Annotated in this window: 111 protein-coding genes, 2 tRNA genes and 1 pseudogene (2 of these 114 running past the window's edge); 65 read left to right on the top strand and 49 right to left on the bottom strand. The window is 65.8% G+C overall.

Annotation, left to right across the window (positions count from 1 at the left end; all coding sequences use genetic code 11):
• Both AC07O3_RS18575 and AC07O3_RS18570 read right to left on the bottom strand, forming a co-directional pair.
• Nucleotides 1-926 carry the 5' portion of an ATP-binding cassette domain-containing protein gene (locus tag AC07O3_RS18575; protein ID WP_495339996.1) on the bottom strand. Its footprint begins 865 nt before the window's first position, so the window shows 926 of its 1,791 coding nt (coding positions 1-926); the start codon lies at nt 924-926; the stop codon falls past the left edge of the window.
• Entirely contained in the window at nt 926-1,939 is a 1,014-nt protein-coding gene (locus AC07O3_RS18570) for an HlyD family secretion protein (RefSeq protein ID WP_495339995.1), read from the bottom strand. The genes AC07O3_RS18575 and AC07O3_RS18570 overlap by 1 nt, the downstream gene beginning before the upstream one ends.
• A gap of 102 nt (nt 1,940-2,041) precedes the next feature.
• On the opposite strand from AC07O3_RS18570, the gene AC07O3_RS18565 reads away from it, so the two are divergent.
• On the top strand, nt 2,042-2,731 hold the full coding sequence (locus AC07O3_RS18565; protein ID WP_093177015.1) for a TetR/AcrR family transcriptional regulator: 690 nt from the start codon (nt 2,042-2,044) through the stop codon (nt 2,729-2,731).
• On the opposite strand, the gene AC07O3_RS18560 is transcribed toward AC07O3_RS18565, so the two are convergent.
• From AC07O3_RS18560 to AC07O3_RS18550, 3 genes are read right to left on the bottom strand one after another with little or no spacing between them, the layout of a single operon-like run.
• Nucleotides 2,709-4,088, bottom strand: a complete 1,380-nt coding sequence (locus tag AC07O3_RS18560) for a phospholipase D-like domain-containing protein (protein ID WP_495339994.1) — start codon at nt 4,086-4,088, stop codon at nt 2,709-2,711. The two genes, AC07O3_RS18565 and AC07O3_RS18560, sit on opposite strands and share 23 nt — an antisense overlap.
• A 14-nt stretch (nt 4,089-4,102) precedes the next feature.
• A complete protein-coding gene (locus tag AC07O3_RS18555) occupies nt 4,103-4,768 on the bottom strand; it encodes a glutathione S-transferase family protein (RefSeq protein ID WP_489013512.1) in 666 nt (221 codons plus the stop codon).
• 27 nt (nt 4,769-4,795) lie between these two features.
• Nucleotides 4,796-5,917: a 5-methyltetrahydropteroyltriglutamate--homocysteine S-methyltransferase gene (locus AC07O3_RS18550; protein ID WP_093051312.1), complete on the bottom strand. Its 1,122-nt coding sequence runs from the start codon at nt 5,915-5,917 to the stop codon at nt 4,796-4,798.
• Between the two features lie 146 nt (nt 5,918-6,063).
• Here AC07O3_RS18550 and AC07O3_RS18545 point away from each other — a divergent pair, with 146 nt between their 5' ends.
• The 8 genes from AC07O3_RS18545 to AC07O3_RS18510 all read left to right on the top strand — a co-directional run bounded on the left by AC07O3_RS18545 (nt 6,064) and on the right by AC07O3_RS18510 (nt 13,858).
• Nucleotides 6,064-7,170: an aromatic ring-hydroxylating dioxygenase subunit alpha gene (locus AC07O3_RS18545; protein WP_495339993.1), complete on the top strand. Its 1,107-nt coding sequence runs from the start codon at nt 6,064-6,066 to the stop codon at nt 7,168-7,170.
• On the top strand, nt 7,167-7,943 hold the full coding sequence (locus AC07O3_RS18540) for a GntR family transcriptional regulator (protein WP_489013507.1): 777 nt from the start codon (nt 7,167-7,169) through the stop codon (nt 7,941-7,943). The genes AC07O3_RS18545 and AC07O3_RS18540 overlap by 4 nt, the downstream gene beginning before the upstream one ends.
• Nucleotides 7,944-7,985: 42 nt before the next feature.
• Nucleotides 7,986-8,972 (top strand): PDR/VanB family oxidoreductase, encoded by a 987-nt coding sequence (locus tag AC07O3_RS18535; RefSeq protein WP_495339992.1) that lies wholly within the window; start codon nt 7,986-7,988, stop codon nt 8,970-8,972.
• 166 nt (nt 8,973-9,138) lie between these two features.
• Nucleotides 9,139-10,314, top strand: coding sequence for an ABC transporter substrate-binding protein (locus AC07O3_RS18530; RefSeq protein ID WP_093077744.1), 1,176 nt, complete (start codon nt 9,139-9,141; stop codon nt 10,312-10,314).
• Nucleotides 10,315-10,529: 215 nt separating this feature from the next.
• Nucleotides 10,530-11,402: a branched-chain amino acid ABC transporter permease gene (locus AC07O3_RS18525; RefSeq protein ID WP_495339991.1), complete on the top strand. Its 873-nt coding sequence runs from the start codon at nt 10,530-10,532 to the stop codon at nt 11,400-11,402.
• Entirely contained in the window at nt 11,402-12,403 is a 1,002-nt protein-coding gene (locus tag AC07O3_RS18520; RefSeq protein ID WP_495339990.1) for a branched-chain amino acid ABC transporter permease, read from the top strand. Before AC07O3_RS18525 ends, AC07O3_RS18520 begins: the two co-directional genes overlap by 1 nt.
• On the top strand, nt 12,400-13,161 hold the full coding sequence (locus tag AC07O3_RS18515) for an ABC transporter ATP-binding protein (protein WP_093051289.1): 762 nt from the start codon (nt 12,400-12,402) through the stop codon (nt 13,159-13,161). Before AC07O3_RS18520 ends, AC07O3_RS18515 begins: the two co-directional genes overlap by 4 nt.
• Nucleotides 13,154-13,858 carry an ABC transporter ATP-binding protein gene (locus AC07O3_RS18510; RefSeq protein ID WP_495339989.1) on the top strand — a complete coding sequence of 235 codons (705 nt, stop codon included), beginning with the start codon at nt 13,154-13,156 and terminating at the stop codon, nt 13,856-13,858. Before AC07O3_RS18515 ends, AC07O3_RS18510 begins: the two co-directional genes overlap by 8 nt.
• Here the strand turns inward: AC07O3_RS18510 and AC07O3_RS18505 are convergent.
• From AC07O3_RS18505 to AC07O3_RS18495, 3 genes and pseudogenes are all read right to left on the bottom strand, one after another.
• Nucleotides 13,855-14,523 (bottom strand): DsbA family protein, encoded by a 669-nt coding sequence (locus AC07O3_RS18505; protein WP_495339988.1) that lies wholly within the window; start codon nt 14,521-14,523, stop codon nt 13,855-13,857. The genes AC07O3_RS18510 and AC07O3_RS18505 overlap by 4 nt on opposite strands.
• Nucleotides 14,517-15,410, bottom strand: a pseudogene (locus AC07O3_RS18500) (MBL fold metallo-hydrolase); the annotation flags it as partial. The gene AC07O3_RS18505 and the pseudogene AC07O3_RS18500, both read right to left, overlap by 7 nt.
• Nucleotides 15,411-15,545: 135 nt before the next feature.
• Complete coding sequence (locus AC07O3_RS18495; protein ID WP_097198718.1) at nt 15,546-16,448, bottom strand: LysR family transcriptional regulator; 903 nt, start codon at nt 16,446-16,448, stop codon at nt 15,546-15,548.
• A gap of 100 nt (nt 16,449-16,548) precedes the next feature.
• On the opposite strand from AC07O3_RS18495, the gene AC07O3_RS18490 reads away from it, so the two are divergent.
• From AC07O3_RS18490 to AC07O3_RS18480, 3 genes are read left to right on the top strand one after another with little or no spacing between them, the layout of a single operon-like run.
• On the top strand, nt 16,549-17,496 hold the full coding sequence (locus AC07O3_RS18490; RefSeq protein WP_307615017.1) for a hydroxymethylglutaryl-CoA lyase: 948 nt from the start codon (nt 16,549-16,551) through the stop codon (nt 17,494-17,496).
• Complete coding sequence (locus AC07O3_RS18485; RefSeq protein ID WP_093077733.1) at nt 17,493-18,701, top strand: CaiB/BaiF CoA transferase family protein; 1,209 nt, start codon at nt 17,493-17,495, stop codon at nt 18,699-18,701. The genes AC07O3_RS18490 and AC07O3_RS18485 overlap by 4 nt, the downstream gene beginning before the upstream one ends.
• Before the next feature lie 39 nt (nt 18,702-18,740).
• A complete protein-coding gene (locus tag AC07O3_RS18480) occupies nt 18,741-19,727 on the top strand; it encodes a tripartite tricarboxylate transporter substrate binding protein (protein WP_097198720.1) in 987 nt (328 codons plus the stop codon).
• 10 nt (nt 19,728-19,737) lie between these two features.
• Here AC07O3_RS18480 and AC07O3_RS18475 read toward each other — a convergent pair whose 3' ends face one another.
• The 3 genes from AC07O3_RS18475 to rpoD all read right to left on the bottom strand — a co-directional run bounded on the left by AC07O3_RS18475 (nt 19,738) and on the right by rpoD (nt 24,399).
• Nucleotides 19,738-20,868 carry an HPP family protein gene (locus tag AC07O3_RS18475; protein WP_489013493.1) on the bottom strand — a complete coding sequence of 377 codons (1,131 nt, stop codon included), beginning with the start codon at nt 20,866-20,868 and terminating at the stop codon, nt 19,738-19,740.
• Nucleotides 20,869-20,887: 19 nt separating this feature from the next.
• The gene (locus tag AC07O3_RS18470; RefSeq protein WP_093051261.1) at nt 20,888-22,123 is read right to left on the bottom strand and encodes a multidrug effflux MFS transporter; all 1,236 of its coding nucleotides are present in this window, start codon (nt 22,121-22,123) and stop codon (nt 20,888-20,890) included.
• An 89-nt stretch (nt 22,124-22,212) separates the two neighbouring features.
• Complete coding sequence (gene rpoD / locus AC07O3_RS18465) at nt 22,213-24,399, bottom strand: RNA polymerase sigma factor RpoD (RefSeq protein WP_256216814.1); 2,187 nt, start codon at nt 24,397-24,399, stop codon at nt 22,213-22,215.
• On the opposite strand from rpoD, the gene AC07O3_RS18460 reads away from it, so the two are divergent.
• On the top strand, nt 24,392-24,724 hold the full coding sequence (locus AC07O3_RS18460; RefSeq protein ID WP_256216812.1) for a hypothetical protein: 333 nt from the start codon (nt 24,392-24,394) through the stop codon (nt 24,722-24,724). The two genes, rpoD and AC07O3_RS18460, sit on opposite strands and share 8 nt — an antisense overlap.
• 123 nt (nt 24,725-24,847) lie before the next feature.
• On the opposite strand, the gene dnaG is transcribed toward AC07O3_RS18460, so the two are convergent.
• On the bottom strand, nt 24,848-26,872 hold the full coding sequence (dnaG, locus tag AC07O3_RS18455; protein WP_093077946.1) for a DNA primase: 2,025 nt from the start codon (nt 26,870-26,872) through the stop codon (nt 24,848-24,850).
• Nucleotides 26,873-26,954: 82 nt separating this feature from the next.
• On the opposite strand from dnaG, the gene AC07O3_RS18450 reads away from it, so the two are divergent.
• A complete protein-coding gene (locus AC07O3_RS18450; protein ID WP_307615021.1) occupies nt 26,955-27,902 on the top strand; it encodes a YihY/virulence factor BrkB family protein in 948 nt (315 codons plus the stop codon).
• On the opposite strand, the gene AC07O3_RS18445 is transcribed toward AC07O3_RS18450, so the two are convergent.
• Both AC07O3_RS18445 and AC07O3_RS18440 read right to left on the bottom strand, forming a co-directional pair.
• On the bottom strand, nt 27,850-28,608 hold the full coding sequence (locus AC07O3_RS18445; protein ID WP_354337767.1) for a 3-hydroxyacyl-CoA dehydrogenase: 759 nt from the start codon (nt 28,606-28,608) through the stop codon (nt 27,850-27,852). The two genes, AC07O3_RS18450 and AC07O3_RS18445, sit on opposite strands and share 53 nt — an antisense overlap.
• Nucleotides 28,609-28,738: 130 nt before the next feature.
• A complete protein-coding gene (locus AC07O3_RS18440) occupies nt 28,739-29,290 on the bottom strand; it encodes a phasin family protein (protein WP_093077725.1) in 552 nt (183 codons plus the stop codon).
• A gap of 229 nt (nt 29,291-29,519) precedes the next feature.
• Between AC07O3_RS18440 and AC07O3_RS18435 the strand changes: the two genes are divergently transcribed.
• On the top strand, nt 29,520-29,966 hold the full coding sequence (locus AC07O3_RS18435; RefSeq protein WP_093051245.1) for an acyl-CoA thioesterase: 447 nt from the start codon (nt 29,520-29,522) through the stop codon (nt 29,964-29,966).
• Nucleotides 29,967-29,999: 33 nt separating this feature from the next.
• Here the strand turns inward: AC07O3_RS18435 and AC07O3_RS18430 are convergent, their stop codons facing one another.
• Entirely contained in the window at nt 30,000-30,407 is a 408-nt protein-coding gene (locus tag AC07O3_RS18430) for a hypothetical protein (protein WP_093051242.1), read from the bottom strand.
• A 48-nt stretch (nt 30,408-30,455) separates the two neighbouring features.
• Nucleotides 30,456-30,689 carry a CsbD family protein gene (locus AC07O3_RS18425; RefSeq protein WP_093051239.1) on the bottom strand — a complete coding sequence of 78 codons (234 nt, stop codon included), beginning with the start codon at nt 30,687-30,689 and terminating at the stop codon, nt 30,456-30,458.
• Between the two features lie 178 nt (nt 30,690-30,867).
• Between AC07O3_RS18425 and pncB the strand changes: the two genes are divergently transcribed.
• The 8 genes from pncB (at nt 30,868) to AC07O3_RS18385 (ending at nt 39,971) form a co-directional block, all read left to right on the top strand.
• Nucleotides 30,868-32,088: a nicotinate phosphoribosyltransferase gene (pncB, locus tag AC07O3_RS18420; protein ID WP_093051236.1), complete on the top strand. Its 1,221-nt coding sequence runs from the start codon at nt 30,868-30,870 to the stop codon at nt 32,086-32,088.
• Between the two features lie 37 nt (nt 32,089-32,125).
• On the top strand, nt 32,126-33,544 hold the full coding sequence (locus tag AC07O3_RS18415) for a sodium:proton antiporter (protein WP_093051233.1): 1,419 nt from the start codon (nt 32,126-32,128) through the stop codon (nt 33,542-33,544).
• A gap of 25 nt (nt 33,545-33,569) precedes the next feature.
• Nucleotides 33,570-34,550, top strand: a complete 981-nt coding sequence (locus AC07O3_RS18410; protein ID WP_489013486.1) for a 2-hydroxyacid dehydrogenase — start codon at nt 33,570-33,572, stop codon at nt 34,548-34,550.
• 20 nt (nt 34,551-34,570) lie between these two features.
• The gene (locus tag AC07O3_RS18405; RefSeq protein WP_093077718.1) at nt 34,571-35,956 is read left to right on the top strand and encodes a DNA recombination protein RmuC; all 1,386 of its coding nucleotides are present in this window, start codon (nt 34,571-34,573) and stop codon (nt 35,954-35,956) included.
• On the top strand, nt 35,953-37,116 hold the full coding sequence (locus AC07O3_RS18400) for an MFS transporter (protein WP_093077717.1): 1,164 nt from the start codon (nt 35,953-35,955) through the stop codon (nt 37,114-37,116). Before AC07O3_RS18405 ends, AC07O3_RS18400 begins: the two co-directional genes overlap by 4 nt.
• 112 nt (nt 37,117-37,228) lie before the next feature.
• Nucleotides 37,229-38,758 carry an MFS transporter gene (locus tag AC07O3_RS18395; protein WP_495339987.1) on the top strand — a complete coding sequence of 510 codons (1,530 nt, stop codon included), beginning with the start codon at nt 37,229-37,231 and terminating at the stop codon, nt 38,756-38,758.
• 83 nt (nt 38,759-38,841) lie between these two features.
• On the top strand, nt 38,842-39,297 hold the full coding sequence (locus tag AC07O3_RS18390) for a hypothetical protein (RefSeq protein WP_093051851.1): 456 nt from the start codon (nt 38,842-38,844) through the stop codon (nt 39,295-39,297).
• An 8-nt stretch (nt 39,298-39,305) separates the two neighbouring features.
• Nucleotides 39,306-39,971, top strand: a complete 666-nt coding sequence (locus AC07O3_RS18385) for a TetR/AcrR family transcriptional regulator (protein ID WP_440531992.1) — start codon at nt 39,306-39,308, stop codon at nt 39,969-39,971.
• Nucleotides 39,972-39,983: 12 nt separating this feature from the next.
• Here the strand turns inward: AC07O3_RS18385 and AC07O3_RS18380 are convergent, their stop codons facing one another.
• The 3 genes from AC07O3_RS18380 to earP all read right to left on the bottom strand — a co-directional run bounded on the left by AC07O3_RS18380 (nt 39,984) and on the right by earP (nt 42,773).
• Entirely contained in the window at nt 39,984-40,847 is an 864-nt protein-coding gene (locus AC07O3_RS18380) for an LOG family protein (RefSeq protein WP_093051216.1), read from the bottom strand.
• 120 nt (nt 40,848-40,967) lie between these two features.
• Nucleotides 40,968-41,522 carry an elongation factor P gene (efp, locus tag AC07O3_RS18375; protein WP_007830687.1) on the bottom strand — a complete coding sequence of 185 codons (555 nt, stop codon included), beginning with the start codon at nt 41,520-41,522 and terminating at the stop codon, nt 40,968-40,970.
• 171 nt (nt 41,523-41,693) lie between these two features.
• A complete protein-coding gene (gene earP, locus AC07O3_RS18370; RefSeq protein ID WP_495339986.1) occupies nt 41,694-42,773 on the bottom strand; it encodes an elongation factor P maturation arginine rhamnosyltransferase EarP in 1,080 nt (359 codons plus the stop codon).
• Nucleotides 42,774-42,859: 86 nt separating this feature from the next.
• Here earP and AC07O3_RS18365 point away from each other — a divergent pair, with 86 nt between their 5' ends.
• A complete protein-coding gene (locus AC07O3_RS18365) occupies nt 42,860-44,302 on the top strand; it encodes a M20/M25/M40 family metallo-hydrolase (protein ID WP_093051210.1) in 1,443 nt (480 codons plus the stop codon).
• Nucleotides 44,303-44,323: 21 nt separating this feature from the next.
• On the opposite strand, the gene AC07O3_RS18360 is transcribed toward AC07O3_RS18365, so the two are convergent.
• Nucleotides 44,324-46,267 (bottom strand): gamma-glutamyltransferase family protein, encoded by a 1,944-nt coding sequence (locus AC07O3_RS18360; protein ID WP_495339985.1) that lies wholly within the window; start codon nt 46,265-46,267, stop codon nt 44,324-44,326.
• Nucleotides 46,268-46,409: 142 nt separating this feature from the next.
• Here AC07O3_RS18360 and uvrC point away from each other — a divergent pair, with 142 nt between their 5' ends.
• From uvrC to AC07O3_RS18345, 3 genes are read left to right on the top strand one after another with little or no spacing between them, the layout of a single operon-like run.
• Entirely contained in the window at nt 46,410-48,374 is a 1,965-nt protein-coding gene (uvrC, locus tag AC07O3_RS18355) for an excinuclease ABC subunit UvrC (RefSeq protein WP_093051205.1), read from the top strand.
• Nucleotides 48,375-48,422: 48 nt separating this feature from the next.
• On the top strand, nt 48,423-48,989 hold the full coding sequence (gene pgsA / locus AC07O3_RS18350; RefSeq protein WP_093051202.1) for a CDP-diacylglycerol--glycerol-3-phosphate 3-phosphatidyltransferase: 567 nt from the start codon (nt 48,423-48,425) through the stop codon (nt 48,987-48,989).
• Entirely contained in the window at nt 48,986-49,873 is an 888-nt protein-coding gene (locus AC07O3_RS18345; RefSeq protein ID WP_495339984.1) for a DMT family transporter, read from the top strand. The genes pgsA and AC07O3_RS18345 overlap by 4 nt, the downstream gene beginning before the upstream one ends.
• Nucleotides 49,874-49,885: 12 nt before the next feature.
• Here the strand turns inward: AC07O3_RS18345 and AC07O3_RS18340 are convergent, their stop codons facing one another.
• Entirely contained in the window at nt 49,886-50,845 is a 960-nt protein-coding gene (locus tag AC07O3_RS18340; protein WP_093051196.1) for a LysR substrate-binding domain-containing protein, read from the bottom strand.
• Nucleotides 50,846-50,883: 38 nt separating this feature from the next.
• Between AC07O3_RS18340 and AC07O3_RS18335 the strand changes: the two genes are divergently transcribed.
• From AC07O3_RS18335 to AC07O3_RS18310, 6 genes are all read left to right on the top strand, one after another.
• The gene (locus tag AC07O3_RS18335) at nt 50,884-51,834 is read left to right on the top strand and encodes an alpha/beta fold hydrolase (protein ID WP_495340071.1); all 951 of its coding nucleotides are present in this window, start codon (nt 50,884-50,886) and stop codon (nt 51,832-51,834) included.
• Nucleotides 51,831-52,916, top strand: a complete 1,086-nt coding sequence (locus AC07O3_RS18330) for a tartrate dehydrogenase (RefSeq protein WP_093077705.1) — start codon at nt 51,831-51,833, stop codon at nt 52,914-52,916. The genes AC07O3_RS18335 and AC07O3_RS18330 overlap by 4 nt, the downstream gene beginning before the upstream one ends.
• 210 nt (nt 52,917-53,126) lie before the next feature.
• Nucleotides 53,127-53,399: an HU family DNA-binding protein gene (locus AC07O3_RS18325; protein WP_007830705.1), complete on the top strand. Its 273-nt coding sequence runs from the start codon at nt 53,127-53,129 to the stop codon at nt 53,397-53,399.
• A 29-nt stretch (nt 53,400-53,428) separates the two neighbouring features.
• Nucleotides 53,429-53,504: transfer RNA gene (locus AC07O3_RS18320), tRNA-Val, on the top strand.
• 77 nt (nt 53,505-53,581) lie between these two features.
• A complete protein-coding gene (locus AC07O3_RS18315) occupies nt 53,582-55,498 on the top strand; it encodes a SurA N-terminal domain-containing protein (protein ID WP_354339337.1) in 1,917 nt (638 codons plus the stop codon).
• A 121-nt stretch (nt 55,499-55,619) separates the two neighbouring features.
• On the top strand, nt 55,620-56,294 hold the full coding sequence (locus tag AC07O3_RS18310; RefSeq protein ID WP_093077702.1) for a histidine phosphatase family protein: 675 nt from the start codon (nt 55,620-55,622) through the stop codon (nt 56,292-56,294).
• 12 nt (nt 56,295-56,306) lie between these two features.
• On the opposite strand, the gene AC07O3_RS18305 is transcribed toward AC07O3_RS18310, so the two are convergent.
• The gene (locus AC07O3_RS18305; protein WP_093051185.1) at nt 56,307-56,639 is read right to left on the bottom strand and encodes a hypothetical protein; all 333 of its coding nucleotides are present in this window, start codon (nt 56,637-56,639) and stop codon (nt 56,307-56,309) included.
• A 43-nt stretch (nt 56,640-56,682) separates the two neighbouring features.
• On the bottom strand, nt 56,683-56,931 hold the full coding sequence (locus tag AC07O3_RS18300) for a GlsB/YeaQ/YmgE family stress response membrane protein (protein ID WP_007830716.1): 249 nt from the start codon (nt 56,929-56,931) through the stop codon (nt 56,683-56,685).
• 208 nt (nt 56,932-57,139) lie between these two features.
• Between AC07O3_RS18300 and AC07O3_RS18295 the strand changes: the two genes are divergently transcribed.
• From AC07O3_RS18295 to AC07O3_RS18285, 3 genes are all read left to right on the top strand, one after another.
• Complete coding sequence (locus tag AC07O3_RS18295) at nt 57,140-57,772, top strand: YbhB/YbcL family Raf kinase inhibitor-like protein (protein ID WP_495339983.1); 633 nt, start codon at nt 57,140-57,142, stop codon at nt 57,770-57,772.
• Nucleotides 57,773-57,850: 78 nt separating this feature from the next.
• Nucleotides 57,851-57,926: transfer RNA gene (locus AC07O3_RS18290), tRNA-His, on the top strand.
• Between the two features lie 291 nt (nt 57,927-58,217).
• Nucleotides 58,218-58,562: an H-NS histone family protein gene (locus AC07O3_RS18285; protein WP_093051178.1), complete on the top strand. Its 345-nt coding sequence runs from the start codon at nt 58,218-58,220 to the stop codon at nt 58,560-58,562.
• An 83-nt stretch (nt 58,563-58,645) separates the two neighbouring features.
• Here the strand turns inward: AC07O3_RS18285 and AC07O3_RS18280 are convergent, their stop codons facing one another.
• Nucleotides 58,646-59,632, bottom strand: a complete 987-nt coding sequence (locus tag AC07O3_RS18280) for an NADPH:quinone oxidoreductase family protein (RefSeq protein WP_495339982.1) — start codon at nt 59,630-59,632, stop codon at nt 58,646-58,648.
• A gap of 128 nt (nt 59,633-59,760) precedes the next feature.
• Here AC07O3_RS18280 and surE point away from each other — a divergent pair, with 128 nt between their 5' ends.
• Genes surE through rlmD form a run of 5 tightly spaced genes read left to right on the top strand, consistent with a single transcriptional unit; the run spans nt 59,761 to nt 64,740 of the window.
• On the top strand, nt 59,761-60,519 hold the full coding sequence (surE, locus tag AC07O3_RS18275) for a 5'/3'-nucleotidase SurE (RefSeq protein ID WP_093051172.1): 759 nt from the start codon (nt 59,761-59,763) through the stop codon (nt 60,517-60,519).
• Between the two features lies 1 nt (nt 60,520).
• On the top strand, nt 60,521-61,294 hold the full coding sequence (locus AC07O3_RS18270) for a protein-L-isoaspartate(D-aspartate) O-methyltransferase (RefSeq protein ID WP_097198734.1): 774 nt from the start codon (nt 60,521-60,523) through the stop codon (nt 61,292-61,294).
• A gap of 11 nt (nt 61,295-61,305) precedes the next feature.
• Nucleotides 61,306-62,220 carry a peptidoglycan DD-metalloendopeptidase family protein gene (locus tag AC07O3_RS18265; protein ID WP_093051166.1) on the top strand — a complete coding sequence of 305 codons (915 nt, stop codon included), beginning with the start codon at nt 61,306-61,308 and terminating at the stop codon, nt 62,218-62,220.
• Between the two features lie 4 nt (nt 62,221-62,224).
• Nucleotides 62,225-63,271, top strand: a complete 1,047-nt coding sequence (locus tag AC07O3_RS18260) for a sigma-70 family RNA polymerase sigma factor (protein ID WP_093077698.1) — start codon at nt 62,225-62,227, stop codon at nt 63,269-63,271.
• A 32-nt stretch (nt 63,272-63,303) separates the two neighbouring features.
• On the top strand, nt 63,304-64,740 hold the full coding sequence (gene rlmD, locus AC07O3_RS18255; RefSeq protein ID WP_093077696.1) for a 23S rRNA (uracil(1939)-C(5))-methyltransferase RlmD: 1,437 nt from the start codon (nt 63,304-63,306) through the stop codon (nt 64,738-64,740).
• Between the two features lie 60 nt (nt 64,741-64,800).
• On the opposite strand, the gene AC07O3_RS18250 is transcribed toward rlmD, so the two are convergent.
• Nucleotides 64,801-65,502 (bottom strand): Bax inhibitor-1/YccA family protein, encoded by a 702-nt coding sequence (locus AC07O3_RS18250; protein ID WP_495339981.1) that lies wholly within the window; start codon nt 65,500-65,502, stop codon nt 64,801-64,803.
• Nucleotides 65,503-65,666: 164 nt separating this feature from the next.
• On the opposite strand from AC07O3_RS18250, the gene AC07O3_RS18245 reads away from it, so the two are divergent.
• Nucleotides 65,667-66,074, top strand: a complete 408-nt coding sequence (locus AC07O3_RS18245) for a GlcG/HbpS family heme-binding protein (protein WP_495339980.1) — start codon at nt 65,667-65,669, stop codon at nt 66,072-66,074.
• A gap of 182 nt (nt 66,075-66,256) precedes the next feature.
• On the opposite strand, the gene hemP is transcribed toward AC07O3_RS18245, so the two are convergent.
• The 13 genes from hemP to bfr all read right to left on the bottom strand — a co-directional run bounded on the left by hemP (nt 66,257) and on the right by bfr (nt 77,367).
• The gene (hemP, locus tag AC07O3_RS18240) at nt 66,257-66,469 is read right to left on the bottom strand and encodes a hemin uptake protein HemP (RefSeq protein WP_093051151.1); all 213 of its coding nucleotides are present in this window, start codon (nt 66,467-66,469) and stop codon (nt 66,257-66,259) included.
• Nucleotides 66,470-66,564: 95 nt separating this feature from the next.
• Complete coding sequence (locus tag AC07O3_RS18235) at nt 66,565-66,978, bottom strand: ExbD/TolR family protein (protein ID WP_007830740.1); 414 nt, start codon at nt 66,976-66,978, stop codon at nt 66,565-66,567.
• 5 nt (nt 66,979-66,983) lie between these two features.
• Entirely contained in the window at nt 66,984-67,700 is a 717-nt protein-coding gene (locus AC07O3_RS18230) for a MotA/TolQ/ExbB proton channel family protein (protein ID WP_093051148.1), read from the bottom strand.
• Nucleotides 67,701-67,722: 22 nt separating this feature from the next.
• Complete coding sequence (locus AC07O3_RS18225) at nt 67,723-68,412, bottom strand: energy transducer TonB (protein ID WP_426393189.1); 690 nt, start codon at nt 68,410-68,412, stop codon at nt 67,723-67,725.
• 113 nt (nt 68,413-68,525) lie between these two features.
• Nucleotides 68,526-68,798, bottom strand: coding sequence for a (2Fe-2S)-binding protein (locus tag AC07O3_RS18220; protein WP_093051142.1), 273 nt, complete (start codon nt 68,796-68,798; stop codon nt 68,526-68,528).
• 114 nt (nt 68,799-68,912) lie between these two features.
• Entirely contained in the window at nt 68,913-69,593 is a 681-nt protein-coding gene (locus AC07O3_RS18215) for a Fe2+-dependent dioxygenase (RefSeq protein ID WP_093051139.1), read from the bottom strand.
• A gap of 91 nt (nt 69,594-69,684) precedes the next feature.
• On the bottom strand, nt 69,685-72,081 hold the full coding sequence (locus AC07O3_RS18210; RefSeq protein WP_307615041.1) for a catecholate siderophore receptor Fiu: 2,397 nt from the start codon (nt 72,079-72,081) through the stop codon (nt 69,685-69,687).
• A gap of 231 nt (nt 72,082-72,312) precedes the next feature.
• Nucleotides 72,313-73,674 carry a sulfite reductase subunit alpha gene (locus tag AC07O3_RS18205; RefSeq protein ID WP_495339979.1) on the bottom strand — a complete coding sequence of 454 codons (1,362 nt, stop codon included), beginning with the start codon at nt 73,672-73,674 and terminating at the stop codon, nt 72,313-72,315.
• Nucleotides 73,671-74,675, bottom strand: a complete 1,005-nt coding sequence (locus tag AC07O3_RS18200) for an FAD:protein FMN transferase (protein ID WP_495339978.1) — start codon at nt 74,673-74,675, stop codon at nt 73,671-73,673. The genes AC07O3_RS18205 and AC07O3_RS18200 overlap by 4 nt, the downstream gene beginning before the upstream one ends.
• A 14-nt stretch (nt 74,676-74,689) precedes the next feature.
• Complete coding sequence (locus AC07O3_RS18195) at nt 74,690-75,499, bottom strand: DUF4198 domain-containing protein (protein ID WP_495339977.1); 810 nt, start codon at nt 75,497-75,499, stop codon at nt 74,690-74,692.
• A 52-nt stretch (nt 75,500-75,551) separates the two neighbouring features.
• Nucleotides 75,552-76,052: a DUF2271 domain-containing protein gene (locus AC07O3_RS18190; protein ID WP_495340070.1), complete on the bottom strand. Its 501-nt coding sequence runs from the start codon at nt 76,050-76,052 to the stop codon at nt 75,552-75,554.
• A gap of 72 nt (nt 76,053-76,124) precedes the next feature.
• Entirely contained in the window at nt 76,125-76,769 is a 645-nt protein-coding gene (locus tag AC07O3_RS18185; protein ID WP_495339976.1) for a PepSY-associated TM helix domain-containing protein, read from the bottom strand.
• Nucleotides 76,770-76,890: 121 nt separating this feature from the next.
• Nucleotides 76,891-77,367, bottom strand: a complete 477-nt coding sequence (bfr, locus tag AC07O3_RS18180; protein ID WP_007830763.1) for a bacterioferritin — start codon at nt 77,365-77,367, stop codon at nt 76,891-76,893.
• Between the two features lie 255 nt (nt 77,368-77,622).
• On the opposite strand from bfr, the gene ahpC reads away from it, so the two are divergent.
• The 7 genes from ahpC (at nt 77,623) to AC07O3_RS18145 (ending at nt 86,076) form a co-directional block, all read left to right on the top strand.
• A complete protein-coding gene (ahpC, locus tag AC07O3_RS18175; RefSeq protein ID WP_093051124.1) occupies nt 77,623-78,195 on the top strand; it encodes an alkyl hydroperoxide reductase subunit C in 573 nt (190 codons plus the stop codon).
• Nucleotides 78,196-78,283: 88 nt separating this feature from the next.
• The gene (gene ahpF, locus AC07O3_RS18170; protein WP_093051121.1) at nt 78,284-79,840 is read left to right on the top strand and encodes an alkyl hydroperoxide reductase subunit F; all 1,557 of its coding nucleotides are present in this window, start codon (nt 78,284-78,286) and stop codon (nt 79,838-79,840) included.
• A 148-nt stretch (nt 79,841-79,988) separates the two neighbouring features.
• On the top strand, nt 79,989-82,202 hold the full coding sequence (locus AC07O3_RS18165) for a TonB-dependent hemoglobin/transferrin/lactoferrin family receptor (protein ID WP_495339975.1): 2,214 nt from the start codon (nt 79,989-79,991) through the stop codon (nt 82,200-82,202).
• 37 nt (nt 82,203-82,239) lie between these two features.
• Nucleotides 82,240-83,343, top strand: a complete 1,104-nt coding sequence (locus AC07O3_RS18160; protein WP_495339974.1) for a hemin-degrading factor — start codon at nt 82,240-82,242, stop codon at nt 83,341-83,343.
• On the top strand, nt 83,340-84,242 hold the full coding sequence (locus tag AC07O3_RS18155) for a heme/hemin ABC transporter substrate-binding protein (protein ID WP_495339973.1): 903 nt from the start codon (nt 83,340-83,342) through the stop codon (nt 84,240-84,242). Before AC07O3_RS18160 ends, AC07O3_RS18155 begins: the two co-directional genes overlap by 4 nt.
• Entirely contained in the window at nt 84,239-85,273 is a 1,035-nt protein-coding gene (locus AC07O3_RS18150; RefSeq protein WP_093077681.1) for a FecCD family ABC transporter permease, read from the top strand. The genes AC07O3_RS18155 and AC07O3_RS18150 overlap by 4 nt, the downstream gene beginning before the upstream one ends.
• A 5-nt stretch (nt 85,274-85,278) precedes the next feature.
• On the top strand, nt 85,279-86,076 hold the full coding sequence (locus AC07O3_RS18145) for a heme ABC transporter ATP-binding protein (protein ID WP_495339972.1): 798 nt from the start codon (nt 85,279-85,281) through the stop codon (nt 86,074-86,076).
• A 46-nt stretch (nt 86,077-86,122) separates the two neighbouring features.
• On the opposite strand, the gene ppsR is transcribed toward AC07O3_RS18145, so the two are convergent.
• Nucleotides 86,123-86,950, bottom strand: a complete 828-nt coding sequence (gene ppsR / locus AC07O3_RS18140; protein WP_093051109.1) for a posphoenolpyruvate synthetase regulatory kinase/phosphorylase PpsR — start codon at nt 86,948-86,950, stop codon at nt 86,123-86,125.
• A 177-nt stretch (nt 86,951-87,127) separates the two neighbouring features.
• Here ppsR and ppsA point away from each other — a divergent pair, with 177 nt between their 5' ends.
• From ppsA to dnaB, 7 genes are all read left to right on the top strand, one after another.
• The gene (gene ppsA / locus AC07O3_RS18135) at nt 87,128-89,521 is read left to right on the top strand and encodes a phosphoenolpyruvate synthase (protein WP_495339971.1); all 2,394 of its coding nucleotides are present in this window, start codon (nt 87,128-87,130) and stop codon (nt 89,519-89,521) included.
• A gap of 123 nt (nt 89,522-89,644) precedes the next feature.
• On the top strand, nt 89,645-90,142 hold the full coding sequence (locus tag AC07O3_RS18130) for a hypothetical protein (protein WP_307615046.1): 498 nt from the start codon (nt 89,645-89,647) through the stop codon (nt 90,140-90,142).
• A 116-nt stretch (nt 90,143-90,258) separates the two neighbouring features.
• Entirely contained in the window at nt 90,259-90,633 is a 375-nt protein-coding gene (rpsF, locus tag AC07O3_RS18125; RefSeq protein WP_093051100.1) for a 30S ribosomal protein S6, read from the top strand.
• 4 nt (nt 90,634-90,637) lie between these two features.
• Nucleotides 90,638-90,952: a primosomal replication protein N gene (gene priB, locus AC07O3_RS18120; protein WP_093051097.1), complete on the top strand. Its 315-nt coding sequence runs from the start codon at nt 90,638-90,640 to the stop codon at nt 90,950-90,952.
• Nucleotides 90,953-90,973: 21 nt separating this feature from the next.
• Nucleotides 90,974-91,255 (top strand): 30S ribosomal protein S18, encoded by a 282-nt coding sequence (gene rpsR, locus AC07O3_RS18115; RefSeq protein ID WP_007830781.1) that lies wholly within the window; start codon nt 90,974-90,976, stop codon nt 91,253-91,255.
• A gap of 12 nt (nt 91,256-91,267) precedes the next feature.
• The gene (gene rplI / locus AC07O3_RS18110; RefSeq protein ID WP_093051094.1) at nt 91,268-91,720 is read left to right on the top strand and encodes a 50S ribosomal protein L9; all 453 of its coding nucleotides are present in this window, start codon (nt 91,268-91,270) and stop codon (nt 91,718-91,720) included.
• A gap of 169 nt (nt 91,721-91,889) precedes the next feature.
• Nucleotides 91,890-93,296, top strand: coding sequence for a replicative DNA helicase (gene dnaB / locus AC07O3_RS18105; RefSeq protein ID WP_093051090.1), 1,407 nt, complete (start codon nt 91,890-91,892; stop codon nt 93,294-93,296).
• A gap of 17 nt (nt 93,297-93,313) precedes the next feature.
• Here the strand turns inward: dnaB and AC07O3_RS18100 are convergent, their stop codons facing one another.
• The 8 genes from AC07O3_RS18100 to AC07O3_RS18065 all read right to left on the bottom strand — a co-directional run bounded on the left by AC07O3_RS18100 (nt 93,314) and on the right by AC07O3_RS18065 (nt 98,981).
• Nucleotides 93,314-94,063 carry a helix-turn-helix transcriptional regulator gene (locus tag AC07O3_RS18100; protein WP_495339970.1) on the bottom strand — a complete coding sequence of 250 codons (750 nt, stop codon included), beginning with the start codon at nt 94,061-94,063 and terminating at the stop codon, nt 93,314-93,316.
• Entirely contained in the window at nt 94,063-94,530 is a 468-nt protein-coding gene (locus AC07O3_RS18095) for an MGMT family protein (protein ID WP_093077675.1), read from the bottom strand. The genes AC07O3_RS18100 and AC07O3_RS18095 overlap by 1 nt, the downstream gene beginning before the upstream one ends.
• Nucleotides 94,527-94,976 carry a GyrI-like domain-containing protein gene (locus AC07O3_RS18090; protein ID WP_093077673.1) on the bottom strand — a complete coding sequence of 150 codons (450 nt, stop codon included), beginning with the start codon at nt 94,974-94,976 and terminating at the stop codon, nt 94,527-94,529. Before AC07O3_RS18090 ends, AC07O3_RS18095 begins: the two co-directional genes overlap by 4 nt.
• A gap of 13 nt (nt 94,977-94,989) precedes the next feature.
• A complete protein-coding gene (locus tag AC07O3_RS18085) occupies nt 94,990-95,439 on the bottom strand; it encodes an EVE domain-containing protein (RefSeq protein ID WP_495339969.1) in 450 nt (149 codons plus the stop codon).
• 7 nt (nt 95,440-95,446) lie between these two features.
• Complete coding sequence (locus AC07O3_RS18080) at nt 95,447-95,824, bottom strand: VOC family protein (protein ID WP_258353967.1); 378 nt, start codon at nt 95,822-95,824, stop codon at nt 95,447-95,449.
• A gap of 154 nt (nt 95,825-95,978) precedes the next feature.
• The gene (locus AC07O3_RS18075; RefSeq protein ID WP_440531976.1) at nt 95,979-97,760 is read right to left on the bottom strand and encodes a PhoH family protein; all 1,782 of its coding nucleotides are present in this window, start codon (nt 97,758-97,760) and stop codon (nt 95,979-95,981) included.
• A 211-nt stretch (nt 97,761-97,971) separates the two neighbouring features.
• Nucleotides 97,972-98,448 (bottom strand): peroxiredoxin, encoded by a 477-nt coding sequence (locus AC07O3_RS18070; protein ID WP_007830801.1) that lies wholly within the window; start codon nt 98,446-98,448, stop codon nt 97,972-97,974.
• Between the two features lie 149 nt (nt 98,449-98,597).
• Entirely contained in the window at nt 98,598-98,981 is a 384-nt protein-coding gene (locus AC07O3_RS18065) for an Mth938-like domain-containing protein (protein ID WP_307615052.1), read from the bottom strand.
• 133 nt (nt 98,982-99,114) lie between these two features.
• On the opposite strand from AC07O3_RS18065, the gene AC07O3_RS18060 reads away from it, so the two are divergent.
• Genes AC07O3_RS18060 through moaD form a run of 7 tightly spaced genes read left to right on the top strand, consistent with a single transcriptional unit; the run spans nt 99,115 to nt 106,230 of the window.
• Entirely contained in the window at nt 99,115-100,347 is a 1,233-nt protein-coding gene (locus AC07O3_RS18060; protein ID WP_093051067.1) for a pyridoxal phosphate-dependent aminotransferase, read from the top strand.
• Complete coding sequence (locus tag AC07O3_RS18055) at nt 100,344-101,378, top strand: DUF1176 domain-containing protein (protein WP_495339968.1); 1,035 nt, start codon at nt 100,344-100,346, stop codon at nt 101,376-101,378. Before AC07O3_RS18060 ends, AC07O3_RS18055 begins: the two co-directional genes overlap by 4 nt.
• Nucleotides 101,379-101,392: 14 nt before the next feature.
• Nucleotides 101,393-102,715: a homoserine dehydrogenase gene (locus AC07O3_RS18050; protein WP_093077660.1), complete on the top strand. Its 1,323-nt coding sequence runs from the start codon at nt 101,393-101,395 to the stop codon at nt 102,713-102,715.
• The gene (gene thrC, locus AC07O3_RS18045) at nt 102,712-104,127 is read left to right on the top strand and encodes a threonine synthase (RefSeq protein WP_495339967.1); all 1,416 of its coding nucleotides are present in this window, start codon (nt 102,712-102,714) and stop codon (nt 104,125-104,127) included. Before AC07O3_RS18050 ends, thrC begins: the two co-directional genes overlap by 4 nt.
• An 18-nt stretch (nt 104,128-104,145) precedes the next feature.
• Nucleotides 104,146-104,691 (top strand): molybdopterin-guanine dinucleotide biosynthesis protein B, encoded by a 546-nt coding sequence (gene mobB, locus AC07O3_RS18040; RefSeq protein ID WP_093051054.1) that lies wholly within the window; start codon nt 104,146-104,148, stop codon nt 104,689-104,691.
• A complete protein-coding gene (locus AC07O3_RS18035) occupies nt 104,684-105,970 on the top strand; it encodes a molybdopterin molybdotransferase MoeA (RefSeq protein WP_495339966.1) in 1,287 nt (428 codons plus the stop codon). The genes mobB and AC07O3_RS18035 overlap by 8 nt, the downstream gene beginning before the upstream one ends.
• 8 nt (nt 105,971-105,978) lie before the next feature.
• Complete coding sequence (moaD, locus tag AC07O3_RS18030; protein WP_093177091.1) at nt 105,979-106,230, top strand: molybdopterin converting factor subunit 1; 252 nt, start codon at nt 105,979-105,981, stop codon at nt 106,228-106,230.
• Here the strand turns inward: moaD and dapA are convergent.
• Complete coding sequence (gene dapA, locus AC07O3_RS18025) at nt 106,217-107,113, bottom strand: 4-hydroxy-tetrahydrodipicolinate synthase (RefSeq protein WP_093077654.1); 897 nt, start codon at nt 107,111-107,113, stop codon at nt 106,217-106,219. The genes moaD and dapA overlap by 14 nt on opposite strands.
• A 258-nt stretch (nt 107,114-107,371) precedes the next feature.
• Between dapA and AC07O3_RS18020 the strand changes: the two genes are divergently transcribed.
• Nucleotides 107,372-107,848 carry a molybdenum cofactor biosynthesis protein MoaE gene (locus AC07O3_RS18020; protein WP_093077652.1) on the top strand — a complete coding sequence of 159 codons (477 nt, stop codon included), beginning with the start codon at nt 107,372-107,374 and terminating at the stop codon, nt 107,846-107,848.
• 6 nt (nt 107,849-107,854) lie between these two features.
• Here AC07O3_RS18020 and AC07O3_RS18015 read toward each other — a convergent pair whose 3' ends face one another.
• Nucleotides 107,855-108,850, bottom strand: a complete 996-nt coding sequence (locus tag AC07O3_RS18015; protein ID WP_093077650.1) for a Bug family tripartite tricarboxylate transporter substrate binding protein — start codon at nt 108,848-108,850, stop codon at nt 107,855-107,857.
• A 140-nt stretch (nt 108,851-108,990) separates the two neighbouring features.
• Between AC07O3_RS18015 and clpB the strand changes: the two genes are divergently transcribed.
• Nucleotides 108,991-110,433, top strand: the 5' portion of a protein-coding gene (gene clpB, locus AC07O3_RS18010; RefSeq protein WP_093051037.1) for an ATP-dependent chaperone ClpB. Its footprint extends 1,179 nt past the window's final position; only the first 1,443 of its 2,622 coding nucleotides appear in the window; the start codon lies at nt 108,991-108,993; its stop codon lies beyond the right edge, outside the window.

Below are 110,433 nucleotides of genomic sequence, written 5' to 3'. Positions count from 1 at the left end.
GTCATGAAGCCGTCTTCGAGGCGCGGCGCGACCGGCTCGGTGCGCACGCCTTCGAGCAATGCATCGAGCCGCGCACTGTCCACCTCGTCGCGGCGGATGAAGCGCACCTCGCCACCTTGCGGCACCGCATCGATGATCTCCTGCCGCGCGTCGAGCAGACGGGCCTGCAGCAACCGTGGCGGCTCGCCGTCGGGCGGTGTCGCGATGAAGCAGAGGCCGTGTGCCCGGTCGCGCAGTTCGCTGGGCGCACCCTGCGCCAGCAGCTTGCCGCCATGCAGCACGAACACATGGCTGCAGCGCTCGGCCTCGTCGAGGTAGGCGGTGCTGACGATGACCGAGAGCTTTTCGTCGTCTACCAACTGCTGCACGATTTGCCACAGTTCGCGGCGCGAGAGCGGGTCCACGCCCACGGTCGGCTCGTCGAGCAGCAGCAGGTCGGGCGAGCGCACCAGCGTGCAGGCCAGGCCCAGCTTCTGCTTCATGCCGCCCGAGAGCTTGCCGGCCGGGCGATCAGTGAAGCGGCCCAGGTCGGTCATTTCCATCAGCCGCGCATAGCGTTCGCGCCGCTTGTCGCGTGGCACGCCGTGCAGGTCGGCGTAGAGGTCGAGGTTCTCCTGCACGCTCAGGTCGTCGTAGAGGCCGAAGCGCTGCGGCATGTAGCTGATGCGATCCTGCACGGCCTGCGGATCGGCCGATACGTCGATGCCGAGCACGCGCAGCTCGCCTGCGTCGGCGCGCATCAGGCCGGCCATGAGGCGGAGCAGCGTGGTCTTGCCGGCGCCGTCGGGACCGACCAGCGCAGTGAGCGTGCCGGCGGGCACTTCGAGCGATACGTCGTCGAGCGCGAGCACGGGTTCTTTCGACGCTTTCAGCAGGAAGCGCTTGTGCAGCGAGCGTCCGGCCACGGCCGGCCCGGTGATTGGCATCAGGGGTTGCCGGTGGCGGGCGACAGTTGGAGCCGCACGGTGGCCGGCATGCCGAGCCGCAGCCGGTCTTGCGGGTCATCGACCATCACGCGAATCTCGTAGACGAGGCTGCTGCGCAGTTCCTCCGTCTGCACGGTCTTGGGCGTGAACTCGGCCACCGACGAGATGTAGCCGACCTTGCCGGCGATCGCTTCGCCGGGCTGGCTGTCGGTGCTCACGCGGGCGTCCTGCCCGGCGCGCACGCGGCCAAGGTCGGGCTCGGCCACATAGGCGCGCACCCACTTGGGATCGGTGATGGCGAGCGTGAAGGCCGGGCGCTGCGGCGAGGCCATGTCGCCGGGCTCCAGCAGGCGGGCGCGCACGACGGCGTCGATGGGCGCCTTGAGCTCGGCCTCGGTGAGCTGGTGGTTCATGAGCGCGAGCTCGGCGCGGGCCGATTCGAGCTGGGCAATCGCTTGGCCGATGTCTTCCTTGCGCGGGCCGGTGATGACCAGCTGCTGTGCCTTGCGGGCGTTGTCGAGCTGCGCCAGCGCCACCTTGCGCCTGGCCTGTGCGCTGTCGAGGTCCTGCTGGCTCACGGCGCGGCCGGCCGTGCTGGCGCCGATGGCCTGCAGGCGCGCGAGCTGCTGCTGTGCCAGGTCGGCATCGGCCTGCGCGCCGGCCACCTGGGCCTTGGCCTGTGCCACTTCTTCGGGGCGGCTGCCGGTCTTCAGGCGCAGCAGGGCCTGTTCCTGCACGCCGATGCGCGCCTGCGACTGCGCGACGCGCAGCACCAGCGAGCGGGTGTCGAGCCGGCCGAGCACCTGCCCGGCGCGCACGCGGTCGCCCTCGCGCACCGTCAGTTCGGCCACGCGATCGTTGGCGTTGAAGGCCAGCGAGACCTGGCGCAGGTCGACGTTGCCGTACAGCACGAGCTGGTCGGAGGGCGTGGCCGAGCGGTGCGTGTACCACCAGCCGCCCACCGCCGCGACGATGGCCACGGCGGCGATGGCAATGAGGGGCTTCTTGTTCATGGCGTGTGTGTCCTGACGAGGCTGCTGCCCGGGAGTCGATGCGATGTTATCAAATTGAAATTTGAATTTGAAGTATTCTTTTGTTTGGGTTAGCCTCGGGGCATGGCAACCCGCACTCCGCGTACCGACGGCAACACCACGCGCCTGCACATCCTCGAAACCGCCGGCCGGCTGTTCGCGGCGCAAGGCTTCGCAGAAAGCACCAGCAAGGAAATCTGCACCCGCGCCGGCACCAACATGGCCGCCATCAACTACCACTTCGGCGGCCGCGACGGGCTCTACGAGGCGGTGCTGGTCGAAGCGCACAAGCAGCTGGTGAGCCTCGACGAGCTGATGGCGCTGTCATTGGAGTCGACCGATCCGCGCCTGAAGCTGCGCGCCTTTCTCACGCACATGGTCGAGATGAGCGCCCAGCCGAAGGCGCCGTGGGGGTTCCGCGTGGTGCTGCGCGAGGCGCTGTCGCCGTCGCCTGCCATGCCGGCGCTGATCCAGCGGGCTGTGTTGCCCAAGGCCAGGCTGATGCGCGGCATCGTCGGGGAGATCATGGGCTTGCCCGACGACCATCCATCGGTGCAGCGCAGCCTGCTGCTGACGGTGCTGCCGTGCCTGGTGATGACGGTGGCGCCCAAGGACCTGAGCAGCAAGGTGTTGCCGGCCCTGAAGGACACGCAGGCCCTGGCCGAAGAAGTTGTGCGCTATGTGCTCGCGGGACTCGATGCCGTGGCGAAGGAGGCAAAGGCGGCCGAGCCGTCCCCGGCGTCCACAACGCCTAAAGCTGGAAAGCGACGGTGAGCAGCAGCCCCTCGGCCACATCGCGCATCAGCCCCGGGCGTCGCGCACGATAGGGCTCGCCGGCCGAGGCGGTGGTCTCGATCCACTCGGCCAACCATTCGATGTCTTCATGGCCGTAGAACACGACGGCCGCCTCGTGGTTCAGCAGCAGGCTGCGCAGGTCGAGGTTGATCGAGCCGCACATGGCGAGTTCGTCGTCCACCACCACGGCCTTGGCATGCGCCATGAACGGCAGCATGCTGAAGCTCACGCCCGCGCGCGCCAGGTCGCGCATGGCGCGTGCACGCACGAAGTCGGCAAGGCGATGGTTCGACTGCGCGGGCATCGCGATGGTCACCTGCACGCCGCGCCGCGCGGCCAGCCGCAGTGCATCGCGCAGGCCGTCGCCGGGCACGAAGTAGGGCGTGATCGCGAGCACGCGGTGCTCGGCGCGAAAGCAGGCGTCGATCAGCAGTGCATGCGCCGTGTCCTCGGTCTGGTCGGGGCCGCTCGGCAGGAACTGCGCCATGGCCGTGCTCGGGCCCGGGGGCACGTCGTCGGCGGTGATGGCGCGGGCCTTGCGGCTGCGCACCGAGGCCCAGTCGTGGTCGAACTGGCGCGCTGCCGCCGCGGCCACGCTGCCATGCAGATCGAACGACAGGTCACGCCAGGCCTCGGGGTGCTTGTCGTTGCCGGTGAAGTATTCGCCCGCGAGGTTGCGCCCGCCCGACCAGAGCCAGCCGTCGTCGGCGATGGTGAACTTGCGGTGGTTGCGCAGGTTGCGCGGGCCGATGCGGCGCAGGCTGAAGAAGGGGCGGAACACGGCCACCTCGCCGCCCGCCACACGCAGCCGGTCGAAGTGATGGCGCGGCAGCGACAGCGCGCCGAAGCCGTCGAGCAGCACCCGCACCTTGATGCCCTCGCGCGCGCGCTTGGCGAGCCGGTCGATCACCGCGTGGCCGAGTGGGTCGTCGCCGATGATGAAGGTGCACACGTCGATGCGCTCGCGCGCGCCGTCGATCACCTGCCACAGCGCATCGCGCGCGGCCTCGCCGTCGGCATGCATGCGGATCGCGCAGCGCCCCGGCGGCGCGAGGCCGAAGCTCTCGATCAGGTCGGCAGCCCAGTGGCCCGGCGGCACCGAGCGCGGCGGCCTGGGCGACCCCGCCGGGCGCAGCTTGCGCTGGCCGAACAGCAGGTACATCGGCAGGATGAAGTAAGGCATCAGCACCAGCCCCATGACCCAGGCGATGGCTGTGGTGGGGGCGCGCTGCTCGCGGCGCGCACGCGTGGTCAGCACGTAGACCAGCAGCGCGAAAGTGACGACGAGGAAATGCTGCGAAGGAGAGGGCAGCCAGTCGAACTCTTTGGTCGGCATGGACCGATGATGCCTCAGCGTTGCAGGAAGGCCGGCACTCCGCGCCCTTCCGAGGCCAGGAACCGCATCATCGGATCGACCACCGCGCGCACAGCGGGCCGGTCGCCTACGCGCGTGCGCCAGGCCAGCAGGCGCGGCGTGGCGTCGGTCATGCCGGCGCCCTTGCGGTCGGCGAACACATAGGCCATGTAGAAGGCGATGTCTGCGAAGGAGTAGGGGCCGGCCAGGTACTCGCGTGTGGCCAGCAGGCCTTCCATCTCTTCGTAGAAGCGCGCGCAGCCGGCGCAGGCCGTGACTGCCGCGGCGCTCTGCATGTCGTGCTGCAGGCCGAAGAGCTTGATGACGTTCGGGAAGAAGACCTCGTCGGACTTCTGCTCCAGCTGCCGCGCGCGGGCCCGTTCGGCAATGCCTTCAGGCCACAGCGCAAGGCTGGGATAGCGGTCTTCGAGGTACTCGAAGATCTGCGTCGAGTCGAACAGCGAGACCTCGTCGTCGACCAGCACGGGCACCTGCTGCTTGACGGGGTTGACCCGAAGCACCTCGGGGTGCTTGGGCTCGTAGGCATCGTCCTTGGTGAAGGGCACCATGACCAGTTCGAAGGGCACGCCTTTTTCGCGTGCCGCGATCTCGACCTTGGCGCCGAACATGCTGAGGGGGCCTGAGTAGATGTGAGTCGTCATGCCCCCGACTTCACCAGAAACGGCGCGTCAGGTCGAGCCCCAGACCTCCTGCGCGGTCTCGACCACCAGGCGCAGCTTGTTGCGCTGCGCTTCCACGGCGATGTTGTTGCCGTGCACGGTGCTGGAGAAGCCGCACTGCGGCGACAGCGCGAGCTGGTCGAGCGAGGCGTACTTGGCGGCGTCCTCGATGCGGCGCTTGAGCTCGTCCTTGTCTTCCATCTCGCCGAACTTCGTGGTCACGAGGCCGAGCACCACGGTCTTGCCCTTGGGCAGGTAGCGCAGCGGCTTGAAGTCGCCCGAGCGGGCGTCGTCGTATTCCATGAAGTAGGCGTCGAGGTCCATCTCCTTGAGCAGCGCCTCGGCCACGGGCTCGTAGTTGCCGGCCGCGGCGTGCGTACTCTTGAAGTTGCCGCGGCACAGGTGCATGGCCAGCAGCATGCCCGGGGGCTTCTGCGCCACCACCTTGTTGATGAAGGCGGCATAGCGATGCGGCAGCTCGTTCGGGTCGTCGCCGCGCTTGCGGGCGGCTTCGCGCATGTGCTCGTCGCACAGGTAGGCGAGGTTGGTGTCGTCCATCTGCACGTAGGTGCAGCCGGCGGCGGCCAGCGAGCGCAGCTCGTCGCCATAGGCCTTGGCCACGTCGTCGTAGAACGCCGGGTCGAGCTCGGGGTACGCCTCCTTGCTGATGCCGGCGCGGCCGCCGCGGAAGTGCAGCATGGTCGGCGAGGGGATCGTCACCTTGGGCGTACGGCCTGCCGAGACCTGGCTCTTGAGGTACTGGAAGTCGGCGAGCTGGATGTCCTTGACGTGGCGCACCTTGTCGAGCACGCGCATCGCGGGCGGAGCGAGTTCTTCAGTGCCGTCGGGCTTGCGGATGGTGACCGGGATGTCGGTCTTCACGCCGCCGAGCTGGTCAAGGAAGTCGATGTGGAAGTAGGTGCGGCGGAACTCGCCGTCGGTGATGCTCTTCAGGCCGATGTCTTCCTGGAAGCGGACGATCTCGGTGATGGCCTTGTCTTCGACGAGGCGGAGCTGCTCGGGCGTGATCTCGCCCTTGGCTTTCTGTTCGCGGGCTTCGAGCAGGTATTTGGGGCGCAGGAAACTGCCCACGTGGTCGTAGCGGGCAGGCAGGGCGGCGTGCTGTGACATGGATGACTCCGTCGTGATTTGGGGAACGAGCGGAACATCGTATCGCCTTCGAAATGCCGATGTCTGTATACAGATATCTCGGTGTTTACCCTCGAAATGCTCCAAAAGACTGGAAATTTCAGGTTTTCTGTATACATTGAGTATTCATGAAAACGCCCACGACCGCCTTTCCACTGAACGCATGGTATGCCGCCGCCTACGACGTCGAAGTGCGTCACGTGCTGCTGCCACGCACGATCTGCAACCAGAAAGTAGTGCTGTTCCGCCGCACCGACGGACAAGTCGCCGTGCTCGAAGACGCCTGCTGGCACCGGTTGATGCCGCTGTCGCTGGGCCGCCTCGAAGGTGACGAACTGGTCTGCGGCTACCACGGCCTCGTCTACAACAGCCAGGGCCGCTGCACTCACATGCCGAGCCAGGAAACGCTGAACCCCTCGGCATGCGTGCGCAGCTTTCCGGTGGTGGAGAAGCATCGCTTCGTGTGGATCTGGCCAGGCGATCCGGCCAAGGCCGACCCGGCGCTGGTGCCCGACATGCACTGGAACGACGACCCGGCCTGGGCCGGCGACGGCAAGATGATCCGCGTCAACTGCGACTACCGTCTCGTGGTCGATAACCTCATGGACTTGACGCACGAGACCTTCGTGCACGGCTCGTCCATCGGCAACCGCGAAGTGGCCGAGGCGCCCTTCGTGGCCACGCACGGCGACCGCTCGGCCACCGTCACGCGATGGATGGAAGACATCGACCCACCGCCGTTCTGGGGCAACCAGATCCGCCACGCACGCGGCTACACCGGCAAGGTCGACCGCTGGCAGATCATCCGTTTCGAAGGCCCGTGCACGGTGAACATCGACGTCGGCGTGGCCGAGGCGGGCAGCGGCGCGGTGCCCCAGGGCAGCAACCCCGGCGACCGCAGCAAGGGCGTCAACGGCTACGTGCTCAACACCATCACGCCCGAGACCGACAAGACCTGCCTCTACTTCTGGGCCTTCTCGCGCAACTACTGCCTCGGTGAGCAGCGCCTCACGCACGAACTGCGCGAGGGCGTCGCCGGCATCTTCCGCGAAGACGAGCTGGTGCTCGAAGCGCAGCAGAAGGCGATGGACGACCACCCCGATCACAAGTTCTACAACCTCAACATCGACGCCGGCTCGATGTGGGCGCGACGCCTGATCGACCGGATGATCGAAAAGGAAAAACCCGCGCGCGCCGCGATCCCGATCCGGCCCGCCCAGAAGGCAGCCGCGTGAAGGTCGCTGCCGTTTCCACCACAGCCGAGCCCGGCGACAGCGGCAGTTCGCAGGCCGTGAAGGCGCAGCTGCGGCTGCGCGAGATGATCCTTGCGGGCGAGTTGCCCGGTGGCGCGCGCATTGCCGAGGTTGCCATCTCCGAGCAGCTCGGCGTGTCGCGCACGCCGGTGCGCACCGCGCTGATGCGGCTCGAACAAGAGGGCCTGCTCGAAGCGCTGCCCAACGGTGGCTATGCGGTGCGTACTTTTTCGGAGCGCGACGTGGCCGATGCCATCGAGCTGCGCGGCACGCTCGAAGGGCTGGTCGCCCGGCTCGCGGCCGAGCGCGGCGCGGCGCCCGTGGTGCTGCGCGAAGCGCGCGCCTGCCTGCAGCGCATCGACGAACTGCTGCGCGAGCCCGCGCTCGACGACGCGGCCTTCTCGCGCTACGTGACGCACAACGAGCGCTTCCACGCACTGCTCTGCGAAATGGCGGGCAGCCCCGTCATCGCGCAGCAGCTCGAGCGCGTGATCAACCTGCCGTTCGCGTCGCCCTCGGGCTTCGTCATCGTGCAGGCCAACTCGCCGGCCGCGCGCGACATGCTCGTGATTGCGCAAGACCAGCATGTGCAGGTGCTCGACGCCATCGAGTCCGGCGAAGGCTCGCGCGCCGAGGCGCTGATGCGCGAGCACAGCCGCATCGCACGGCGCAACCTGCGCGATGCGCTGCACGGCACGCCGACCGCCGAGCAGCGCCCGCTGCCGGGTGTGCAGCTGATCCGCCGGCGCGGCTGATCGGTTTCTTCTTTTCCCCTCCTCTTTCGTGTTGCTCCCCCGATGAAAAGCGATCTTCAATGGATGCAGGCGCAAGTCGTTGCGCTGCGCGACGTCACGCCCACCGTGCGCGAATTCGAACTGCGCCCCGATGGCGGCTTTGCCGAATCCCATGAACCCGGCGCCCACCTGCAGGTGCAGGTGCTGACGGCGCAGGACAAGGTGCAGACCCGCTCGTACTCGCTGGTGGGCGAGGGCGACGGCCAGTGCTGGCGCATTGCCGTCAAGCGGCTCGATGACGGCCGTGGCGGTTCGCTCGCGATGTGGCGACTGGCCGTGGGCGACCGCCTGCAAGTGAGCGCGCCGCAGAACCACTTTCCGCTCGACCTCTCGGCTCCCGGCTACCTGCTGGTGGCGGGCGGCATCGGCATCACGCCGCTGGTACTGATGGCGCAGCGGCTGGGCGCACATGCAAGGCGCACCGGCGTGCCGGTGAAGATGCTGTACGGCGCGCGGCATGCGGGCGAGCTCGGCTATCTGTCGCATCTGCAGGAAGCACTGGGCGAGGGCGTCGAAGCGCATGAAGGCTCGGCCCCCATCGACTTCGCCGCCGCCATCGCGGCACTGCCGCCCGGCGGCCAGCTTTACACCTGCGGCCCGGTGCCGATGCTCGAAGCCGTCAAGCGCGCGTGGCACGCAGCCGGCCGTGCCATCGAAGACCTGCGCTTCGAAACCTTCGGCAGCAGCGGCCGCCTGGCCACGCAGTCATTCCAGGTGCGAATTCCCCGGCACGACCTGGCCATCACCGTGCCGGCCGACTGCACGCTGCTCGAAGCCCTCGACGCAGCCGGCGTGCAGACGCTCTCGGACTGCAAGCGCGGCGAATGCGGCCTGTGCGCCATGGACGTGATCGCCGTCGACGGCGAGATCGATCACCGCGACGTGTTCCTCAGCGAGCACGAGAAGAAGTCGACCACGCGCATCTGCGCCTGCGTGTCACGCGCCGTGGGCACTCTCACGCTCGACTCCGCCTACCGCGCCGACAGCTGACGCGCGCGCTCCGCAGGCCGCCTTGCGCGATGATCGCGCAGTTCATTTGGCAATCGCGCAACAAAGGTCAACGGTAATGGCCGGCTAGGTGATTGCCTGCTCCGCCGGATGTTGCAAAGTGTTGAAAATAGCCCCGGTTCGCGTTCCGCCCCTCAAAGGAAAAAACATGCAAAGACGCCATCTCATCCAGACCGCCGCCCTCTCGGCACTTGCGCTTTCAATGTCGCTGGCCAGTGCCCAGGACGCCAACAAGTTCAAGATCGGCCTGATCCTTCCGATGACCGGCCAGTCGGCCTCCACCGGCCGCCAGATCGAAGCCGCGGCGCGCCTGTACATGGCCCAGAACGGCGATACCGTGGCCGGCAAGAAGGTAGAGCTGATCGTCAAGGACGACACCGGCCTGCCCGACGTGACCAAGCGCCTCGCGCAGGAACTGGTGGTGAACGACAAGGTCAACGTGCTGGCCGGCTTCGGCCTCACACCGCTGGCGCTGGCCGTGGCGCCGATTGCCACGCAGTCGAAGACGCCCGAAGTGGTGATGGCCGCGGCCACTTCGAGCATCACCGAGGCTTCGCCCTACATCATCCGTTCGAGCTTCACGCTGCCGCAGGTGTCGGTGGCCATGGGCGACTGGGCGCCTAAGAACGGCGTGAAGACGGTCGTCACGCTGGTGGCCGACTACGGCCCGGGCAACGACGCCGAGAAGTTCTTCAGCGAGCGCTTCCAGCTCAACGGCGGCAAGGTGCTCGACAAGCTGCGCGTGCCGCTGCGCAACCCCGACTTCGCGCCGTTCCTGCAGAAGGTGCGCGACGTGAAGCCCGATGCGCTGTTCGTCTTCGTGCCCTCGGGCGCGGGCGCGGCGGTGATGAAGCAGTTCCTCGAACGCGGCATGGACAAGGCCGGCATCAAGATGATCGCCACCGGCGACGTGACGGATGACGACCAGCTCAACGACATGGGCGACGGCGCGCTGGGCGTGGTCACCTCGCACCACTACTCGGCCGCGCACCCCTCGGCGCTGAACAAGAAGTTCGTCGAAGCCTTCGAGAAGGCCAACCCCAAGATGCGCCCCAACTTCATGGCCGTGGGCGGCTATGACGGCATGCGCGTGATCTACGAAGCGCTCAAGACCACCAAGGGGCAGGGCGGCGGCGAAGCGCTGCTGGCCGCCATGAAGGGCCAGGTCTTCGAGAGCCCGCGCGGCCCGGTGCTGATCGATGCGCAGACGCGTGACATCGTGCAGGACGTGTACCTGCGCAAGGTCGAGAAGAAGGACGGGCAGCTCTACAACGTCGAGTTCGACGTGATCAAGGGTGTGAAGGATCCGGGCAAGGCAAAGTGAGGCTTGTCTCTGGGGGACGTTGTTGTTCGGGGCGCGCTCACGCCGACGGGTACCTTGTTCCGCGAATGTCCCCCGGCCTTCGGCCTCCTCCTTTATTTCGCTGCGCAAGGCACCCCATCGGCGTGATCTTTCAGAGCAGTCGTTGATCGGCCGGCATATGCACGCACCCCGAACGAAACGAACAGCCCCAGAAATAGCTTCGTAAAAAACACGACATGCTGACCATTCTTTTCGACGGCATCGCCTACGGCATGCTGCTCTTCGTGCTGGCGGTAGGCCTCGCCGTGACGCTCGGCCTGATGAACTTCATCAACCTCGCGCACGGCGCTTTCGCCATGGCGGGTGGCTATCTCACGGTGTTTGCAATGCAGAAGTTGGGCGTGCCCTTCCTGGCCTGCCTGCCGCTCGCATTCATCGTCGTCGCGCTGGCCGGGGCCTTGCTCGAACGCACGCTCTACCGGCCGATGTACGGCAAGCCGCACCTCGATCAGGTGCTCTTTTCCATCGGCCTTGCCTTCATGGCGGTGGCGGCCATCGACTACTTCGTGGGCTCCTCGCAGCAGAGCGTGCAATTGCCTGAATGGCTGCGCGGGCGCACCGAGATCGGCGACGGCGCGCTGCTGCTGGGCATGGGGCACTACCGGCTCTTCATCATCGGCGTGTGCGCTGTGCTCACGGTGGTGCTGCAGCTCATTCTCTCGAAGACGCGTTTCGGCAGCCGGCTGCGCGCTGCGGTCGACGACCCGCGCGTGGCGTCGGGCCTGGGCATCAACGTGAATATCGTGTTTCTGCTGACCTTCGCTGTGGGCTCCGGGCTCGCGGGGCTGGGCGGCGCGCTGGGCGCGGAGATCCTTGGTCTCGACCCGACATTCCCGCTGAAGTACATGATCTATTTCCTGATCGTGGTGTCGGTCGGCGGCACCTCGTCGATCACCGGGCCGCTCGCGGCGGCGCTGCTGCTTGGCATTGCCGATGTGGCGGGCAAGTATTTCATTCCGAAGATGGGTGCATTCACCGTCTACCTGCTGATGATCATGATCCTGATGTGGCGGCCCCAGGGCCTGTTCACTCGCAAGGGAGGCCGTTGATGAGTGCGCCTTCCACCACCGAGTTTCAGTCGGCTCTGCTGCGCAAGGCGCGATGGCACCCGCTCGAATTCGTGGCCTGGGCAGTGGCCTTCGCCCTGCCGCTCGTCATGCCTTCGCACTCGCTGCTGGTCAACGAGATCGCCATCGTCGCGCTGTTCGCGATGTCGCTCGACCTGATTCTTGGCTACACCGGCATCGTGTCGCTGGGCCATGCCGCCTTCTTCGGCTTCGGCGCGTATGCGGCGGCGCTGTTCGCCAAGCTCGTGATGCCGGACCCGACCGTGGGGCTGGTGATCGCGACCGTGCTCTCGGCATTGCTGGGCCTCGTAGCCAGCGTGACGATCTTGCGCGGCAGCGACCTCACGCGACTGATGGTCACGCTCGGTACCGCGCTGCTGCTGCTCGAACTCGCCAACAAGCTCGACTGGCTCACCGGCGGCGCTGATGGCCTGCAGGGCGTGGTGATGGGGCCGGTGCTCGGCCTGTTCGAGTTCGATCTGTACGGTCGCACGGCCGCCTGGTATTCGCTGGCCGTGATGCTGGTGCTGTTCCTCGTGATGCGCCGGCTTGTGCATTCGCCGTTCGGCGCCACGCTCAAGGCCATCCGCGACAACCGGCTGCGCGCCATGGCAATCGGCATTCCGGTCGTGTCGCGGCTCGTGGTGATCTACACCGTGGCGGCCGGCATCGCCGGCGCCGCAGGCGCGCTGCTGGCGCAGACCACCGGCTTCGCCTCGCTCGACGTGCTGGCCTTCGACCGCTCGGCCGACGTGCTGCTGATGCTCGTCATCGGCGGCGTGGGCTGGCTCTATGGCGGCGTGGCGGGCGCCATCGTGTTCAAGCTGCTGCAGACCTGGCTGTCGGCCGTGACGCCGCAGTACTGGATGTTCTGGATCGGCCTGATCCTGGTGCTGCTGGTGCTGGTGGGACGCGACCGCCTGCTGAAGCCGTGGACATGGTTTGGCGCGGGCCAGAAGAAAAAGAAGGGCGGTACGGCATGACCGACACCGTGCTCTCGACCCACGGCCTCGTGATGCGCTTCGGCGGCATCACGGCCACCAACAACGTGACGATGGAACTCAAGCGCGGTGCACGCCACGCGCTGATCGGCCCCAACGGAGCGGGCAAGACCACGCTGATCAACCAGCTGACGGGCGTGCTCACGCCCACCGAAGGCCGCATCACGCTGCTGGGCGAAGACATCACCACGCTCGCGCCGCACAAGCGCGTGGCGCGCGGACTGGTGCGCACCTTCCAGATCAACCAGCTGTTCGACTCGATGACGCCGCTCGAAACGCTGGCGCTGGTCGTGTCGCAGCATCAGGGCATCGGCGCGCAATGGTGGCGGCCGCTCGGCGCCAGCAAGGCGATTGCCGAGCGCGCGGGGCAACTGCTCGAACAGTTCCACCTGGGCGACGTGGCGCAGCAGCAGGTGAAGCACTTGGCCTATGGCAAGCGCCGCCTGTTGGAGATTGCGATTGCGCTGGCCTGCGAGCCGCGCGTGCTGCTGCTCGACGAGCCCGTGGCGGGCGTGCCCGCCGGCGAGCGCGAAGAGCTGCTGCAGACCGTGGCCGCGCTGCCGGCCGATGTGTCGGTGCTGCTGATCGAGCACGACATGGACCTGGTGTTCAGCTTTGCCGACCGGATGACGGTGCTGGTCAACGGCACGCTGCTGACCGAGGGCGACCCCGAAACCATCGCCAACGATCCGAAGGTGAAAGAGGTCTATCTGGGCCACGGGGAGAGCGCCCATGTCTGAGCTGCTGCGAATAGAAAGCCTGAGCGCCGGCTACGGCGAGGCCGTGGTGCTGCACGACGTGGCGTTCGCGCTCGGCGAAGGCCAGACGCTGGCGCTGCTGGGCCGCAACGGCACGGGCAAGACCACGCTGATCAACACGCTCGCGGGCGCAACGCGCCAGCACGGCGGCAGCATCACGCTGGGCGGCCAGGCGCTGCACAAGCTTGCGCCGCATCAGCGCGCGGCGGCCGGCATCGGCTGGGTGCCGCAGGAGCGCAACATCTTCAAGTCTCTGACGGTGCACGAGAACCTCACCGCGGTGGAGCGGCCGGGCAAGTGGAACCCGCAACGGGTCTACGAAATGTTCCCGCGCCTTGCCGAGCGCAAGACGAACCTGGGCACGCAGCTCTCGGGCGGCGAGCAGCAGATGCTGGCCGTGGGTCGCGCGCTGGTGCTCAACCCGAAGCTGCTGCTGCTCGACGAGCCACTCGAAGGGCTCGCGCCGATCATCGTGGAAGAGCTGCTGCGCGCCATCCGCCGCATCACGCAGGACGAGGGGCTGGCCGCGATCATCGTGGAGCAGCATCCGCAGGCCATCCTCGCGATTTCCGACGAAGCGGTGGTGCTCGACCACGGCACCATCGTGCACACCGACAAGGCCGCGATATTGCGCACGCAGCCTGAAGTGCTCGACCGCCTGCTGGGCGTCGCGCGCTAGACGAGTTCCGCCAGGCGCGCCTTCCAGTCTTCCGCGCGGCCGAGCCATGGGCCGATGTCGATGCGGCTGGCGCGGCCATCGGGCTGCGTCAGCACGAAGGTCGGAAAGCCCTGGCCGCCAGCGCGCTGCAGGAACTGGCGGCTTTCGGCGAAGTGCCGTGCGGTTGATTCGCCCGACAGGCCCTCGAAGGCCGATGCGAAGGCTTCGGCGTCGAAGCCGAGTTCGGCGGCGATCGCCTTCAGCACCTGCTCATCGACGATGCGCCGGCCTTCGACGTAGTGCGCTCGCTGCAGGCGATGGATCATGTCCAGCCCGCCGCCCGCCCGCAGCGACTCGGCCGCGAGGATTGCGGTGGTCGGCGGCTCGGAGTCCATCGTCGCGCCGGTGTCGCGCAGCAGTCCCTCGAAGTAGCCCTCACCGAAGGGCTGGCCCGTGAGTTCCGCGATGCGCCGGTCGTGCGGCATCACGTACTCGCGCCACTGCGGCGTGATAGAGCGGCGGTTGGCGCCGGTCATCATGCCGCCGCCATGGAACTCGACCTTCAGGCCCGGCACGCTGCGCGCCGCGTCGACCAGCGGCGCGGCGGCATAGCACCAGCCGCACAGCGGGTCGAAGATGTAGTGGAGCGTGGCGCCTTCATTCGCGCCTTCGTTCATTGCGGCCATTTCATTTCTCCCTTGATGACCTTGGCGCCGAGTTCCAGCGACGAGGCGTCTTCCAGCTTCGGGTAGCGCTTCTTCATTGCGGCGATCAACGCTGCCGAGTCCTTGGCCTTGGCGGCTTCGGTCTCGAAGGCCTGAAGGTAGCTTCGCGTGAATTTCACCGAGGCGAGCGAGTAGGGCGTGCTGCCGTCGGCATTCGGCAGGTAGTGGCCGGGCACCACGGTCTTGGGGTGCAGGACTTCGATGCGGCCCAGCGTCTTGATCCAGTCGCGGCGCGATTCGGGCGTTTGCGTGTCCGCCACCCACACGTGGATGTTGGCCGACACCGGAATGCCGCCGACCACTGCCTTCAGCGAGGGAATCCACGCGAAGCTGCGTTCGGGCGTGGGGCTGTCGAGGCCGACGACCTGGATCTTGCGGCCTTCGAGCGTGAGGCTGTCGCCGGCCAGTGCTTCGGGCACGACCAGCGCCTTGGGCGCGTTGTCCTTCAGGATCGGGCCCCAGTGCGCGAGCTTGCCGTCCTTCGAGGCCTGGATGGCGGCCACGGTCTGGGGCGTGGCGACGATCTTCGCGTCGGGGAAGGCGGCCTGGATCACGTCGAGGCCGAAGTAGTAATCGGGGTCGCTGTGGCTGATGTAGACCGTGGTGAGCTTCTTGCCCGTGGCCTTGATCTTCTGCACCAGCGCCTCGGCGTCGTTGCGCTGGAACTGCGCGTCGATCAGCACGGCGTCGGTCTGGCCGGTGACGATTTCCGAGGAGACCGGAAACATCGACTTCGTGCCGGGGTTGTAGACGTCGAGCTTGAGCGGCTGGGCAGCCTGCGCGGCGAGCGGAACAAGGCTCAGGGTGGCGGCGAGGGCGGCGGCGGAGAGGAGGGCTCTGCGGAACATGCGGTGGTCTTTCTGTGTGCGGTGTGAAGGAGTGACTGCTCTGACCTTTCGAATGTAGGTTGCGTGAATCGAAATAAAAACCTGCTCCAGGGCAATGAATAGTTTCGGATTCCGGTCGAATTGGGTGCTTGGCCGTCAATCCGTGGCGCGCCGCTCCAGGTGCGCGACCAGCAATTGCGCGGACGGCGACAGCGCCGCCTCACTGCGGAAGCAGATCGCAAAACGCCGCCGCGCCCACGCATCGGTGAGCGGCATCAGGCGAAGGCCGAAGGCATCGGTGAAGGGCCGCGCGACCTCCGCAGGCACCACGCTGATCGCCAGCCCGGCGCGCACCACGCGCAGCGCCGCATCGAAGTTGGACACCAGCACGCGGTAGACCAGCGGCTTGCCCGCCACCGCCGCCTCGCGCGCCAGCATCAGTTGCACCGCGCTGAGCGCGGGCATGCCGACGAATTCATGGTCGAGCACCTGCTCGAAGCGCACGTGCTCGTGCTTCGCCACCGGGTGCGAGGGATGCGCGACGATGGCGAGGTGGTCGGTGCGGTAGTCGCGCCGCTCCAGGCCTTCGAGGTCGGCCGCGTCCCAGCACAGGCCGATGGAAGCGCTGCCCTCGCGGATGCCGCGCACGATCTCGGGGCTCACGCGCTCTTCCATGTCGACGCGGATGTTGCGGTGCGCCGGGTCTTGCAGAAAGTCGGCCACGTCCTCGGCCAGCGATTCGGCCATGACCGAGGCCGAGGCCAGGATGCGTACGTGCCCGCGCGCGCCGCCGGCGTAGGCGGCCATGTCGCGCTCGATGCGGTTCACGCTGCCGAGCATCGCGCGGGCGTGCTCCAGCAGGGTTTCGCCGGCTGGAGTGGGCAGCACGCCGCGGCGCTTGCGCAGCAGCAGCGGCGTGCCGACGGCTTCTTCGAGCTGGGCCAGCCGCTTGCTGATGGCCGAGCCGACGATGCTGGCCTGTTCGCCGGCGCGCGCGATGCTGCGCGTTTCGCAGACGGCGACGAACAGGCGCAGGGTGGTCAGGTCGAGGTCTCTCATGATGTTCCGTTCTGGAATCAGATGGCTTCCAAAATATACCTTCTGGATCAAATCGGAACTTCTAACATCGACTCCGTACCCTCACGACGGAGACAAAGTCTTGATTCACGCCTTCCTGCCGCCGCGCGCGGTCGTCCGCGAAGTGGGCCTGCGCGATGGCCTCCAGAGCATCGCCCGCGTACTGCCCACCGAACGCAAGCTCGAATGGATCCGCGGCGCGCACGCCGCCGGGCAGCGCGAGATCGAAGTCGGCTCGTTCGTGCCGGCGCACCTGCTGCCGCAATTGGCCGACACGGCCGAATTGCTGGCGTACGCGAAGACACTGCCGGGGCTCTTTGCCTCGGTGCTCGTGCCCAACCTCAAGGGCGCCGAACGCGCCATTGCGGGCGAGGCCGACCTGATGGTCGTGCCGCTTTCGGCCAGCCACGCGCACAGCCTTGCCAACCTGCGCAAGACGCCCGATGAGGTGGTGGCCGAGGTCGGGCGCATGCGCGCGGCGCGCGATGCGGCGGGCTCGAAGACGCTGATCGACGGCGGCGTGGGCACGGCCTTCGGCTGCACGCTGCAGGGCCATGTCGAGCCCGACGAAGTGCTGCGGCTGATGCAGGCGCTGCTCGATGCCGGCGCTGACCGCGTGAGCCTCGCCGACACAGTCGGCTATGCCGATCCGGCGATGGTGCGCAGCCTGTTCGAGCGCGCCTTGCGCATCGCGGGCGACCGGCTGTGGTGCGGCCACTTCCATGACACGCGCGGCATGGGGCTCGCGAATGCGTATGCCGCGCTGGAGGTCGGCATCACACGTTTCGACGCCTGCCTGGCCGGCATCGGCGGCTGCCCGCACGCGCCCGGCGCCAGCGGCAATGTCGACACCGAAGACCTTGTCTTCATGCTCGAGAGCATGGGCGTTGCGACCGGCGTCGATCTGCCGAAGCTGCTCGACCTGCGCCGACGCGTGGCGAGCTGGCTCGAAGGCGAAACCTTGCAGGGCACGGTGTGGCGCGCGGGCTTTCCGAAGACCTTTGCCGCGACGGCGGGAGTCACGGCATGAGCGCGGCAAAGACCGGAGAAAAGCGCCTGCCGCTCACCGGCATCCGTGTGGTCGAGTTCACCCACATGGTCATGGGCCCCACCTGCGGCATGGTGCTCGCGGACTTGGGCGCGGAGGTCATCAAGGTCGAGCCCATCGATGGCGACCGCACGCGACACCTGCTGGGCGCGGGCGCGGGCTTCTTCCCCATGTTCAATCGCAACAAGAAGAGCATCGCGCTCGACCTGCGGCACCCGCAGGGGCTGGAAGCCGCGCTGCGCCTGTGCGCCACGGCCGACGTGGTGGCGCAGAACTTCAAGCCCGGCACCATGGACAAGTACGGCCTGGGCTACGCCGCGCTCGGCAAGCTCAACCCGCGCCTCGTGTACGTCAACCACACGGGCTTTCTGCCCGGCCCTTATGAGCACCGCACCGCGCTCGACGAGGTGGTGCAGATGATGGGCGGTCTGGCCTACATGACCGGCCGCCCCGGCGATCCGCTGCGCGCGGGCACCAGCGTGAACGACATCATGGGCGGCATGTTCGGTGCCATCGGCGCGATCGCCGCGCTGATGCAGCGCGCCGAGACCGGCAAGGGGCAGGAGGTGCAATCGGCATTGTTCGAGAACAACGTGTTCCTGGTCGGGCAGCACATGCTGCAGTACGCGATCACCGGGCAGGCCGCTGCGCCGATGCCCGATCGCATCTCGGCCTGGGCGCTGTACGACGTGTTCACCGTGAAGAACGGCGAGCAGATCTTCCTGGCCGCCGTGAGCGACGCGCAGTGGAAGACCTTCTGCGACGCGCTGGGTTTCGACGACCTGAAGGCCGACCCCGCCCTGCGCACCAACAACGACCGCGTGCGCCTGCGGCCCACGCTGCTGGCCGACTTGCGTGAGCGCCTGGCAGGCCGCTCGGCGGCGGAGCTGTCGGCGATCTTCGAGGCCAGTGGCCTGCCGTTCGCGCCGATCACGCGGCCCGAAGACCTCTACGACGACCCGCATCTGAAGGCCACCGGCGGCCTGGCCGACATTCGCCTGCCGGACGGTGAGCGTGCCGGAGAAATGGCGCAGACGACGCTGTTCCCGATCACGCTCGGTGGCGAGCGCCTCGGTGTGCGGCTGCATCCGCCGACGCTGGGCGAGCACACGCGTGAGCTGCTGGCCGAGCTGGGCTATGCGCGGGAGCAGGTCGATGCGCTGCACGCCGAATCGGCCGTAGCCTGAGCAGAGTGACTTTTCAAGAACATAAAGAGAGACAAAACCATGACCCAGACGCTTCCCTCGATGAACCGCCGTGCGGTGCTCGGCCTCGGCGCGTGCGCCGCCGCCGTGGCCGCATGCCCCGCGCTTGCGCAGGGCTCCGACAAACCCATCCGCTTCATCCTGCCGATCAGCGCCGGCTCGGGCGTCGACACCATCGTGCGCGCTGCATCGGTCGCGCTCGGCAAGGCCTTCGGCCAGCCGGTGGTGATCGAGAACCTGCCGGGCGCGGGTGGCATCACCGGCGCCGCGGCCATCGTCAAGGCCGCGCCCGACGGGCTCACGCTGGGCATGGTGTCGAACAACCACGTCATCAACCCGGCGGTGTTCAAGAAGATGCCCTTCGACGCGATCAACGATGTCACGCCGATCAGCGTGGTGGGCGCGACGCCGCTGGTGCTGGTGGTGAACCCGAAGCTGCCCGCGAAGAACGTGAAGGAACTGGTCGCACTGCTGCGCGCGAAGCCCGAGGGCTACAACTACGCCTCGTCGGGCAACGGCACCATCATTCACCTGGCCGGCGAGATGTTCATGGACGAGGCGGGCGTGAAGGCGCGGCACATTCCCTACAAGGGCACCGGGCCGATGGTGACCGACATGATCGCGGGGCAGGTCGAGATGGGCGTGGTTGCGCTGCCGGCCGTGCAGCAGCACATCAAGAGCGGTGCGCTGCGCGCCATCGGCCTGTGCGGCGCGACGCGTTCGCCAGCCGCGCCGGACATCCCGACCATCGCGGAGCAGGGGCTGCCGAACTACGCGGTCGAAGGCTGGTTCGCGGTGATCGGGCCGCCGAAGATGCAGGCGGCCGATGTCCAGCGCGTGCACGACGCGGTCGCCGCTGCATTCACCAGCGCCGAAGTGCGCGATGCGATGGACAAGCAGGGCAACGTCATCAAGCCCACGACACCAGAGCAGGCCGCGAGCTACTTTCGCAGCGAGGCCGCGCGCTATGCGGCGCTGGTGAAGAAGGCGAACGTGGTGCTTGAGTGAGGAGCGGCTCTTACGCCGGCCCCACAGCGCGATAGAGGGCGCGCACGAAGTCCGACTGCGTGATCATCCCCGCGAGGCGCTTCTCGCCATCGATGATCGGGATGTGGTGGTGCCCGCCCTCGGAGAACAGCGGCACCAGGTCGACCACGGGCCGGTCGGCGCTGGCCACGCGCACTTGCCGCGTCATGATCTGGCCGACCACCTCGGGCTTGTTCGACATCACCGTGCGCGTGGCGCGGATCAGGTCGCGCAGCTTGCCGGCGATGCCCTCGTGATGCTGCAGGTCGAGCTGGCGGAAGAAGTCGGCCTGCGTGACGATGCCCACCACGCGGCGCGTGCGGTCGGTGATGGGCAGGGCCTTGATGCGGCGCTCGTGCATCAGCGCCCACGCTTCCTGCAGCGGCGTGCCGAACTCCACCGAGACCGGCGTGCGCGACATGATGTCGGCGCAGTGCAGCGTGCCCAGCCGCCGCTTGTACGACTCGAGCTCGGTCTGCTGGATCAGCGATTGGAGGTCGTCGCGGCTGATGTCCAGCACCTGGTTGTAACGGGCCAGCACGGCGTCGATGTCGGCCTGGCTGAAGCGCGCATCGGACGCAGGCGGGCGCGCCACCACCTGCACATGCGGATAGCGCCGCCCGGTCAGCGAGTTGTAGGCCACGCCGGCCAGCACCAGCAGCAGCGAGTTGGTGAAGAAGGGGAAGAGGGCGGACGAGAAATGCGTGGTGTGCGTCAGCACCGCGAGCAAGGCGGCGGCACCACCCGGTGGGTGCAGGCAGCGTGCGCTGAACATCAGGCCGATGGCAGCAGCCACTGCAACGGCGGCGCCCAGCGCCGGGTCGGGAATCCAGTTGGCAGCCGCAATGCCGACCACCGCCGACAGCGTGTTGCCGCCGATGACCGACCACGGCTGCGCGAGCGGACTGGCCGGCACAGCAAACACCAGCACGGCGCTGGCGCCCAGCGGCGCGATCAGCCAGACGGAGGCGGCGAGCGGGCCGGCCATCCACCGGCACAGCAGCGCTGTGACCAGCAGGCCGAGGCCCGCACCTGCCACCGCGCGCAGGCGCTCGCGGGCATCGACGGTGGTGCGGCCTGGCAGCCAGGCGCGCGCATGAGTCAGGAATGCTTCGAAGCGCATCGGAACCTCGCCCGTGTTCTCAGCCTTCGTGCGCCACCATGCGCCCGATCTCTGGCCAGCGGTCATGCAGCCACACCCAGGCGACAAGGCCGATGGCGAGCATGCCCATGGAGGTCAGCGCCAGCGCGAGCGTCGAATGCATCACCAGCGGCGCCACCGCGCCGGCCACGATGCCGTTGGCGGTGGAGCCGATCACGGCCTGCAGCGAAGAGGCCATGCCGCGGCGCTCGGGGTGCAGGTCGAGCACCAGCAGCGTGACCACCGGCACCATCAGCGCCCAGCCGAAGGCGAACACCGCCAGCGGCCACAGCGCCCAGGCCACGTGCGCCTGGAAGAAAGTGTTGGCCACCACGTTGACCACCGAGGTGGCCAGCATGATGACGAAGCCGTCGCGGATCTGCCGCTTGGGCGCGACCTTGCCGGCCATGCGGCCGCTGGCGCGCGCGCCGAGCATGATGCCGCCGATGGTCAGCAGGAAGAACCAGAAGAACTGCTGCGGCTGCAGCGCGAGGTGGTCGCCGAGGAATGCGGGCGCGGCCAGCACGTAGAGGAACATGCCGTTGAAGGGCACGCCGCTCGCAAAGGCCAGCAGCAGGAAGCGCGGGTCGGAGCACAGGTCCCAATAGCCGCGCATCAGGTGCCGCACCTGGAAGGGCTGGCGGTGGTCCTTGTGCAGCGTCTCGGGCAGCAGCTTGTAGTTGGCAGTGAACAGCACCACGCCCACCGCCACCAGGAACCAGAACACCGCGTGCCAGCCCGCGTGCACGAACAGGAAGCCGCCCACGATGGGCGCGATGGCCGGTGCCACGCCGAAGTAGATCGTGACCTGGCTCATGACCCGCTGCGCCTCGGCGGGCGGGAACATGTCGCGGATCACCGCGCGCGAGACCACGATGCCGGCGCCGGTCGACAGGCCCTGCAGCCCGCGGAACAGCACCAGCTGCGTGATGTTCTGCGAGAGCGCACAGCCCAGCGAGGCCAGCGTGAACACGGCCAGGCCCCACAGCACCACGGGGCGGCGGCCGAAGCTGTCCGACAGCGCGCCGTGGAACAGGTTCATGAACGCGAAGCCGAACAGGTAGGCCGAAAGCGTCTGCTGCATCTCGGCCGGCGTCGCGCCGATGGATTGCGCAATGCCCGAGAAGGCCGGGATGTAGGTGTCGATGGAAAAGGGCCCGAGCATGCCGAGCACCGCGAGCAGCACGGCAAGCGCCCAGCGCGGGGCCTGCCAGAGTTTGTCTGCATCGGGATTCATGAGGTTTGCTCCGTTCTTTTTATCGCGAAGGCCAAAAAAGAAAGCGCCCTTGCGGGCGCCTCCTCGTCGGGAAATACCGGGAGACCGGCTTAGAGCGTATCAATAAAGCTGCGCAGCTTGTCCGAACGCGACGGATGCTTGAGCTTGCGCAGTGCCTTCGCCTCGATCTGGCGGATGCGCTCGCGGGTCACATCGAACTGCTTGCCGACTTCTTCCAGCGTGTGGTCCGTGCTCATTTCGATGCCGAAGCGCATGCGCAGCACCTTGGCTTCGCGCGGCGTGAGGCTGTCGAGGATGTCCTTGACCACGTCGCGCAGGCCGGCCTGCATCGCGGCTTCGATAGGAGCCGTGTTGCTGCTGTCCTCGATGAAGTCGCCCAGGTGCGAATCGTCGTCGTCGCCGATGGGGGTTTCCATCGAGATCGGCTCCTTCGCGATCTTCATGATCTTGCGGATCTTGTCTTCCGGAATCTCCATCTTCGCGGCCAGGATGCCGGCGTCGGGTTCGAAGCCGAACTCCTGCAAGTGCTGGCGCGAAATGCGGTTCATCTTGTTGATCGTCTCGATCATGTGCACCGGAATGCGGATGGTGCGCGCCTGGTCGGCGATCGAGCGGGTGATGGCCTGGCGGATCCACCACGTGGCGTACGTCGAGAATTTGTAGCCGCGACGGTATTCGAACTTGTCGACCGCCTTCATCAGGCCGATGTTGCCTTCCTGGATAAGGTCGAGGAACTGCAGGCCGCGGTTGGTGTACTTCTTGGCGATGGAGATCACGAGGCGCAGGTTGGCCTCGATCATTTCCTTCTTGGCATCGCGCGAAGACGATTCGCCTTCGTTCATGCGCTTGTTGATGTCCTTCAGCTCGGACAGCGGCACCACCACGCGCGACTGGATGTCGGCGAGCTTCTGCTGCAGTTCCTGCACTGGCGGGATGTTGCGCGCGAGCACCGTGCTCCAGGGCTTGCCGGCGGCGGCCTGCTTCTCGACCCACTTCAGGTTGAGCAGGTTGGAGGCGATGCGGTTGCCGTTCTTGTCGTAGCCGCTGAAGTCGCGGATGAACTCGTCCTGCGGGAAGCCGCACTTGTCCACGATGATGCGGCGCAGTTCGCGTTCCTTCTTGCGAACGTCGTCCACCTGCGTACGCACCAGGTCGCACAGCTTCTCGATGGTCTTGGCGGTGAAGCGGATGGTCATCAGCTCGTCGGACACGGCCTGCTGGGCCTTGACGTACGCCGGCGTGCCGTAGCCTTCCTTCTCGTAGATCTTGTGGATCTTCTCGAACATGCTGGCGATGCGGTCGAAGCGATCGAGCGCTTCACGCTTGAGTTCTTCGAGCTTCTTGGTCAGGGCCTTGGAGCCGCCCTTGCCGTCGTCGTCGTCTTCCTCGTCGAACTCGTCGAAGTCTTCTTCGGCCACGTAGTCGTCGGCCTCGTTGGGGTTCGAGAAGCCGTCGACGATGGTCGAGATGACGACCTTGCCTTCACGGATCGTTGCGGCCATTTCGAGGATCGCGGCGATGGTGGCGGGGGAGGCCGAAATGGCTTCCATCATGGCCATCAGGCCGCCTTCGATGCGCTTGGCGATTTCGATTTCGCCTTCGCGCGTCAGCAGCTCGACCGTACCCATTTCGCGCATGTACATGCGGACCGGGTCGGTAGTGCGGCCGAATTCGCTGTCCACCGTGGAGAGCGCGGCTTCGGCTTCTTCCTCGGCTTCTTCCACCGTGGTGGCGGTGGGCGCGGTGTTGTTCAGCAGCAGGGTTTCGGCGTCGGGCGTCTGCTCGTACACCGCCACGCCCATGTCGTTGAGCATGGTGACCACGACTTCCATGGTCTCGGCGTCGACCAGCTTGTCGGGCAAGTGGTCGGAGATTTCGCCGTGCGTGAGGTAGCCGCGGGTCTTGCCCAGCGTGATCAGGGTCTTCAGGCGCGAGCGGCGCTTGGCCAGGTCTTCTTCGGAGAGCACGGTCTCGTCGAGGCCGAACTCCTTCATCAAGGCGCGTTCCTTCGCCTTGCTGATCTTCATGCGCAGCGGCTTGACCTTCTCTTCGGTGGTCGTCGCAACCGCGGGCTCGTCGCCGGCCAGGTCGTCCTCGATGTCCGACAGGTCGACGTCGCTCTCGGGGGCTTCCTTGTCAGCCTTGGGCTTGCGGCCGCGCTTGGCGCCGGTGGCGGGCGTGGCGGCGCCGGCGGCCTTGGGCGGGCGGCCGACTTTCTTGGCTGCGGGGGCGGCTGCTTTTTTGGGATCGTCGAGAGAGGTCGATTTCGTGGGCACGGTTTTCACTTTCGTTGCGGCTGCCGATTTGGATGCGGCGGCGGCCGTCTTGGTTGCCGGCTTCGCGCCGGCTTTCAACGGTTTTTCTGCTGCGGGCTTGGTGGCGACGCTTTTGGCAAGTGAAGGAGCAGGCTTCTTTGAACTGGGCATACGACCTCGTTACGGCAAGAAAGAACAAGCGGGATCACAGGCGCACCGTCACGCGGACAGCGCCACCACAGCCCGTGCACAGGCACGGACTAAAAACAAATGGGAAAGAGGAATTAATTCCTCAACAGGCAAGATGTCGGGCGAACATTTGGTATGCAGTCCTTGCGGTTATTGACCCTTTCCGCCGGAATTTACCGTTGGAGTGCGTTGCGCTAGGGGTCGGCCCGGAGGTGCTGCTGTCGCTCTTGCCTAATTTCGCCAGTTGCGAAGCCCTACATTATAGCGTGTTGCGCAAATTTCAAGCAGTTTCTGAACCCGAGGCGCGCAGACGGGCGCGCAATTCGAGCCGCCGGGTTTCCAGCGCCTTGTAGCGTTCCAGGGCTTTCGGGTCTTTTCCCACGGCGGCGATGGCCTCGCTCTGCTGGGCCTTGAGAAGGTCGTCGAGCATGAAATCGAGCACGCTGGAGAGTTCGCGGGCGGCGTCGGCCAGATGCTGCGCCTCCTCGCCCTCGGGCACCGGACCGGCCTCGGAGACGGACATCAGCCGCTCGGCCAGCGGCTCGAAGTCGAGTCCACGCATGCCTTCGCGCAGGGCCGCCCAGGGCTGGACGCCGTGCTCGTGCAGCTGGCTGTCGAGCCAGGTGAAGAGCGCGCCGTGCGAGCCGGGCAGGTCGCACAACATCACGTGGAGCTCGTGCGACAGGGCTTCCCATTGCGCCATGTTCGACAGCAGCAGCCGCACCGCCACATCCGGGCGGCTGGGCGGGGCACCGCGTCCGCGCAGGGGCTCGATGGGTTCCTCGAACTTGCCGCCCCAGCGCTTGCCCTTGACGAACTTGCGCGGCTGGAACTTGGGCTTGCTATCGCTTTCATAGCGCGGCGGTTCAAAGTCCTGCGGCGGGGGCATGTCCGGGTAGTAGTCGTCACCGCCACCACCGCCGCCGTAGCCGGAAGGCTCGCCTTGGCGCTGCGGCGCGGGTGCGCCGCCGGCCTTGCGCGGGCCCGGCGTGGAGGCCCAGAGTTCCGACAGCGCCGGCGCGTCGAGCTGCACCAGCGTCGCGATCTCGCTCAGCAACTGTCGCTTGAGGGCACCGTCGGGCATGGCGCTCCAGAGCGGGCGCACGTTGCTCGTCATGTGGGCGCGGCCCTCGGCGGTGGTCAGGTCGCAGCCTTCGCGGGCGGCTTCGAGCATGAAGCGCGACAGCGGCGTGGCCTCGTTGACGAAGCGGGCGAAGGCCTCGGCGCCGTGCTCGCGGATGAAGCTGTCGGGGTCGTGCTCGGCCGGCAGGAACAAAAACTTGATGCTGCGCACGTCGGTGGCGTAGGGCAGGGCACCGTCGAGCGCCTTGCGCGCGGCGCGGCGACCGGCGGCGTCGCCGTCGAAGCTGAACACCACCGATTCGGTGAAGCGGAAGAGCTTCTGCACGTGCTCCGTAGTGCAGGCGGTGCCGAGCGTGGCCACCGCGTTCGGAAAACCGAGCTGGGCCAGCGCCACCACGTCCATGTAGCCCTCGGTGACGAGCGCATAGCCGCGGTCGCGGAAGGCGGCGCGGGCTTCATAAAGGCCGTAGAGCTCGCGGCCCTTGCTGAACACCGGCGTTTCGGGCGAGTTCAGGTACTTGGGCTTCTCGTCGCCCAGCACGCGCCCGCCAAAGCCGATGCACTCGCCCTTCACGTTGCGGATCGGGAACATCACGCGGTCGCGGAAGCGGTCGTAGCGCTTGGCTTCTTCGTCGCTGAGCTTGCCTTCCTCGTTGTTGACGATCACCAGTCCGCTCTCGGCGAGCAGCGGGTCGTCGTAGTCGGGGAAAACGCTGGCCAGCGCGCGCCAGCCGGCCGGCGCATAGCCGATGCCGAACTGCTTGGCCACCTCGCCCGAGACGCCGCGGCCCTTCAGATATTCGATGGCGCCGGGCGCCTGCCGCAGGTGCTTGCGGTAGGCGTCGCCGGCTTTTTCGAGCACGTCGGTCAGCGTGGCCTGTTTCTGGCGCTGGCTGGCGGCGCGGGCGCGCTCGGCGGGAGAGGCGTCGTCCTCGGGCACCTGCAGGCCGTACTGGCCGGCCAGGTCGTGGACCGCCTCGACGAAGCCCATGCCCGCATGCTCCATCAGAAAGCCGATGGCGTTGCCATGCACCCCGCAGCCGAAGCAGTGATAGAACTGCTTGGTCGGGCTGACGGAGAAAGAGGGCGATTTCTCGCCGTGGAACGGGCACAGCCCCATGAAATTGGCGCCGGCCTTCTTGAGCTGCACATAACGGCCGACGATCTCGACCACATCGGCGCGCGCGATGAGTTCCTGGATGAATGAAGCGGGGATGGTCATGTAGGCGAAGAGCGGCAAATCATACGCAAGCGGGCGAAGGCTGGCGGCCGGACGGCATACTGAAAGCGACCGGAATCCATGCATGACGACGCCCAAACCCCTGCAACACATCGCGCCGCTGCTGCGCCACCCCCTGAGATTCGCCTGGGATGCGCTCAAGGAATTTCGCGCCAACCAGGGGCTGCTGCTCGCAGGGGCGGTGGCGTACTACGCGCTGCTTTCCATCGTGCCGCTGCTGATCGTGAGCGTGATCGCGCTGTCGCACGTCATCGAGCAGGCCGAACTGCTGCGCACCATCGGACAGTACCTGGGCTGGCTGCTGCCGGGGCAGTCGAAAGCCATCGTGGCCGAACTGTCGAGCTTCCTGGACCACCGCGACGTGCTGGGGCCGGTGCTGCTGGTGACGATGCTTTTCTTCAGCTCGCTGGCCTTCAGCGTGCTCGAAAGCGCCATGGCGGTGATCTTTCACCACCGCAGGGCTGACCACAAGCGCCACTTCCTGGTGTCGGTGGCCATGCCCTACATCTACATCCTGTGCCTGTGCGTGGGGCTGCTGCTGGTTACGCTAGTGTCGGGCGCGTTGCAGCTGGTGGGACGGGAAAGCGTCGACCTGCTGGGGCGCAGCTGGTCGCTGTCGGGCGTTTCGGGGCTGCTGCTGTACCTGCTGGGGCTGGGCGGCGAGATCTTCATGCTGACCTCGCTCTACCTCGTGATGCCGGCCGGGCGCATGTCGCTGCGCCATGCGCTGCTGGGCGGCGTGACGGCCGCGCTGCTGTGGGAGGCCACGCGGCGCGTGCTGATCTGGTACTTCTCGACCTTGTCGCAGGTGAACGTGGTCTACGGTTCGCTCACCACGGCCATCGTGGTGCTGCTGAGCCTGGAGATCGCCGCCACGCTGGTGCTGCTCGGGGCCCAGGTGATCGCGAACTACGAGCGCCTGGACCGCACCGGCAGCGCGAAGCCGCCGGCTTCCGAGGTCAGCGGGGAGCCAATCGAATCGCTCCGTCCAGGCGAATCACCTCGCCGTTGAGCATGTCGTTCTCGATGATGTGCTTCGCCAGCTTGGCGTAGTCCTCGGGCGTGCCCAGGCGGGAAGGGAAGGGCACGCTGGCGGCCAGCGCGTCCTGCACTTCCTGAGGCATGCCGAACAGCATGGGCGTGCCGAAGATGCCGGGGGCGATGGTCATGTTGCGGATGCCGCTGCGCGCGAGGTCGCGGGCGATGGGCAGCGTCATGCCGACCACGCCGCCCTTCGAGGCGCTGTAGGCCGCTTGGCCGATCTGCCCGTCGTAGGCTGCGACAGAGGCGGTGGAAATCAGCACGCCGCGCTCGCCCGTGGCTTCGGGCTCGTTCTTGCCCATGGCGTCGGCCGCGAGCCGGATCATGTTGAAGCTGCCGATCAGGTTGACCGTGACGGTCTTGCTGAACACGGCCAGCGCGTGCGGGCCATTCTTGCCCACCGTCTTCTCGGCCGGCGCAATGCCAGCGCAGTTGACGAGGCCGACCAGCTTGCCAAGCTTGAGTGCGGCGGCCACGGCCGCCTGGCCGTCGGCTTCCTGGCTCACGTCGCACTTGACGAGCACGCCGCCAATTTCCTTTGCAACGGCTTCGCCCTTGTCAGCCTGCATGTCGGCGATCACCACCTTGGCGCCGTTGGCGGCCAGCATGCGCGCCGTGCCTTCGCCGAGGCCCGAAGCGCCACCGGTCACGATAAAAACCTTGCCATCGATCTGCATTGAAGTCTCCTGGATGAGACCGGCATTATCGAAGACGCCCCGCCAGGCCAAAAAAAAGGCCTCATCCGAGGATGAGGCCCTGAATTGGATCCGTGAGGACCCAAGGAGACAACTGGTGGTGGTCGGCGGCTTAGCGCTTGCGCGAAGCGGTCGCGGTCTTCGCGGCGGCAACGGCTTGGGTCGACACGGCGTTGAAGTTGGCTTCGGCGACGTCCGACGCTTGCTTGACGGCCTTTTGAACCGATTCGAAAGCGTTGTTGGCGGCAGCCACGGCGCTCTTCAGCACGGCAACGGCGGTTTCCGAACCGGCGGGGGCGTTCTTGGAAGCGCTGTCGACCAGGCCGACGAAGGCTTGCTGGGCTTCAGCAGCCTTGGCTTCGAAAGCCTTGGAGAACTCGGCGCCGGTGCCTTGGGCGATGTCGTACAGGTGACGGCTGTAGGCAGCGGTCTTTTCAGCCAGGGGCTGGAACAGGCTGGCTTGCAGCGTCAGCAGTTCTTGTGCGTCCTTGACGCTCAGGGCAGCCTGGGCGGTGTTCTGGGCTTCGGCCAGGGCGGCCTTCGAAGCGGTCACGTTCAGTTCGACGAGCTTCTCGACGCCTTCGAAAGCCTTGGTGGTCAGGCCGAACAGGGTTTCGAGGTTTGCTTTTTGGGCGGCGAGGATTTGGTCAGCGGTCAGGGCCATTTGGGATCTCCAGAAGGGATGATTGAGTGGTCGGTTCACGTTGCGCTGTCTCGCCGTCTATGTTGCGGTGCAGCATGGCCTCAAGTATAGGCAGCTGAGTTTTGCGATCAAGGGGTTTTTGCTGCCCTGCAGCAATTTAGAAGCCGTCTTCTAAATTCGGCCGCCGGGCGGGCCCGTTCAAGTCCAAAGCCGCCTTCGACGGCAACGGCCGCTGGCAAAATGCCGCGCGATGAGCAGCGCACCCACCAAACCCACCCCGCACGTACGCAGCAGCTACAGCGCGTTCCGCAGCATCCCGACGCGCTGGGCCGACAACGACATGTACGGCCACGTCAACAACGTCGTCTATTACAGCTGGTTCGATACGGCGGTGAATGCTTTGCTGATCGAGCGCGGCGCGCTCGACATCCACCAGGGCCAGGTCATCGGCTTCGTGGTGGAGACGCAGTGCAACTACTTTGCGCCGATCGCGTTCCCGCAGACGGTGGAAGCGGGCATCCGGGTGGCCCAGGCGGGCCGATCGAGCGTGCGATACGAGATTGCGTTGTTCGCCGAGGGGGCAGACACCGCCGCGGCGCAAGGCCACTTCGTCCACGTCTACGTGGACCGCGCCACGCAGCGGCCGGTGGCGCTGCCCGAGGCGCTGCAGCGGGTGGTCGATTCGCTCAGGAACTGACCTGAGCAACCGAGGCCGCCCGCCGCGAAGACCTTACATGGCCTTCTTCATGGCCTTGATGTCGGCCTTGCCTTGGGCTTCATCCGCCTTGGCCTGCTTCACGCATGCGGTCTTGGCTTCGCCCTTCTGGTCGTCGCACTTTTCCTTCGCGACTTCGTAGGCGGCCTTCACCTTCTCTTCAGCCACGTTGCGGGCGTGGCTGTCGCTCGGCTGGTACTGCTGCTCGAGCTCCGCCTTGGCAACGTCTTCCTTGCCCTTGGCTTCCTTCTGGCAGACGTCCTTGGCGTTGTCCTTCATCGTGTCGCACTGGGCCTTGGCGACCTTGTAGTCGGCCTCGATCTTTTCCTTGGCGACCTTGTATTCGTCCTTGGTCATGGCGCTGGCCTGCGTGGCCACGAAGCAGGTGGAGGCGAGAGCCAGCATGAGGAGGTGCTTTTTCATGGTTGTTTTCCTTCGGGGAGTTGATGAAATCGAGGGGGCGCTCAGCGCTCAGTAGCGTTCGAACCAGAGCGCGTCCGGCGAGCGGCCGTCGCGCGATTCCCAGTCCTTGACCTGCTTTTCGGCTTCCTCGCGGCTGATGCCGTGGCGTTCCTGGATGCGGCCGAGCAGCTGGTCGCGCTTGCCGGCGATGACGTCGAAGTCGTCGTCCGTCAGCTTCCCCCATTGCTCCTTGACCTTGCCCTTGAGCTGTTTCCAGTTGCCTTCGATGGTGTCCTTGTTCATGCGAATCTCCTTTGAGACAGTTGATTCGACGGGCTGTGTTCGCCGCCGTGAAATCACTGTCGCGGGGCTGATTCACCCTCCCGGTAGGACGTGCTGTTCAGGCCCCGTAGGCAGAGGCCGACGCGCCCCGTGATAATCGAACGGCCGCCGAAAAGTTTGAGACACCGCGCCCAGCACCATGATCATTCACAGCCTGCTCGACACCGACCTCTACAAGTTCACGATGATGCAGGTGGTCCTGCATCACTTCCCGGGGGCCCGGGTCGAGTACCGCTTCAAGTGCCGCAACCCCGGTGTCGACCTGGCCCAGTTCGCGGGCCAGATCCGCGACGAGGTGCGCAGCCTCTGTTCGCTGCAGTTCCGCGATGCCGAGCTGTCCTACCTGCGCTCGATGCGCTTCATCAAGAGCGACTTCGTCGACTTCCTCGGGCTCTTCCGGCTCAACGAGAAGTACATCAACATCATTCCCCAGCCCTCGGGCGAGCTCGAGATCCGCATCAAGGGGCCATGGCTGCACACCATCCTGTTCGAGATCCCGGTGCTGGCCATCGTCAACGAGGTCTACTTCCGCAACACGCAGAAGAAGCCCGACATCGCCGAAGGCCGCCGCCGTCTCGAAACCAAGATCGCGCAGCTGCAGGACGCTGGCCTCGCCGACCTGAAGATCGCCGACTACGGCACGCGCCGCCGCTTCTCGAAGGACTGGCACGAAGAGGTGCTGCGCACTCTCACCGCCCGTCTCGGCGCCGTCACCTCGCCGCCGGTGCAGGCACCGCCCGGCACGCGGCTGCCGCAGCTCGCGGGCACCAGCAACGTGCTGTACGCCATGAAGCTCGGCCTGATCCCGCTGGGCACCATGGCCCACGAATACCTGCAGGCCTGCCAGGCGCTCGGCCCGCGGCTGCGCGACAGCCAGATCTTCGGTTTCGAGAGCTGGGCGCGCGAGTACCGCGGCGACCTGGGCATCGCACTGTCCGACGTGTACGGCATGAGCGCCTTCCTGCGCGACTTCGACCTGTACTTCTGCAAGCTCTTCGACGGCGCGCGGCACGACAGCGGCGACCCGTTCCAGTGGGGCGAGCGCATGCTGGCGCACTACATCGCCAACCGGGTCGACCCGCGCACCAAGACGCTGATCTTCAGCGACGGCCTCACGGTGCCGCGCACCATCGAGCTGTACCAGCAGTTCCGCGGCCGCTGCCAGCTGGCCTTCGGCATCGGCACCAACCTCACCAACGACCTGGGCTACGAGCCGCTGCAGATCGTCATCAAGATGATCCACTGTAACGACCAGCCGGTGGCCAAGCTGTCGGACACGCCGTCCAAGAACATGTGCGAGGACGAAAAATACCTGGCGTACCTGCGCCAGGTGTTCGAAATCGAACAACCTCCGGCTTGAAGGCTGTACTGACCTGTCTGGTACGGTACAGCCCCCCATGCAAAAAACGATTCGACTGAAGGCGGCCGCGGTGTCGCTGCCGCTGCTTTTTCTTCCCGCCCTGGCCTCGGCCGCCGACTTCGACGGTGGCAGCCTCTCGCCGCTGTGGGGCGTGCCGTTTGCCGGCATCCTGTTGTCGATCGCGCTGTTTCCGCTGCTCGCGCCTGCGTTCTGGCACCACCACTACGGCAAGATCTCTGCCGCCTGGGCGCTGGCATTCCTGCTGCCCTTTGCCGCGGCCTTCGGCGTACAGCTTGCCGGTGTTCAACTCGTGCATGCGCTGGTGGCCGAGTACATCCCGTTCATCATCCTGCTGACGGCGTTGTTCACCGTGGCGGGCGGCATCCACATTCGCGGCAACCTGCATGGCGCACCCGGCCTCAACACGGCGATCCTCGCCATCGGCGCGGTGCTTGCGAGCTTCATGGGCACCACGGGCGCATCGATGCTGCTGATACGGCCGCTGATCCGCGCCAACGACAACCGCGTGCACAAGGTGCATGTGATCGTGTTCTTCATCTTCATCGTGTCGAACGCGGGCGGTGCGCTTACGCCGCTGGGCGATCCGCCGCTGTTCCTGGGTTTCCTGAAGGGCGTGGGCTTCTTCTGGACCGCGCAGAACATCCTGCCTGAAACCTTGTTCATCCTCGGCGTGCTGCTGGCGCTGTTCTATGCCATCGACCGCCACTACTACCGTAAGGAAGGCGTGATGCCGGTCGATCCGACCCCCGACACGCCCGGCATCGGCTTCGACGGCGCTGCCAACTTCTGGCTCCTGGGCGGCGTGGTCGCGCTGGTGCTGCTCAGCGGCTTCTGGAAATCACCCGTGGCCTTCGACGTGTTCGGCACCGAGGTCGGCCTGCCGGGGCTGGTGCGCGACGTGGGGCTGGCGTTGATCGCGGTGGTCTCGTACAAACTCACCGCGCCCAAGGTGCACGCCGACAACCAGTTCGAGTGGGAGCCCATGGCCGAAGTGGCCAAGCTGTTCGCAGGAATCTTCCTGACCATCATCCCGGTGATCGCGATGCTCAAGGCCGGCACGCAGGGCCCGTTCGGTGCCATCGTCTCGGCCGTGACGCGCGCCGACGGCCAGCCCGATCCGGCGATGTACTTCTGGGCCACCGGCGTGCTGAGCTCCTTCCTCGATAACGCTCCGACTTACCTGGTGTTCTTCAACACCGCGGGCGGAGACCCGGCGGCGCTGATGACCACCTACGCCTCCACGCTGGCTGCCATTTCGGCTGGCGCAGTGTTCATGGGCGCCAACACCTACATCGGCAACGCGCCCAACCTGATGGTCAAGGCCATCGCCGAGAGCCGCGGCGTGCGCATGCCGAGCTTCTTCGGCTACATGGCGTGGTCGGTGGCCATATTGGTTCCGCTGTTCGTCATTTGCACCTTCATCTTCTTCCGCTGACCTTCCTTCGCAGAGAGACAACATCATGAGCAAGCCCAAGATCCTGGTCGCGCGCGCGATCTTTCCCGAGACCATCGAACGCCTGTCGCAGCATTTCGAGGTCGAGTCGAACCAGTCGGACGAGAGCTGGAGCAAGGAACAGCTGATTGCCAAACTGCAGGGCAAGCAGGGCGCCTTCACCACCGGCAGCGAGCGCATCGACGCCGCCGTGCTCGACGCCTGCCCCGACCTGAAGATCTGCGCCAACATGGCCGTGGGCTACAACAACTTCGACGTCGATGCCATGGCCGCGCACGGCGTGCTCGGCACCAACGCGCCCGACGTGCTGACCGAGACCACCGCCGACTTCGGCTTTGCACTGCTGATGGCCACGGCACGCCGCATCACCGAGAGCGAACACTTCCTGCGCGCGGGCAAGTGGCAGAAGTGGAGCTTCGACATGTTCGCGGGCTCCGACATCCACGGCTCGACGCTGGGCATCATCGGCATGGGCCGCATCGGGCAGGGCATTGCCAAGCGCGGCGCGCACGGCTTCGGCATGAAGGTGATCTATCACAACCGCTCGAAGCTCGACGCGGCGCTCGAAGCCGAATGCAAGGCCAGCTACGTGAGCAAGGAAGAGCTGCTCAAGACGGCCGACCACGTGGTGCTGGTGGTGCCTTACTCGCCGGCTTCGCATCACACCATCGGTGCGGCCGAGATCGCGCTGATGAAGCCGACCGCCACGCTCGTCAACATCGCGCGCGGCGGCATCGTCGACGACGCGGCCCTGGCCGTGGCCCTGCGCGAAAAGCGCATTGCCGCCGCTGGCCTCGACGTGTTCGAGGGTGAGCCCAAGGTCCACCCTGACCTGCTGACCGTGCCCAACGTGGTGCTGACACCGCACATCGCCAGCGCCACCGTGCCCACGCGCCGCGCCATGGCCGACCTTGCTGCCGACAACCTCATCGCGTACTTCGGCGGCAAAGGGCCGCTGACGCCCGTGACGCCAGTGCCCGGCAAATAGGCAGAGGCGATACCGCAACCTTGGACACTTCACTGGTTCTTATTGCACTGGCCGTACTCGCGGTCATCCAGCTCGTGCTGGTGATCTGGCTGCTGGCCCGCCAGCAAGCCCCGGCCGACCACAGCGACCTGCTGCGCGTGCTGGCCGCGCTGGGCTCGGCCAACGAACGCACCGAGCGCGAGCTGCGCAACGACATCGGCGAAAGCTCGCGCGGTGCGCGGCAGGAAACCGCACAGGCCTTCGCCACCTTCCAGCAGGCGCTGGTGCAGCAGGGCGCCGAGGCCACGCGCACGCAGAACGCGCAACTCGATGCCTTCTCGCTGCAGCTCGCGTCACTGCAGAAGACGCTGGCCGACACGCTCAACACCCAGCTGCAGGGCCTGAGCGAATCGAACGCACGGCGCCTGTCGGAAGTGCGCGAGACGATGGAAACGCAGCTCGCGCAGCTGCAGCAGACCAACGCAGCCAAGCTCGACGAGATGCGCAAGACCGTCGACGAGAAGCTGCAGAGCACGCTCGAAGCGCGCCTTGGCGAAAGCTTCAAGCAGGTGGCCGACCGGCTCGAGCAGGTGCACAAGGGCCTTGGCGAAATGCAGACGCTGGCCGTGGGCGTCGGCAGCCTGCAGCGCGTGCTGACCAACGTGAAGACGCGTGGCATCTTCGGCGAGGTGCAGCTCGAAGCGCTGCTCGAACAGGTGCTCACGCCCGACCAGTACGCCAAGCAGATAGAGACCAAGCCGCGCAGCGGGCAGCGCGTTGACTTCGCGATCCGCTTTCCGGGCCGCGGCGATGACGGCGCGCCGGTGTGGCTGCCCATCGACGCCAAGTTCCCGCGCGACGACTACGAGCGGCTCATCGATGCGCACGAACGAGCCGATGCCGGGGGCGCCGAGCTGGCTGCCAAGGCGCTCGAAGCGCGCATCCGCACCGAGGCCAAGTCGATTGCCGACAACTACCTCGCGGCCCCGCACACCACCGACTTCGCCATCCTCTTCCTGCCCGTCGAAAGCCTCTACGCCGAGGTGCTGCGCCGGCCCGGCCTGATGGATGCGGTGCAGCGCCAGCATCGCGTGACGCTGGCCGGCCCGACCACCTTGCTCGCGATGCTCAACAGCCTGCACATGGGCTTTCGCACCCTGGCGCTGGAGCGGCAGGCGTCCGAGGTCTGGAAAGTGCTGGGCGCGGTGAAGACCGAGTTCGAGCGCTATGGCGAATGGGTCGCGCGCATCAAGGAGCAGGTGGCCAAGGCCTCGGACACGCTCGACAAGGCCGATACGCGCGCCCGGCAGATGCGCCTGGCGCTGCGCAAGGTCGAGGCGCTGCCCGAGGCGCAGGCCCAGGCGCTGCTGCCGCCCACGGCTGGCACTGACGCCGAATCCGACAGCGAGGGCGAAGACACCCCGTGAAAGGCTCCGAACTGTTGCGTGTCATCGGCGCCCAGGTGTGCCTGCACGCCACCATGGCCGGCATGCGGCTCGCCACGCCGCTGCTGGCACTTCAACAGGGGTACAGCGCGCTGGCGGTCGGCGTGCTGATCTCGCTGTTCGCGCTGACCCAGGTTTTTCTCGCCTTGCCGGCAGGGCGTTTTGCCGATCGATACGGCTTCAAGCGGCCGCTGTGGCTGTCTGTCATCGCGGCGGTTGTCGGCGCGGGGCTGGTGGTGATCTTCCCGATCTTTCCGGTGATGTGCGTCGCGGCCCTGCTGACCGGCGGCGCCACGGGAGCGACCGTCATCGCGCTGCAGCGGCACGTGGGGCGCTCGGCCACCGACCCGACACAGCTCAAGCGCGTTTTCAGCTGGCTCGCCATCGCGCCGGCCGTGGCCAATTTCGTGGGGCCGTTCCTGGCCGGCATGCTGATCGACCATGCGGGCCGTGCGCCTGCGGACATGCTCGCGTTCCGCATCTGCTTCGCCGTGATGGCGGCGCTACCCATCCTCTGCTGGATGCTCGCACGCGGCGCGCACGAGCCGCCGCCCACCGCCCCCGTGGCGGGCGCCAAGCCGACGCGCGCCTGGGACTTGCTGCGCGAGCCGATGTTCCGCCGCCTGCTGTTCGTGAACTGGCTGCAGTCGTCGAGCTGGGACGTACACGCCTTCGTGCTGCCGGTGCTGGGGCACGACCGGGGCATCAGCGCTTCGGTGATCGGCTCGATCCTGGGCGCCTTCGCCATCGCGGCGGCGGTCATCCGCGTGGTGCTGCCGGTGATTGCGTCGCGAGCATCGGAGCGCAGCGTGATCCTGAGCTCGACGGCGGTCACGGCGATGGTGTTCGCGATCTATCCGCTGCTGGACTCGGCCTGGACTATGGGCATCTGCTCGGTCGTGCTCGGGTTTGCGTTGGGTGCGGTGCAGCCGATGGTGATGAGCATGCTCCACCAGATCACGCCGCACACCCGCCATGGCGAGGCGCTGGGCCTGCGGCTCATGACCATCAATGCGTCGAGCGTGGCAATGCCGATGTTGTTCGGCTCGCTCGGCGCGCTGATCGGCATCGGTGGCGTGTTCTGGGTGGTTGGGGGCGTGGTGGCCATTGGTGCGCGCGCGACCTGGGGTCTCAAGGTCTGATGGGGCGAGGGCGCCAAATCCACGTTTCAAATGCGATTAATTCTCATCTGGTTGACAATTTACTGACTTGAAGTCAGTATCGGCGCCTTCTTCAACGACCTTGAAGGCATCCATGGACTCCCCCATTCAGGCTGCGGCCGACCCGCGCCGCCGTCTCGCGCTGGTTGCCGCGGTGTACCTCGGCAGCTTCATCGCCACGCTCGACGTGAGCATCGTCAACGTCGCGCTGCCCACGTTGCAGCGGGCGCTTTCCACCGACCTCGCCGGGTTGCAGTGGGTGATCGACATCTACGCGCTGTGCCTCTCTGCCTTCATGCTGTCGGCGGGGCCGCTGGGCGACCGTTACGGCCGCAAGCGCGCGTGGCTGGCCGGCGTGGCTGTGTTCACCATCGGCTCGGCAATGTGCGCGATGGCCGGCAGCCTGCCGATCCTGCTGGCGGGCAGGGCGGTGCAGGGCGTGGCCGGCGCGCTGATGATTCCAGGCGCGCTGTCGCTGCTGGCGCATGCGTTTCCGGAGCCGGTCGCGCGGGCGCGGGTGATCGGCGGCTGGTCGTCGTTCTCGGCGCTGTCGCTGGTCCTCGGGCCGTTGCTCGGCGGGCTGCTGGTGGACCATGCGGGCTGGCAGAGCATCTTCGTCATCAACATTCCGATCGGGCTGCTGACGGTGGGGCTGGGGCTTTGGGGCATCAAGGAAAGCTCGCATCCCGAGCATGCCGCGCTCGACCCGGTCGGCCAGGTGCTCAGCGTGCTCTGGCTGGGCGCGCTGACCTATGGGCTGATTGCAGCCGGCGAGCATGGCTGGGGTTCCGTGCAGGCCGCGAGCGCACTGGTGGCGGCCGCCATCGGGCTCGCGCTGTTCCTGATGGTGGAGGCGCGCGTGGCGCGGCCATTGCTGCCGCTCGGGTTGTTCCGCGATGCGCGCTTCTCGGTCACCAATTTCGCGTCGTTCGTGCTCGGGTTCTCGGCCTACGCCAGCCTGTTCTTCTTCTCGCTGTTCCTGCAGCAGGTGCAGGGCTGGTCGCCCAGTGACACCGGCTGGCGGCTGGTGCCGCAGTTCGTTGCAACCGGCGTCGTGGCCTCGCAGTTCGGCCGTCTCGCGAAACGTTTCGACGTGCACACGCTGATGGTGGCGGGCTACGGGCTCATCGGCGGCGCGATGCTGCTGCTGACGCTGTTCTCCGCTGACACGTCCTATGTGTTGCTCGCGCTGCTGTTCGTGTTCCTCGGCGCGGGCACCGGCCTTGCCGTGCCGGCCACGAGCACGGCCGTGATGGCGTCGGTGCCGGCACAGCGTTCGGGCATGGCCTCGGCCACGATGAACGCGCTGCGCCAGGCCGGCATGCTGATCGGCATCGCGCTGCTCGGCACGCTGATGAGCACACGCGCCACCTCGCTGCTTGCCGATGCGCTCGGGCAGGCGGGCCTGGCCAACGCGCGGCAGGCTGCCGCTGCGGCAGTGGGCAGGCACGACTTGAGCGCGCTGAGTTCGCTCGATGCGTCCACCGCGCACAGCCTCCTGACCAGCGCGCTGGCCGGTGGCTTCCACGCCGCCGTGGCTTGCGCCGGCATTGCCGGCCTGCTGGCGGCGGGGCTGCTCGTGAGCGTGCGGCCCCGCGCCGCCGCCTTGCCCGCGCGCGCCTGAGGCTTCGTCCAGCCATGCCCGCCGCATACGTGCCGGTGCGCTTTCGTGCGCGTCTTCGTTCGATTTTTTCCAAGGAGCTTTTCATGACCCATCACGAACTCAGCCAATGGCCCCTCGTCATCAGCGTCTCGGCCGGGCTTCAGACACTCGAAGGCATGCAGGCCTTCACCGAGGACTGGAACCGCTGGCTCGACCGCGGCGAACCCTTCGCCTCGCTGCGCGTGTTCGCCGACGCCGATGCGCTGGCCCACCCCGAAGGCAGCGCGCAGAGCGCCAGGCAATGGCTGCAGGAGCGCGGCGCCGACATCCGCAGCCATATGATGGGCATGGCGAGCGTGGTGCCCGCCGACCAGTACGAGAAAATGCGCAAGATGAATGTCGAGAAACTCTTCGGCGTGCCCGCCAGCATCTTTGCCGACGCCGACGACGCACTGGTGTGGCTCGGCGAGCGCGTAATGGCGCCGCGCGGCCTGCCTTTCGATCTGGCGGCTGTGCGTGCGGCGATCCGCTCGGCCCGCCTGGCGGCAGCCGTTTCCTGAGGCAGCCGATGGTCAAGAGCAGCGACACCGTCACGATTCCAACATCTCCCGAGGGAGAGGCCGCGCCCCGCCGCCGCACCAAGGCACCCGAAACGCGCGCCGCCGCGTTGATGGACGCCGCCGAGCGTCTCTTCATCGCAAAGGGCATTGCCACCACCAGCATCGACGACATCGCGGCCGGCGCGCAGGTGGCCAAAGGCACCTTCTATCTGTACTTCCCGTCGAAGGAGGCGATGCTCGGCGCACTGCAGCAGCGCTTTGTCGACACCTTCTGCGCGCGGCTGCAGGAGGCCATGGACCGCCATCGGCCCGACAACTACCACGAGCGCCTGAAGGCCTGGGTCGAAACGGGGCTCGAAACCTATCTGGACAACGTCGCCTTGCACGACGTAGTGTTCCACGAGTACCGGCCCGAAGACCGCCGCATGCGCAACGACAACGCGGTCATCACGCAACTGGTCGGGCTGCTGAAGCAGGGCGATGCCGCCGGCTTCTGGGACGTGGAGGATGCGACCCTCACCGCTGTGATCCTCTTCAATGCGCTGCACGGCGTGGCCGACGACGCGGTGGCGGTGGGGCAGACCGGTGAGGCGGAGCGCAAGCGCCGCGCGCGCACGCTCACGAGATTCCTCGAGCAGGCTCTGCATCCGGCCGAGGATGACAGCGCCGACTGAATCAGACGCAACTCAGAGCTTGTAGAAGCGCTTGATTGCGCTCCACGCGTCTTCCGGCGCGTCGACGTACTCGAAGAGCTTCACGTCGCCCGGCGAGATCACGCCCTCTTCGACCAGGAAGTCGAAGTCGATCAGCCGCTTCCAGTAATCCGAGCCGAACAGCACGATCGGCACCGGCTTCGACTTCTTCGTCTGCACCAGCGTGATCACCTCGAAGAGCTCGTCGAGCGTGCCGAAGCCGCCCGGGAACGCCACCAGCGCCTTCGCACGCATCATGAAATGCATCTTGCGGATGGCGAAGTAGTGGAACTTGAAGCTCAGCGCCGGCGTGACGTACGGGTTGGCTTCTTCTTCCATCGGCAGCGCGATGGCCAGGCCGACGGAGAGGCCGCCGCCCTCGTGCGCGCCGCGGTTGGCCGCCTGCATGATGCCGGGGCCGCCGCCGGTGCAAACGAAGAGCTTGTCCTGCGGCTCCTTGTCGTTGCTGTACTGGGCGACCAGCTTGCCGAAGGCGCGCGCCTTCTCGTAGTAGTGCGAGTTGCGCGCGAGCCGGCGCCAGCGCTCGGACGCTGCTGCGTCACCGCTGGCATCGGCCTGGGCGATCATGGCGGCGGCGTCTTCCTCGCTGCGAAAGCGGGCGCTGCCGAACACCACCACGGTGTTCTCGATGCCATGGGCGCGCTGCTCGATGTCGGGCTTCATCAGCTCGAGCTGCATGCGGATGCCGCGCGTCTCGCGGCGCAGCAGGAACTCGGGGTCGGCGAAGGCGATGCGCGAGGGATCGGGGTCGAGCGGCAGGCCCTGGTCGGCATGGGACCGGAGCGTGGCCCAGGCATCGGCCAGGCGTTTGTCGTGAATGTTGTGCGTGTTGTTCATGGGGAAACCAGACAGAAGTACCTTGGAGATTGTGCAGCGTTGCAACCACCATGCCCACCAAACAAAAAAGGCTCCTTTCGGAGCCTTTTTCGAGGGTGTGGTCAGCGGGGAAGCCGAGACTCAGACGCGCTTGCGGTATTCGCCGGTGCGCGTGTCGATTTCGATCTTGTCGCCTTGCGAGACGAAGAGGGGGACCGGCACTTCGAAGCCGGTGGCGATCTTGGCGGGCTTGAGCACCTTGCCGGAGGTATCGCCCTTGACGGCGGGTTCGGTCCAGGTGATTTCGCGCTCGACGCTGGTCGGCAGTTCGACCGAGATGGCCTTGCCGTCGTAGAACACCACTTCGACAGCCATGCCGTCTTCGAGGTAGTTCAGGGCGTCGCCCATGTTTTCGGCTTCGACTTCGTACTGGTTGTAGTCGGCGTCCATGCAGACGTACATCGGGTCGGCGAAGTAGGAGTAGGTGCAATCCTTCTTCTCGAGCACGATCTGGTCGATCTTGTCGTCGGCCTTGAAGACCACTTCGGTGTTGAAGTTGGCGATCAGGCTCTTCATCTTCATGCGCACGGTGGCGGAGTTGCGGCCGCCGCGGCTGTATTCGGTCTTGAGGACGACCATCGGGTCCTTGCCGTGCATGATGACGTTGCCGGCGCGGATTTCTTGAGCGATTTTCATAACAGGGTCTCTGGATGTTGGCCGCTCGGTGCACGGGGCCATCGGCGACCGTCTCGATTATTTGGACGGTTGCCGCTATGTCTGGCCCCGCGGTACAGGTCCCGCGGCAGGTTTAGCGGAGAGCATCTCGGATCGATGAGATCCGGGCCGAAATCCGCAAAGCCCACTATTTTAGCTTTTTTGGGCGATCAGTTTCCGCAGTTGCGTGACCAGATCATCCTGCGCTAGCAGCCGCGTGCGGGCATCCAGGGCCGTTTCGCGCCACGGGCCCTGCGTTTCCGGTGCGGGCAGGGCACCGCCACCGAAGCCGTTCCAGGCGTGGTGAAAAAGCCGCAGCGAGGGCGGGGCGCCGAGCCAGTCCAGCCAGGCATTCAGCTTGACGTGGTGGGCATCGTCGTCCTGCGGGTAGATCTGCCAGACCAGCGGCGCGCCGGCCCAGAGGGCGCGCACCAGCGAATCTTCGCCGCGCACGAAGTTCAGGTCGCAGGCCCACAGCAGGTGGTCGAAATCGGGCTGCGTGAGATGGGGAAGGTATGAAATTGATAGCGCACCGCGCCCGTGGGGCAATGGCGTGCTCGCACAGCATGCCTGGACTGCCTGCGTGGCACGGCCCGCCGTCACCAGCAGGCGCGTGGGCTCTGGGCCTTCCGCCAGCCGGGCCAGCAGGGCGGCCAGCGCCGGCGGCTCGTAGCAGAAGAGTGACACCAGCCGCTCGTGGTTCTGCCACGGGATCTGCTGTGCAGCCAGCCACTGCGTGCGGTCGAAACGCGCCCGGCGTTCCATCAGATGGGGTTCCCGTAGCAGTCCTCCCGTAGCGGGGGTGAAGCCCGGATAGAAGAATCGCTTCGTCAACCCGGCGCCAGGGCCCTTGAACACCGGCGAAGGCAGCCCGTGAAGCCGTTCCACATACGGCTCGGCCGACAGGTATTCGAGGTTGATCCATGCAAGGCCCGGCCCTTCGGCAAAGCGGGCGATCAGTTCCGGCGCCGGCTCGCAGCCGAAGGCTTCGATCAGCACATCGGGCGCCGGCCCTGCCACGGCCGCCTGAAGTGCGGCGGGATCAAGCCAGTCGATCACCTCCACGCCGTCACGGCCCGAAGGTGCCATCCAGAGCAGAGCCGATGCGTCGTCGACCCACAGCCGCGCGCGTTCACCAATCGCTGCCAGCTGGCAGGCCAGCCGCCAGCAGACGCCGAGGTCGCCATGGTTGTCGATGACTTTGCAGAAGATGTCCCATTGCCTGGATTGCATGGCCGCGAGTGTGCCTGTCTTCGACTGCCGGGCCGCTGGCCGTGCTTGCTATGCTGACGGCACAACCACCACCGGAGAGAGAACCCATGAGGATGCAGACCCGTCGCCGCTCGCCCCTGTCCTTTCGTTCCGCGAGAACCGTGCTCGCCCTGTCGCTGGCCTTGTGCGGCATGGCCGGTGCGTCGGCCCAGACTTCGGCTCCCGCGCTCACGCCGCAGCAGCAGCGCTTTCACGACATCTACAAAGAGCTGATCGAGATCAACACCACCCATTCGGTGGGCGACAACACCGTGGCGGCGCGCGCCATGGAAAAGCGCCTGGTCGATGCTGGCTTCGCGCCCGGCGACGTCCAGATCTTCGAACCCTTCCCGAAGAAGGGCAACCTGGTGCTGCGCTTCAAGGGCGACGGCAGCAAGAAGCCGCTGCTGTTGCTGGCCCACATCGACGTGGTCGAGGCCCGCCGCGAAGACTGGAAGACCGATCCCTTCAAGCTGCAGGAAACCGGCGGCTACTTCACCGCTCGCGGCGCCATCGACGACAAGGCGATGGCTGCGGCACTGGTCTCCGTGGTGGGGCAACTGAAGCAGGAGGGCTTCAAGCCCAAGCGCGACATCATCCTCGCGCTGACTGCCGACGAGGAGCGGGGCGATGCGCTCAGCAACGGCGCCTTCTGGCTCATCAACAACAAGCCCGAACTGCTGCAGGCGGAGTTCGGCATCAACGAGGGTGGAGGCGGCGAGCTGCGCGGCGGCAAGCCGAACCTGCACCGCATGCAGGTGGCCGAGAAGATGTACACCACCTACATGCTGGAGGCGCGCGACGTGGGCGGCCACAGCTCGGTGCCGACGAAGAACAATCCGATCTACGCGCTGGCCGCGGGCCTGGAGCGCTTGGGCAATTTCAGCTTTCCGGTGAAGCTTGCGGACGTCACCAAGACCTACTTCGCGCGCAGCGCACCGTTCGCCACCGGCCAGCTGGCCGACGACATGCGCGCGGTGGGCAGCGGCAATCCCGATCCCGCAGTCATCGAGCGCATGTCGGCCAACCCGGCCTACAGCGCACAGTTCCGAACCACCTGCGTCGCGACGATGGTGCAGGCCGGCCACGCGGAGAACGCGCTGCCGCAATCGGCCAAGGCCACGGTCAACTGCCGCATCCTGCCGCACGACGACCCCGAGGAAGTGGAGCGCCTGCTGACCCAGGCCATCGGCAACGACAAGATCGTGGTGCGCAACCTGGGCAAGCCGCTGCGCAGCCCGGCGTCGCCGCTGAACGGCGACCTCGTGAAGACGGTGGAGTCGATCACGCAGCAGATGTGGCCTGGTGTGCCAGTGGTGCCCGCCATGAGCACCGGCGCCACCGACAGCCGCTTCATGCGCAACGCGGGCATCCCGATGTACGGCGTGACCGGCATGTTCCTGGAGCCGGCCGATGCGCGGGCGCACGGACTCGACGAGCGAATCGAGATCCAGCGGCTGTACGACGGCCGCGAGTTCCTGTATCGGCTGGTCAGCGAACTCGCGAAGTAGTAAGCGGCGCCTTCAAGACCCTCAGGGCGTGAAGGTATCGCCCAGCACGATGCCTTCGCGCCGCGGGTCGGCGCCGCCGGTCAACACCGTCTTGCCACCGACGCTGGTGCGGATGACGGTGCTCACGCCGCTGGACTGCGCCGATACAGACACCTTGTGACCGAGCCCGATCAGGCCGGCGACCAGCGGATCGTTGAGGCCCGAGTTCGTCGCGTCGATGTTCGGATGCTCACCGCCGACGTTGGTGGTCGCGCTGTTGGAGGCGCCGAAGTCGACCAGTGAGGTGGCCTGCTGTGCGTCGAGCCCCCAGTCGAGCGCGCCGACCACCGTCTTCACGACGAACTGGATGATGGTGCCGCCGCCGGGCGAGCCGGTGCCCATGACGAATTCGCCCATGCTGCCGTCGCTCTGCTTCTTGAACACCAGCGTCGGCGCCATCGTGCTGCGCGGGCGCTTGCCCGGCGCGACGCGGTTGGCCACCTTGATGCTTGGGTCGACCGTGTCGTTCGGATTGGCCGAGAAGTCGGTGAGCTGGTTGTTCAGCATGAAGCCCTGCGTCATGTGGAACGAGCCCAGCGGCACCGCGCCCAGGTTGCCGGCCTGCGCGACGCCCATGCTCTTCGTCAGGCTGATGAGGCTGGCGCGGCTCTGCAGGTAGGGCTTGTTGATCATCGTGTCGACCGAGCCGCCCGGCAGCGGGACGAAGTCGGTGTCGGCCACGTACTTGTCGCGGTCGGCGTAGGCCAGGCGCTCGGCCTCGCTCACCAGGTGCACGCCCATCACGGTCGGCTTGCCGCCTTCGATGTCGATGGCGGTCGGCTTGTACAGGCCCATGTTGAAGGTCTCGAGAATGCCCAGGCTCGCCACTACCGCGATGCCGCCCGAGGACGGCGGCGACATGCTGCACACGTAGTAGTCGCGGTAGGTGCCGCAGACCGGGTCGCGCCGCTTGGCCTTGTAGTTGGCCAGGTCGGTTAGCGTGGTCATGCCGGGCGTGATGGCCGAGCCGTCGTTCGCGGCGGTGGTGATGCCGATCTTGTCGACGATGCCCTTGGCGACGTCGCCCGTGTAGAAGGCGTTGGCGCCCTGCGTGGCGATGGTGGTCAGCGTCTTCGCGTAAGCCGGGTTCTGCAGCCGCGTGCCCAGCGCCTTTGGCGTGCCGTCGGCGTTGAAGAAGTAGGCCGTGGCTTCGGCGTCGCGCTTCAGGCTCGTGGCCGACGACGAGATGGCGGCGGCCATGCGTCCGCCGATCAGGAAGCCGTCGGAGGCCAGCGTGATGCCGTAGCCGAACAGGTCTTTCCACGGCAGCTTGCCGTGGTCCTGGTAGGCGAGGTCGAGCATGCGCACTGCGCCGGGCGTGCCGATGGAGCGGCCGCTGGCGCGCGCGCCACCGGGCAGGGGCGGCGTGGTGTCGGCACCGGTCGGGTCGATGTAGCGCAGGTAGTTCTCGTTGGCGGCTGCAGGCGCGGTTTCGCGGCCGTCGTAGGCCTGCACTTTCTTGGTCGCGGCGTCGTAATAGAGCATGAAGGCACCGCCGCCCAGGCCGCTGGATTGCGGCTCGACCAGGCCCAGCACGGCCTGCACGGCCACTGCCGCATCGACGGCGCTGCCGCCGGCCTTCAGCACGTCGCAGCCGGCGCGGGTGGCGAGCGGATGGTTGGCCACCACCATGTAAGTCTTGGCATACACCAGCTTGTGGCCCGGCGCATAGCCCGACGCCGCCTCGGGTGCAGCCGGGTCGCCTGCGTCGCCCGAGCCGACCACCACGGATGAATTGCCTGCCGAGGTGAGGCAGCCGTTGTCGGGAGCGGGCGGCTGGTTGGCCGCGTTGATCGCGGCGATGGTTGCAAGAATCGTCGCCGTGTCTCGGGCGTCGTTTCTGGAGGCGCCACCACAGCCCGCCAGGCCCAGCGAGAGGGCGATGGGCGAGAGCGCCCACCAGACGCGTCTGTTGTTTTTGTTCATGTGGATTTCCCGGGTAGGTATGTTGAAAAACCACGGGCGCTCCTCGCGCCCGTAGCCATCTTCAGCACATTCCATTCCAGCAACGTCGGGGTTTGCGCGCAGGCGGGCGCCGCACCGCGTGCCGCGCGCCACAATAGCCGCCATGTCAGACGTGCATTCCGATCAATTGCTAAGCGAAGTCGCGGCCCTGCCGCAGCTGCCCGGCGTCTACCGCTATTTCGATGCGGCGGGCGCGGTGCTCTACGTGGGCAAGGCGCGCAACCTCAAGAAGCGGGTTGCCAACTACTTCCAGAAGAGCCACGGCGGCACCCGCATCGGCCACATGATCTCGAAGATCGTGCGCATGGAAACCACGGTGGTGCGCTCCGAGGCCGAGGCGCTGCTGCTCGAAAACAACCTGATCAAGACGCTCAAGCCGCGCTACAACATCCTGTTTCGCGACGACAAGAGCTATCCCTATCTCAAGATCGCCTCGCACCAGTTTCCCCGGCTGGCCTACTACCGCGGCGCGGTCGACAAGAAGCACCGGTACTTCGGGCCGTACCCGACCGCCTGGGCGGTGAAGGAATCGATCCAGCTGCTGCAGAAGGTGTTTCGCCTGCGCACCTGCGAGGACACCGTGTATGCCAACCGCACGCGGCCTTGCCTGCTGTACCAGATCAAGCGCTGCAGCGGGCCGTGCGTCGGCTACATCGCGCCCGAGGCCTATGCGCAGGACGTGGCCAGCGCCGAAGCCTTCCTGATGGGCGACACGCAACTCGTGCTCTCGAAGCTCGAACAGCGCATGACGGCACACGCCGAGAAGCTCGAGTTCGAGCAGGCGGCCGAACTGCGCAACCAGATGTCGGCCATCTCGCGCGTGCTGCACCAGCAGTCGATCGAGATCGCGTCCGACAAGGACGTGGACATCCTGGCTGTGAAGGTGCAAGGCGGCAAGGCCTGCGTGAACCTCGCGATGGTGCGCGGCGGCCGGCACCTGGGCGACCGGCCATACTTTCCCGTGCATGTGGAAGACGCGGCGCAGATCCATCACGGCGAACTTGACGACGATGGAGACGATGCGCCGCCCGTTGCCGCAGACCCCATCGAAGTGCAGGTGCTCGAGGCCTTCATCGCGCAGCACTACATCGACGTGCCCGTGCCGGCCACGCTGGTGCTGAGCGAGCAGGTGAGCCGCGAGCTGATCGAGGCGATTTCGCAGCAGGCCGGCGCGCGCGTGACGGCGGTGTTCCAGCCGCACGAGCAGCGCCGGCACTGGCTGGAAATGGCCGAGACCAATGCCAAGCTGCAGCTGGCCCGGCTGCTGGCCGAAGAGGGCTCGCAGCAGGCGCGCACGCGCGCGCTGGTCGATGCGCTCGAATTGGCATCGGACGACCTCGACAACTTCCGCGTCGAATGCTTCGACATCTCGCACACCGCGGGCGAGGCGACGCAGGCCTCGTGCGTGGTGTTCGAGCACCACACCATGCAGAACCGCGAGTACCGCCGCTACAACATCGAGGGCATCACGCCTGGCGACGACTATGCGGCCATGCGCCAGGTGCTGCATCGTCGCTACGGCAAGCTGGCAGAGGCCATGGCGGCCGAGACCGATGCCTTGCCTCCAGGCGACGCCGAAAGCGACGACACAGACGCGCCGCCGAAGCCCCGGACCGCACGCATGCCCGACCTGGTGCTGGTGGACGGCGGCAAGGGGCAGGTGTCGATGGCGCGCGAAGTGTTTGGCGAGCTGGGTCTGCCGCTGTCGCTGATCGTCGGGGTCGAGAAGGGCGAGGGCCGCAAGGTCGGACTCGAAGAACTCGTGTTCGCCGACGGCCGCGAGAAGGTCTACCTGGGCAAGGACTCGGCCGCGTTGATGCTGGTGGCCCAGATCCGCGACGAGGCGCACCGCTTCGCCATCACCGGCATGCGGGCCAAGCGTGCGAAGGTACGCGTCGGCGGCAGCCAGCTCGAAGACATTCCGGGCATCGGGCCGAAGCGGCGTGCGCGGCTGCTGCAGCGCTTCGGCGGCATCCGGGGCGTGGCTGCTGCGAGCGTGGAAGACATCGCGTCGGTCGAGGGCATTGCCTCCGACCTGGCGGAGGAAATCTACAAGGCGTTGCATTGAGGGCGTGACCCCCGAAGGGGGTTACTTCCGCCATGACACAATCAAGCGATGTTCTGGACACTACCGACCATCATGACCTGGACGCGCATCGTCGCGATCCCTTTGATCGTCGGTGTGTTCTACCTGCCGATGGCCGAGCCGATGCGCAACCTGATCGCCACGGTCATGTTCATCGTCTTCGCGGCAACCGACTGGCTCGACGGCTTCCTGGCACGCCGGCTCAATCAGACCTCGGCCTTCGGGGCCTTTCTCGATCCGGTGGCCGACAAGTTCCTGGTGTGCGCCTCGCTGCTGGTGCTGGTGCACCTGAACCGGGCCGACGTGTTCGTGGCGCTGATCATCATCGGCCGCGAGATCGCCATCTCGGCGCTTCGCGAATGGATGGCGCAGATCGGCGCCAGCAAGAGCGTGGCGGTCCACATGATCGGCAAGGTCAAGACGACCGTGCAGATGATCGCCATTCCGTTCCTGCTCTATGACGGGCGCCTGTTCAAGGTGATCGACACCGGCGTCTGGGGCCAGTGGCTGATCTGGATCTCGGCCGTGCTCACCATCTGGTCGATGGTGTACTACCTGCAGAAGGCCATTCCGGAAATCCGGGCCCGCACCAAATGACCTCGGCGGCCACGGCCCCCGGCGGGGGCTGGCTGCGGGCGATGCCGGCGGTCTTCGTGCTGATCTGGAGCACGGGCTTCATCGTCGCGCGCTACGGCATGCCGTATGCGCCACCCCTCAAGTTCCTGGCCGTGCGCTTCGCCTTGTCGCTGGTGTGCTTCGGCGTGTGGGTCGCGCTGGCGCGGGTCGAGTGGCCGAAGCAGCGGGCGCAGTGGGGGCACCTGGCGGTCACGGGCATCCTGATGCAGGCGGGCTACCTGGGCGGCGTGTGGGCCGCGGTGCATGCCGGCATGGGCGCGGGGCTGGTGGCATTGCTGGTCGGCATCCAGCCGGTGCTGACGGCGGTGTGGATGTCGTTCAACGGCGGGCGCATCTCGGGCCGGCAATGGGCGGGGCTGGTGCTGGGCTTTGCGGGGCTGGTGCTCGTGGTGTCGCGCAAGTTCGGGCAGGGCGCCGAGGTCAATGCGCTGACGATGACACTGGTGGTGATGGCGCTGCTGTGTATCACGGCGGGCACGCTCTATCAGAAGCGCTTCGTCGCGCCCTGTGACGTGCGCAGTGCCAGCGCCGTGCAGATGGCGGCGGCGCTGCTGGTCACGCTGCCGTTCGCTGCGCTGGAGTCTCAAGGCATCGAATGGAACGCGTACTCGGGCGGCGCGATGGCGTGGTCGGTGCTGGCGCTGTCGCTGGGCGGCAGTTCGCTGCTCTACATGCTGATCCAGCGCGGCACGGCGACGGCCGTCACGAGCCTGCTGTACCTGGTGCCGCCCTGCACGGCGGTGATGGCATGGCTGCTGTTCTCCGAGCCGATCACGCTGGTGACGGTGCTGGGCATTGCGCTCACCGCCGTGGGCGTGAGCCTCGTGGTGCGCAACGGGCGCTGAGCGGCCAGTTTCTTAACGTGCGCCGGCCTTGCCCGGCTTCCAGGGCTCGCCGCGGAACTGTTCCACGAGGTGATCGACCAGCAGCCGCACGCGTCGCGGCGTCTTCGGCCGCCATGGTGCAATCCAGTGGATGTCGGCTTCCGCCATCGCGTATTGCGGCAGCACGCGTACGAGTTCGCCGCTCGCGAGTTGCGGTGCGATGTCCCACAGACTGCGCAGCATGACGCCGTGCCCGGCCACGCACCAGTCGCGCACCATCTCGCCCGAGTTGCTGGCCAGCGGCCCTTGAACACGCACGCGCGCCGTGCTGCCGTCGCGCGCATGGCGCAGGGTCCAGAGCGCGTACTGGCGCTGGCTGGCATCGCCGTTCTCGCGGGCGACCAGGCAATCGTGCGAAGCCAGTGCCTCGACGGTGGCCGGCGTGCCACGGCGCTTCAGGTAGCCGGGCGACGCCGCCAGCACGCGCTGGTTGCGCGCGATGCGCCGCGAGACCCAGTCGGCCGCATGGCGCTGCTGCACGGCCCAGAGCCAGACCGCGCCGTCGTAGCCTTCGGCGCCGAGGTCGGGCAGCTGCTCGGTCAACATCAGCTCGATCTGCAGCGCGGGGTGCCGCGCCTGAAAGGCCGCCACCGCCGGTCCGAGCCAGCGCCGGCCGAAGCCGAATGTCGCGGCCAGACGGACTGTGCCGGTCAGCTCGTTCTGGCGTTCGCCGAGCTCGCTTTCGAGTGCGGCAAAGCCGTCGAGCAGCGTTCGCGCATGCAGGCAGACCGCCTCGCCTTCGGCGGTGACGCTGAGCCGCCGGGTGGTGCGGTCGAACAGGCGCTGGCCCAGGCGGGCTTCGAGCGCGCCCAGCCGCTTGGTGATGACGGAGGGCACGACATCGAGCGTGGCGGCCGCACCCGCCAGGCTGCCGTGGTCGCGAATGGCCAGTACCAGTGCGAGGTCGCCGCGGTCCATCGAGGGTTGATTCATGCCAGATCGGAAAGTATGAATTGGCTGATTGTTGCTTGATGATCGTCGAGGCGCAACGCACAATCGTTCCCGTGACGGCCTCATTTCTTTCCCTTCCCACTTTCGACATCGAGCGCAACGGCGTGCGCATCCACGGCCGTATCGGCGGAAGCGGGGCTCCCTTGCTGCTGCTGCACGGTCATCCGCAGACACATGCGATCTGGCATCGCGTGGCGCCGGCATTGATGGAGCGGTTCACGGTGGTCGCGGTCGACCTGCGCGGCTACGGCGATTCGGGCCGGCCGGCGGCCGATGCCGAACACGCGGTCTACAGCAAGCGGGAGATGGCGCTCGATGCACTCGCCGTCATGCGGCATCACGGCTTCGAGCGCTTCGGCGTGCTGGCGCACGACCGTGGCGCGCGTGTGGCTCATCGGCTCGCGATGGACCATCCCGCAGCAGTCGAGCGCATGCTGCTGCTCGATATTGCACCCACGCTCGCGATGTACGAGCAGACTTCCGAAGCATTTGCCAAGGCCTACTGGCATTGGTTCTTCCTGATTCAGCCGCCGCCGCTGCCCGAGGCGCTGATTGCGTCCGACCCCGGGCGCTACGTGCGCAGCGTGATGGGCGGGCGGCATGCCGGCCTCGCGCCTTTTGCGCCCGAGGTGCTGGCCGAATACGAGCGTTGCGCCGCCATCGCGGGCACCGCCGAATCCATCTGCGAGGACTATCGCGCCTCCGCCACCATCGACCTTGTGCACGACCGCGAAGACATCGCCGCCGGCCGGCAACTGGCGCAGCCGCTGCGCGTGCTGTGGGGCGAGCATGGTGCAGTCGGCAAGGCCTTCGACGTGCTCGCGCTGTGGCGCGACCGCGCCGCCGATGTGTCGGGCCGTGCGTTGCCGTGCGGCCACTACGTTCCCGAAGAGGCTCCGGACGAGTTGCTCGCCGAGGCCCAGGCATTCTTTCTACCTCTACAACACGCACACGCAGGAGCCAATTCATGAGCACCCACAGAATCGCAGTCATCGCCGGCGACGGCATCGGCAAGGAAACCATGCCCGAGGGCGTGCGCGTGCTTGATGCCGCGGCGCGCAAATTCGGCATCGACCTGAAGTTCGACCACTTCGATTTCTCGAGCTGGGACTACTACGAGAAGCACGGCCAGATGCTGCCCGACAACTGGAAGGACCAGATCGGCGGGCACGACGCCATCTTCTTCGGCGCGGTCGGCTGGCCCGAGAAAATTCCAGACCACGTGTCGCTGTGGGGCTCGCTGCTGATGTTCCGCCGCGAGTTCGACCAATACGTCAACCTGCGTCCGGCACGCCTGATGCCCGGCATCATCGCGCCCGTGGTGCGGCGCGACGGCACGCCGCGCGAGCCCGGCGAGATCGACATGTACATCGTGCGCGAGAACACCGAGGGCGAGTACTCCAGCATTGGCGGGCGCATGTACCAGGGCACGCCGCGCGAGATCGTGGTGCAGGAAACCGTGATGTCGCGCGTGGGCGTCGACCGGGTACTGAAGTTCGCGTTCGAGCTCGCTCAATCGCGGCCGAAGAAGCATCTGACCAGCGCCACCAAGTCGAACGGCATCTCGATCACCATGCCGTACTGGGACGAGCGCGTGGCCGAGATGGGCAAGAACTACCCGGGCATCACGCTCGACAAGTTCCACATCGACATCCTCACCGCGCACTTCGTGCAGCGGCCCGACTTCTTCGACGTGGTGGTGGCGAGCAACCTGTTCGGCGACATCCTGTCGGACCTGGGCCCGGCCTGTACCGGCACCATCGGCATCGCGCCGAGCGCCAATCTCAACCCCGAGCGCACCATGCCCTCGCTGTTCGAACCGGTGCATGGCTCGGCGCCCGACATCGCCGGCAAGGGCATCGCGAACCCGATCGGGCAGATCTGGTGCGGCGCGATGATGCTGGAGTTTCTGGGCCACAAGCAGGCGCACGACGCCATTCTTTCGACCATCGAGAAGGTGCTCGCGCCCCAAAGCGGAGCACCACGCACCCCGGACATCGGCGGGACGGCCAGCACCAGCGACCTCGGCAAGGCGATCGCCGAGGCGCTTTGAAAAAGGAGTTCACGAAAGGCCCCTAAAATCGCGCGCTCCGCTGATCGGCATGGCTCTGTGTCTTATTGACACCCTGCAGACCAGTGGTTGTAATCCTCGCTGGCAGTGCGCTGCCGAGGCGTCAGGCCTGCCAGGCTCTTGAGTCGCACCGTTTGCGGCCAGGTCGCAGCTGACGGAAGCCGACCAACTTTTTTTCTACAAGGGGCCCTTGTGAACAAGACCGAACTGATTGAGCACATCGCAAAGAACGCCGATATTTCCAAAGCCGCAGCGACCCGTGCGCTCGAATCCACCATCGGCGCCATTCGTACCACGCTCAAAAAGGGCGGCTCCGTTTCGCTCGTCGGTTTCGGCACTTTCGCAGTAGGCAAACGCGCGGCCCGCACCGGCCGAAATCCCCGTACCGGCGACGCGATTAAAATCAAGGCAGCCAAGATTCCGAAGTTCCGTCCAGGCAAGGCGCTGAAAGACGCGCTGAACTAAGACGTTAGACTCGGAAAGTATTCCCGGTGGGGTGCTTAGCTCAGTTGGTAGAGCGGCGCCCTTACAAGGCGTAGGTCGGGGGTTCGAGCCCCTCAGCACCCACCACCACCCGATGCAAAGGCGAACCACAAGTTCGCCTTTTTTATTGCCGTCCGACAGCCGTCGAAAAAGAGTGTTCAAGCATGTTTGATTTCTTCCGCAAGTACAACAAGATCGTCATGATTTTCTTGTTCTTGCTGATCATTCCCTCGTTCGTGCTCTTCGGTGTCGAGCGCTACCAGGGCTCCGGTCGCGACGAGAAGGTAGCCCGCATCGAGGGCCACGACATCACGAAGCCCGAATGGGATCAGCAGCACCGCGTTGAGACTGATCGCATTCGCCAGCAATCGCCCAACGTCGACCCGACGCTGCTTGACTCCGATGCCTTGCGCTACGCCACTCTGGAGCGCATGGTGCGCGACCGCGTGCTGGCCGCAGCGGCTGCCAAGGCCAACATGACGGTGTCTGAAGACCGCCTGTCGCGCATGTTTGCGCAGGACACTGGCCTGGCTGCGTTCCGTACACCCGACGGCAAGTTCGACCGCGATGCTTTCCAGCGTGTGACCGGTCGCACGCCTGAACAGTACGAAGCGTCGGTGCGCTCCGACATGGCAACGCAGCAGGTGCTGCTGGGCGTTTCGGGCACGGCCTTCACGCCGCCGGCACTGGCCGCCACCACCATCAACGCTTTCTACGACAGCCGTGAAATCCAGGTGGCCCGCTTCAGCCCCGAGAGCTTCGCATCGAAGGTGACGGTGAGCGATGCCGACATCGAGGCCTACTACAAGGACCACACGGCACAGTTCCAGGCGCCCGAGCAGGCCAGCATCGAGTACCTCGTGCTCGACCTCGAGGCGGCCAAGAAGAACGTCGTCGTGAACGAGGCCGACCTCAAGACCTATTACGAACAGAATGCCTCGCGCTTCGGCACCAAGGAAGAGCGCCGCGCCAGCCACATCCTGATCACCGCGCCAGCCAGCATGTCTGCCGCCGACCGCGAAAAGGCCAAGGCCAAGGCCGAGCAACTGCTGGCCGATGTGAAGAAGGCACCCAACACTTTCGCCGAAGTTGCGCGCAAGAATTCGCAGGACCCGGGTTCGGCGGAGAAGGGCGGCGACCTCGACTTCGTGACGAAGGGCGCGATGGTCAAGCCGTTCGAGGACGCGATGTTCGCGCTCAAGAAGGGTGAGATCAGCGGCGTTGTCGAAACCGAATTCGGCTACCACATCATTCACCTGACCGACATCAAGCCGGCCGTGGTGCCGCCCTTCGAGCAGGTGCGCGCGACCATCGAGAACGACATGCGCTCGCAGCAGGCGACGCAGGAGTTCGCGAAGGCCGCCGAGGCATTCACCGATGCGGTCTACCAGTCGCCCGAGAGCCTGAAGCCGGCGGCCGACAAGCTGAAGCTCACGATCAAGACGGCAGACAACGTCGCGCGCCTGCCTGCACCGGGCGCTACCGGTCCGCTGGCCAGCCGCAACTTCCTGAGCGCGCTGTTCGCAGCCGACTCGCTCGACCGCAAGCAGAACACTGAAGCGATTGAAGTCGGCCCCAGCCAGCTTGCTTCGGGCCGCGTGACGAAGTACGCGCCGGCGCATCCGGTGCCGCTGGCTGACGTGAAGGACAAGATCCGTGCGCAACTCGTCACCGAGCGCGCTGCGGTGCTGGCCAAGACCGAGGGCGAGGCCAAGCTCGCCGCGTGGACCGCCAAGGCGGACGGCGCGACTTTCGGCGCACCCGTGACGGTGTCGCGCCGCGACGCGCAATCGCAGCCGCTGCCGGTCATCGACGCTGCGCTGCGTGCGGATGGCTCCAAGCTGCCCGCGATCGTGGGCGTGGACCTTGGCGCGCAGGGCTATTCCGTGGTCCGCGTGACCAAGATTGTTCCGCGTACGCCGCCGCCACCCGAGCTCGCAAAACAGGAGCAGGCGCAGGTCGGCCAGTCCGTGTCCGCGGCTGAAGATGCCGCCTACTACAACATGCTGAAGGACCGCTTCAAGGCTGAGATCCTGGTGCCGAAGCCGGCAGAAACGCTGCCGACTGCTGCGGGCCGCTGATACACACGAGCGTCGCCAGACAAAGCCCGAGCCAATCAAAGGCTCGGGCTTTTTTCATGGCCGCGCGAATTGGTCGCACGAGGGACAAGCGGCGTCTTCGCTTCTTGCCAGAATCCCGTGCATGGGAACCCTCTACCTCGTGCGCCACGGGCAAGCCAGCTTTGGCGCTGCCGACTATGACAACCTGAGCGAACTCGGACATCGCCAAGCTGTTCGCCTCGGTGAGTACTGGCGTGAGCGCGGCATGAAGTTCGATGCCGTCATCACCGGCACGTTGAAGCGCCATCGCCAGACGTGGGAAGGCATCGCCAAGGGCCTTGGTCTCGAGCGCGACGATGTGTTGCCGTGGCCCGGCCTCAACGAGTACGACAGCGAAGCGGTCATCGCCACCATCCACGAAGGCCAGCTGCAGAAGCCCGATTCGCCCGAGATGTACCGTCACCACTTCCGCCTGCTGCGCGAAGGGTTGAGCGCGTGGATGCAGGGCAAGACGGCGCCAGTCGGCATGCCGAGCTATGTCGACTTTCTGGCTGGAGTGACGACGGCGCTCGACCACGTGCGTGACAAGCACCATGGCGCGAAGGTACTGGTGGTGTCGAGCGGAGGGCCGATCAGCACGGCAGTGGGGCATGTGCTCGGTACGAGCGCCGAGACGACGATCGAACTCAACCTGCGCATCCGCAATACGTCGGTGACCGAGTTCGCCTTCACGCCCAAGCGGCACATGCTCGTGACCTACAACACGCTGCCGCACCTGGATGGTCCGGCGTATGAAGACTGGATCACCTACTCCTGAAGGCTTGCCGCATCAGGCCTGCCAAACGCCGTAGCCGGCCTTGCGCAACGCTATGCCGAGGTCGACCTCCATCAGGCGCGCGTCCTCGTAGGTCATCGGGTTGTAGCGTTCGTAGAGCGCGGGCAGCAAGCGAAGGCCGAACTCCTGCACGAAGGTGTTGGCCTGGATGCCGGCCTTGTGCTTGTCGAAACGGATGTCGGGGTCCAGGCCGGTCATGCCGACGTAGACGAAGGGCTTGCCGAGTTGGTAGTCGGGGTTGGCGCGCCTGAAGCGGCCGTTGTTCCATACGCGGTCGTCGAGTTCGACCACATAGACATGATGCTTGGCGCGTGGTTTGCGGGGCATCACAGTGGCCGTGCGCGCGGAGCGGCACGGCCCCTTTTTCGCATCAGCTCTTGCGCTTGATCAGGCCGTAGATGATGAGCAGCACGATCGCGCCCAGCACGGAGGCGATGAAGCCAGCGCCCTGGCCGGCGGTGTACCAGCCCAGCGACTGGCCGACGTACGTGACGATCAGCGAGCCTGCGACGCCGATGATGGTGGTGACGATGAAGCCCGCGGAGTCGTCGCCCGGCTTGACGGCCCGTGCCACAAGACCCACGACGAACCCGATCAGAATAGTCCAGACGATGCTCATGAAGAAATTCCTTTGGTGGTGAAGTGGTGGAAGTGGCCAGAAGCCATGCCCGTCTGCGCGGGCCGCATTCATGATAGCGGAGCGATATACGTGTCGGTGCCGGCGACGCACATCGAACAGGCACACGAGAATTTGTGCCGGACTTCGTGACGTGGAGGCTGCGCCACGTCCTACAGGTCCGCTGCCAGCGCCGCGATACACCGTTCGCATGCTCGAAAAACTGCCCGAAGTCATCGGCCAGGCGCTGCAGGGTGTGCGCGCCGGCCTGGACAACATCGTCTTCAACACTCTCGGCATGCGGGAAGGGATGGCCTCCATTGCGCTCACCAGTGTGGCCTTTGCGGACCATGCGCCGCTGCCGAGGCGCTATACCGCTGATGGCGAAGGCGTATCGCCGCCGCTCCAGTGGACCGGCTTGCCGGCTGGCGCGGCGTCGTTGCTGCTTATCGTGGAAGACGCCGATTCACCCACGCCGAATCCGCTGGTGCATGCCATCGTGGTGAATCTTGCGGCGGACAGCGGGGCGCTGGCTGAGGCTGCCATTCCCAGTCAGGGCAATGAGGGCGCGGGATTGCACGTTGGGCGCAATTCGACACTGCAGGCAGCTTGGCTGCCGCCCGATCCGCCTCCTGGGCACGGGGTCCATCGATACGCGTTCCAGTTGTTTGCGCTTGGAAGCGTTCCGGAGCTTTCAGACACTCCCGGCCGCGACGAGATCGTCGATGCCTTGCACGAACACGCTATTGCCAGCGGACTGTTGATCGGCACGCACGAGAGATCCGATGGCTCGATCAAGATTCAGGAGGGTGTGACCCCGGGCGGGCCAATGGCGGCCGGGTGAAAATGTGGCTTTCAAGCCTCGCCATTGATTGCTGCCGTCAAAACCGCGATTTTTAACGCTACAATCGTAGGCTCTGCGGTGGCTGTAGCTCAGCTGGTAGAGTCCCAGATTGTGATTCTGGTCGTCGTGGGTTCGAGTCCCATCAGCCACCCCAAAAAATATCTCATATCTCCTTTGTGCTATTGCGCAATAGCGCTCAAAGGATCACAGCGCCGGGCTTGCCCCGGCGTTGCCATTTCTGGCCGCCGCAACTTCTTCTTCTGCCTGCGCGCCGCGGACTCTTTTCCCCATCTCACTTGCATATAACGCGTCCAAAGTGGTGCGCTTTATGTTGCGAGTTGTTGCATTAATGCAATGCGCCGCCAATTTTTTCGCGCGGTAAGGTACTTGTGGCAAATGTAAACTGAATTAAAATCCACCCGTTTTCAATTTCAGGAGTCCAACAATGGCTTCGACCCTCGCCGATATCAATTCCCAGATCAAGAAGCATGACGAGCAGATTGCGCAATTGCGCAAGCAGGCTGAAGACCTGCGCAACCAGGAACGCGCAGGCGTGGTTGAAGAGTTGCGCAAGAAGATCGCCGAATACGGTTTGACGGCTTCCGATCTGAAACTTACCGGCCGTGTGGGCGCGGCCAAGCGCAGTGCGGGTGCCGCGCCGGCCAAGGCTGCCGCCAAATACCGCGGCCCGACGGGCGAAACCTGGTCTGGTGGCCGTGGCCGCAAGCCGCGTTGGGTGACTGAGGCATTGGCCGCAGGCAAGTCGCTTTCTGATTACGAGATCAAGTAAGTGCCCCTGTTTTCGCTGGGCAGGTGCCCAATAAAAAAGCCCGCATGCGCGGGCTTTTTTATTGGGCGTTGAGGGGGACGCGCTCAGTTCACCATCACCAGTTTTCCTTTAACGCCGCGCGAACCCATGTGGGCGTATGCGGCCTTCAATTCCGCCATCGGCATCGTGCTGTCGATCACTGGCTTGATCTTTCCCTGACCGTACCAGTGCGCCAATTCCGCCATCATCTGTGCATTGGCCTTGGGTTCTCGCTTGGCGAAATCGCCCCAGAACACGCCGACCAGCGAAGCGCCTTTCAGCAGCGTCAGATTCAATGGCAGCGACGGAATCGGGCCGGACGCAAAACCGACGACCAAATAACGGCCGCGCCAGCCGATGGAGCGAAAGGCCGGCTCTGCAAAAGCACCGCCCACCGGGTCGTAAATGACGTCCGGTCCTTTGCCATCGGTGGCGGCCTTGATGGCGTCGCGAAAACCGTTGGGTAGCGCATGCGTCGTGTAGTTGATCGTCGCGTCGGCACCGATGGAACGGCAAAGCTCGCATTTCTCGTCGGTGGAGGCTGCTGCGATCACTTTGGCTCCTGCAGCCTTTGCGATCTGGATGGCCGCCGTGCCCACACCGCCGGCCGCACCGAGCACCAGCACGGTTTCGCCGGCCTTGAGTTGCGCGCGGTCCATCAGTGCATGCCACGATGTGGCATAGATCATGATGAAAGCCGCCGCATCGACGTGACCGAAACCTTCAGGCAGCGGCATGCACAGGGCCGCGGGCGCCAGCGTATGGGTGCCGAAGCCGCCAGTGCCCGAAAGGCAGGCCACGTTCTGCCCGACCTTGAGGTGCGTGACACCATCGCCGACCGCCTGGACGACGCCCGCATATTCAGAGCCCGGCACGAAGGGGAGGGGCGGCTTCATCTGGTATTTGTTCTGCACGATCAGCAGATCGGGGAAATTCAGGCTCGCCGCCTTGATTTCGATCAGCACCTGACCCGGGCCCGGTGTTGGTGTCGGCAGTTCTTTCCAGGTCAGCGCGTCGACGCCGGTGGGGTTTTCGCAAAGCCATGCGTGCATGCTCGGGTCTCCTTCGGGTAGGTAATGTTCGGCCAATGAATGCGGGCGATGATAGGTGGCGCGGTGGGGTGGGCTTGTCCCTGCTGCGACGCACCCGACGCCTACAATCTGAGCGCATCCAGGACACCATGAAGATACTAATTTCCAACGACGATGGCTTTCAGGCGCCGGGCATCGTCGCGCTGCACGACGCGCTCAAGGACATCGCCGAGGTCGAGGTGGTTGCACCCGAGCACAACAACAGTGCCAAGTCGAACGCGCTGACCCTGGCGGCACCGCTCTACGTGCGCGAGGCGCACAACGGCTTTCGCTATGTGACCGGCACTCCAGCCGACTGCGTGCACATCGCGCTCAAGGGCCTGCTCGACTATCGGCCCGACCTGGTGGTTTCCGGCATCAACAACGGTGCCAACATGGGCGACGACACCATCTATTCGGGCACGGTCGGTGCGGCGATGGAGGCCTATCTGTTCGGCATTCCGGCCATTGCGTTCTCGCAGATCGAAAAGGGCTGGGCACATGTGGATGCGGCCGCCCAGGTGGCGCGTCGACTGGTGCAGCAGATCGAACGCGAACGCATGCTCGACGGCGGTGCTTTCCTGCTCAACGTGAACGTGCCGAACCTGCCTTTCGACGAGTTGAAGCCCGTCAAGGTCTGCCGGCTCGGCCGCCGCCACGCGGCTGAGAAGGTGATCACGCAGGACAGTCCGCGCGGCGAGACCATGTATTGGATCGCCGGCGCGGGCGGTGCCAAGGACAGCGGCGAAGGCACCGACTTCCATGCCACTGCAGCCGGCCACATCGCGCTGACACCGCTGCAGATCGACCTGACCGACCACGCCAACCTCGGCCAATGGCGCGAGACGGTGGCCCGTCTCGGCAACTGACATGGCCACACAGCGGCCCAGTTTCCCCGTTCGCCTGACACCTACTGCTTCTGCCGCCACGCGTGGGCGCATGCCCGCCGCGCCGGCCAAGCCCTTGGTGCACTCCACGCCCTCGATGGCGTCTGATGCCGTGCGCGCGCGCATGGTGCAGAGGCTCGCGGCACAAGGTATTTCCGATCCGCGCGTTCTGCGCGCAATGGGGGCCGTGGAGCGGCATCGTTTCGTCGACAGTGCGCTGGTCAACCAGGCGTACGAGGACACGAGCCTGCCGATCGGGTTGGGACAGACCATTTCGAAGCCCAACGTGGTGGCCCGCATGATCGAGCTGCTGATGGGTGCACCCGCACTGGCAGGAAAGCCGCAGGACAAGCTGGGCCGCGTGCTCGAGATCGGCACCGGTTGCGGTTACCAGGCGGCCGTGCTGAATCATGTTGCGACCGAGGTCTACAGCATCGAGCGCCTGCGCGGCCTGCACGAGCGAGCGCGCGCCAACCTGCGGCACTTCCGTTTGGCCACGGTGCACCTGATGCTGGGCGACGGGATGGTCGGCTATGCCAAGGGCGCGCCCTATGCCGGCATCATTGCCGCGGCAGGCGGCGAGGCGGTGCCCGAGGCCTGGATTGCGCAGCTCGCGGTGGGCGGCCGCATCGTGGCGCCAACCCAATCAGCCAGTGGTGGTCAAGCCCTTGTCGTCATCGACAAGACCTCACGGGGACTGGAGCGGCTCATTCTTGAGGCGGTTCACTTTGTCCCCCTAAAATCAGGTATCGCTTGAAGGAATAACAAATGCAGGGTTTTGGCAATCGGAGTTGGTTCGCTGGCGTCACGTTGGCCTTTGTGCTCGTGATCGCGGGCTGTTCCACACCGCGTGGGCCGGCACCGGTCGAAGACCGCGGCACCATGACGCGCGCGCCAGGCGCAGCAGTGCCCGGCGGCCCGCCCATCACCACAGATGCCAACGGCAAGCCACTCGCCGGTATCGAAAACTATGGCAAGCCTGGCTACTACGCCGTGCGCCCGGGCGACACGATCCGCCGTATCGGCAATGAAACCGGCCAGCGCTGGCAGGACATCGTTCGCTGGAACAACATCGATAACCCAGACCTGATCGAAGTCGGCCAGGTGCTGCGCGTGATTCCGCCAGTTGGTTCGGGAACGGCTGTTGCGGCCGCGCCCGCGACGCCTCCGGCCACTTCTTCCGAAGGTGCGGTCACGAAGCCTGTGACGCCGCAGCCTGCGGTGGTGCCCACGACGCCTGCCAGCGGTGCGAGCAAACCACCGGCTCCGGTTACGGCTTCCCCGGCCAGTCCTGGCAGCGGCAACTCGGGTGATGAAGACCTCGGCTGGATCTGGCCCGCCAGCGGTTCGCTGATCGCGGGTTTCGACGAAGCCAAGAACAAGGGCTACGACATCAGCGGCAAGGCGGGCGACCCCGTGCTGGCCGCCGCCGACGGTCGTGTGGTCTATGCGGGTGCAGGTCTGCGCGGCTATGGCAACCTGATCATCCTGAAGCACAACAACACCTACCTCACGGCGTATGCGCACAACCAGACGCTGCTCGTGAAGGAAGACCAGTCGGTTCAGAAGGGCCAGAAGATCGCCGAGATGGGCAACAGCGATGCTGATCGCGTGAAGCTGCATTTCGAGATTCGCCGCCAGGGCAAGCCCGTCGATCCTTCGCGCTACCTGCCCGGCCGGTGATGCCATGGCTGCCTCCCGCCCCCGCCGCACGCTGTTGCCTGTGCGCGGGTCGGCGGGCAGGGGCAGCAGCCCATCTTCCAGCAAGGGTCAGCGCGAGCTCACCAGCGAGAGCGCTGGTCCCCAAGAAGAAGGCGTAGATCCGTCGTCGACAGACACCGCGCTGCCCAATGGCGTCGCGAGCGAACTGATTGGCGGCGAGGGCGCGGATGCGCTGACCATCTACCTGCGCCAGGTCCGGCGCACCGAGCTCTTCACGCCCGCGCAGGAATACCAGACTGCATGCGCCGCGCGGGCTGGCGACTTCGCCGCGCGCCAATCGATGATCGAGCACAACTTGCGGCTCGTGGTCAACATCGCCAAGAGCTACCTGGGCCGGGGCGTGCCGCTGTCCGACCTCATCGAGGAAGGCAATCTTGGCCTGATGCACGCCATCACCAAGTTCGAGCCCGAACGCGGCTTTCGCTTTTCCACGTATGCGACCTGGTGGATCCGCCAGTCTGTCGAGCGCGCTGTCATGACGCAGGCGCGTGCGATCCGGCTGCCGGTGCACGTGGTGCGCGAACTGCAGCAAGTTCTGAGGGCTCGCCGCACGCTCGAAGGCGACGCCGAATTCCTTGCGCATCGGCCCGACGGCGTGCGCGTGGAAGACATTGCCGCGCTGCTGGGCCGCGAGGTGCAGGCGGTGGCTGACCTGCTGGCCCTGTCCGAAGCCCCGCGCTCGCTGGATGCGGGCGATGCCCGGGGAGACGAGGGCTTCACGCTGGCCGATACCGTGGCTTCTGAAGACGAGCAGAGTAGTCCGACTGGCGTGGCGCACACGCACGAGGTGGAGCGCCTGCTCGACCAATGGGTGCACGCCCTCGATGCGCGCGAACGCGAGGTGCTGGAGGGGCGCTATGGCCTGCACGACCGCGAGCCCGAAACGCTGGAGGTGCTGAGCGTGCGCCTCGGCCTCACGCGCGAGCGTGTACGGCAGATCCAGAACGAGGCGCTGGCCAAGATGCGCCGCCAACTGGCCCGTTCGGGCGTGGGCCGCGACGCGCTGTTCTAGGGGGGGGCCGGCCACGCTGAGACAATCGGGGGATGACGGAATCCATCGAAGAAAAGAAAGTCCCCACGAATCCCGGCGAAGAATGGCTGCAGGTCGAGTCTCTTGACCTCGATGCGCAGGGCGTGGCGCACAAGGCCGACGGCATGGTCGTGTTCATCGAAGGCGCATTGCCTTTCGAGGAAGTGCAGTTCAATGTCCATCGCCGCAAGAACAACTGGGAGCAGGGCACGGTCACGACCATCCGCCGCGAATCGTCGCAGCGGGTGCGCCCGGGCTGCCCGCATTTCGGCCTGCACACGGGTGCCTGCGGCGGTTGCAAGATGCAGCACCTGGACGCAGCCGCCCAGGTGGCCGTGAAGCAGCGCGCACTGGAAGACAACCTGTGGCACCTCGGCAAGGTCAAACCCGACAACCTGCTGCGGCCGCTCGAAGGGCCGGCCTGGCACTACCGCTACCGTGCGCGTCTTTCGGTGCGCCATGTGGTCAAGAAGGGCACGGTGCTGATCGGTTTTCACGAACGCAAGAGCCGCTACCTGGCCGACATGCAGGTGTGCCCGGTGCTGCCGAAGCAGGTCAGCGAGATGCTGATGCCGCTGCGCGCGTTGATCGGTTCGATGGATGCGCGCGAGACATGCCCGCAGATCGAACTGGCCTGCGGTGACGCACCCGATTCCACGCGGCTCGGCACGATCGCTTTGGTGCTGCGTCACCTTGAGCCGCTCTCGCGTGCGGACATCGATCGGTTGAAGGCCTTTGCCGCGGGCAACGAAGGCGTCCAGTGGTGGCTGCAAGCCAAGGGGCCGGAAACCGTGAAGCTGCTGGAAGAGGGCGGCACGCCGCTGGCGTATCGGTTGCCGGAGTTCGGCGTCACGATGCCGTTCAAGCCCACCGATTTCACGCAGGTCAATCCGCACATCAATCGGGCGCTGGTGGGCAAGGCGCTGCGCCTGCTCGACGTGCAGTCGGACGAGCGCGTGATCGACTGGTTCTGCGGCCTCGGCAACTTCACCCTGCCGCTGGCGAGCAAGGCGCGCGAGGTGCTGGGCATCGAGGGCAGCGACACGCTGGTGGCGCGCGCGACCGACAACTTCAAGCGAAATCAGCCCGCAACGTCGGCCCGCCGTGCGTTGTCGCCTGCAACTTTCGTGGCGCGCAATCTGTTCGACATGACGCCGGCGATGCTGGTCGCCGACGGCAGCGCCGACAAGTGGCTGGTCGATCCGCCGCGCGAAGGCGCATTCGCGTTGGCCAAGGCCATGGCCGACCTTCATCAGCAGCCCGAGTTGCGCACCGATGGCTGGACGCCGCCCAAGCGCATCGTGTACGTGAGTTGCAATCCCTCAACGCTCGCGCGCGACGCCGGCTTGCTGGTGCACCAGGCGGGCTACCGCTGCACCTTTGCGGGGGTGGTCAACATGTTTCCGCACACCGCGCACGTCGAGTCGATAGCGGTCTTCGAGCTGGAATGAAAAAGGGCCCCTCGGGGCCCCTTGTTCTGGTGAGCGCGATTCGCTCGCTTGTTCGTTCGTTCAGTCGCGCTCGCCGCCGAAGATGCCCAGCAGCGCCAGCAGACTCTGGAACACGTTGAACAGGTCGAGGTACAGCGCGAGCGTGGCGCTGATGTAGTTGGTTTCGCCGCCGTCCATGATCTGCTTCAGGTCATAGAGCATGTAGGCCGAGAAGATGCCGATGGCAGCCACCGAGATGACCAGCATGCCCGTGGTCGAACCAACGAACACGTTGATGATGGCGCCGAACATCAGCACCAGCGCACCGACGAACAGGAACTTGCCCATGCCTGACAAGTCGCGCTTGATGACCGTGGCCAGCGAGGCCATCACGAGGAACACGCCGGCGGTGCCGCCGAAGGCCGTCATGATGAGTTCCGAGCCATTCTTGAAGCCGAGCACCATCGCGATCAGGCGCGACAGCATCAGGCCCATGAAGAAGGTGAAGGTCAGCAGCACCGGCACGCCGGCGGCGGAGTTCTTGGTCTTCTCGATGGCGAACATGAAGCCGAAGGCGCCGCCAAGGAAGACGATGAGGCCCAGGCCACCGGTGAGCGAGCGGGTGATGCCTGTGCTCACTCCGACCCAGGCGCCCAGAACGGTGGGCAGCATGCTCAGTGCAAGCAGCCAGTAGGTGTTGCGCAGTACGCGCTGGCGTTCAGCCTGCGCCAGCGGCTGGCCGTAGCCTGTTGAAGTATCTAGGGTGGTGACGCGGTCGTTCATGGCCGGAGCTCCTGTGATTGCTGCAATGACGCAGTTGGGCGCATTCTAGGGGGCTGCAAGAGGGGGTGTCGCAAAGACCGTATGCGGGGTGTTCTCAAGCCCTGAAGACACCCCTGGCAGCATGGCCGTTATGCTGTCGGGTTTTCACGCAAACTGAGCTCATCATGAAGACCAAATTTTTCCTCGAACTCGCCGACGTCAAGGCCGTTGCCGCAGCGGCTGAAGCCGAGGCCCTGAAGAACAACTGGGCGGTGACGATCGCGATCTCGGACGACGCCGGCAACCTGCTCTGGCTGCAGCGCTTGGACGGCGCCGCGGCGCTGTCTTCGCACATCGCTCCTGCCAAGGCGCACACGGCAGCCATGGGCCGGCGCGAAAGCAAGGTCTACGAAGACATCATCAACGGCGGCCGCACGGCGTTCCTGACGGCTCCCGAAGTGCAGGGCTTGCTCGAAGGCGGCGTGCCGATCGTCAAGGACGGCCAGGTGATCGGCGCTGTTGGCGTGAGCGGCGTGAAGTCGAATGAAGATGCCCAGATTGCCAAGGCGGGCATTGCGGCTCTCGGCCTCTGAGTTTTTCTTCCGCACAAAGCAAAACGCCGACTTCGAGGTCGGCGTTTTCTTTTGGGCTGCTTCAGCGTGAAAAAAAGCTTGGCTAGTCGGCGAACCGTTGGCTAGCAAAAAACGACCCTTCGGAGATGAATCTCCTTGAGTCGCCCCACGATGAAACTTGCGCGAAGGGCGGGCTGGACGACTTACTTGGTCAGGATCAGCTTGCCGAGTTTGGTGGCTTGAAGCCGGTAGAGAGAACCGTTGTGCATGATGCCCACGGTCTTGCTTCCTTTCAGAAGCTCCGTGCTTTCGACCATCGGCACCGGACGCGTTGCCTGGATGGACGCATGGCCGCCACCCGACTGGTCGAGCGAAGGATGGTTCAGGACAGAAAAGGCATTCGGTGTGGCTGGCATCTGGAGTTCCCTTATCGAAGCGATGAGTGAATGATAATGATTCGCAATAAAAAGTCAATCGTCGCGATCAACTTTTTTTGGCTTGCGATTTCAGATCACTTCGCTTCAGGCTCCGTGATGAAGCCGATCTTGCGCACACCGGCTTCACGGGCTTCCGACATCGCCTTGGCCACGCGCTCGTAACGCACGGCCTTGTCGCCGCGGATATGCAGCTCGGGCTGCGGTTCCTTGGCGGCTTCGGCGGCGAGGCGGTTGGGCAGCTCGCTGTCGTCGATCTTCTGTTCGTTCCAGTAGTAGGAACCGTCAGCCGTGACGCTGAACAGGATGTTCTGCGGTTTGGGCTGCTCTGGCTCGCTGGAAGCGCGCGGCAGGTCGATGTTGACTGCGTGCTTCATCACCGGCACGGTGATGATGAAGATGATGAGGAGCACCAGCATGACGTCGACCAGCGGCGTCATGTTGATCTCGTTCATCACCTCATCGGGTTCGTCTTGCGTTCCGAAGGCCATGATGCTCAGCCCTTCTTGAGCGGAACCACGACCGCATCGCCGCTGCCGCTCTGGACGCGGGCGCCGGTCACGAAGTAGGCGTGCAGGTCGTGGGCGAAGGCGTTGAGCTTGGTCAGCACGAACTTGTTGCCGCGCACCAGGGCGTTGTAGCCCAGCACCGCAGGAATGGCCACGGCAAGGCCGAGCGCCGTCATGATCAACGCTTCACCGATCGGGCCAGCCACCTTGTCAATGGTCGCCTGGCCGGCCGAGCTGATGCTCATGAGCGCGTGATAAATACCCCAGACAGTGCCGAACAGGCCGATGAACGGCGCGGTGGAGCCGACCGAAGCCAGGATCGCGAGGCCGGTCTGCAGTCGGGCGGTGAAGGCGTCGATGCCATTGCGCAGTGCGCGCGTGATCCAGTCGCTCACGTCGAGCGCATCGTGCAGATGGGCCTTGGTGTTGCGGTGGTGAGCAGCCGCCTCGCGGCCTTCAAGGGCCAGCGCGCGGAAGGGGTTGCTGTCGTCCTTGCCCAGTTTGTTCAGCGCGGTGGCGAAGTCTTCGCTGTGCCAGAAGTCCTGCGAATGCTTGGCAAGGCGCTTGTAGCGGACGACATCGAGTGCCTTGACGATGATCACGATCCACGACGCGAGCGACATGCCGACCAGCAGCACCGCCACGGCCTTGGTGACGAAATCGCCCTGATTCCAGACGTTCATCAAGCCAAATTGGGAATCCATACGAAGTTGCTCCAGAGAAAAATTAGTTCAGGACGTAATTGACGGGGGCGTCATAGGACATGGCCTGCACCACGCCGTTGACCTTGCCGGGCACAAACCGGCATTTCATGATGTATTCCACGGCCGCCTCGTCGAGGCGATCGAAGCCGCTGGATTTCTTGACCTCGGCGCTTTTGGGCAGGCCGTCGACACCGACGAGCACCCGCACGATCACCTTGCCTTGTTCGCCGAGCCGTTTGCTCATGGCGGGGTAGGTGGCTTTCGGATTCTGAAGATAGTCGGCATTGCTCGACGGCAACTGCACGGCCGGTGGCGCCGGGGGGGCAGGTGGTGGCGCGGGCGGCGCCGGTGGAGCGGGAGGTGCCGGCGGCGTTGCCGGTGGGGGCGGTTCCGTGACGCCGACGGGCGCCATGGGCGCCGGCGTGGGCTTCGGCTCGCGAATGGCCTGGGGCCGCGGCGGAGGCGGCGCCTTGGTCACCTTGGGTTGGGGCGGCGGGGGAGGCGGCGGAGGCGGGTCCGCCTTCGGCTTCGGTGGCTCGACGAACTGGCTCAGTATCTCGACGGGAATCACCACTTCGGCGGCGCGGCGCAGTAATCCGCTTTGAAGCGCCCAGAGCGCGGCCGCGTGAAACAGGATGACACCGCCGGCAATGACGACATTGCGCGAAAGGCCAAGGACGGATGGGGGGGGAGCAAAGCGGTCAGACACGATCAACCATTCGAATGCGGGCACCGCGAAAGGTGCCCCGATTGCAGCAAAACCGCTACGAAGACGCCACGCGCGCTACTTGCGAAAGATCCACCAGACCGAACCTGCGACCAGAATCAGGCTGCCGCCGAGTGCCGAGACGAGTTCCATGCCTTGCTTTCCTTGATGGAGTTGGCAAGCTGGATCGCTCTCGGACCCGAATCGCAATTCAGCGCGGCGACCGGATGCGAAGCGCTGCACTGCGCGACGATATCGCGCGCACAACCTTCACATTGACCACACTGGGTGGCCACGCCAAGTTCGAATTGCACTTCGTCAAAAGTCATACCGGCCCGCACATGGCGTGCGATTTCTCGGTCGGAGACTCGGCGGCAGACGCAAACGATCATGGCTGTGAAAGCGGCAGTTGGCTGGCTGTTGGATGTGGTTGATTATAAATAAGAATCCATCGCATTTGCAATAACTATGTGTTACTGATTCATGCAACATCTTGTGCCCCGCAATCAGACCTCCGACCAGAGCCGCAGCAGGTTGTGATAGTGCCCGGTCAGCGCCACCGTTTCCTCGCATTCGCCGAGGCGAGCGCGCAGTTTCTGGATGTTCTGGTCGAGCTCGAACAGCATGCTGCGCTGCTGATCGTTTCGCACCATGCTCTGCAGCCAGAAAAATGAGCAGATCCGCGCTCCCCGGGTCACAGGGTGAACGCGATGCAGGCTGCTGGCCGGGTAGAGGATGAGATCGCCGGCCGGCAGCTTCACTTCATGTGAGCCGTAGGTGTCGATCACCTCCAGTTCGCCGCCCTCGTAGTCTTCGGGGTCGCACAGGAAGAGGGTGCACGACAGGTCAGTGCGCAGTTGTTGACCACTGCCGGGCAGAGCACGGACCGCACCGTCGACATGAACGCCGTAGTGCTCGCCCCCCTCGTAGCGATTGAACAGCGGCGGCACGAAGCGCGACGGAAGCGCTGCCGAGAAAAAGAGCGAGTGCCGGGCCAGCGCGGCCAGCACGATGTTGCCCAGCTCCCGGCCGACGGCCGACTGTTCCGGCAACTGGCGATTGCGCTTGACCTGCGCGCCTTGTGCGCCGACCGTCTCGCGCCCGTCGGTCCATTGCGTGGCATCGAGTGCGGTGCGCATTTCACGCACCTGGTCAGGGCTCAGCACTTCGGGCACATGCAGCATCATTTTCAGGAACTCCGCAATGAGAAAAGCCCCGGCGCGGGCCGGGGCTCGAGTTTCGCACCGCACCGGGCAAGCCCGGCGCGCGCAAGGACCGTCAGAACGCGAAGTTCGCGGTGATCTTGGCCGAGCGCGGCGTGCCCGGCGTGTAGCGGTAGCCGCTCTTGTTGATGGCCGCCACGTAGTCCTTGTCGAACAGGTTGTACAGGTTCAGCTGGATGTCGATGTTCTTGTTGATGCGATAGGAGGCCATCGCATCGAACACCCAGTACGAATCGACGTACGCCGGCGTTCCCACCGCACCGTCGGTGCCGCGCTGCAGCTTGCCGTTGTAGCGGGCGCCGCCGCCGACAGTCAGGCCGAACGGGAACTGGTAGGTGGTCCAGAGCGTGAAGGCCTTCTTCGGCGTGTAGGCGAGGGCGGTCGAGCCATCGGCCAGCACCGAGGGGCCGCTCGCCACACGGGTGTTCATGGTGGTGAAGCCCGAGCTCACGCCCCAGTTGTCGGTCAGCGCGCCTGATACGCCCAGCTCGACGCCCTGCACGCGCTTCTTGCCGGTCTGGAAGTACTGCTGCGAGACCGCGTCCTGCACGACTTCGTTGCTCACGTCGGTGCGGTACAGCGCCGCCGTCAGGGCCACGCGCTTGTTCATCACGTCCCACTTGGTGCCGACCTCGTAGGTCTTGGCCTTCTGCGGCAGGAAGTCGGTGCGCCCGGCGCTGTTGCCGGTGCCGCTGGCGGCCAGCTGGAAGTTGGCGCCGCCCGGCGGCTGTGCGGCGGTGCCGTAGGCCGCGTAGACGCTGCTGTTCTCGGTGGGCTTGTAGACCAGGCCGATCTTGCCGGAGAGCAGGTTGTCCGACAGCTTCAGGTTGGTCGGCGTGATCGTCGAGGTCTGCGGACCGTTGCCGGTGCGTGCCAGCGTCAGCGCGGTGGCGTTGTACGTGGTCGAGTAGTGGTCATAGCGCAGGCCGGCGGTCAGCTGCCATTGCTCGTTGAACTTGAGCGTGTCGAAGGCGTAGAGGCCGATGGTGTCGGTGCTGCCGTCCGAGCCGGTGCCGTTGGCAATGCGGTTGTAGCCGCTCACGTACGGGTTCGGGTTGTACAGGTTGGCGGCTGGCCACGAACCGGCTGCTGCCAGCGTGGTGCCTACGCTGGGGTAGCCCGCAGCGTAGTAGTTGTTGGCGGTCTGCTTCTCGCGGATGAATTCGAGGCCGCCGTTGAACGAGTGGCTGATGCTGCCGGTGTTGAACTTGGCCGACACGCTCGTCTGGTTGGTGAAGATCGTGTTTTCCTGGTCCTTGTTGGTGGGCAGGTTGCGCGTGACGGTCCAGCTGGCGGGAATCGTGGGGATCACCGTGTTGAGGAAGCCCGCGTTCGCGGCCGGCAGTTGGCCGACACCGGTTGCCGACGCCGTGAGGCCGCCGCCCATGAACGACGTCAGCATGTAGTCCTGCGAGGTCTTGCCGTAGCGCGTGGTGTTGCGGATGGTGATGTCGGGCGTCAGGTCGTGCTCGATGCGCGCGGTGAACATGTCCGCGGTCACATTGTCGAAGTCCGAGCTGGTGCCGTAGAAGTTGCTCGAATCCACGCGCGCGGCGGCGTTCAGGTAGGTGCGGCGCGCCAGGCCGCGCGTGATCGCGGTGGCGTCAGGCGTGCTGTAGCCCGGCAGGCCGATGGTGGGCACACCGCCATCGGGAATGTTGTTCTGCTTGACGTGCAGGTAGTCGAGGAAGATGCGCGTCGGGCTGTTCAGGCCGAGGGCCAGCGACGGGGCGATCGCCGTGCGCTTGTTCTTGACGAAATCGCGGCCGGCCACGCCGCCGTCTTCGGTTACTGCATTGAGGCGGAACGCCGCGCCGATGCCGTTGGCGCTGCTGAGCGACTTGTTCCAGTCGACGCTGCCGCGCTTGAAGTCTGCGCTGCCGAAGCTCATCGAGCCCAGGAAGCTGTCTTCGAGCTTCGGCTTCTTGGTGACGAGGTTGATGTAGCCGGTGGGCGAGGTGCGGCCCACGTCGGTGCCCGACGGGCCCTTCACGACCTCGATCTGTTCGATGTTGAACACGTCGCGCGACACCGAGCCCAGGTCGCGGATGCCGTCGACGAAGATCGCGCTCGAGCTGTCGAAGCCGCGCATGAAGACGGCGTCGCCAGTGTTGGTGTTGCCGTTTTCCCCGAGGAAGAAGGTGCCCACGCCGGGCGTGTTGCGCAGCGCCTCGGTCAGCGTGGTCGCGCCCTGGTCGCGAATGATCTGTTCCTTGATGACCTGGATGGTCTGGGGCGTGTTCACCAGAGGAGCCGTGAACTTGGGGTTCGACGAGTTGTCGGTCTTGTAGTCGGCGGCGGTGGAGTCCTGCACGCGGACTTCAGGCAGCGCGCCACCCGATTGGGCGAGAGCGGCTGGGGCCGCAATGGCCATCAGCGTGGCGGCGGCAGCGCCTGAGAGGTGTGGAACGGCGCGCGAAACGGTGTGTTTGCGGCTCTTGATGTAGGCCATGAAGTTCTTCTCCGAAAAGGGCGGCAGCAGGACTCGACTGGCGATGTCCTGGCGGCCTGCGTTTTCTGGAGAAGCGAGGGCGGACTGGCTGGGTGAGTCGACTTACAAAGCGTTTGTAAATCGCTGAGAATGATATTGCTTCTCAATACAATGAAACGCAGATGGAGCACTTTCTAATTCGAAAGTTTTGCTTTCTGTTGCTATCGCGCAACTGAAGCAGGCGTGCGGGCCTCAATAGACGTCGCGGCGATAGCGCCCGCTGGCCGTCAGCTCACTCATCAATGCCTCGCCTGCAACCTGCCGCAACGCAGCATCCACGCCCGACGCCATGCCTTGCAAGCTTCCGCAGACATAGACGGCCGCGCCGCCGTGCAGCCACTGCAGCAAGGCGTCGGCCGACTGCAGCAGCCGGTGCTGGACATAGAAGCGCTCCGCCTGATCGCGCGAGAACACCATGTCGAGCCGCTGCAGCACGCCGTTGGCCTGCCAGGTTTCGATTTCTTCGCGATAAAGAAAGTCGTGGGCCGCCTGGCGTTCGCCGAACACCAGCCAGTTGTCGTGCCTGCCCGCGGCGGCACGGGCCCGCAGATGGGCGCGCAGACCGGCCAGGCCGGTGCCATTGCCGATGAGGATCAGCGGCCGCGTTTCGTTGCCATCCAGGCGGAACCCTCGATGAGGCCGCAGCCGCAAGGCCACCGTGTCGCCGATGCTGAGGGTGGACGTGAGCAGCCCCGACGCAGCACCAAGCGTCCCGTCGGAGTGCTGCTCCTGCCGGACGAGCAATTGCAGTTCGCCGTCGGCGTGCACGGATGAGATCGAATAGTCGCGCGGGCGCGCCGGATCGCTCGCCACCGCCACCTGCGCCAGGTCGCCCGAAACCCAATGCGGCATCGCACCGGCCTGCGGCACCAGTCCGAGGTGGAAGACAGGTGCGCCCGCACTGCCTTGATTGAGCCGCTCGCGTGCAATGAGCCGCCACTGCGTGAAGCTGGTAGTCGCGCTGTCGTCGGCCGCTGGCATATCGCCCCATTGCGCCTGCCATGCGGCCAGTGCCGCAGGGTCGCTGTTGTCGACCTCGATGCGATCGAACTCGCGCTTGGCGCCCGTCGCAAGCAGCCACTCGTCGAGCGCGCGGCCGAAGCCGCAGAAGTTGGCGTACTGGCGGTCGCCCAGCGCCAGAACGGCATAGCGCAGCGAAGGCAGCTTGGGTGGCGAATCCATCATCACGCGTTCGGCGAACACGCTGGCGCCATCAGGTGCGTCGCCTTCGCCGTAGGTGCTTGCGATGAAGAGTGCACGCCGCGCGGCGGCAAGCGTCGGGGCGTCGAGCGTGTTCAGCTCCATCACGCGAGCCGGCATGCCTGCGGCGCTCAGCTGCCGCGCGGTCTGCCAGGCGATGGCTTCGGCCTGTCCGGTCTGGCTGGCGAACAGCACGAGAACGGGGGGCTCGTCGCCGCTCCCTGAGAGCGCCACGGCGTCGCGTGCGGCAGCGGCTTGACGCCTGCGCTCGCGCATGTAGATCGACGCACAAAGCGCCGCATACGCCACCACGGTGGAACCCGCGCCCAGCGCGCGCAAGGTGAGGTCGTTCATGCCCCGGCCGGTGCGGGCCACGCGCGCGTGGCCTTTGCCGCAGGCGATGCGTCGCCGTGGCTCACGAACAGTGCGGCAACGTCGTGCTGCTGCGCAAAGTCGAATCCTTCGTCCGGGCCCAGCACCGTCAGCACGGTGGCCAGCGCGTCGGCCTGCATGCATTCCGCGTGCAGCACGGTGACGCTGGCCAGCGCATGAGCGATAGGCTCGCCCGTGCGCGGATCGATGGTGTGCGACCAGTGGCGCTCTTCGTGCGAGCGCCGATGCCAGCGGTCGCCCGATGTGGCGATGGCCATGTCGGCGAGCGCAACGCGCCGCGCCTTGGTCGGGTCGCCGTCGACGAGCACTTGCCAGGGCTGCCCACCGGGACGTTGCCCGGTGCCTCGCAACTCCCCGCCGACTTCAAAGAGAAGGTCGACAAGGCCAAGTGCGCGCAGCGCCTCGACGCCGTGGTCGACCGCGAAGCCCTTGGCAATGCCCGAAAGGTCGAGCGCGACGCCGCCCGGTTGCAGCAGCGAGTCATCGACCGAATCGAAGGCCAGCCGCGACCAGCTGACGCGCGCACGCGCATCGGCCAGGGCCTTTGCAGCAGGTAGGCCGCCTTCACGCGCTTCGGGGCCGAAGCCCCAGCAAGCGACGAGCGGACCGACTGTCGGATCGATCGCACCACCGCTGGCTGCTGCCCATCGCGCAGCACAGCGCATCACCTCGGCGAACTCCGCGGGCAGCACGTGCAGCGACCCGGCCGGCGCCCGGTTGAACCGGCTGATGTCCGAGTCCGGCTCCCAGTGGCTCATCTGCGCGATCACGCGGCCAAGCGCCGACTCGACGGCCGCGCGCACCTGCGCCAGCGGCAGCATCCGCGGATTGTCGAAGCGCAGCGACCAGGTCGTGCCCATGGTCTGCCCGCCCAACTGCTGCAGGGTCGCGGGATCGGCGGGACGCGGTACGGCTGCGTTGGCGTAGCCGCCAGCGCGCCATGTGCTGAACGAAATGCCCAAGGTGGCTTGCTGTGTCAGGGCATCACTTCAAGGGTGGCCGCGTAGTTCAGGCGGCGTTCCTTGGCTTGCGGCACCGTGGTCTTGTTGTCCTTGGTGCTGGCGTCGAGCCAGTACATGCCGGCGGCCGGCCAGGTCACGCTGAACTGGCCCTTGTCGTCGGTCTTGAGCTTGATTTCTTCGAGCTTGTCGCGGTACTGGGTGTTGCCTGCCGTCACCGTCACTTCGAGGCCTTTGGCGGGTTGGCCGTCGAGGTTCAGCGTGAAGGTGGCCTTCTCGCCCTTGACCAGGTCGGTCGGGCTGCCGGTGGCGATCAGCTCCAGCCCCTGGCCGGTCGGCTTGAGCACCGAAGGCTTGCCGACCGTCACGAAGGTCTCGATGCGGCCGGACGACTGGGTGACCGTCACGTCCTGTGCATCGGCCGGGATTTCCTTGCCGATGGTCTCGGCCGTGCCGCGCGCACGCTTGGTCTGGCCCGTGGCCTTGTCCTTCCAGCTCGCGAAGGCGCCGGCATTGATCACGGCGATGCGGTAGGTGCCCGATTGCGCCAGGCTCACGTCGAACACGTTGCGCAGCTTGAGCTTGGCCTCGGTCTCGGGCTTGATGCTGCTGCCGTCGGGCGCGGTGATCTGCAGGCCGTCGAGCCGCAGCGGTGCGTGGTTGGCAACGAACAAGTCGTTCGACACCGCGGCATCGACGCTCACGGTGTCGGCCTTGGAGAACACGGTGGAAGAGGGCAGCAGCCAGGCGTTGTGCGCCTGGGCGAGCGAAGCGGCGGCTGACAGGGCAATGGCGATGGAGGCAGCGCGCAGGTTGAAATGGGTCATGGCAGTTCCTTGATGTGACGGGCTGGCGGTGAAAGTGGCTGTGCGGCGCAGGTCAGGGCTTGAGTTCGAGCTTGATCTCGCCGAGCTCTTCCTTGCCAGTGGCAGTTGGCTGCGCGGCTGCCGTCGGCGGCCACTGGAAGGGAATGCTCACGACCTCGCGGCCACCGACTTCGCGCGCGGCTTCCACCACGAGCTTGTAGGCGCCCGGTGCGAGCTTGGGCATGGGCGCCGTGCCTTCGGTGAAGCTCAGCTGATGCTTGCCGGCGGGCTTGGTGGCGCCCGTCACGCCGTCGACCGGCACTGTGAGTTCGCGGCCCCCGCGGCGCCACCACTGGCGCATGTCCTTCAACCATTTCGTGCCTTCGCCCTCGGGGTTGTTGGTCTTGGTGCGCACGTCGTACCAGACGGCCAGCGTGCCGGCGACGGTGTTGTCGGCGCGCTCGATCCAGGTTGCCACGTAGGGGCGGTGGTACTCGGAGACGTTCAGCCGGGGTATCTCGATGTTGACGGCCAGTCCCGACGCGAAGGCCGGGGCTGCGAACAGCGCCGACATGGCCAGCGGCGCGAGTGAATAGCGAACGTGCACGGGAAACCTCTTTTCCTGGATCGACGATTGATGAATGAATCAGTGAATGAACAGCAGCGCGAGCAGCACCGGTACGACGAGCCCCATGCCCACCATCGGCCAAGTGAACGGCCTGTTGCCTGCGTGCATCTTGAGAATGAACAGGCCGGTGATCGAGAAGACCAGCGCGGCGCCCGCGAAGATGTCTATGAACCAGCTCCACGCGGCGCCGGTGTTGCGGCCCTTGTGGAGGTCGTTGAAGTAGGAGAGCCAGCCGCGGTCGGTGCGCTCGTATTCGATTTCGCCGTCGGCCAGGCTCAGGCGCAGCCAGGCGTCGCCGCCGGGGCGGGGGAGCGAGAGATAGATTTCGTCGTCCGACCACTCGGCCTCGCGGCCGGCGGTGCCGACGTCCCAGTGCGTCTGCACCCAGGTCTGGAGTTCGGTGGGCAAGGGCGCTTTCCCCTTGCTGGCCTTGGCGGCGGGCAACTGCTTTTCGAGTTGCGCGCGAAGGGCTTCGTCGATCGAACCGCTCAATTTCGTGACGGCCGGCTTGGCCTCGATCTGCCCCGCGTGGTTGAGCGTGAAGCCCGTGACGCTGAACAGGATCATCCCGATGAGGCAAATGGCCGAACTCACCCAATGCCATTCGTGCAGGGTCTTGAGCCAGTAGGCACGGCGGCGGTTGTCGGGGCTGGTGGCAGTCATCGAAGGCGCGGATTTTATCCGTGCAAATGAGAATGACTGTTATTCGTGCAGAGTTAAGTTACGTAAAGCAATAAAAAACGGGACCGAAGTCCCGTTGATTGGCTGGTGCGAGAACTTCGCGTTACTCGAGTTCGCCCATCTGCGATTGCAGGTAGTTCTGCACCCCGACCTTGTCGATCAGGTCGATCTGGGTTTCGAGAAAGTCGATGTGCTCTTCGGTGTCGTCCAGGATCTCTTGCAGCAGATCGCGCGAGACATAGTCGCGCACCGATTCGCAATGCGCGATGCCGTCCTTGATGGTGGCCTGCGCGCCGGTTTCTGCGCCGAGGTCACAGCGCAGCAGTTCGGGCACGTCTTCGCCGATGTTCAGCTTGCCCAGGTCCTGCAGGTTCGGCAGGCCGTCGAGCATGAAGATGCGGTCCATCAGCTTGTCGGCGTGCTTCATTTCGCCGATCGATTCCTCGTATTCCTTCTTCGCCAGCTTGTCCAGACCCCAGTGCTTGAGCATGCGGTAGTGGAGGAAGTACTGGTTGATCGCGGTGAGCTCGTTCTTGAGCTGCGCCTGCAGATGTTCGATGACCTTGGGGTCGCCCTTCATGGTTTTTTCCTTGTTCTGAAAGCAGCGATTGTCAGAGGGGCGCAGTGGCACTTGCAAGCAATCCCATGCTGCGCCGGTCTGCATGCGTGTGATGGTGATACACGTTCGTATTGCGGCCTCGAAAGGAGGCTCCAGGCTCATCGTGAACATAGCGACTTGCAATACTTTTGATAGATATCAACTATCAAAATATATGGATTGGTAGTTATACTGATGCTTCGCCCTTTTCATCAGTCACCACCACTAGGAACCAGCATGTCCCTGATCAATACCGAAATCATTCCCTTCAAGGCCACCGCGTATCACAACGGCAAGTTCGTGCCCGTCAGCAACGACAACTTCAAGGGCAAATGGTCGGTCGTGGTGTTCTACCCGGCAGACTTTACGTTCGTGTGTCCCACGGAACTCGGCGACCTGGCCGACCACTACGCTGAATTCCAGAAGCTCGGCGTCGAGGTGTATGGCGTGTCGACCGACACCCACTTCACCCACAAGGCCTGGCACGACACCTCGGACACCATCGGCAAGGTCCAGTACCCGCTGATCGGCGACCCGAGCCAGCAACTGGCCCGCGCCTTCCAGGTGCTGATCGAAGAAGGCGAAGACGCAGGCCTGGCCTACCGCGGCACCTTCGTGATCGACCCCGAAGGCAAGATCAAGACCATCGAAGTGCACGACAACGGCATCGGCCGTGACGCTGCCGAACTGCTGCGCCGCGTGAAGGCTGCCCAGTACGTCGCCGCTCACCCCGGTGAAGTCTGCCCCGCCAAGTGGACCGAAGGCGCCGAAACGCTGAAGCCCTCGTTCGACCTCGTCGGCAAGATCTAAGCGCCTGCGTGCGAAGCCCGGGCGCTCAAGAGGCCCGGGCTTTTTTGTCCCCAGTTGATAGTTTTCAGTTATCGAAAGAGAGTCCCTCATGCTCGACGCAAGCACCAAAGCCCAATTGAAGAGTTACCTCGAACGCGCCACGCAGCCGATCGAGATCGTCGCCTCGCTCGACGACAGCAAGGCCTCGGGCGAAATGCTGTCGCTGCTGAAGGACGTTGCCGAATCGTCCCCGCTGGTCAAGCTGACCGAAAGCCGCGACGACAACCATCGCAAGCCCTCGTTCTCGGTCAACCGCCCTAGCGAAAACCACGGCCCGCGCTTTGCCGGCCTGCCGATGGGCCATGAATTCACGTCGCTGATCCTTGCGTTGCTGCAGATCGGCGGCTATCCCCCCAAGGTCGAGCAGGCAGTGCTCGACCAGATCAAGGCGCTCGACGGCGACTTCGAGTTCGAGATCTACGTCTCGCTCACCTGCCATAACTGCCCCGACGTGGTCCAGGCGCTGAACCTGATGGCGGTGCAGAACCCGCGCATCCGCACCACGATGATCGAAGGCGGCACCTTCCAGGAAGAAGTGAAGGAACGCCAGATCATGGCTGTGCCCACCGTGTTCCTCAACGGCACCGAGTTCGGCCAGGGCCGCATGAGCCTGGAGGAAATCCTCGCCAAGATCGACACCAGCGGCGTCGAGCGCGAAGCGAAGAAGATCGCCGCCAAAGACCCGTTCGACGTGCTGATCGTCGGCGGCGGCCCTGCCGGCGCGGCAGCTGCGGTGTACGCAGCGCGCAAGGGCATCCGCACCGGCGTTGCCTCCGAGCGTTTCGGCGGCCAGGTGCTCGACACCATGGGCATCGAGAACTTCATCTCGATCAAGGAAACCGAAGGACCGAAGTTCGCCCACGCGCTCGAAGAGCATGTGCGCGACTACGAGGTCGACATCATGAATCTGCAGCGCGCAAAAGCGCTGGTGCCCGGCAGCGACCTCATCGAGGTGAAGCTGGAAAGCGGCGCGTCGCTCAAGAGCAAGTCGGTCATCATTTCGACCGGCGCACGCTGGCGCAACATCAACGTGCCCGGCGAGCACGAGTTCAAGAACAAGGGCGTGGCCTACTGCCCGCACTGCGACGGCCCGCTGTTCAAGGGCAAGCGCGTCGCGGTGATCGGTGGCGGCAACTCGGGCGTCGAAGCGGCGATCGACCTGGCCGGCATCGTGGGCCACGTCACGCTGATCGAATTCGACACGCAATTGCGCGCCGACGCCGTGCTGCAGCGCAAGCTCAGGAGCCTGAAGAACGTTGACGTGTTCACCAACGCACAGACCACCGAGATCACCGGCGACCAGAAGGTCAACGGCCTGGTCTACAAGGACCGCGCCACGGGCGAGCTGAAGAAGGTCGAGCTCGAAGGCGTGTTCATCCAGATCGGCCTCGTGCCCAACACCGACTGGCTCAAGGGCACGGTCGAGCTGTCGAAGCACGGCGAAATCATCGTCGACGCACGCGGCCAGACCTCTGTGCCCGGTGTGTTCGCAGCCGGTGATGCCACCACGGTGCCGTTCAAGCAGATCATCATCGCGGCCGGCGACGGCGCGAAGGCGGCGCTCGGTGCGTTCGACCATCTGATCCGCACATCGGCCCCTGCTTGAGTAAGCCTTAAGTTGTTTTAATGAGAATTGTTCTCATACAATAAAAGGCTTGGGCGACAGCCCTTCATTGCCAGCCAGGTCGTTCGCGCAGTCTTCTGCGCCTGAAGGTCCAGCAAGCAGTTCTTTAACTGTTTCTGGACCTTTTTTCGTGGCCTCCAAACTCAACCGACGTCCCTCCCATCGCCTTGCCCTCCTGCCTTGCCTGATCGCCTCCGGGCTCGGTCTTTCGGCACCCTCGTGGGCCCAGCGCGTCGCGGCGCTCAATGAAGTGGTGGTGAGCGGTTCGCGCTCGGAGCAGGCGAGGGACGATCTTCCGGTGAGCACCGAGGTCATCAACCGCGACGACATCGAATCGAAGCAGATCACCGACATTCGCGATGCGGTGCGCGACCTGCCCAACGTGTCCGTCAAGCGCGCCCCCGCGCGCTTCGGCCTCGCGCAGGGCAGCACCGGCCGCGACAGCAATGCGGGCTTCAACATCCGTGGCCTCGACGGCAACCGCGTGCTGCTGCTGACGGACGGCATCCGCACGCCGCGCAGCTATGTCTTCAGCGCCAACGCGTTCGGGCGCGACTACTTCGACATCAGCCTTGTCGAGCGCATCGAGATCATCAAGGGGCCGGCCTCCGCGCTCTATGGCTCCGACGGCCTCGCGGGCCTGGTGAACTTCATCACGCGCGATCCGTCGTCCTACCTGCGCGACGGCAAGAGCTTCGGCGGCAGCGCCAGCATCGGCTACAGCGGCGACGACAACGGCACGCATGGTGGCGTCACGCTGGCGGGCAAGGCCAACGAAACGCTGCAGTGGCTCATCTCGGCCAACATGGGCCGCTCCGGCGCGCTGGAGAACATGGGCACCAACAACGCCGCCAACGTCGACCGCACCACGCCCAACCCCGAGCGCGACCGCAACAAGGCGCTGCTCGCCAAGGTCATCCTCACGCCCAATGCCGACCAGCGCCACGGCTTCACCTTCGAGCACATCGAGAAGACCAGCCGCTACGATCTGCTCTCGGGCGTCGCCAAGCCGCCCTATGCGTCCACCTCGGTCGTCGGCCTCAACGCGAAGAACGACCTGCAGCGCGACCGCTTCACCTACGACGGCCGCCTGCGCCTGGACTCCGTCATGGCCGACAGCCTGCTCGCCGTGGTGAGCTACCAGAAGGCGAAGTCGCGCGAGTTCATCTACGAAGACCGCTTCACCGCCGCCGACCGCACGCGCGACGTCACCTACGACGAAAGCACCTGGCAGTTCGGCCTGCAGGCCGACAAGACCGTGCGCACGGGCGATTGGGCACAGAAGATCACCTACGGCTTCGACTACACGCGCACCAACGTCGAGAACCTGCAGACCGGCCTGGTACCCCCGGCCGGCGAGACCTTCCCGCTCAAGCGCTTTCCCGACACGCGCGAGACCTCGTCTGCGTTCTACGTGCAGGACGAATTCATCCACGACCGCTGGAGCATCACGCCGGGCATCCGCTTCGACCGCTTCTCGCTCGACGCGAAGCAGGCCGGCTTCGGCGCACAGGCCGTGTCGCTCTCGGGCTCGGCCGTATCGCCCAAGCTCGGCGTGCTGTTCCGCGCAACGCCGCAATGGAGCGTGTACGGCAACTACGCCTCTGGCTTCAAGGCGCCCAACGCGTTCCAGGTCAACAACTTCTTCGAGAACGTGATCTCGGGCTACAGGACGATTCCCAACCCGAACCTCAAACCCGAGAAGAGCCAGAACATCGAGATCGGCGTGCGCGGGCGCGCTGGCGTGCTGAGCTTCGACGTGGCCGCGTTCACCGGTGACTACAAGGACCTGATCGAGAACGACCGCCAGGTCGGCGGCGTGTTCGGCTCGCGCACCAATCCGGCGACCTTCCAGTCGGTCAACATCGGGCGCGCGCGCATCAGCGGCTTCGAGATCAAGGGCGAACTCGACTTCACCGACAACGGCAACGGCTTCTCCGTGCCCTTCGCCTATGGCCAGACGCGCGGGCGCGACCGCACCAACAACCGGCCGCTCAACTCGATCGACCCGAGCAAGGCCAGCGTCGGCGTCAAGTACCAGGCGCCGGTGTGGAGCGTGCGCCTCGACGCCGTGAACCACGCACGCAAGAAGTGGTCGGACATCGACGGCACCGAGGTCACGACCGGCACCCAGTTCCGGACGCCCGCTGCCACCACCTTCGACCTGAGCGCACAGTGGCGCATCCGCAAGGACTTGCGCCTGAACGCGGCAATCGTCAATCTCACCAACAAGCGCTACTGGATGTGGAGCGACGTGCGCGGCCTGACCTCGACCTCGACGATCCGCGACGCCTACACCCAGCCGGGCCGCAGCTTCAACGTGTCGCTCGTGGCGGACTTCTGATCGCCGCACCCCGCTCTCGCCACAACAAGGAAACCCGATGATCAACGCCCAAGACATCCGAGACCGATTCGCCGCATTGCGCGCCAAGGGCATGCGCCACAAGGACACCGCTGCGGCCATGGGCCTGTCCGAAGGCGCCGCGGTGGCCGCGCACGTGGGCACGCACGACAAGGCCCTGCGCGCCACGCGACTGCACGGCCCGTGGGTCGAGCTGCTGCAGGCGCTGGAGCTGTGCGGCCCCGTGCTGGCGCTCACGCGCAACGAGACCACGGTGCACGAGAAGACCGGCGTCTATGAAAAGGTGTCGGGCAGCGACGCGATGGGGCTCGCGCTGGGCGAGGCCATCGACCTGCGGCTGTTCTTCAGCCGCTGGCATGCGGGCTTCGCGGTGAGCGAGGCAGCGGCCAACCCGGGCGTGCTGCCGTCTCTGAGCCTGCAGTTCTTCAATGCGCAGGGCGTGGCCGTGCACAAGATCTTCGTGCGCGACGCCACCGACCGCGATGCCTTCCAGTCGGTCATCAACAGCTTCACCGCGCCGGACGAACCCGTGGTGTTTGCCGCGCCCGAAGACAAGGCAGTGCCGCGCGAAGACAGCGTCATCGACACGGCAGGCCTCGCCGAAGCCTGGCGCGGCATGCAGGACACGCACGAGTTCTTCGGCCTGCTGAACAAGTTCGGCGTGGAGCGCCAACAGAGCTTTCGCCTGACCGAAGGCGAGTTCACTCAGCGCGCCGAACTGAGTGCCATCAGCGGCCTGTTGAACGAAGCCGCGTTCGACGGCACGCCGATCATGGTTTTCGTCGGCAGCCCAGGTTGCATCCAGATCCACTCCGGCCCGGTGGTGCGCATCGAACCGATGGAAATGAAGGGCCACGGCGAGAACGCGACGCCGATGCGTTGGCTCAACGTGCTCGACCCCGGCTTCAACCTGCACATGCGTGAAGACCGCATCGCCAGCGTCTGGATCGTCGAGAAGCCGACCAGCGATGGCGTTGTCACTTCGGTCGAAGCCTTCGACCAGCAGGGCGAGCTGATGGCGATGTTCTTCGGCGCGCGCAAGCCCGGCATGCCGGAGCGCGAGGAATGGCGTCGCATCGTGCGCGAGATGCCGCGTCTTCAACCTGCGACCGAGGCCCCATGACCTCCTTTCACGAAATGAACGATCGTTTTTCGCTGCAGCGCCGCGACGTGCTGCGCCTGCTCGGCGCCTCGTCGCTGGGCGCCACCGCGCTGCCCCTGTTCGCGCAGAACGCGAAGCTGCCCAAGCTCGTGACCGTCAGCGGCGCGATCACTGAAGTCGTCTACCTGCTAGGGGCGGAAGCGCAGCTTGTCGGCACCGACACCACCAGTCTGTATCCCGCTGCCGCGCGTGCCACGCCGAAGGTCGGCTACATGCGCCAGCTGTCGGCCGAGGGCCTGCTGTCGCTGAAGCCCGACGCGATCATCGCCACCAACGAATCGGGTCCGGCCGTGGTGCTCGACCAGGTTCGCAGCGCGGGCGTCAAGGTCGAGATCATCGAGGCCGACCACAGCTGGGGCGAAGTGCAGCGCAAGGTACAGGCCGTCGGCCGCGCCGCTGCGCGCGAGGCGCAGGCACGCGAGCTGCAGGCGAAGCTCGATGCCGATTGGAGCCAAGTGCAACAGCGCGTGGCCGCAGCGTCGAAGGGGCGCAAGCCGCGCGTGCTGTTCGTGCTGTCGCACAGCGCCAGCCCGCAGGTTTCGGGCGAGAAGACCGCTGCGCACTCGGTGATCGGCTTTGCGGGCGGCGTCAACGCACTCGGCGGTTTCCAGGGCTACAGGCCGATGACCGCCGAAGCCATGGCCAGCGCCGCGCCCGACATCATCCTCACCAGCACGCAGAGCATCGAAGCCCACGGCGGCGTCGACAAGTTCTGGCAGCGGCCCGAGCTTGCGCTCACGCCGGCGTTCAAGAAGCGCAGCCTGATCACGCAGGACGCCTTGCTGCTGCTGGGCTTCGGCCCGCGCATGCCTGCGGCCATCGCCGAACTGCACGAAAAGTTCCTGGCTGCCAACGCATGAGCCAGCGCTTCTCGGCACAGGCCGTGCTGGGCGGCAGTGCGTTGCTGCTCGTCGCCGCCTTCGTGGTGGGGGCTGTTTCGGGGGCGTATGCCATCAGCCTGCCGCAACTCTGGGGCGTGCTGACCTCGCTGGGGCAGGGCGCCGACAAATCGCCCGAGCACCTGGTGTTTCTCAACATCCGCCTGCCGCGCCTCGTGCTGGGCGTGGCGGCGGGTGCGGGACTCGGAATGGCGGGCACGCTGATGCAGGGGCTGTTCCGCAACCCGCTGGCCGACCCGGGGCTTGTTGGCATCAGCAGTGGCGCGGCGCTGGCGGCGGGCGTGACGATCATCCTCGGCGCATGGCTGTGGCCCGTGCTGCCGCGCACGCTCGGCAGCTGGACGCTGGTGCTCATGGCATTCGGCGGCGGGCTGTCGGTGACCTTGCTGATCTACGGCCTGTCGCGCAGCGAAGGTGGCACGCGCATGGCGCTGATGCTGCTGGCGGGCATCGCGGTCAATGCGCTGGCGAGCGCGGGGCTTGGTTTTCTCAGCGTGATGGCGACCGACGAGCAATTGCGCAGCCTGCAGTTCTGGCTGCTGGGCAGCCTGGGCGGTGCGCGCTGGAGCGCCGTGCTGCTGGTCGGCGCGGCGGTGCTGCTGTCGTGCGTGGCGGCACGGTCTCTGGCGGCTCCGCTGAACGCCATTGCGCTGGGCGAGGCGCAGGCGGCGCTGCTCGGCGTGGATGTCGAACGCATCAAGCGGCGCGCCATCGTCGTCACGGCCGTGGCTGTAGGGGCGGTGACGGCGACGACCGGGATCATCGGCTTCATCGGCCTGATCGCGCCGCACTGGGTGCGCATGGTGGCCGGGCCCGATCACCGCGTGGTGTTGCCGGCGTCAGCTCTGCTTGGGGCGGCGCTGGTGCTGGCGGCCGACACCGTGGCCCGCACGGTGATGGCGCCGGCCGAACTGCCGCTGGGCGTGCTCACGGCGTTCATCGGCGCGCCGATGTTCCTGTGGATGCTGCGGCACTTCAAGGGGCGCATATGACTGCGATGCCACGCGATCCGATGGCGCTGTGCTGCGCCGGTGTGGAGGTCCGCGTCGGGGCGAAGACGCTGCTCGCCGATGCTTCCGTTCACCTGGCGCCGGGCCGGGTAACGGCCATCCTCGGGCCCAACGGCGCGGGCAAGTCGACGCTGTTATCGGTGCTGGCCGGCCAGCGCGCGCCGACGCGGGGGAGGGTGGCGCTCGACGGCCGTCCGCTCGAAGACCACGGCATGCCGGCACTGGCGCTGCGCCGGGCCCTGATGCCGCAGGAGAGCGCGGTTGCCTTCGACTTCACAGCGCAGGAGATCGTGGCGCTGGGCCGCTACCCGCACCGCCGATCGCCGGGTCGCGACGAGGACGCGATCGTCGAAGAGGCGATGGGGCTGACCGACGTGTCGGCGCTGGCGCCGCGCGTCCTCAACACCCTGTCGGGTGGCGAGAAGGCGCGGGCCCACATGGCTCGGGCGCTGGCCCAACTCTGGCATCCGCGGCCCGACGGCGCGACCCGCTGGCTGCTGCTCGACGAGCCCACTGCGGCGCTCGACCTCGCGCACCAGCATTCGGCGATGCGCCTGCTGCGCGCCTGGGCCGCACGCGGCGTGGGCGTGGTGGCCGTGCTGCACGACCTGAACCTCGCGCGGCGCTACGCCGACGAGGTGGTGGTTCTGGGCGGCGCTTCGGGCGGGCTGATGCAGGGGGCGACGGCTGAGGTGCTCCAGCCGGGGCTGATCGAGGCGGTCTGGGGCACGCCGTGCCAGCCGGTGACGAGCGTGGACGGCACGGTCCAGTATCTTTTCGGGTAGCTCTTGTTCTTGTCGCTGATTGCTATCCAAAAGATAGCAATCAACCTCAATAGACCAGCCGCTCGGGCCGCAGCTCCTGCAGGATCGTGGTCGCGATTTCCTCGATCGACTTGGTGGTCGTCGACAGCCAGCGGATGCCGGCGCGCCGCATCATCGCCTCGGCCTCGCTCACCTCGTGGCGGCAGTTTTCGAGGCTGGCGTAGCGCGAATTCGGCCGGCGCTCGTTGCGGATCTCGCTGAGCCGCTCGGGCTGGATGGTCAGGCCGAAGATCTTCTTGCGATGCGGAATCAGGGCCGGTGGCAGTTGCCGCCGGTCGAAATCTTCCGGAATCAGCGGGTAGTTGGCCGCCTTCAGGCCGTGCTGCATTGCCAGGTAGAGCGAGGTCGGCGTCTTGCCGCTGCGGCTCACGCCCACCAGGATCACGTCGGCGCCTTCCAGGTCACGGTTGCTCTGGCCGTCGTCGTGCTGCAGGCTGAAGTCGATCGCGGCGATGCGGTCGTTGTATTCCTTGCTCTTGCTGACGTCGCTGAAGCGGCCGATGCGGTGGTTCGACTTCACAGCCAGCTCAATTTCGAGCGGCCGCACGAAGGTGCCGAACATGTCCAGCAGCATGCCCTTGCAGCCGGTTTCGATCACTTCCAGCACGTCCATGTTGGCCAGCGTGGTGAAGACGATGGGGCGCACGCCCTCGAGTTCGGCCGTGTGGTTGATCTGCCGCACCGCCTGGTGGGCCTTGTCGACCGTGTCGGTAAAAGGTAGTCGGACATGGCGCGGTTTCATCTCGAACTGGGCCAGAACGGCGTTACCGAAGGTTTCGGCGGTGATGCCGGTGCCGTCGGAAATGAAGAAAACAGTGCGTGAATGCGTGGTCATGCGGCCTTGTCCTGCGGCGCGGGCAACCTTGCCACGCCTACAATCCGGGCCATTATCGGGAATCCGCTTCCCAGCCCCAATTCTTTCCATGCACACCGCGCCCGCACCCAAAGCAACGACAACGATCGTGCCGCGCCGTCTGCATGCGGCATCGATTTCAACTTCTGGAGCTTCCCCATGTCTGCACTTTTCGACGCGACCGCCCTGGTCGTACCGTTTGAAAACCTGAGAATGACCGACGTCGAGGCGGTTGGCGGCAAGAACGCCAGCCTCGGCGAAATGATCTCGCAGCTGCCGCAGGGCGTGCGTGTGCCCACCGGTTTCGCGACCACGGCGCACGCATTCCGCCAGTTCCTGGCCCACGACGGCCTGGCCGACAAGATCAGCAAGCGGCTCGCCGCGCTGGACACCGAGGATGTGCGCGCGCTGGCCACCGCCGGCGCCGAGATCCGCGCCATGGTCGAGGCCCAGCCGTTCCCGGCCGACCTGCAGAAAGCCATTGGCGAGGCCTTCGCCACGCTGAGTGCCGGCAACCCGGCCGCCTCGTTCGCCGTGCGCTCGTCGGCCACCGCCGAAGACCTGCCCGACGCCTCCTTCGCGGGCCAGCAGGAAACCTTCCTGAACGTGGTCGGCATCGATGACGTGCTGCACAAGATGAAGGAGGTGTTCGCCTCCCTCTACAACGACCGCGCCATCAGCTACCGCGTGCACAAGGGCTTCGAGCACGACGTGGTCGCGCTGTCGGCCGGCGTGCAGCGCATGGTGCGCTCCGACCTCGGCGCCGCCGGCGTGATGTTCACCATCGACACCGAGTCTGGCTTCGAAGACGTGGTGTTCATCACTTCCAGCTACGGCCTGGGCGAAACGGTGGTGCAGGGCGCCGTGAACCCTGACGAGTTCTACGTGCACAAGCCGACGCTGCGCGCCGGCAAGAAGGCCGTCATCCGCCGCAACCTCGGCTCCAAGCTGATCCAGATGGAGTTCGCGACGCCCGAAGAGAAAAAGGCGAGCGGCAAGCTGGTGAAGACCACCGACGTCAAGGCCGAGCAGCGCAACCGCTACTCGCTGAGCGACGCCGATGTCGAGCAGCTCGCCAGGTACGCGCTGGTCATCGAAGAGCACTATGGCCGCCCGATGGACATCGAGTGGGGCAAGGACGGCTCCGACGGTCATCTCTACATCCTGCAGGCGCGCCCGGAAACGGTGAAGAGCCAGCAGCAGGGCAAGGCCGAGCAGCGCTACAAGCTGCTGGGCAAAGGTGCCGTGCTGGCCGAGGGCCGTGCCATCGGCCAGAAAATCGGCACCGGCCCCGTGCGGCTGGTGCACAACATCAGCGAGATGGACAAGGTCCAGGCCGGCGACGTGCTCGTCACCGACATGACGGACCCCAACTGGGAACCGGTGATGAAGCGCGCTGCCGCCATCGTCACCAACCGCGGCGGGCGCACCTGCCACGCGGCCATCATCGCGCGCGAACTGGGCATTCCGGCCGTGGTCGGCTGCGGCGACGCCACCGACCTGCTGAAGGACGGCACGCTGGTCACGGTGAGCTGCGCCGAGGGCGACACCGGCTTCATCTACGACGGCCTGCTCGAAACCGAAGTGACCGAAGTGCAGCGCGGCGTGATGCCCGAGATCGACATCCAGCTGATGATGAACGTGGGCAACCCCCAGCTCGCCTTCGACTTCGCGCAGCTGCCGAACCACGGCGTGGGCCTCGCGCGGCTCGAGTTCATCATCAACAACAACATCGGCGTGCACCCGAAGGCGATCCTCGACTACCCGAACGTCGACAACGACCTGAAGAAGGCGGTCGAGTCGGTGGCACGCGGCCACGCCTCGCCGCGCGCCTTCTACGTCGACAAGGTTGCCGAAGGCATCGCGACCATCGCGGCGGCCTTCTGGCCCAAGAAGGTCATCGTGCGCCTCTCGGACTTCAAGTCGAACGAGTACCGCAAGCTGATCGGCGGCAGCCGCTACGAGCCGGAAGAAGAAAACCCGATGCTGGGCTTCCGTGGCGCTGCGCGCTACCTGAGCGCCGATTTCGGCGAGGCCTTTGCCATGGAGTGCGAAGCGCTGAAGCGCGTGCGCAACGACATGGGCCTGACCAACGTGCAGATCATGGTGCCCTTCGTGCGCACCCTGGGCCAGGCCGAGCGCGTGACCACGTTGCTGGGCGAGCATGGCCTGAAGCGCGGTGAGAACGACCTCAAGCTGATCATGATGTGCGAGGTGCCGAGCAACGCCATCCTGCCCGAGGAGTTCCTGAAATTCTTCGACGGCTTCTCGATCGGCTCGAACGACCTGACCCAGCTCACGCTGGGCCTGGACCGCGACTCGGGCCTCGAGCTGCTGGCAGCCGACTTCGACGAGCGCGATCCGGCCATCAAGGCGCTGCTGAGCCGCGTCATCAAGGCCTGCAAGGCCGAGGGCAAGTACGTGGGCATCTGCGGCCAGGGCCCCAGCGACCACCCGGACTTCGCGCTGTGGCTGGCGGAGGAGGGGATCGAATCGATCTCCCTGAACCCCGACAGCGTGATCGACACCTGGCAGCAACTCGCCAAGCGCTGAAGCCCGGACTGCGGAAATCCCCATGGGGGGATTCCCGCGACGGCGGGGTGTTATTGAAACGAATTGCGTAATTGATGCCAGACTTGTGAGATTCACGGGCGCATCCCGGAAGGGAAGACCACCATGATTCTTGTCAAGACGCAAACGGGCCATCAGGTTCTCAAGGACCGCTCGGTCCCTCTGTCGCCGCGCCAGCGCTCGGCCTTCATCCTGTTCGACGGCAAGCGCTCGGTCGATGAGGTGCTGGCCAACGGCATGGGCATTGCCCGCGAAGACATCGACCAGATGGTGGCGTTGGGCCTGCTCGAGCCGGCGGAGGGCAGTGCAGCATCGCCGGCCGCCGGAGGCGCATCCGCTGAGGCAGTGGCGAAACCGGTCGCGCCGGCCGCACCCGCTGCTCCCGCTGTGGGCTCCTCCGGGCGCAGCAAGCAGCAGCGCTACAAGGACGCCTATCCCATCGCCACGCAGCTCACCGGTGGCCTGGGCCTGATGGGGTTCCGGCTCAACCTGCAGGTCGAGGGCACGACGAGCTACGAAGACCTCCTGGCGCTGGCGCCCAAGATCCGCGCCGCGGTGGGCCCAGAGAAGGCCGCTGCCCTGGACAAGGCCCTCAACGACTGAGGTGGCTTGCCGAAGTGCGCGCTACAGGGCTATAATCGCCGGCTTTGCCTTGCCACACTGCGCCCGACGCTGCAGGTGGCTTTTCCTCTTCTTCGGAAGAATCCACAAGGAGTGCCATGCGTCACTACGAAATCATTTTGCTGATCCACCCGGATCAGAGCGAACAAGTTCCGGCCATGCTGGAGCGCTACAAGGGCCTGATCACGGCCGGCGGCGGCAAGATCCACCGCGTTGAAGACTGGGGCCGTCGTCAGCTGGCTTACCAGATCAACAAGCTCAACAAGGCCCACTACCTGTGCGTCAACATCGAAGCTGAGCAAACCGTGATGGGCGAACTCGAACACGCGTTCAAGTTCAACGACGCCGTGCTGCGCCACCTGACCGTTCAGAAGAAGAAGGCCGAAACCGGTCCTTCGTCGATGATGAAGACGGTCGAGCGCGAAGAGGCTCGCAAGGCCCAGCAGGCCGAATACGCCGCCAACAACAACTGATGGCGTGACTGCTGCCGCTGCGGCAACCGGGGTCAACCAGCTTCTGCTGACCGCCTCCGTTGCCGAACTCGGAGCATTGCGATTCACACCAGCCGGCTTGCCCGCCATAGACCTGAAGCTCGAACACGAGTCGACGCTTCAGGAGGCAGGTAAACCCAGGCAGGTGAAGACGGCCCTCAAGGCCGTTGCCTTCGGCGCCATCGCCGAACGGCTCGCAAAGCAGTCGATGGGAAGTCTCTGGCGTTTTCAGGGCTTTCTCGCGACACCGGGCAACGGCAAGCATCCGGTCCTGCACATCCAGGATTTTCAGCAAGATTAATTTTCGACAAGAGGTCCCCAAATGGCCACGTTCAAGAAATTCAACAAAGACAAGCGCCCGAAGCGCAACACCCAGTCGCTGCTGTTCAAGCGCAAGCGCTTCTGCCGCTTCACCGTCGCTGGCGTCGAGGAAATCGACTACAAGGACATCGACACGCTGCGTGACTTCATCAGCGAAAACGGCAAGATCATCCCCGCCCGCCTGACCGGCACGCGCGCGATCTACCAACGCCAGCTGAACACCGCCATCAAGCGCGCGCGCTTCCTGGCCATGGTGCCGTACAGCGACCAGCACCGCGTCTAAGGAGTCGACACCATGCAAATCATTCTTCTGGACAAGGTTGTCAACGTCGGCGGCTTGGGCGACATCGTCAAGGTCAAGGACGGCTACGCACGCAACTTCCTGATCCCGACGGGCCGCGCCCGCCGCGCCACCGCCGCCAACAAGGCCGAATTCGAAGCCAAGCGCGCCGAACTCGAAAAGGCTGCGGCCGCCAAGCTGGCCGAATCGCAAGCTCAAGGCGAAAAGCTCGGTGGCACGACCATCAAGCTGACGCAAAAGGCTGGCGTCGACGGCCGTCTGTTCGGCTCGGTCACCAACGGCGACATCGCCGAAGAACTGGGCAAGCAAGGCTACAAGGTTGCCAAGTCGCAAGTGCGCCTGCCCAACGGCCCGATCAAGGTCGTTGGCGACAGCACCGTGAGCGTGGCCCTGCACACCGACGTGGTGGTCGACATCACCGTGACGGTCTACGGCGAAACCGCCTGATCGTCCACGGCGCCTGTGCGCTGCAGCAAAAGCCGCCTTCGGGCGGCTTTTCTTTTTCTGCGCCTGAGTTTTCCAGTCGATTGCACTGGAAGATCACCGTTTATTCACAACCTTGTCCACACGCGCATCGGCGCGCGCGGCTTAGCATGCAGGGTTGCAAGGGAAGTCCATGTCCGCCGTTTTCTCCTATGCCGACAATGACCCGTCGGCCGATCGCCAAGTTGCCCAACTGCGCATTCCGCCTCATTCCATCGAGGCCGAATCCAGCGTGCTCGGTGGCCTGCTGCTCGACAACGGCGCCTGGGACCGCATGGGCGACCTGCTGGTCGACGGCGACTTCTACCGCCATGAACACAAGCTGATCTATGCCGCCATCGGCGGGCTGATCAACGCCAGCAAGCCGGCCGACGTGATCACCGTCTACGAGCAGCTGCAGAACCTCGGCAAGGCCGACGACATCGGCGGGCTGGTGTACCTGAATTCGCTCGCGCAGTACGTGCCCAGCGCGAGCAACATCCGCCGCTACGCCGAGATCGTGCGTGAGCGCTCGATCCTGCGCAAACTGGTTTCCGCCAGCGACGAGATCGCGACCAACGCCTTCAACCCGCAGGGCAAGGCGGTCGACAAGATCCTCGACGAAGCCGAGCAGAAGATCTTCAACATCGGCGAAGAAGGCACGCGGATGAAGCAGGGCTTCCAGAGCATGGATGCCCTGGTGGTCGAACTGCTCGACCGCGTGACGGAAATGGCTGAGAACCCGAACGACATCACGGGCGTGCGCACCGGCTTCAACGACTTCGACAAGATGACCTCGGGCCTGCAGCCGGGCGACATGATCGTGCTGGCTGCTCGTCCCTCGATGGGGAAGACCTCGCTCGCGATCAACATCGCCGAGCACGTGGCGCTCGAAGAAGGTCTGCCGGTGGCGGTGTTCTCGATGGAAATGGGCGCCGCGCAGTTGGCGGTGCGTATCGTGGGCTCCATCGGCCGCATCGACCAGGGTCACCTGCGCACCGGCAAGCTCAGCGACGAAGAGTGGCCGCGCCTGACCGAGGCCATCGAGAAGCTGCGCACCGTGTCGCTGCACATCGACGAAACGCCGGGCCTCTCGACCAGCGAATTGCGCGCCAACGCGCGCCGCCTTGCACGCCAGTACGGGCGCCTGGGCCTGATCGTGGTCGACTACCTGCAGCTGATGTCGACCAGCACTTCGGGCGACGAGAACCGCGCCACCGCCGTGGGCGAAATCTCGCGCGGCCTGAAGATGCTGGCCAAGGAGCTGAAGTGCCCGGTGATCGCGCTGTCACAGCTCAGCCGCGGCGTTGAAAGCCGCACCGACAAGCGCCCCATGATGAGCGACTTGCGCGAATCCGGCGCCATTGAGCAGGACGCGGACATCATCATGTTCATCTACCGCGACGACTACTACAACAAGGAGTCGAAGGAGCCGGGCGTGGCCGAGGTGATCATCAGCAAGCACCGGAACGGCCCGACCGGCACCATCAAGCTGGCCTTCCTGAAGCCGATCACCAAGTTCGAGAACCTGGTGGGCTACAGCCACAACGACGAGTACTGAGCCGGCTCGGAAGGCCGTCAGCTGGCGCCGTTGCCGGACCAGGGCGGCGAGTCCAATGGCTTCTGCGGCACCACCTTGCCCTGTGCCGTCTCGGCCTTCATCTGTCGAAGCATGTCTGCCAGCGTCTTGCCCGGCTCGTCGCGAAAGCGCTCAGGCAGCACCTCGATCGCGTCCATGCGATCCAGGCGAAACCCCCGGAAGTCATTGCGCAGTTCGCACCAGGTCGAGAGCGTCCAGACCTTGCCCCAATAGAAGCAGCCGAGCGGCCGCACCGTGCGTTCGCTGGCGTCGCCCGATACGTCGTGGTACTGCAGCAGCAGCTTGTTGTGCGACTGCACCGCTTCGCGCAGCGTCTGCAGCCGCGTGCGCAGGGTTTTGTCCAGGCCCATCGCGGGGGCGTAGAGCGCCAGAGCTTCGGCCGAGACGCGCGCCGCCGGCGGCAGCACCGACAGAATCTTGCCCAGCCCGGTCTCGATGTCGCGTGCCAGCGCTGGATCGACCCAGCTCTGTGCGAGCCGCGCCGCGGCCACCAGGGCCGAGGCCTCGTCCTGCGTGAACATCAGCGGTGGCAGCTCGAAGCCAGCGCCCAGTCGATAACCCACGCCTGCCTCGCCCTCGATGGGCACGCCTTGATGCTGCAAGTCGGCCACGTCGCGATACACGGTGCGCTCCGACACTTCGAGGCGCTGCGCCAGGAACGCGGCCGTGGTCAGCCGGCGCCCGCGAATGAGCTGCACAAGTTGGAACAGGCGGTCCGCGCGGCGCATCAGCGTGTTCCGGTGAGCTTCTTCGCGAAGTCTTCGACGAAGTAGCGCTTGCCGCGCTGCACGACCGTGTGGCCTTCGGCTTCGAGCTTCGACATCTGCGCCTCGATGCCGCCGGGGTACTTGGCATTGAGCTCGCCACCGATCTTGAGGGTGCGCCAGTAGGGCGTTCGTTCTTCCGTCCTCTCTGCCTCCTCGGCCGCATGCGCGACCATGTGCGCGAAGATCGCCGTGGTCACTGTGCAGCCGATGGTCGCCTGGTGGCGCAGCGCGATGTCCTCGCCGATGCCCATCACCGTTGCGAGCCGGCCTTCCGGAATGCTGCGCATCGCGGCTTGCACCTCCTGCGGCGACGGCGTGGCGATGGTCCCTTCGCCGCGCCGGGAGCGCATGGCGGCGGGAATCTCCTTGACGTTCGGCAGGTGAGGGTAGCTGGCCAGCCGGTCGCGCCAGCTCTTCTTGGGGCTCATGAAACTCCGATGTGGATCGCCACCTTGTCCGGCCCTTCGTAGGCTTCGAAATCGCTGCGGTAGCGGCGCGCGACTTCCGGGTGCGCCTCGAAATACTGCCAGATGCGCTGCCATGTGGCGATGACCATCTGCGGCATCTCTCCCTGGCCGGTGAACACGAGGTAGTCGCCGGCCTCGACGGCGCGGCTGCCCTCGCTGCCCGTGACGGCGACACCCGCCGTCACGTCGAAGGCGCCGTGGGCGTCGGATTCGTAGGCGGAGTAAACGCTGAAGATGCGAGCGTCGCCGGTGCGGTCCGGCGTCGATGCGTAAGTCTCTTCGCCGAAGAAGCGGCCCCACAGCTTGCCGATGCGGGCGGTTGCGGGCTCGTTCTCCTCGCGGTTGGTGGTGCGGATGGTGAGGCCCGCGACGTGAAAGGCGTCCTGGTGTTGGCGGGTGGGTTCCATAGGGGGTTTCTCCTCAAAGCGACAGTGTTTTCAGATCGGCCTTCATCGCCTGCGCGATCAGCTTCATGTCGGCGTCGGTGACGTCGAACATGCCAAAGCGAAACTTGTAGCCCCATTGCTTGGGGTTTTCGATGAAGGCCAGGCGCTCGATCAGTGGTGCGATTGGCGCCTCGTGCCCGGCTGCATAGCTCACGTCGCGCCGCCACGGCACGAAGCCGTTGCCCATGTCGAACTCATACGGCTCGCCGGGTTGTACGACGCCGATCGACACGAAGCTCTGCAGCCTGTCCGTGCCACCGAACACCGTGGACGGCGAATAGTAGGCGACGCGGTCGCCCGCCGAGAGCCGCTTGAGCGGCGAATGCTTGCCGTGGCCGACCTGCATGAAGCCGAGCGGCCAGTGGTCGCGGCCGAGCCGCGCGTGCTCGGCGCTGGCCACGGCGATCCAGTTGCGTTGCGTCATGACGGGATCAATCCAGCGCGTGCAGGCCGACTTCGTTGCCTTCGGTGTCGCGCATGTGGGCGATGAAGCCCATGCCGGGAGGCAGCGCAGACTTTGGCGCCACGATCTGCCCGCCGGCGGCTTCGACCCGCGCAAGCACGGCGTCGATGCCGGGGTTGCAGTCGAGGTAGATGCGGATGCCCGTGCCGGCGCGCGCGCTGGCGTTGGCACCGGCCTGCAGGGCACCGCCCGTGGCGGGATCGTCGTAGGGGAACACGGCCAGCGTCTCGCCGCCGAAGTTCTCGCGGCGCAGCTTGCGGGCCAGCACGGTTTCGTAGAAGGCCTGGGCGCGGTCCATGTCGGCGACCGGAATCTCGAACCAGCTGATGGCGTTCTGCTTTTGCATTCTGGGGCTCTCTTTCGTGTCGGTTGAAGGAGCCCTGATGGTGCGAGCCGCCTACTGACAACGTCTTGTCAGTAGCCTGTCACCGCAGGCGAAAAAAAAGCCCGCGATGCTCCGGGGAGCATGCGCGGGCTTGTGTCGGCCGGTGCCGCTGGTTCTAGAGCACGTCGCTTGCGAAATCCGCCAAACGCGATCGTTCGCCGCGCGCCAGCGTGATGTGCCCGCCGTGCGGCCAGCCCTTGAACTTGTCGACCGCGAAGGTCAGGCCCGAGGAGCCTTCCGTCAGGTACGGCGTGTCGATCTGCGCGAGGTTGCCCATGCAGATGATCTTCGTGCCGGGGCCGGCACGGGTGATCAGCGTCTTCATCTGCTTGGGCGTGAGGTTCTGCGCCTCGTCGATGATCACGTACTTGTTGAGGAAGGTGCGTCCGCGCATGAAGTTCATGCTCTTGACCTTGATGCGGCTGCGGATCAGCTCGTTGGTGGCCGCGCGGCCCCACTCGCCGGCACCGCCGCCATCGCCCTTGGCCAGGAACTCGAGGTTGTCGTCGAGCGCGCCCATCCAGGGGCCCATCTTTTCCTCTTCCGTGCCGGGCAGGAAGCCGATGTCTTCGCCGACGCTCACGGTGGCGCGGGTCATGATGATCTCGGTGTAGCGACGGTCGTCGAGCACCTGCGTGAGGCCGGAAGCCAGTGCCATCAGGGTCTTGCCGGTGCCGGCGGTGCCGGTCAGCGTGACGAAGTCGATCTCCGGGTCCATCAGCAGGTTCATCGCGAAGTTCTGCTCGCGGTTGCGCGTGTTAACGCCCCAGACCGCGTTCTTGCCCGAGCTGTAGTCCTTGAGCGTCTTGAGCACCGCGGTCTTGTCGCGGATTTCGGTGACGCGGGCGTACATGCTCGGCTCGCCGGGTGCCTCGAAGTACACGAACTGGTTGATGTACAGGTTGGGCACCAGCGGACCGCTGATCCGGTAGAAGGTGTTGCTGCCGCTCTGCCAGCTTTCGACCGTCTTGCTCTGGCGGGTCCAGAAGTCGGGCGGCAGTGCGAGCGAACCGGCGTAGAGCAGGTCGCCGTCTTCCAGTGTCTTGTCGTTCTGGTAGTCGTCGGCGGCCAGGCCCAGCGCGCGCGCCTTGACGCGCATGTTGATGTCTTTCGACACCAGCACCACTTCCTGCTTCGGCTTGCCCGGGCGGTCCTTGGCGTACTCGTCGCGCAGCGCGTGCACCACGCCGAGGATCTGGTTGTCGGCCTTGCCCTGGGGCAGGCTGATCGGCAGCGAGTAGTCGAGCGGGGCGGTCTGGAAGAACAGCCGGCCGCCGGCTTCGCGATGGCCAGTGGTGTCGAGCTTCAGGCCCTTGTCGATGTCGGCGTCCTGGGCGCCGGCCAGCGCATCGAGCGTGCGGCTGGTCTGGCGGCCGTTGCGCGCGACCTCGGTGGTGCCTTTCTTGTGGCCGTCGAGCTCTTCCAGCACGATCATCGGCAGGAAGATGTCGTGCTCCTCGAAGCGGAACAGGCACATGGGGTCGTGCAGCAGCACGTTCGTGTCGAGCACGAACAGCTTGGCCGGACCGGTGGACTTGTTGCGTTTGGGGCGTGTCGGCGCTTGCGGCGCAGGGGCGGGAGCTGGGGTGACTTCGATGACCGGCGCCTTCCTCGTCTCGACCTGCACCATGGCCTCCGGTTGCGGTGCGCTCACGGGCGCCGGTGCCGGCGCAGGTTTGGATCTGGCCCGGCGCGTCGGGCGCGTGGTGGCGCCGCCAGCGCCTTCAGTGCCGAGGCTGTCGAACAATTCCAGCGGCTGCGGGCTGTGCACCGTGGCTTCGTCAGCGCGCGAATCGCCGGAACGGCGCGAGCCCCTGTGCGAGGACCGGGCAGGCGCATCGAGTGCGTCCGGCGAGAGCAATGCAGCGCGTTTCGTGGGGGCGGGGGGCAGTGGCATGTGTCAGATCGCTCGCAGAAAGTGGGAACCAGAAAACGAAAAAGCCGCCTGAAGACCAAGGCGGCTTTGTTCGGGGGATGCGGTCGTGGAGCTCAACGGCATGAAACCATTATGCACACCGCAGATGACGAGTCGGAGGCTCTTTACGCGCTGCGTTGGGCATTCCCCACGCCAGAGCGGAAAAGTGCACGGCCGGCTCGCCGGGCGGCGGTCAGGCAGCTTTCTTGAGCGCCTTGACGGCCTTGAGCACGTCGTCGACATGGCCGGGAACCTTGAGCCCGCGCCATTCGGCCTTCAGGATGCCATCGGCGCCGATCAGGAAGGTGCTGCGTTCGATGCCCTTGACCTTCTTGCCGTACATGATCTTGTTCTTGACCACGCCGAACATGTGGCACATCTTTTCTTCCGTGTCGGCGATGAGCTCGAAGGGCAGCTCGAGCTTGGCCTTGAATTCGTCGTGCGACTTCATGTTGTCGCGGGACACGCCGAACACCGTGGCACCGGCCTTTTCGAAGTCCTTGTAGCGGTCGCGAAACTGCATGGCTTCGGTGGTGCAACCCGGAGTGTTATCTTTCGGGTAAAAATACATGACCAGCACGTGGCCGAGATGCGAGGTATTCGAGACCTTGAGGCCGCCCGTGGCGTTGGCGTCGAATTCAGGAATGGGTTTGTTGACAACGATCGCCATGAAACTTGTTTTCTCCGTTAGATTCCGTTCCCGAGCCCTCTCGTCCCGTTTCGGACGGGACTTGCTCAAGGAATGGAGGATTGGTCGTTGCTAACTTTGGGGTAGCGGGCCTGTTCGCAACCCGGTATTTTACCCCGAAAATACCTCTCTCAGCCACCCGTCGGGCTCTCGACCAGCAGGGCGGCAATCACGTGCCGGCCTTCTCCGGCCAGGATGTTGTAGGTTCTGCAGGCCGCCGCGGTGTCCATGGTCTCGACGCCAGTGCGCTGCGCCATCAGAGGCTTCAGCCATGCGGGCTGGGGGAAGCGGATACGGTTTCCGCTGCCGAAAATGATCAATTCCGCACCCAGGGTCGCCAATTGCGCGAAATGTTCGGCGCCGAGCTGATCGAAGCTTGAACAATTCCATTCGAAGCGCTCGCCGCGCGAGCCAACCACTACGCTGCCTTCGACTTTTTCGTTGTTGATTGCCACCCAGCCGGGGCCGTGTGCGGTGAGGGACTGAGCGTCGGATTTGTCGGGCTGGAGCTTCATCTGGGCACTGGGAACTGTGGTCAAATTATAGGTTTTCCCTAGTGCCACGGGGCTCGCAAGGGCCTTTGACTCCGCGGTGACCCCGCATCAAGCGCATCCAAGCAACTCCGTAACCCGCGCCCGGGAGGGCCTTTTGAAGCAGCTCAAGAAATCGGCCAAGCTGGCCAACGTTCTTTATGACATCCGCGGTCCCATCATGGACGCCGCCAAGCAGATGGAAGAGGACGGCCAGAAGATCATCAAGCTCAACATTGGCAATCTGGCCGTGTTCGGCTTCGATGCCCCCGAGGAAATCCAGCAGGACATGATCCGCAACCTGCCCACCTCGGCCGGTTATTCGGACAGCAAGGGCGTCTTCGCCGCGCGCAAGGCGGTGATGCACGAGACGCAGAAGCAGGGCATTGCGGGCGTCACCCTCGACGACATCTACCTCGGCAACGGCGCCAGCGAGCTGATCGCCATGTCCACCAACGCGCTTCTCAACGACGGCGACGAACTGCTGCTGCCGGCCCCTGATTACCCGCTGTGGACTGCTTCCACGAGCCTGTCGGGCGGCACGCCGGTGCACTACCTGTGCGACGAGGCCAACGGCTGGATGCCCAACCTCGACGACATCCGCGCCAAGATCACGCCGCGCACCAAGGGCATCGTGGTCATCAACCCGAACAACCCGACCGGCGCGCTGTACTCGAACGACCTGCTCAAGAGCATCGTGGCCATCGCCCGCGAGCACGGCCTCGTGATCTTCGCCGACGAGGTCTACGACAAGGTGCTGTACGACGGCGTCAAGCACACGGCCATCGCCAGCCTGTCGACCGACGTGCTCACGCTCACCTTCAATTCGCTGTCCAAGAGCTACCGTTCGTGCGGCTATCGCGCCGGCTGGCTCGTGGTGTCGGGTGACAAGCGCAGCGCGCAGGACTACATCGAGGGCCTGAACATGCTCTCGAACATGCGCCTGTGCGCCAACGTGCCGGGCCAGTGGGCCATTCAGACAGCACTTGGCGGCTACCAGAGCATCAACGACCTCGTGTGCGAGGGCGGTCGCCTGCGCCGCCAGCGCGACCTGGCCTACGAGCTGATCACCGCCATCCCGGGCGTGAGTTGCGTCAAGCCGAGCGCAGCGCTCTACATGTTCCCCAAGCTCGACCCCGAGGTCTATCCGATCGAGGACGACCGCCAGTTCTTCCTCGAGCTGCTGAAGGAAACCCGCGTGATGCTGGTGCAGGGCACCGGCTTCAACTGGGCCACGCCGGACCACTTCCGCATCGTGTTCCTGCCCCATGAAGACGACCTGCGCGAGGCCATCAACCGCATCGCGAAGTTCCTGGAGCAGTACCGTTTGCGCCGCAAGTCGCGCTCATGAAATCTGCCTGCATCGCTGCTGCGGCGCTGTCGCTCGCCGCGTTGTCCGCCGGAGCCGCCGACAAGGAGCTTGTCTCGTTCTCGCACAACGACTGGGAGCTGGCCTGCGACAACACGCGCACCTGCCGCGCCGCCGGCTACCAGCCGGAAAGCGGGGCGAGCGAGCCGGTGTCGATGCTCATCACCCGCAAGGCCGGGCCCGGCACGGCAATAGACATTCAGCTGCAGATCGGCGATGACGACGGCGTCAAGGGCCCGCTGCGCTTCAAGGTCGGCAAGGCCACCGTCTCGGGCCTGGCTGCGGGCACCGCCAGCTTCGACGACAGCCAGGTCCGCACCGTCCTGCCCGAGCTGCTCAAGGGCGACGACGCCACGGTGACCGCCAGCGGCGGCAAGAAGTGGACTCTTTCGCTCGCCGGCCTCAACGCCGTGCTGCTGAAGATGGACGAGGCCCAGGGCCGCGTCGGCACGCCGGGTGCGCTGGTGCGCCGCGGCAGCAAGCCCGAGTCTTCGGTGCTGCCGTCGGTGACGGCCCCCGTCGTGAACGTGGTCGTGCCGCCGAAGGCGCACCCCGGCGACGACGCGCTCGCAGCGCGCATCTTCCCGTTCCTGAAGCTGGACAGCGCCAAGGAAGACTGCAACAACCGCGAAGACATCAACGCCAAGTCGCTGACCGTCTCGCGCCTGACCGACCGGAAGGTGCTGCTGTCGCTGGGCTGCGGCATGGGCGCCTACAACTATTCCAGCCTGCTCTGGATCGCCAACGACAAACCGCCCTATGCGCCGGTGTCCATCGAGGCGAATGGCGACTTCGACGAGAAGGAAGGCAGCGTCACTTCTGCCATGAAAGGCCGAGGCATCGGCGACTGCTGGTCGAGCGAGACCTGGCATTTCAACGGCAAGGACTTCGTGCGCACCGGCTCCACAGGCGACGGCATGTGCCGCGGCTTTGCCGGCGGCGCCTGGACCTTGCCCCGCTACGTCAGCCGCGTCGTGACTTCCACGCCGTCAGCCACCCCATCCAAACCATGAACGCGACTCTCCCAATGAAACCCATCCAAGTAGGCCTGCTCGGCGCAGGCACGGTCGGCAGCGGCACCTTCAAGGTGCTCCAGCGCAACCAGGAAGAAATCAAGCGCCGCGCCGGCCGTGGCATCGAGATCACCATGGTGGCCGACCTCGACACTGCCCGCGCCCGCGAAGTGGTCGGCGAAGGCGTCAAGGTGGTCAGCGACGCGCGCGAAGTCATCGCCAACCCCGACATCGACATCGTCATCGAGCTCATCGGCGGCTATGGCATTGCCAAGCAACTGGTGCTCGAGGCCATCGCGGCCGGCAAGCACGTGGTTACTGCCAACAAGGCGCTGCTCGCGGTGCACGGCACCGAGATCTTCGCGGCCGCGCACGCCAAGGGCGTGATGGTGGCCTTCGAGGCTGCGGTGGCCGGCGGCATCCCGATCATCAAGGCGCTGCGCGAGGGCCTCACGGCCAACAGCATCCAGTGGCTGGCCGGCATCATCAACGGCACCACCAACTTCATCCTGTCCGAGATGCGCGACAAGGGCCTGGACTTCGCGACCGTGCTCAAGGAGGCGCAACGCCTGGGCTATGCCGAAGCCGACCCGACCTTCGACATCGAAGGCGTCGACGCCGGCCACAAGGTCACGCTGATGAGCGCCATTGCCTTCGGCATTCCGGTGCAGTTCGACAAGGCCCACATCGAAGGCATCACCAAGCTCGCCGCGCAGGACATCAAGTACGCCGAACAACTGGGCTACCGCATCAAGCTGCTTGGCGTTACCAAGCGCACCGCCAAGGGCATCGAGCTGCGCGTGCATCCGTCGCTCGTGCCGTCGAAGCGCCTGCTGGCCAACGTCGAAGGCGCGATGAACGCGGTGGTGGTGCACGGCGACGCCGTCGGCACCACGCTCTACTACGGCAAGGGCGCCGGCAGCGAGCCGACCGCCAGCGCCGTGATCGCCGACCTGGTCGACATCACCCGCCTGCACACCGCCGACGCCGCGCACCGCGTGCCGCACCTGGCCTTCCACCCCGACGCGATGAGCGACCTGAAGGTGCTGCCGATGTCGGAAGTCGTCACCAGCTACTACCTGCGCCTGCGCGTGGCCGACCAGGCCGGCGTGCTCGCCAAGGTGACGGGCCTGCTGGCCACCGCCGGTATCAGCATCGACGCCGTGCTGCAGCGCGAAGCCGACGAAGTGGGCGGCGAGGGCTCCACGCAGACCGACCTCATCATCCTCACGCACGATGCGCGCGAAGGCACCGTCAATGACGTCATTGCCGAGCTGCAGGCGCTGCCGACCGTGCTCGAACCCATCGTGCGCATCCGCAAGGAAGAGCTGAAGTGAACTACCTGAGCACCCGCGGCCACCCCGACCGCAAGCGCTTCTGCGAAATCCTTCTTGAAGGCCTCGCGCCCGACGGCGGCCTCTACCTGCCCGAAACGTATCCGCAGGTCGACACCGCCACGCTCGCCAAATGGCGCGCGCTGCCGTACGCCGAACTGGCCTTCGAGATCCTCTCGCTCTACATCGACGACATTCCGCCGGCCGACCTGAAGGCGATCTGCGCGAAGACCTACACAGCCGAAGTGTTCGGCACCGACGAGATCGTGCCGCTGCGCGAGCTCGAAGACGGCGTGTACCTCGAAGCCCTGTCCAACGGCCCCACGCTGGCCTTCAAGGACATGGCGATGCAGCTGCTGGGCAACCTGTTCGAGTACGAACTGGCCCGCCGCGGCTCCGAGCTCAACATCCTCGGCGCTACCAGCGGCGACACCGGCAGCGCGGCCGAATACGCCATGCGCGGCAAGAAGGGCGTTCGCGTCTTCATGACCTCGCCCGACGGCCGCATGAGCCCGTTCCAGCAGGCGCAGATGTTCAGCCTGCAGGACGAGAACATCCACAACATCGCCATCACCGGCGTGTTCGACGACTGCCAGGACATCGTCAAGGCGGTGTCGAACGACCTGGGCTTCAAGCGCAAGTACCGCATCGGCACGGTCAACTCGATCAACTGGGCGCGCCTTCTGGCGCAGGTCGTCTACTACTTCGCGGGCTACTTCCAGGCCACGGCGGGCAACGACAAGCCGGTGAGCTTCACCGTGCCCTCGGGCAACTTCGGCAACGTCTGCGCGGGCCACGTGGCGCGCATGATGGGCCTGCCGATCCAGACGCTGGTGGTCGCCACCAACGAGAACGACGTGCTCGACGAGTTCTTCCGCACCGGCGTGTACCGCGTGCGCGCGGCCGTCGATACGCACGAAACCTCCAGCCCGTCGATGGACATCAGCAAGGCCAGCAACTTCGAGCGCTTCGTGTTCGACCTGGTGGGCCGCGACCCCGCCAGGCTGCGCCAGCTGTTCGTGGACGACCTGGGCCTGCAGGGCAGCTTCGACCTGAGCGCCGACCCGGCGTTCAAGCAGGCCGCGGGGCGCTTCGGCTTCCGCAGCGGCCGCAGCACGCACGCCGACCGCCTGGCCACCATCCGCGACACCGAGAAGCGCTTTGCCACGCTGATCGATCCGCATACGGCCGACGGCCTCAAGGCCGCGCGCGAGCAGATCACGCCCGGCGTGCCGATGGTGGTGCTCGAAACCGCGCTGCCGATCAAGTTCGCCGCGACGCTGGTCGAGGCACTGGGCGAAGAGCCCGCGCGGCCGAAGAAGTTCGAGGGCATCGAGGCGCTGCCCAAGCGCGTCGTCAAGCTGCCGGCCGACGCGGAGGCCGTCAAGGCCTACATCGCAGAGAACTGTGACTGATCACGGCCGGGCTCCCGCATGAAGGTCGTCGGTTTCGCCGGCTATTCGGGCGCGGGCAAGACCACGCTGCTCGAGCGCCTGATTCCGGCGCTCAAGCGGCTCGGCCAGCGCGTGTCGGTGGTCAAGCATGCGCACCACAAGTTCGACATCGACCATCCGGGCAAGGACACCTACCGCCATCGCGAGGCCGGCGCCTTCGAGGTGGTCGTGGCGTCAGACAAGCGGCTGGCCGTGATGCGCGAATTCGAAGTTCCCGTTGAACTCAGCGTGCACCAGTTGCTGGCCGAGGTGCACCCGGCGGCCGACTGGGTGCTGGTCGAAGGCTTCCGGCACAGCGACGTGCTCAAGATCGAGGTCTGGCGCGAGCCGGAAGCGGGCGAGCCTTCGCGGCCCGTGCTGTACACCAACGATCCCTTCGTCACCGCCGTGGCCACCGACGCACCGGCCAGCCTGCCGTCGCCGACCGAACGGCCGCTGTTCGACCTCAACGACGCCGAGGCCATTGCGAAGTGGTTGATCGACAGCGGCGACCGCTTCGAATACAACCCCGATCACCATGGCTGAATCCCCCGTTCCTTTTTCCGCTTCTTCTTCGCGCCCGCCGCTGATGCCTTTGGACGAGGCCATCGCGGTCCTGCTCGCGAAGGCGCAGCCGAAGCTGCCCACCGAAAGCGTCGGTACTTTCGATGCCGACGGCCGCGTGCTGGCGCAAGACCTCGTCTCCGGCCTCACGGTGCCGCCACGTGACAACAGCGCGATGGACGGCTACGCGGTGCGCGTGGCCGACTGCGCCGCGCCGGGCGCAGAGCTGACAGTGGCGCAGCGCATTCCCGCAGGCACGGTCGGCACGCCGCTCGCGACCGGCACCGCGGCGCGCATCTTCACGGGTGCACAGATCCCGGAGGGGGCCGACGCGGTCGTGATGCAGGAAGACACCTCGGCCACGCCGCAGGAAGGCAGCCTGGGCTCGGTGCGCATCGCCATCGTTCCGGCGGCCGGGCAGTGGATTCGCCGTGCCGGCGAAGACGTGGCCTCCGGTGACGTCGTACTGAAGCAGGGCGAACGCCTCACGCCAGCCGCACTCGGCCTCGCGGCCAGCGTCGGCTTTCACAAGCTGCAGGTGGCCCGCAAGCCGCGCGTGGCCATGCTCTCCACCGGCGACGAGCTGGTGATGCCCGGCGAGGTTGCGCCCGACGCGATGAAGCTCGGCGCCATCTACAACTCGAACCGTTTCTTCATGCGGGCCCTGCTGCACCGCCTGGGCTGCGAGGTGAACGACCTGGGCATCGTGCCCGACGACCGCGAAGCCACCATCGCCGCGTTGCGCAACGCGGCCGAGGCCAGCGATCTGATCATCACCACCGGCGGCGTCTCCGTCGGCGAGGAAGACCATATCCGCGCGGCGCTGCAGTCGCTCGGCGAGCTGCAGCTCTGGTCGCTGTCGATGAAGCCCGGCAAGCCTTTTGCCTATGGCTCCATTGCGCGCAGCAACGGGCAGGGCGCATGTCATGTGACGGGGCTGCCCGGCAATCCGGTGTCGAGCTTCCTCACATTCCTGATGCTGGTGCGGCCCTTCCTGCTGACGCTGCAGGGTGCCACGCGCGTCGCGCCGGAGGCGGTGAAGATGCGTGCCGATTTCGACTGGCTGCGTGCCGACAAACGCCGCGAGTTCCTGCGCGCGCGGCGCAATGCGGCCGGCGGCCTTGACCTGTTCGGCAACCAGAGTTCGGGCGTGCTCACGTCGATAGTCTGGGGCGACGGCGTGGTCGACAACCCGTCGGGCCAGACGATCAAGTCGGGCGACACCGTCAACTTCATTCCGTTCGCATCGCTGCTGGGCTGAATCCCGTCATGAAGATCCAGGTCCGTTATTTCGCCTCGGTGCGCGAGGCACTTTCCAGCAGCGGTGAAACCGTCGACACGCAAGCCGAAACGCTGTCGGCCCTGCGCGACGAACTCATCGCCAGGGGCAGCGCCTACGCCACCGCGCTTGCGCGCGGCAAGGCGGTGCGGATGGCGCTCGATCAGTCCATGAGCGACGAGGCCGCCGCCTTGAGCGAAGGCTGCGAAGTCGCTTTCTTCCCGCCTGTCACGGGCGGTTGAGCCGGGCATCCAGCGCCACGAGGCGCTCGCGCAGGCCGTCGGACGCGCGGGTCATCGGCGAGCGCAACTCGTCGCGCATTTCACCCATGTGCGCCAGCAATGCCTTCAGCGGGCCCGGGTTCGGCTCGGCAAACAGCATCTCCACCAGTGGTTGCAGCGCCTGCCATTCGGCGCGCGCCTCGGGCAGCCGGTTTTCCGCAAGCAGGCGCACCAGCCGGACGAAGCGGCGCGTCTGCACGTTTCCGCTGGCCGCGATGGCGCCCACGCCGCCTTCGGCCATGGTGCCGAAGATCTGGTGGTCTTCGCCCGTGAGCACCTGCAGCCGCCCGTCGGCGATCACAGCGCGCGTCTTGGCCATGTCGCCGCCGCAGTCCTTGATGCCGCGAATGCGCGGATGCTCGGCCAGCGTCAGCAGCGTGTCGCGGGCGATGGTGACGCCCGTGCGATAGGGAATGTCGTAGACCAGCACCGGCACCGTGCTCGCATCGGCGATGGCGCGGAACCATTCGAGCAGGCCGGCCTGCGACGGGCGGATGTAGTTCGGCGCGGACACCAGAAGGCCCGCCAGCGGGCGTTCCGAGAGCTTGCGCGCCCAGGCCGTGGCCTTGCCCAGGTGGTAGCCGGAGATGCCCATGACGACCGGCAGCCCGCCGGCCGCTGCCATCACGGTGTCGAGCACGGCCAGTTGCTCTGCCTCGTCGAGCGCGGCGGCCTCGCCAGTGGAGCCGCAGGGCACGAAGCCCGTCACTCCGTCGTCGGCGAGCCGCCGGGTCAGCGCGGCGAGGGCGGCATGGTCCACAGCGCCGTCGTGGAACGGTGTGACGAGGGCCACCCAGAAGCCGGAGAAGTCAGGGGTAGCGGAGCTTGGTTGTTGATGAGGCACGCGGGTTTCCTTTCAGGAATCGACCGATGGAAAGAACCACCGTCCGATGCGCGCGAAACCCATGAGGGGGCCAAAAAAACCTTGGCAGGTTCCGTCGCTCATCCGACGACGGAACCTCGGCTCCGGTCAGACGAGCTTTGGTTTTTTGGCTTTGTTGCTGCCTTGGCGCGCGCGGCGGCCTTCGGGGTGCGAAGGCACCGGGAAGAGCGTGGCGGGACAAGGCATTGCGGCAGTCTATCGCGATGCCACAATTCGGACATGAGCGTTGCGCGTGTTTCGATCCAGACGGCCGATTTCGACCTTTCGCAGGAGGTTGCCGCGTTGCGCGACGGCGACAAACGCGTGGGCGCCGTCTGCAGCTTCGTGGGCACCGTGCGCGACCGCAACGACGGCAGCACCGTCGCCTCGATGGAGCTGGAGCACTACCCCGGCATGACCGAAAAGGCCATCGAAGCCATGATCGACGAGGCGCACAAGCGCTTCGACATCCTCGGCGCGCGCGTGATCCATCGCGTCGGGCTGCTGCAGCCGCTGGACCAGATCATGATGGTGGCGGTGGTGTCGGCGCACCGCGGCCAGAGCTTCGAGGCCTGCGAGTTCCTGATGGACTATCTCAAGACCCAGGCGCCGTTCTGGAAGAAAGAGCAGACGCCCGAAGGCGCCCGCTGGGTCGATGCGCGCGTGGCCGACGACGCGGCGCTGGCGCGCTGGGGCATCAGCGCCCCGAATGCCTGAAGACGCTCAGAGGGGCTTGAAGCCGCTCGCCTGGATGATCCGCTCCCAGGTCTGCGTGTACGTGCGCACGCGGCCCGCGAACTGGCCCTGCGGCTCGTAGCCGACCGTCAGCCCCATCGTCGTGAGCTTCTGCTTCACGTCAGGCATCGCCAGCACCTTCTGCAGCGCATCGCCGTACTTGTCGATGATCGGCTGCGGCGTGCCCACCGGCGCGAAGATGCCGTAGTAGGGCAGGTCTTCCAGGTTCGAGAAGCCCAGCTCGGTGAAGGTCGGCACGTTCGGAATCACGGCCTGGCGCTTGGCGCCGATGGAGGCCACGATGCGCACCTTGCCCGCCTTGTGGTTTTCGATGAAGTCAGGCACCGAGGCGATGCCTGCGGTGATCTGGTTGCCCAGCATGTCGGCCGTCATCGGCGCGCTGCCGCGGTAGGGCGCGGGTTGCACGTCGATCTTGTACTTGTCCGAGATCATCTTCACCAGGAACTCGGGGATCGAGGCCGGCGCCGGGATGCCGATGGTTTCCTTGCCGCCCTTCTGCGTGCGGACCCACTTCACGTACTCGTCGATGCTCTTGGCCGGCGTGCCGCCCGACACCGCCAGCACGTTGGCGAAGGTGGCGAAGCCGGCCACGGGCACGAAGTCGGTGGCGGGGTTGAAGCCCGGGTTCTTCACCACCTGCGGCAGGATCGAGATGGTGTGGTCGTGCGACAGGAACAGCGTGTGGCCATCGGCCGGAGAAGACTTCAGCACCGTTGCAGCAATCTGCCCACCCGCACCGGCGCGGTTCTCGACCACCACGGGCACGCCCAGCACATCCTTGAGCTTTTCGCCCAGCGTGCGTGCAATGGCGTCGGTGCCGGCGCCGGCGGGGAAGCCCACGAGCAGGCGGATGGGGGTGCCGCTTTGCGCTTGCGCAAGGCCGGACAGGCCCATGGCGGCTAGAAAGAGGCCCACGCTGATCGCCCGGCGCACCGGTTGAACGCGCTGCATTGAAAAAACCATGATCGACTCCATTCGAGAGAGGGAAATGCCTACGGGCAGGGGAAACGGATCTTGTGCAATAGCCGTGCCCACGGCACCGGCATAGCCGGCAGCCTTGAATCGTGCCCGAACAGCCCTATTTTGGATGCAGGAATACCACCATGCGACAAGACAAACTCACCACCAAATTTCAGGAAGCGCTGGGCGATGCCCAGACGCTCGCGCTGGGCAGCGACAACGCCTACATCGAACCGGCCCACCTGCTGGTCGCGATGCTGCGCCAGGACGACGGCCCACGCGCCCTGCTGGAGCGTGCCGGCGTCAACGTACCTGGCCTGACGCAGGCGGCCGAGGCCGCCATCAAGAAGCTGCCGCAGGTGCAGGGTCACGACATCGTCCAGGTCGGCCCCGAACTGGGCAAGCTGCTGCAGGCCACCGAAAAGGAAGCCCTCAAGCGCAATGACCAGTTCATTGCCGGCGAACTCTTCCTGCTCGCGCTGGCCGACAGCAAGGCCGACATCGGCAAGACCGCCCGCGAAAACGGCCTGAGCCGCAAGTCGCTCGAAGCCGCCATCGACGCCGTGCGCGGCGGGCAGGGCGTGAACAGCGCCGATGCCGAAGGCCAGCGCGAAGCGCTCAAGAAATACACCATGGACCTGACCGAGCGTGCCCGCCTGGGCAAGCTCGACCCGGTCATCGGCCGCGACGAGGAAATCCGCCGCGCCATTCAGGTGCTGCAACGCCGCACCAAGAACAACCCCGTGCTCATCGGCGAGCCCGGCGTGGGCAAGACCGCCATCGTCGAAGGCCTCGCACAGCGCATCGTTGCGGGTGAGGTGCCCGATTCGCTCAAGGGCAAGCGGGTGCTGTCGCTCGACATGGCTGCGTTGCTGGCTGGTGCCAAGTTCCGCGGCGAGTTCGAAGAGCGCCTGAAGACCGTCTTGAACGAACTCGCGAAGGACGAAGGCCAGACCATCGTCTTCATCGACGAGCTGCACACCATGGTCGGCGCAGGCAAGGCCGAAGGCGCGATGGACGCCGGCAACATGCTCAAGCCCGCACTCGCTCGCGGCGAGCTGCACTGCGTGGGCGCCACCACGCTCGACGAATACCGCAAGTACATCGAGAAAGATGCCGCGCTGGAGCGCCGCTTCCAGAAGATCATCGTGGGCGAGCCCAGCGTCGAGGCCACCATCGCCATCCTGCGCGGCCTGCAGGAGAAGTACGAAGTGCACCATGGCGTGCAGATCACCGATCCGGCCATCGTGGCCGCGGCCGAGCTGTCTGACCGCTACATCACCGACCGCTTCCTGCCCGACAAGGCCATCGACCTGATCGACGAGGCCGCGGCCAAGATCAAGATCGAGATGGACTCCAAGCCTGAGGTCATGGACCGCCTCGATCGCCGCCTCATCCAGCTGCAGATCGAGCGCGAAGCCGTGCGCCGCGAAAAGGACGAGGCCTCGCAGAAGCGCTTCGGCCTGATCGAGGACGAGATCGAAAAGCTGCAGAAGGAAATTGCCGACTACGACGAGATCTGGCAGGCCGAGAAGGCCCAGGCCCAGGGCAGCGCGCAGGTGCGCGAAGACGTCGACAAGATCAAG

The organism is Variovorax sp. GW821-FHT09D05, from assembly GCF_059416325.1.
Note: the sequence above shows the minus strand (reverse complement) of the source record. Positions and strands in the feature narration are given on the sequence as shown.

Coding starts and splice junctions, on each gene's coding strand:
- AC07O3_RS18570 (WP_495339995.1), bottom strand. CDS start 1,939: ATGAACAAGAAGCCCCTCATTGCCATCGCCGCCGTGGCCATCGTCGCG.
- AC07O3_RS18565 (WP_093177015.1), top strand. CDS start 2,042: ATGGCAACCCGCACTCCGCGTACCGACGGCAACACCACGCGCCTGCAC.
- AC07O3_RS18560 (WP_495339994.1), bottom strand. CDS start 4,088: ATGCCGACCAAAGAGTTCGACTGGCTGCCCTCTCCTTCGCAGCATTTC.
- AC07O3_RS18555 (WP_489013512.1), bottom strand. CDS start 4,768: ATGACGACTCACATCTACTCAGGCCCCCTCAGCATGTTCGGCGCCAAG.
- AC07O3_RS18550 (WP_093051312.1), bottom strand. CDS start 5,917: ATGTCACAGCACGCCGCCCTGCCTGCCCGCTACGACCACGTGGGCAGT.
- AC07O3_RS18545 (WP_495339993.1), top strand. CDS start 6,064: ATGAAAACGCCCACGACCGCCTTTCCACTGAACGCATGGTATGCCGCC.
- AC07O3_RS18535 (WP_495339992.1), top strand. CDS start 7,986: ATGAAAAGCGATCTTCAATGGATGCAGGCGCAAGTCGTTGCGCTGCGC.
- AC07O3_RS18530 (WP_093077744.1), top strand. CDS start 9,139: ATGCAAAGACGCCATCTCATCCAGACCGCCGCCCTCTCGGCACTTGCG.
- AC07O3_RS18525 (WP_495339991.1), top strand. CDS start 10,530: ATGCTGACCATTCTTTTCGACGGCATCGCCTACGGCATGCTGCTCTTC.
- AC07O3_RS18520 (WP_495339990.1), top strand. CDS start 11,402: ATGAGTGCGCCTTCCACCACCGAGTTTCAGTCGGCTCTGCTGCGCAAG.
- AC07O3_RS18515 (WP_093051289.1), top strand. CDS start 12,400: ATGACCGACACCGTGCTCTCGACCCACGGCCTCGTGATGCGCTTCGGC.
- AC07O3_RS18510 (WP_495339989.1), top strand. CDS start 13,154: ATGTCTGAGCTGCTGCGAATAGAAAGCCTGAGCGCCGGCTACGGCGAG.
- AC07O3_RS18505 (WP_495339988.1), bottom strand. CDS start 14,523: ATGGCCGCAATGAACGAAGGCGCGAATGAAGGCGCCACGCTCCACTAC.
- AC07O3_RS18495 (WP_097198718.1), bottom strand. CDS start 16,448: ATGAGAGACCTCGACCTGACCACCCTGCGCCTGTTCGTCGCCGTCTGC.
- AC07O3_RS18485 (WP_093077733.1), top strand. CDS start 17,493: ATGAGCGCGGCAAAGACCGGAGAAAAGCGCCTGCCGCTCACCGGCATC.
- AC07O3_RS18480 (WP_097198720.1), top strand. CDS start 18,741: ATGACCCAGACGCTTCCCTCGATGAACCGCCGTGCGGTGCTCGGCCTC.
- AC07O3_RS18475 (WP_489013493.1), bottom strand. CDS start 20,868: ATGCGCTTCGAAGCATTCCTGACTCATGCGCGCGCCTGGCTGCCAGGC.
- AC07O3_RS18470 (WP_093051261.1), bottom strand. CDS start 22,123: ATGAATCCCGATGCAGACAAACTCTGGCAGGCCCCGCGCTGGGCGCTT.
- dnaG (WP_093077946.1), bottom strand. CDS start 26,872: ATGACCATCCCCGCTTCATTCATCCAGGAACTCATCGCGCGCGCCGAT.
- AC07O3_RS18450 (WP_307615021.1), top strand. CDS start 26,955: ATGACGACGCCCAAACCCCTGCAACACATCGCGCCGCTGCTGCGCCAC.
- AC07O3_RS18445 (WP_354337767.1), bottom strand. CDS start 28,608: ATGCAGATCGATGGCAAGGTTTTTATCGTGACCGGTGGCGCTTCGGGC.
- AC07O3_RS18440 (WP_093077725.1), bottom strand. CDS start 29,290: ATGGCCCTGACCGCTGACCAAATCCTCGCCGCCCAAAAAGCAAACCTC.
- AC07O3_RS18435 (WP_093051245.1), top strand. CDS start 29,520: ATGAGCAGCGCACCCACCAAACCCACCCCGCACGTACGCAGCAGCTAC.
- AC07O3_RS18430 (WP_093051242.1), bottom strand. CDS start 30,407: ATGAAAAAGCACCTCCTCATGCTGGCTCTCGCCTCCACCTGCTTCGTG.
- AC07O3_RS18425 (WP_093051239.1), bottom strand. CDS start 30,689: ATGAACAAGGACACCATCGAAGGCAACTGGAAACAGCTCAAGGGCAAG.
- pncB (WP_093051236.1), top strand. CDS start 30,868: ATGATCATTCACAGCCTGCTCGACACCGACCTCTACAAGTTCACGATG.
- AC07O3_RS18415 (WP_093051233.1), top strand. CDS start 32,126: ATGCAAAAAACGATTCGACTGAAGGCGGCCGCGGTGTCGCTGCCGCTG.
- AC07O3_RS18410 (WP_489013486.1), top strand. CDS start 33,570: ATGAGCAAGCCCAAGATCCTGGTCGCGCGCGCGATCTTTCCCGAGACC.
- AC07O3_RS18395 (WP_495339987.1), top strand. CDS start 37,229: ATGGACTCCCCCATTCAGGCTGCGGCCGACCCGCGCCGCCGTCTCGCG.
- AC07O3_RS18390 (WP_093051851.1), top strand. CDS start 38,842: ATGACCCATCACGAACTCAGCCAATGGCCCCTCGTCATCAGCGTCTCG.
- AC07O3_RS18385 (WP_440531992.1), top strand. CDS start 39,306: ATGGTCAAGAGCAGCGACACCGTCACGATTCCAACATCTCCCGAGGGA.
- AC07O3_RS18380 (WP_093051216.1), bottom strand. CDS start 40,847: ATGAACAACACGCACAACATTCACGACAAACGCCTGGCCGATGCCTGG.
- efp (WP_007830687.1), bottom strand. CDS start 41,522: ATGAAAATCGCTCAAGAAATCCGCGCCGGCAACGTCATCATGCACGGC.
- earP (WP_495339986.1), bottom strand. CDS start 42,773: ATGCAATCCAGGCAATGGGACATCTTCTGCAAAGTCATCGACAACCAT.
- AC07O3_RS18365 (WP_093051210.1), top strand. CDS start 42,860: ATGAGGATGCAGACCCGTCGCCGCTCGCCCCTGTCCTTTCGTTCCGCG.
- AC07O3_RS18360 (WP_495339985.1), bottom strand. CDS start 46,267: ATGAACAAAAACAACAGACGCGTCTGGTGGGCGCTCTCGCCCATCGCC.
- uvrC (WP_093051205.1), top strand. CDS start 46,410: ATGTCAGACGTGCATTCCGATCAATTGCTAAGCGAAGTCGCGGCCCTG.
- pgsA (WP_093051202.1), top strand. CDS start 48,423: ATGTTCTGGACACTACCGACCATCATGACCTGGACGCGCATCGTCGCG.
- AC07O3_RS18345 (WP_495339984.1), top strand. CDS start 48,986: ATGACCTCGGCGGCCACGGCCCCCGGCGGGGGCTGGCTGCGGGCGATG.
- AC07O3_RS18340 (WP_093051196.1), bottom strand. CDS start 50,845: ATGAATCAACCCTCGATGGACCGCGGCGACCTCGCACTGGTACTGGCC.
- AC07O3_RS18335 (WP_495340071.1), top strand. CDS start 50,884: ATGATCGTCGAGGCGCAACGCACAATCGTTCCCGTGACGGCCTCATTT.
- AC07O3_RS18330 (WP_093077705.1), top strand. CDS start 51,831: ATGAGCACCCACAGAATCGCAGTCATCGCCGGCGACGGCATCGGCAAG.
- AC07O3_RS18315 (WP_354339337.1), top strand. CDS start 53,582: ATGTTTGATTTCTTCCGCAAGTACAACAAGATCGTCATGATTTTCTTG.
- AC07O3_RS18310 (WP_093077702.1), top strand. CDS start 55,620: ATGGGAACCCTCTACCTCGTGCGCCACGGGCAAGCCAGCTTTGGCGCT.
- AC07O3_RS18305 (WP_093051185.1), bottom strand. CDS start 56,639: ATGCCCCGCAAACCACGCGCCAAGCATCATGTCTATGTGGTCGAACTC.
- AC07O3_RS18300 (WP_007830716.1), bottom strand. CDS start 56,931: ATGAGCATCGTCTGGACTATTCTGATCGGGTTCGTCGTGGGTCTTGTG.
- AC07O3_RS18295 (WP_495339983.1), top strand. CDS start 57,140: ATGCTCGAAAAACTGCCCGAAGTCATCGGCCAGGCGCTGCAGGGTGTG.
- AC07O3_RS18285 (WP_093051178.1), top strand. CDS start 58,218: ATGGCTTCGACCCTCGCCGATATCAATTCCCAGATCAAGAAGCATGAC.
- AC07O3_RS18280 (WP_495339982.1), bottom strand. CDS start 59,632: ATGCACGCATGGCTTTGCGAAAACCCCACCGGCGTCGACGCGCTGACC.
- surE (WP_093051172.1), top strand. CDS start 59,761: ATGAAGATACTAATTTCCAACGACGATGGCTTTCAGGCGCCGGGCATC.
- AC07O3_RS18270 (WP_097198734.1), top strand. CDS start 60,521: ATGGCCACACAGCGGCCCAGTTTCCCCGTTCGCCTGACACCTACTGCT.
- AC07O3_RS18265 (WP_093051166.1), top strand. CDS start 61,306: ATGCAGGGTTTTGGCAATCGGAGTTGGTTCGCTGGCGTCACGTTGGCC.
- AC07O3_RS18260 (WP_093077698.1), top strand. CDS start 62,225: ATGGCTGCCTCCCGCCCCCGCCGCACGCTGTTGCCTGTGCGCGGGTCG.
- rlmD (WP_093077696.1), top strand. CDS start 63,304: ATGACGGAATCCATCGAAGAAAAGAAAGTCCCCACGAATCCCGGCGAA.
- AC07O3_RS18250 (WP_495339981.1), bottom strand. CDS start 65,502: ATGAACGACCGCGTCACCACCCTAGATACTTCAACAGGCTACGGCCAG.
- AC07O3_RS18245 (WP_495339980.1), top strand. CDS start 65,667: ATGAAGACCAAATTTTTCCTCGAACTCGCCGACGTCAAGGCCGTTGCC.
- hemP (WP_093051151.1), bottom strand. CDS start 66,469: ATGCCAGCCACACCGAATGCCTTTTCTGTCCTGAACCATCCTTCGCTC.
- AC07O3_RS18235 (WP_007830740.1), bottom strand. CDS start 66,978: ATGGCCTTCGGAACGCAAGACGAACCCGATGAGGTGATGAACGAGATC.
- AC07O3_RS18230 (WP_093051148.1), bottom strand. CDS start 67,700: ATGGATTCCCAATTTGGCTTGATGAACGTCTGGAATCAGGGCGATTTC.
- AC07O3_RS18220 (WP_093051142.1), bottom strand. CDS start 68,798: ATGATCGTTTGCGTCTGCCGCCGAGTCTCCGACCGAGAAATCGCACGC.
- AC07O3_RS18215 (WP_093051139.1), bottom strand. CDS start 69,593: ATGATGCTGCATGTGCCCGAAGTGCTGAGCCCTGACCAGGTGCGTGAA.
- AC07O3_RS18210 (WP_307615041.1), bottom strand. CDS start 72,081: ATGGCCTACATCAAGAGCCGCAAACACACCGTTTCGCGCGCCGTTCCA.
- AC07O3_RS18205 (WP_495339979.1), bottom strand. CDS start 73,674: ATGAACGACCTCACCTTGCGCGCGCTGGGCGCGGGTTCCACCGTGGTG.
- AC07O3_RS18195 (WP_495339977.1), bottom strand. CDS start 75,499: ATGACCCATTTCAACCTGCGCGCTGCCTCCATCGCCATTGCCCTGTCA.
- AC07O3_RS18190 (WP_495340070.1), bottom strand. CDS start 76,052: ATGTCGGCGCTGTTCGCAGCCCCGGCCTTCGCGTCGGGACTGGCCGTC.
- AC07O3_RS18185 (WP_495339976.1), bottom strand. CDS start 76,769: ATGACTGCCACCAGCCCCGACAACCGCCGCCGTGCCTACTGGCTCAAG.
- bfr (WP_007830763.1), bottom strand. CDS start 77,367: ATGAAGGGCGACCCCAAGGTCATCGAACATCTGCAGGCGCAGCTCAAG.
- ahpC (WP_093051124.1), top strand. CDS start 77,623: ATGTCCCTGATCAATACCGAAATCATTCCCTTCAAGGCCACCGCGTAT.
- ahpF (WP_093051121.1), top strand. CDS start 78,284: ATGCTCGACGCAAGCACCAAAGCCCAATTGAAGAGTTACCTCGAACGC.
- AC07O3_RS18160 (WP_495339974.1), top strand. CDS start 82,240: ATGATCAACGCCCAAGACATCCGAGACCGATTCGCCGCATTGCGCGCC.
- AC07O3_RS18155 (WP_495339973.1), top strand. CDS start 83,340: ATGACCTCCTTTCACGAAATGAACGATCGTTTTTCGCTGCAGCGCCGC.
- AC07O3_RS18150 (WP_093077681.1), top strand. CDS start 84,239: ATGAGCCAGCGCTTCTCGGCACAGGCCGTGCTGGGCGGCAGTGCGTTG.
- AC07O3_RS18145 (WP_495339972.1), top strand. CDS start 85,279: ATGCCACGCGATCCGATGGCGCTGTGCTGCGCCGGTGTGGAGGTCCGC.
- ppsR (WP_093051109.1), bottom strand. CDS start 86,950: ATGACCACGCATTCACGCACTGTTTTCTTCATTTCCGACGGCACCGGC.
- ppsA (WP_495339971.1), top strand. CDS start 87,128: ATGTCTGCACTTTTCGACGCGACCGCCCTGGTCGTACCGTTTGAAAAC.
- AC07O3_RS18130 (WP_307615046.1), top strand. CDS start 89,645: ATGATTCTTGTCAAGACGCAAACGGGCCATCAGGTTCTCAAGGACCGC.
- rpsF (WP_093051100.1), top strand. CDS start 90,259: ATGCGTCACTACGAAATCATTTTGCTGATCCACCCGGATCAGAGCGAA.
- rpsR (WP_007830781.1), top strand. CDS start 90,974: ATGGCCACGTTCAAGAAATTCAACAAAGACAAGCGCCCGAAGCGCAAC.
- rplI (WP_093051094.1), top strand. CDS start 91,268: ATGCAAATCATTCTTCTGGACAAGGTTGTCAACGTCGGCGGCTTGGGC.
- dnaB (WP_093051090.1), top strand. CDS start 91,890: ATGTCCGCCGTTTTCTCCTATGCCGACAATGACCCGTCGGCCGATCGC.
- AC07O3_RS18100 (WP_495339970.1), bottom strand. CDS start 94,063: ATGCGCCGCGCGGACCGCCTGTTCCAACTTGTGCAGCTCATTCGCGGG.
- AC07O3_RS18095 (WP_093077675.1), bottom strand. CDS start 94,530: ATGAGCCCCAAGAAGAGCTGGCGCGACCGGCTGGCCAGCTACCCTCAC.
- AC07O3_RS18090 (WP_093077673.1), bottom strand. CDS start 94,976: ATGGAACCCACCCGCCAACACCAGGACGCCTTTCACGTCGCGGGCCTC.
- AC07O3_RS18085 (WP_495339969.1), bottom strand. CDS start 95,439: ATGACGCAACGCAACTGGATCGCCGTGGCCAGCGCCGAGCACGCGCGG.
- AC07O3_RS18080 (WP_258353967.1), bottom strand. CDS start 95,824: ATGCAAAAGCAGAACGCCATCAGCTGGTTCGAGATTCCGGTCGCCGAC.
- AC07O3_RS18075 (WP_440531976.1), bottom strand. CDS start 97,760: ATGCCACTGCCCCCCGCCCCCACGAAACGCGCTGCATTGCTCTCGCCG.
- AC07O3_RS18070 (WP_007830801.1), bottom strand. CDS start 98,448: ATGGCGATCGTTGTCAACAAACCCATTCCTGAATTCGACGCCAACGCC.
- AC07O3_RS18065 (WP_307615052.1), bottom strand. CDS start 98,981: ATGAAGCTCCAGCCCGACAAATCCGACGCTCAGTCCCTCACCGCACAC.
- AC07O3_RS18055 (WP_495339968.1), top strand. CDS start 100,344: ATGAAATCTGCCTGCATCGCTGCTGCGGCGCTGTCGCTCGCCGCGTTG.
- AC07O3_RS18050 (WP_093077660.1), top strand. CDS start 101,393: ATGAAACCCATCCAAGTAGGCCTGCTCGGCGCAGGCACGGTCGGCAGC.
- mobB (WP_093051054.1), top strand. CDS start 104,146: ATGAAGGTCGTCGGTTTCGCCGGCTATTCGGGCGCGGGCAAGACCACG.
- AC07O3_RS18035 (WP_495339966.1), top strand. CDS start 104,684: ATGGCTGAATCCCCCGTTCCTTTTTCCGCTTCTTCTTCGCGCCCGCCG.
- moaD (WP_093177091.1), top strand. CDS start 105,979: ATGAAGATCCAGGTCCGTTATTTCGCCTCGGTGCGCGAGGCACTTTCC.
- AC07O3_RS18020 (WP_093077652.1), top strand. CDS start 107,372: ATGAGCGTTGCGCGTGTTTCGATCCAGACGGCCGATTTCGACCTTTCG.
- AC07O3_RS18015 (WP_093077650.1), bottom strand. CDS start 108,850: ATGGTTTTTTCAATGCAGCGCGTTCAACCGGTGCGCCGGGCGATCAGC.